Source organism: candidate division KSB1 bacterium, from assembly GCA_034506255.1.
Taxonomy (GTDB): Bacteria; Zhuqueibacterota; Zhuqueibacteria; order Zhuqueibacterales; family Zhuqueibacteraceae; genus Coneutiohabitans; species Coneutiohabitans thermophilus.
Window position 1 is genome coordinate 431,985 of sequence record JAPDPX010000002.1, and the last position, 115,343, is coordinate 547,327.

Annotated in this window: 81 protein-coding genes and 6 tRNA genes (2 of these 87 cut by a window edge); 50 read left to right on the forward strand and 37 right to left on the reverse strand. The window is 59.3% G+C overall.

What is annotated here, in order from left to right:
* The 10 genes from ONB52_05340 to ONB52_05385 all read right to left on the reverse strand — a co-directional run.
* Positions 1-492: the 5' end (the start) of an ATP-dependent Clp protease ATP-binding subunit gene (locus ONB52_05340; protein MDZ7415572.1), read on the reverse strand. It extends 2,010 nt beyond the left edge of the window; the window shows 492 of its 2,502 coding nt (coding positions 1-492); it begins with the start codon at positions 490-492; its stop codon lies off the left edge, out of view.
* A 102-nt stretch (positions 493-594) separates the two neighbouring features.
* Entirely contained in the window at positions 595-1,716 is a 1,122-nt protein-coding gene (locus ONB52_05345; GenBank protein ID MDZ7415573.1) for an ATP--guanido phosphotransferase, read from the reverse strand.
* On the reverse strand, positions 1,713-2,249 hold the full coding sequence (locus ONB52_05350; protein ID MDZ7415574.1) for a UvrB/UvrC motif-containing protein: 537 nt from the start codon (positions 2,247-2,249) through the stop codon (positions 1,713-1,715). The genes ONB52_05345 and ONB52_05350 overlap by 4 nt, the downstream gene beginning before the upstream one ends.
* A 336-nt stretch (positions 2,250-2,585) precedes the next feature.
* Positions 2,586-3,332, reverse strand: a complete 747-nt coding sequence (locus ONB52_05355; GenBank protein ID MDZ7415575.1) for an ABC transporter ATP-binding protein — start codon at positions 3,330-3,332, stop codon at positions 2,586-2,588.
* A complete protein-coding gene (locus ONB52_05360) occupies positions 3,325-4,572 on the reverse strand; it encodes a lipoprotein-releasing ABC transporter permease subunit (protein ID MDZ7415576.1) in 1,248 nt (415 codons plus the stop codon). The genes ONB52_05355 and ONB52_05360 overlap by 8 nt, the downstream gene beginning before the upstream one ends.
* 87 nt (positions 4,573-4,659) lie before the next feature.
* On the reverse strand, positions 4,660-6,198 hold the full coding sequence (lysS, locus tag ONB52_05365) for a lysine--tRNA ligase (protein MDZ7415577.1): 1,539 nt from the start codon (positions 6,196-6,198) through the stop codon (positions 4,660-4,662).
* 92 nt (positions 6,199-6,290) lie between these two features.
* On the reverse strand, positions 6,291-7,499 hold the full coding sequence (alr, locus tag ONB52_05370) for an alanine racemase (GenBank protein MDZ7415578.1): 1,209 nt from the start codon (positions 7,497-7,499) through the stop codon (positions 6,291-6,293).
* A gap of 82 nt (positions 7,500-7,581) precedes the next feature.
* A protein-coding gene (prfB, locus tag ONB52_05375; GenBank protein MDZ7415579.1) for a peptide chain release factor 2 occupies positions 7,582-8,728 on the reverse strand; the annotation gives its coding sequence in 2 pieces (ribosomal slippage) (positions 7,582-8,658 and positions 8,660-8,728; 1,146 coding nt in all).
* A 1,729-nt stretch (positions 8,729-10,457) separates the two neighbouring features.
* Positions 10,458-11,081: a transcriptional repressor LexA gene (lexA, locus tag ONB52_05380; protein ID MDZ7415580.1), complete on the reverse strand. Its 624-nt coding sequence runs from the start codon at positions 11,079-11,081 to the stop codon at positions 10,458-10,460.
* A gap of 564 nt (positions 11,082-11,645) precedes the next feature.
* Positions 11,646-11,801, reverse strand: coding sequence for a hypothetical protein (locus tag ONB52_05385; protein ID MDZ7415581.1), 156 nt, complete (start codon positions 11,799-11,801; stop codon positions 11,646-11,648).
* A gap of 175 nt (positions 11,802-11,976) precedes the next feature.
* Between ONB52_05385 and ONB52_05390 the strand changes: the two genes are divergently transcribed.
* On the forward strand, positions 11,977-14,364 hold the full coding sequence (locus ONB52_05390; GenBank protein ID MDZ7415582.1) for a PP2C family protein-serine/threonine phosphatase: 2,388 nt from the start codon (positions 11,977-11,979) through the stop codon (positions 14,362-14,364).
* A 98-nt stretch (positions 14,365-14,462) separates the two neighbouring features.
* Here the strand turns inward: ONB52_05390 and ONB52_05395 are convergent, their stop codons facing one another.
* Both ONB52_05395 and ONB52_05400 read right to left on the reverse strand, forming a co-directional pair.
* Positions 14,463-15,263: a DUF3782 domain-containing protein gene (locus tag ONB52_05395; GenBank protein MDZ7415583.1), complete on the reverse strand. Its 801-nt coding sequence runs from the start codon at positions 15,261-15,263 to the stop codon at positions 14,463-14,465.
* A 200-nt stretch (positions 15,264-15,463) separates the two neighbouring features.
* Positions 15,464-16,411 carry a glycosyltransferase family 2 protein gene (locus ONB52_05400; protein ID MDZ7415584.1) on the reverse strand — a complete coding sequence of 316 codons (948 nt, stop codon included), beginning with the start codon at positions 16,409-16,411 and terminating at the stop codon, positions 15,464-15,466.
* Positions 16,412-16,600: 189 nt separating this feature from the next.
* On the opposite strand from ONB52_05400, the gene ONB52_05405 reads away from it, so the two are divergent.
* The 20 genes from ONB52_05405 (at position 16,601) to ONB52_05500 (ending at position 43,064) form a co-directional block, all read left to right on the forward strand.
* On the forward strand, positions 16,601-17,836 hold the full coding sequence (locus ONB52_05405; GenBank protein ID MDZ7415585.1) for an AI-2E family transporter: 1,236 nt from the start codon (positions 16,601-16,603) through the stop codon (positions 17,834-17,836).
* Between the two features lie 24 nt (positions 17,837-17,860).
* On the forward strand, positions 17,861-18,619 hold the full coding sequence (locus ONB52_05410) for a hypothetical protein (GenBank protein ID MDZ7415586.1): 759 nt from the start codon (positions 17,861-17,863) through the stop codon (positions 18,617-18,619).
* 333 nt (positions 18,620-18,952) lie between these two features.
* Positions 18,953-19,486, forward strand: a complete 534-nt coding sequence (locus ONB52_05415; GenBank protein MDZ7415587.1) for a gamma carbonic anhydrase family protein — start codon at positions 18,953-18,955, stop codon at positions 19,484-19,486.
* A 445-nt stretch (positions 19,487-19,931) separates the two neighbouring features.
* A complete protein-coding gene (locus ONB52_05420) occupies positions 19,932-22,547 on the forward strand; it encodes a hypothetical protein (GenBank protein MDZ7415588.1) in 2,616 nt (871 codons plus the stop codon).
* A 226-nt stretch (positions 22,548-22,773) separates the two neighbouring features.
* Positions 22,774-23,088 carry a hypothetical protein gene (locus ONB52_05425; GenBank protein ID MDZ7415589.1) on the forward strand — a complete coding sequence of 105 codons (315 nt, stop codon included), beginning with the start codon at positions 22,774-22,776 and terminating at the stop codon, positions 23,086-23,088.
* A 115-nt stretch (positions 23,089-23,203) separates the two neighbouring features.
* Positions 23,204-26,818, forward strand: coding sequence for a chromosome segregation protein SMC (gene smc, locus ONB52_05430; GenBank protein ID MDZ7415590.1), 3,615 nt, complete (start codon positions 23,204-23,206; stop codon positions 26,816-26,818).
* Between the two features lie 481 nt (positions 26,819-27,299).
* Positions 27,300-28,301: a polyprenyl synthetase family protein gene (locus tag ONB52_05435; protein ID MDZ7415591.1), complete on the forward strand. Its 1,002-nt coding sequence runs from the start codon at positions 27,300-27,302 to the stop codon at positions 28,299-28,301.
* A gap of 12 nt (positions 28,302-28,313) precedes the next feature.
* Positions 28,314-28,580: an HPr family phosphocarrier protein gene (locus tag ONB52_05440; protein ID MDZ7415592.1), complete on the forward strand. Its 267-nt coding sequence runs from the start codon at positions 28,314-28,316 to the stop codon at positions 28,578-28,580.
* Positions 28,581-28,598: 18 nt separating this feature from the next.
* The gene (ptsP, locus tag ONB52_05445; protein ID MDZ7415593.1) at positions 28,599-30,362 is read left to right on the forward strand and encodes a phosphoenolpyruvate--protein phosphotransferase; all 1,764 of its coding nucleotides are present in this window, start codon (positions 28,599-28,601) and stop codon (positions 30,360-30,362) included.
* A 60-nt stretch (positions 30,363-30,422) separates the two neighbouring features.
* Entirely contained in the window at positions 30,423-31,556 is a 1,134-nt protein-coding gene (metK, locus tag ONB52_05450; protein MDZ7415594.1) for a methionine adenosyltransferase, read from the forward strand.
* A 187-nt stretch (positions 31,557-31,743) separates the two neighbouring features.
* Positions 31,744-31,817, forward strand: a tRNA-Ile gene (locus tag ONB52_05455).
* A 411-nt stretch (positions 31,818-32,228) separates the two neighbouring features.
* Positions 32,229-32,555: a hypothetical protein gene (locus tag ONB52_05460; GenBank protein MDZ7415595.1), complete on the forward strand. Its 327-nt coding sequence runs from the start codon at positions 32,229-32,231 to the stop codon at positions 32,553-32,555.
* Between the two features lie 358 nt (positions 32,556-32,913).
* The gene (locus ONB52_05465; GenBank protein ID MDZ7415596.1) at positions 32,914-33,630 is read left to right on the forward strand and encodes an ATP-binding cassette domain-containing protein; all 717 of its coding nucleotides are present in this window, start codon (positions 32,914-32,916) and stop codon (positions 33,628-33,630) included.
* 106 nt (positions 33,631-33,736) lie between these two features.
* Positions 33,737-36,424, forward strand: coding sequence for a Gldg family protein (locus tag ONB52_05470; GenBank protein MDZ7415597.1), 2,688 nt, complete (start codon positions 33,737-33,739; stop codon positions 36,422-36,424).
* A 1-nt stretch (position 36,425) separates the two neighbouring features.
* Entirely contained in the window at positions 36,426-37,802 is a 1,377-nt protein-coding gene (locus ONB52_05475; protein MDZ7415598.1) for a DUF4340 domain-containing protein, read from the forward strand.
* Between the two features lie 220 nt (positions 37,803-38,022).
* Positions 38,023-38,805, forward strand: a complete 783-nt coding sequence (locus ONB52_05480) for an enoyl-CoA hydratase-related protein (protein ID MDZ7415599.1) — start codon at positions 38,023-38,025, stop codon at positions 38,803-38,805.
* Positions 38,806-38,821: 16 nt separating this feature from the next.
* Positions 38,822-40,159, forward strand: a complete 1,338-nt coding sequence (thrC, locus tag ONB52_05485; GenBank protein MDZ7415600.1) for a threonine synthase — start codon at positions 38,822-38,824, stop codon at positions 40,157-40,159.
* Between the two features lie 72 nt (positions 40,160-40,231).
* Positions 40,232-41,506 carry an MFS transporter gene (locus ONB52_05490; GenBank protein ID MDZ7415601.1) on the forward strand — a complete coding sequence of 425 codons (1,275 nt, stop codon included), beginning with the start codon at positions 40,232-40,234 and terminating at the stop codon, positions 41,504-41,506.
* Positions 41,507-41,840: 334 nt separating this feature from the next.
* Complete coding sequence (locus ONB52_05495; protein ID MDZ7415602.1) at positions 41,841-42,341, forward strand: PepSY domain-containing protein; 501 nt, start codon at positions 41,841-41,843, stop codon at positions 42,339-42,341.
* A gap of 369 nt (positions 42,342-42,710) precedes the next feature.
* Complete coding sequence (locus tag ONB52_05500) at positions 42,711-43,064, forward strand: hypothetical protein (GenBank protein MDZ7415603.1); 354 nt, start codon at positions 42,711-42,713, stop codon at positions 43,062-43,064.
* 263 nt (positions 43,065-43,327) lie between these two features.
* On the opposite strand, the gene ONB52_05505 is transcribed toward ONB52_05500, so the two are convergent.
* Positions 43,328-43,630, reverse strand: a complete 303-nt coding sequence (locus ONB52_05505; protein MDZ7415604.1) for a hypothetical protein — start codon at positions 43,628-43,630, stop codon at positions 43,328-43,330.
* Between the two features lie 1,050 nt (positions 43,631-44,680).
* Between ONB52_05505 and ONB52_05510 the strand changes: the two genes are divergently transcribed.
* Both ONB52_05510 and ONB52_05515 read left to right on the forward strand, forming a co-directional pair.
* On the forward strand, positions 44,681-47,110 hold the full coding sequence (locus ONB52_05510) for a penicillin acylase family protein (protein MDZ7415605.1): 2,430 nt from the start codon (positions 44,681-44,683) through the stop codon (positions 47,108-47,110).
* Positions 47,107-47,475, forward strand: coding sequence for a hypothetical protein (locus tag ONB52_05515; GenBank protein MDZ7415606.1), 369 nt, complete (start codon positions 47,107-47,109; stop codon positions 47,473-47,475). The genes ONB52_05510 and ONB52_05515 overlap by 4 nt, the downstream gene beginning before the upstream one ends.
* A gap of 48 nt (positions 47,476-47,523) precedes the next feature.
* On the opposite strand, the gene ONB52_05520 is transcribed toward ONB52_05515, so the two are convergent.
* From ONB52_05520 to ONB52_05540, 5 genes are all read right to left on the reverse strand, one after another.
* Positions 47,524-48,210: a hypothetical protein gene (locus tag ONB52_05520; GenBank protein ID MDZ7415607.1), complete on the reverse strand. Its 687-nt coding sequence runs from the start codon at positions 48,208-48,210 to the stop codon at positions 47,524-47,526.
* Positions 48,207-49,076: a CHAT domain-containing protein gene (locus ONB52_05525; protein ID MDZ7415608.1), complete on the reverse strand. Its 870-nt coding sequence runs from the start codon at positions 49,074-49,076 to the stop codon at positions 48,207-48,209. The genes ONB52_05520 and ONB52_05525 overlap by 4 nt, the downstream gene beginning before the upstream one ends.
* A 135-nt stretch (positions 49,077-49,211) precedes the next feature.
* On the reverse strand, positions 49,212-49,580 hold the full coding sequence (locus ONB52_05530; protein MDZ7415609.1) for a hypothetical protein: 369 nt from the start codon (positions 49,578-49,580) through the stop codon (positions 49,212-49,214).
* 91 nt (positions 49,581-49,671) lie between these two features.
* A complete protein-coding gene (locus ONB52_05535; GenBank protein MDZ7415610.1) occupies positions 49,672-50,526 on the reverse strand; it encodes a carboxypeptidase-like regulatory domain-containing protein in 855 nt (284 codons plus the stop codon).
* Positions 50,527-50,563: 37 nt separating this feature from the next.
* The gene (locus tag ONB52_05540) at positions 50,564-52,864 is read right to left on the reverse strand and encodes a TonB-dependent receptor (GenBank protein ID MDZ7415611.1); all 2,301 of its coding nucleotides are present in this window, start codon (positions 52,862-52,864) and stop codon (positions 50,564-50,566) included.
* A 965-nt stretch (positions 52,865-53,829) separates the two neighbouring features.
* Between ONB52_05540 and ONB52_05545 the strand changes: the two genes are divergently transcribed.
* The 5 genes from ONB52_05545 to ONB52_05565 all read left to right on the forward strand — a co-directional run bounded on the left by ONB52_05545 (position 53,830) and on the right by ONB52_05565 (position 65,816).
* Complete coding sequence (locus tag ONB52_05545; GenBank protein ID MDZ7415612.1) at positions 53,830-56,844, forward strand: TonB-dependent receptor; 3,015 nt, start codon at positions 53,830-53,832, stop codon at positions 56,842-56,844.
* 164 nt (positions 56,845-57,008) lie between these two features.
* Positions 57,009-60,452 (forward strand): T9SS type A sorting domain-containing protein, encoded by a 3,444-nt coding sequence (locus tag ONB52_05550; GenBank protein ID MDZ7415613.1) that lies wholly within the window; start codon positions 57,009-57,011, stop codon positions 60,450-60,452.
* A gap of 56 nt (positions 60,453-60,508) precedes the next feature.
* Entirely contained in the window at positions 60,509-61,612 is a 1,104-nt protein-coding gene (locus tag ONB52_05555; GenBank protein ID MDZ7415614.1) for a PorV/PorQ family protein, read from the forward strand.
* Positions 61,613-61,942: 330 nt separating this feature from the next.
* Positions 61,943-64,285: a PIG-L family deacetylase gene (locus ONB52_05560; GenBank protein MDZ7415615.1), complete on the forward strand. Its 2,343-nt coding sequence runs from the start codon at positions 61,943-61,945 to the stop codon at positions 64,283-64,285.
* A gap of 154 nt (positions 64,286-64,439) precedes the next feature.
* A complete protein-coding gene (locus ONB52_05565) occupies positions 64,440-65,816 on the forward strand; it encodes a GWxTD domain-containing protein (GenBank protein ID MDZ7415616.1) in 1,377 nt (458 codons plus the stop codon).
* A 127-nt stretch (positions 65,817-65,943) separates the two neighbouring features.
* Here the strand turns inward: ONB52_05565 and ONB52_05570 are convergent, their stop codons facing one another.
* Both ONB52_05570 and ONB52_05575 read right to left on the reverse strand, forming a co-directional pair.
* Positions 65,944-66,903, reverse strand: coding sequence for an esterase family protein (locus tag ONB52_05570; protein ID MDZ7415617.1), 960 nt, complete (start codon positions 66,901-66,903; stop codon positions 65,944-65,946).
* A 320-nt stretch (positions 66,904-67,223) separates the two neighbouring features.
* A complete protein-coding gene (locus ONB52_05575) occupies positions 67,224-67,634 on the reverse strand; it encodes a hypothetical protein (GenBank protein MDZ7415618.1) in 411 nt (136 codons plus the stop codon).
* A gap of 833 nt (positions 67,635-68,467) precedes the next feature.
* Between ONB52_05575 and ONB52_05580 the strand changes: the two genes are divergently transcribed.
* Positions 68,468-69,553 (forward strand): sugar kinase, encoded by a 1,086-nt coding sequence (locus tag ONB52_05580; GenBank protein ID MDZ7415619.1) that lies wholly within the window; start codon positions 68,468-68,470, stop codon positions 69,551-69,553.
* Between the two features lie 330 nt (positions 69,554-69,883).
* Here ONB52_05580 and ONB52_05585 read toward each other — a convergent pair whose 3' ends face one another.
* The 17 genes from ONB52_05585 to ONB52_05665 form a co-directional block, all read right to left on the reverse strand.
* The gene (locus ONB52_05585) at positions 69,884-75,223 is read right to left on the reverse strand and encodes a CHRD domain-containing protein (protein ID MDZ7415620.1); all 5,340 of its coding nucleotides are present in this window, start codon (positions 75,221-75,223) and stop codon (positions 69,884-69,886) included.
* A gap of 515 nt (positions 75,224-75,738) precedes the next feature.
* The gene (locus ONB52_05590) at positions 75,739-76,773 is read right to left on the reverse strand and encodes a zinc-binding dehydrogenase (GenBank protein MDZ7415621.1); all 1,035 of its coding nucleotides are present in this window, start codon (positions 76,771-76,773) and stop codon (positions 75,739-75,741) included.
* Between the two features lie 274 nt (positions 76,774-77,047).
* Positions 77,048-77,911, reverse strand: coding sequence for an amidohydrolase family protein (locus ONB52_05595; protein ID MDZ7415622.1), 864 nt, complete (start codon positions 77,909-77,911; stop codon positions 77,048-77,050).
* Between the two features lie 49 nt (positions 77,912-77,960).
* Positions 77,961-79,034, reverse strand: a complete 1,074-nt coding sequence (locus tag ONB52_05600) for an RNA-directed DNA polymerase (protein MDZ7415623.1) — start codon at positions 79,032-79,034, stop codon at positions 77,961-77,963.
* 754 nt (positions 79,035-79,788) lie between these two features.
* Entirely contained in the window at positions 79,789-80,157 is a 369-nt protein-coding gene (avd, locus tag ONB52_05605; protein ID MDZ7415624.1) for a diversity-generating retroelement protein Avd, read from the reverse strand.
* A 96-nt stretch (positions 80,158-80,253) separates the two neighbouring features.
* Positions 80,254-83,301, reverse strand: coding sequence for an SUMF1/EgtB/PvdO family nonheme iron enzyme (locus tag ONB52_05610; protein MDZ7415625.1), 3,048 nt, complete (start codon positions 83,299-83,301; stop codon positions 80,254-80,256).
* Positions 83,302-83,321: 20 nt separating this feature from the next.
* Entirely contained in the window at positions 83,322-83,555 is a 234-nt protein-coding gene (locus ONB52_05615) for a type II toxin-antitoxin system MqsA family antitoxin (GenBank protein ID MDZ7415626.1), read from the reverse strand.
* The gene (locus tag ONB52_05620) at positions 83,552-83,767 is read right to left on the reverse strand and encodes a DUF4258 domain-containing protein (protein ID MDZ7415627.1); all 216 of its coding nucleotides are present in this window, start codon (positions 83,765-83,767) and stop codon (positions 83,552-83,554) included. Before ONB52_05620 ends, ONB52_05615 begins: the two co-directional genes overlap by 4 nt.
* A 117-nt stretch (positions 83,768-83,884) precedes the next feature.
* The gene (locus ONB52_05625) at positions 83,885-84,883 is read right to left on the reverse strand and encodes a DUF1028 domain-containing protein (GenBank protein ID MDZ7415628.1); all 999 of its coding nucleotides are present in this window, start codon (positions 84,881-84,883) and stop codon (positions 83,885-83,887) included.
* Between the two features lie 52 nt (positions 84,884-84,935).
* Positions 84,936-86,081, reverse strand: a complete 1,146-nt coding sequence (locus ONB52_05630) for an acyl-CoA dehydrogenase family protein (protein MDZ7415629.1) — start codon at positions 86,079-86,081, stop codon at positions 84,936-84,938.
* Positions 86,082-86,368: 287 nt separating this feature from the next.
* The gene (locus ONB52_05635) at positions 86,369-87,142 is read right to left on the reverse strand and encodes an enoyl-CoA hydratase/isomerase family protein (GenBank protein ID MDZ7415630.1); all 774 of its coding nucleotides are present in this window, start codon (positions 87,140-87,142) and stop codon (positions 86,369-86,371) included.
* 42 nt (positions 87,143-87,184) lie between these two features.
* Positions 87,185-88,492, reverse strand: a complete 1,308-nt coding sequence (locus ONB52_05640) for an amidohydrolase family protein (protein ID MDZ7415631.1) — start codon at positions 88,490-88,492, stop codon at positions 87,185-87,187.
* Entirely contained in the window at positions 88,492-89,550 is a 1,059-nt protein-coding gene (locus ONB52_05645) for a hypothetical protein (GenBank protein ID MDZ7415632.1), read from the reverse strand. The genes ONB52_05640 and ONB52_05645 overlap by 1 nt, the downstream gene beginning before the upstream one ends.
* Positions 89,551-89,957: 407 nt before the next feature.
* Positions 89,958-91,580 carry a hypothetical protein gene (locus ONB52_05650; GenBank protein MDZ7415633.1) on the reverse strand — a complete coding sequence of 541 codons (1,623 nt, stop codon included), beginning with the start codon at positions 91,578-91,580 and terminating at the stop codon, positions 89,958-89,960.
* Between the two features lie 53 nt (positions 91,581-91,633).
* The gene (locus tag ONB52_05655) at positions 91,634-94,555 is read right to left on the reverse strand and encodes a hypothetical protein (protein ID MDZ7415634.1); all 2,922 of its coding nucleotides are present in this window, start codon (positions 94,553-94,555) and stop codon (positions 91,634-91,636) included.
* A gap of 181 nt (positions 94,556-94,736) precedes the next feature.
* Positions 94,737-95,861, reverse strand: coding sequence for a hypothetical protein (locus tag ONB52_05660; GenBank protein ID MDZ7415635.1), 1,125 nt, complete (start codon positions 95,859-95,861; stop codon positions 94,737-94,739).
* A 488-nt stretch (positions 95,862-96,349) separates the two neighbouring features.
* The gene (locus tag ONB52_05665; protein ID MDZ7415636.1) at positions 96,350-96,832 is read right to left on the reverse strand and encodes an arginine repressor; all 483 of its coding nucleotides are present in this window, start codon (positions 96,830-96,832) and stop codon (positions 96,350-96,352) included.
* A gap of 790 nt (positions 96,833-97,622) precedes the next feature.
* On the opposite strand from ONB52_05665, the gene ONB52_05670 reads away from it, so the two are divergent.
* The 21 genes from ONB52_05670 to rplD form a co-directional block, all read left to right on the forward strand.
* A tRNA-Thr gene (locus ONB52_05670) sits at positions 97,623-97,695 on the forward strand.
* Between the two features lie 38 nt (positions 97,696-97,733).
* Positions 97,734-97,815, forward strand: a tRNA-Tyr gene (locus tag ONB52_05675).
* A gap of 88 nt (positions 97,816-97,903) precedes the next feature.
* Positions 97,904-97,976, forward strand: a tRNA-Gly gene (locus ONB52_05680).
* A gap of 14 nt (positions 97,977-97,990) precedes the next feature.
* Positions 97,991-98,066, forward strand: a tRNA-Thr gene (locus ONB52_05685).
* Between the two features lie 52 nt (positions 98,067-98,118).
* Positions 98,119-98,268 (forward strand): 50S ribosomal protein L33, encoded by a 150-nt coding sequence (rpmG, locus tag ONB52_05690; GenBank protein ID MDZ7415637.1) that lies wholly within the window; start codon positions 98,119-98,121, stop codon positions 98,266-98,268.
* 14 nt (positions 98,269-98,282) lie between these two features.
* Positions 98,283-98,356 (forward strand) — tRNA-Trp (locus ONB52_05695).
* A gap of 59 nt (positions 98,357-98,415) precedes the next feature.
* Positions 98,416-98,619: a preprotein translocase subunit SecE gene (gene secE, locus ONB52_05700; GenBank protein ID MDZ7415638.1), complete on the forward strand. Its 204-nt coding sequence runs from the start codon at positions 98,416-98,418 to the stop codon at positions 98,617-98,619.
* Between the two features lie 38 nt (positions 98,620-98,657).
* Positions 98,658-99,242: a transcription termination/antitermination protein NusG gene (gene nusG, locus ONB52_05705; GenBank protein MDZ7415639.1), complete on the forward strand. Its 585-nt coding sequence runs from the start codon at positions 98,658-98,660 to the stop codon at positions 99,240-99,242.
* 20 nt (positions 99,243-99,262) lie between these two features.
* Entirely contained in the window at positions 99,263-99,685 is a 423-nt protein-coding gene (rplK, locus tag ONB52_05710) for a 50S ribosomal protein L11 (protein ID MDZ7415640.1), read from the forward strand.
* Positions 99,686-99,731: 46 nt separating this feature from the next.
* Positions 99,732-100,439, forward strand: a complete 708-nt coding sequence (gene rplA, locus ONB52_05715; GenBank protein MDZ7415641.1) for a 50S ribosomal protein L1 — start codon at positions 99,732-99,734, stop codon at positions 100,437-100,439.
* A gap of 16 nt (positions 100,440-100,455) precedes the next feature.
* Positions 100,456-101,004 (forward strand): 50S ribosomal protein L10, encoded by a 549-nt coding sequence (gene rplJ, locus ONB52_05720; GenBank protein ID MDZ7415642.1) that lies wholly within the window; start codon positions 100,456-100,458, stop codon positions 101,002-101,004.
* Between the two features lie 87 nt (positions 101,005-101,091).
* A complete protein-coding gene (gene rplL / locus ONB52_05725) occupies positions 101,092-101,472 on the forward strand; it encodes a 50S ribosomal protein L7/L12 (protein MDZ7415643.1) in 381 nt (126 codons plus the stop codon).
* 84 nt (positions 101,473-101,556) lie between these two features.
* A complete protein-coding gene (gene rpoB / locus ONB52_05730; protein MDZ7415644.1) occupies positions 101,557-105,363 on the forward strand; it encodes a DNA-directed RNA polymerase subunit beta in 3,807 nt (1,268 codons plus the stop codon).
* Positions 105,364-105,440: 77 nt separating this feature from the next.
* Complete coding sequence (rpoC, locus tag ONB52_05735) at positions 105,441-109,655, forward strand: DNA-directed RNA polymerase subunit beta' (GenBank protein MDZ7415645.1); 4,215 nt, start codon at positions 105,441-105,443, stop codon at positions 109,653-109,655.
* A 99-nt stretch (positions 109,656-109,754) separates the two neighbouring features.
* Positions 109,755-110,138 carry a 30S ribosomal protein S12 gene (gene rpsL / locus ONB52_05740; protein MDZ7415646.1) on the forward strand — a complete coding sequence of 128 codons (384 nt, stop codon included), beginning with the start codon at positions 109,755-109,757 and terminating at the stop codon, positions 110,136-110,138.
* A 9-nt stretch (positions 110,139-110,147) separates the two neighbouring features.
* On the forward strand, positions 110,148-110,618 hold the full coding sequence (rpsG, locus tag ONB52_05745) for a 30S ribosomal protein S7 (GenBank protein MDZ7415647.1): 471 nt from the start codon (positions 110,148-110,150) through the stop codon (positions 110,616-110,618).
* Between the two features lie 190 nt (positions 110,619-110,808).
* Complete coding sequence (gene fusA / locus ONB52_05750; GenBank protein MDZ7415648.1) at positions 110,809-112,887, forward strand: elongation factor G; 2,079 nt, start codon at positions 110,809-110,811, stop codon at positions 112,885-112,887.
* Between the two features lie 88 nt (positions 112,888-112,975).
* The gene (gene tuf, locus ONB52_05755; protein ID MDZ7415649.1) at positions 112,976-114,166 is read left to right on the forward strand and encodes an elongation factor Tu; all 1,191 of its coding nucleotides are present in this window, start codon (positions 112,976-112,978) and stop codon (positions 114,164-114,166) included.
* A gap of 131 nt (positions 114,167-114,297) precedes the next feature.
* Positions 114,298-114,606, forward strand: coding sequence for a 30S ribosomal protein S10 (gene rpsJ, locus ONB52_05760; GenBank protein MDZ7415650.1), 309 nt, complete (start codon positions 114,298-114,300; stop codon positions 114,604-114,606).
* A gap of 57 nt (positions 114,607-114,663) precedes the next feature.
* On the forward strand, positions 114,664-115,284 hold the full coding sequence (gene rplC, locus ONB52_05765; GenBank protein MDZ7415651.1) for a 50S ribosomal protein L3: 621 nt from the start codon (positions 114,664-114,666) through the stop codon (positions 115,282-115,284).
* Between the two features lie 7 nt (positions 115,285-115,291).
* Positions 115,292-115,343, forward strand: partial view of a 50S ribosomal protein L4 gene (gene rplD, locus ONB52_05770; protein MDZ7415652.1) — the 5' portion only. Its footprint extends 578 nt past the window's final position; the window shows 52 of its 630 coding nt (coding positions 1-52); it begins with the start codon at positions 115,292-115,294; the stop codon falls past the right edge of the window.

Below are 115,343 nucleotides of genomic sequence, written 5' to 3' on the forward strand. Positions count from 1 at the left end.
GTGATCGAGCGCGGGGGTTTTGGAGCGCTGCGGGTTGGCCTCCTTGCTGGAAGGCGTGCCGCGCAGGATGTTGTCGAGCTCTTCGCGCACGGCCTCGTAAGTGATGTCGAAGTTCAGCAGCACCTGGGCGGCAACCCCGTCCTTCTCCTTCACCAGCGCCAGCAGCAGGTGTTCGGTGCCGATGATGTCCGACTTGTATTTTTCCGCTTCGACATAGGCCATCTTCAGGATCTTTTCCGCCCGTTTCGTGAACGGAATGTTGCCGATGGTCATGGTTTCGCCGGTTGATTTGACGGCGTCTTCGACGGCGCGTTTGATTTCATCGAGATCGGTTCCCAGGTTCCGCAGAATCTCCACCGCAATTCCTTCCCCTTCGCGGATCAACCCCAGGAGCAGGTGTTCGGTGCCAATATAATCGTGCCCCAAGCGCAGCGCTTCCTCGCGTGAAAACTGGATGACCATCTGCACTCGGCTCGAGAAATTATTTTTCATGTAATCGACTCCCACAAGAGTAGGCTGAAGCGGTGCCCGATTTTTTCGCGGCGCAATCTACAAAGGAATTTTGCAAAAGTAAAGAGGGTTTTCCCCGCGGTTTCAGGAGTGTAATCCCAGCTTGACACGCAGCAGCGTGGCGCGCAGGACATCGCGTGCGAAGGCGCGCGCCGTGCCGCTGTGGGTCTTGCGCAAATGCCCGGGCTGCAGCATCAGGGTCAATTCATTAAGCAGAGCGAGCGGCCAGTTCTTCATCTCCGGCTGCCCGCAGTCATGCCCCAGCCGCAGCATCGAGAGCAGGTCGAGACACTCCTGGGAATTGAGCATGCGGGCGTAGCGCAGCGTGCCGTAGGCGCGCCCAATGCGGTCGAACAGAAAGTCATTGGGCGGCATCATGAGCTCGCCGCGGGTGTACTCTTCGAGCTGGTACAAGTCCTGCACCATCTCCGTCACCTCCGTCATCACTTCCATCTCGCTCTTGCCCAGCGTGAGTTGATTGGAAATTTGAAACATGTTGCCGCTTGCGGCGGTGCCTTCGCCGTAGAAGCCGCGCATCGTCATGCCGTGTTGTGCCAGCCGCCGCTTGGCCGACTCGATGCCGCCCACCAGCGCCAGCGCCGGCAGATGCATCAGCACCGACACGCGGATGCCGGTGCCGGTGTTGGTGGGGCAGGCGGTGAGATAGCCGAAGCGTTCGCTGAAGGCATAGTCGAGACGCTCGCTGAGCAGGTCGTCGAACGCACTGATGGCCTGCCACGCGTCGACAATCGCCAGCCCGGGCTGCAGGGTTTGCAGCCGCAAATGATCCTCTTCATTGATCATCAGGCTGAGCGATTCGTCGGCCGTGAGCGCGAGCAGCCGCGGCCCGGTGCGCATGATGAATGCCGGGCTGGCGAGCCGGCGTTCCACCAGCATCTCGCGATCCAGGCGCGACAGCCGCGAAAGTTCGAGACAGCGGATGGGCGTGACGAGCGGCAGGCTGGCAAGGGCCTCCCAGACTTTGGCAATGACTTGGGCTTGGCTGTTGCGATCCGCCTTGTTGGGAAAGGGATGGGCGGCGAGATTGCGTGCCAGACGAATGCGCGTGGCCAGCACGATGTTGCCGTACGGGCCGCTGCGCTGCAACCAGGAAGGGATGGTTTTGGCCAGTTCGTTGCAATAGCGCCGGGAGCTGGCGGCCGCCGTTTCCCACGTCTCCTGCGGTTTGTTGCTCTCGTGCTTCATGACGTGGCCGGCGGTGAGGGGCGGCCGGCTTGTTGTGCCGCTCGAATCGCATCGCGCAACTCGGCGGCGCGTTCGAATTTTTGCTCGCCAATAGCGCGTTCCAGTTCCTGGCGCAGGGCGGCCACATTTTTGCCGGCGGGCGGTTTGTGCGGCCGTGGCCGCCGCCCGGTGTGACGGTTGCGGCCGTGAATATTGCGCAGCAGCACTTTGAGCAACGGCTCAAATGCGGTGTAGCAGGCTGCACAGCCGAGCAGCCCGCCGGCATCAAATTCCGCCCGGGTCAGACCGCACTGCAGGCAGCGCCCATGCAGGGTGTTTTTCCCGCGCGACTTGCGGTGGCTGCCCTTCGCCGGTGCCTGCCCCAGAATGCTGTTCACCACTTTGCCGAAAAAGTCCGGCAAATTGACCGCGGCGTCGGGCAGGCCCTGTTGCTGCGCACAGGCCTGGCAGAGATAAATCTCGCTCTGTTTGCCATTCACGATTTGCCGCAAACGCACCGTGGCTTTGGCGTTGTGACAGGATTGACAGGTCATCTGTTCTGCCTTCCTCGCTGCATCGTTGCGTCGCAGAGATCCGCCGCCGTTTTCCCCTGATCCGCAACAGCCAGCGCAGCGAATATCTCAAACCGACCAACAAAAAATACGCCTCCCACGAAGCCGGGATCGCCCCCAAGAGCAACGGGTTGCGTGGGGCTGCCATCTTTGTGAAATAAAAACTCGCTTCATTGTTATTGTATGATGCCGCCTGCAAACCTGCCGCACCCGGAAGAAGCCCGGCCCTTCCTCCGCCCACCGCAGTGAAATGGCCGGTTGCAGAAAGCGGCCACCCCGGCCGGGCGTGCGGCTCCGCCTTGCCGGTGACAGGTTGTTTCATCTCCGCGCTGTGCCAAGCTCGTGCCGGTTGACATGAATGCTGCGAATTTGGCCGTCGAACAATTCCACCACGCGATCGGCGCGCGCGGCGAGGGAAAGATTGTGCGTCACGATGATGAACGTGCGCCGGTCCCGCCGGCTCAAATCCCACAGCAGTTGATGCAGGCTCTCACTTGACAAACGATCAAGATTGCCGGAGGGTTCATCGGCCAGAACGAGTCGGGGCTCGTTCATGAGCGCGCGGGCAACCGCCACCCGCTGTTGTTCGCCGCCGGAGAGTTGCCCGGGCCGGTGCCCCATGCGTGCCGCCACCCCCACATCCTGCAACAGTTGGATGGCGCGCTCCCGGGAAGCACGACCATTGCGGCCGGCGATCATGGCCGGCAACAGCACATTTTCCAGCGCAGTGAATTCCGGCAGCAGATGATGGAACTGGAAGACGAAGCCAATGAACTGGTTGCGGAAATAAGCAAGCTGGCGCTCATTGAGCCGGGACAGCGGGGTGTCACCGATGATGACTTCGCCGCTGGTGGGGCGATCCAGGGCGCCCAGCAGATGCAGCAGCGTGCTCTTGCCCACACCCGAAGCGCCGACCACGGCAACGATCTCGCCCGCGTACACGGTCAAATCCAACCCTTTGAGCACATCCAGTTGCCCGGTGGCAGTGGGGTAGGATTTGCACAGCCGGCGGGTGATGATGATGGGTTCCCTTGCGGCCATGATCTCCGGCTCACTTTCATTCATAGCGTATGGCCTGCACTGGATCGAGAGTGGCGGCACGCAACGCAGGGTAGATGGTCGCCGTGAAGGACAGCACAATGGCGGCCAGCCCCACCGCGGCAAAATCAAGCGGGCGCATCAAAATCGGCAGCGCATTGATGATGTAGACATCCGCGGGCAGCGAGAAGAATTTCCATTTGAGCTGGCTCCAGCACAGCAGATAGCCGAGCGTCAAGCCGGTGGCGGTGCCGATCACGCCGGCCACCAGCCCCTGCAGCATGAAGATGCGCATCACACTTTGATTGGTGGCGCCCATGCTCTTGAGAATGCCGATTTCCCTGGTTTTTTCCAGCACCACCATGATCAGGCTGCTGACGATGTTGAAGGCCGCCACGATGATGATCAGCGACAGAATGATGAATGCAATCCATTTCTCGAATTGCATCCAGGAGAACAGGTTTTTGTTGACCTCGAACCAGGTCTCAGTGTTGTAGGGGTATTTCAAGCGGCTTTCGATCAAGCCGGCGACCTCGTCGGCCAGGTCCATGTCCTCCAGCTTCAGTTGCAGGCCGGTCACCTTGTTGCCCAGTTCGAACAGCTTTTGCGCCTCGGGAATGCCGATGAAGGCGCAATTGGAATCATATTCGAAGATTCCGGTTTCGAAGTAGCCGGCGACGCGAAACTGCAGGGCGCGGGGCATGGCGCCGAAGCCGCTCACATTCAAACCCGCGGCAGAAAGCAGGGTTACTTTGTCGCCCGGACCGACCTCCAGCCGGTCCGCCAGCGAATAACCCAGAAGAATGCCGGGCAGCGGCCGCTCGCCCTCCTTGTCAATCAGGCCGAGGTCGAGTGTGCCGTAGTTGACATTCTTGACCAGGTCGGTCACCAGCGATTCGCGTTTGGGGTCGATACCCTTGATGATGATGCCTTCCTTGCGATCCTGGCCCTGCGCCAAAATCAGGGCCTTGTTGAAGACATAGGGCGAGGCCGCGACGATATGCGGCAGATCCTTGATTTTTTCCTCGACGGCGCGGTAATCGCTCAAACCCTGGTCATGGAAAGTCTTGACTTTGATATGAGCGTCGAAGCCAATGATGCGCGAGCGCACCTCGCTTTCGAAACCGTTCATCACCGAAAGCACGATCACCAGCGCGGCGGTGCCGATGGCCACGCCGGCAATCGAGATGTAGGTGATCAACGAGATGAATTTGACCTGGCGTTTCGAGCGCAGATAGCGCCGTGCGATGAACAGTTCGTAAAACATGCTGGCTGGTTTGCAATGATCCTGCAGTGGAAAAACTCGTCTGATGCTTTCTTGCCCGGGGTTCGACCGGCCGGCGCCCGGCGGAATCTACCTCTCCGGGCGCATCTGCGGAAACAGCAGCACGTCCCGGATCGAAGGCTGGTCGGTGAAGATCATGACCAGCCGGTCGATGCCGACGCCCAGGCCGGTGGTGGGCGGCATGCCGTACTCCAGCGCGCGCAGGAAATCCTCATCGAGTTGTTGTGCCTCCTCGTCACCGGCCTCCAGCAGGCGCTTCTGCTCCAGGAAACGCTCGCGCTGATCGATAGGGTCGTTCAATTCCGTGAAGGCGTTGCCGACCTCCTTGCCGGCCAGAAACGGCTCGAAGCGCTCCACCAGGCCGGGCTTGCTGCGATGGCGCTTGGCCAGCGGCGAGAGGGCAAGCGGATAATCGGTAATGAACACCGGCTGGATCAGCTTGGGCTCGACCTTCTCGCCGAAAATGGCATCGATGATCTTGCCTTCCCCCATGCTGGCATCGACGGCAACGCCCAGCTTGTGCGCAATGGTGCGCAGCTCGTCCAGGCTTTTGCCGAACAGCGCATAACCGGTCTCCTTTGCGATGGCATCGAGCATCGGAATCCGTGGCCAGGGCGGGGTGAGATCAATGTCCTGGCCTTGATAGGTGATGCGGCAGCCGCCGGTCAGATCCCGTGCGATTTTGCAGAACATTTCCTCGACCAAATTCGCCATGAAATGGTAATCCTGGTAGGCGATGTAGAGTTCCATCATGGTGAATTCGGGATTGTGGAAGCGGTCCATGCCCTCGTTGCGGAAATCCTTGGCGAATTCGAAGACGCCTTCGAAGCCGCCCACGATCAGACGTTTCAAATAGAGCTCGTTGGCGATGCGCAGATACAGGGTCATGTCCAGCGCGTTGTGGTGCGTAATAAAGGGGCGCGCCGAAGCACCGCCGTAAAGCGGCTGCAAGATGGGGGTTTCCACCTCGAGATAACCCCGGCCGGTAAGATATTCCCGCATGCTGGCAATGATGCGGCTGCGCTTGATGAACACCTCCCGCACCTGCGGGTTGACCGCCAGGTCGGCGTAGCGCTGGCGGTAACGAAACTCCTTGTCGGCCAGGGCATCGAAGACCATGCGTTCGCCGCCCGTCACCTTTTCTTTGGCAATCGGCAGGGGCCGCAGGGATTTCGCCAGCAGTTTGAAGCGGTCCGCCTGCACGGTGATTTCACCGGTGCGTGTCTTCACCACCTTGCCGGCCACGCCGATGATGTCGCCCAAATCCAGCAGGGGCACCAGGCGGTAGTTCTCCGCTCCGATCAAGTCTTGTTTGAGATAGAACTGCAGCCGGCCACTGGCATCCTCCAGGTGGCCGAAGGTGGCCTTGCCCATCGGCCGCAGCGCCATGATGCGGCCGCCAATCGTCACCTCTTTTTCGAACAGGGCCTCGAAGTTGTTTTTGATCTCCGCGGTGAGATGACTGCGTTGGAATTCGTGCGGAAAGGGATCGATGCCCAGTGCCTTGATTTGTTCGAATTTTTCACGGCGTGCCCGCAAAACCGTGCTGAGGTCTTCAGCGCTTTGCCGCTCCCGCTCCTGATGACTGTGGTCTTGAATGTCGTTCATAAAGTCCGTGTTGATTTTTTCCCGTGGTGGCTTTTTGCGGTTTCCCCCCCCCAACCGTTTGCCAGCTCGGTTTGATCCTTGGTCAATAAAATTCACGTGGGCGTGTCCAGCGCCTCCGCGAGACCGGTATAGCGACGGGGTACGCGTTTGGAGATGTTGCAGGTGACTTCGTAGGGAATCGTGCCCAAGCGTTCGCACCATTCGTAGATCGTGATTTCATCCCCGCCCTGCGGGCCCAGGAGGACGACTTCTTCGCCGCGGCGGATATCCGCCGCTTCGCCCAAGTCGACGATGATTTGATCCATGCACACCCGCCCGACCACCGGGCAGCGCCGGCCTGCCACCAGCACCTCCATATTATTGGAGAAACGGCGGTTGAAACCGTCGGCATAGCCGATGGGAATCGTCGCCAGAAAAGACGGCCGGCGGGTTTGAAAGGTTCGGCCATAGCTCACCGGGAAGTGCGCCGGCACGTGTTTGACCTGAAGCACTTGTGAACGCAGGCGCATGGCCGGCTGCAACGCGATCGCTTCGGAAGTTTCCCGGCTGGGATAGTAACCGTACATGATCACGCCGGCACGCACCATGTTGAAATAGGCTTCCGGCAGGTCGAGAATCGCGCCGCTGTTGGCCGCGTGGATCCATTGCGGTGAAATGCCGCGCTCCCGCAGACGCGTGACCGTGGCGCGAAAGGCGGCGAGCTGCTGCCGCGCATACGTTTTATCGGCCTCATCGCTGGTGGCGAGATGCGTGTAGAGGCCGGCCAGCGCCACTCCCGGCAGGCCCGCAAGGCGGAGCACAAATTCCACCGGGTCGTCCAGCACGCCCACCCGCCCCATGCCGGTGTCGATTTTGACCTGCACGGTCGCGACCGTGCCGAGCGCTTGGGCGCGCCGGGAGATGATTTGCGCGAGATCGAAGTCATAAACCGTCATCATCAGATCGTGATGCAGAAAAACCTCGATCTGCTGCTCGAACAGGCCGCCAAACACCAGTACCGGCACGCGGATGCCATGCTGGCGCAGCACGATGCCCTCCTCGGGCAGGGCCACACCAAGCTGACAGGCGCCGGCACGCAATGCAGCGTGTGCCACCGGCAGGCTGCCGTGGCCATAACCGTCGGCTTTGACCACGGCCATAACCGCCGCCGGATGCACGCGGCTGCAGATGCGGCGCATGTTGGCTGCCACCGCCTGCAGGTCGATATCCGCAACGGTTGGCCGTTGGCGGGCAAAGGGTTCACGTGGGGGAAAGTCGACCGCGGCACGGCCGGCAGGCCAGGTAGGCAGCTTACCCATCATGAGACTTTCGCTGGTGAGAAAATATCATCAGCCGCGGTGGTTGCTGCAGAAGGATACTCCGCGATGGTCTCCACTGGGACAACTAATCTTCGATTTCCAGCTCTTCCAGCAACTCGGCGCCGCCCTTCTTGTTGGCGCGCATGCCCATCAGATAGGCCTTGATGAACTCGTCCAGATCCCCGTCCATCACCGCCTGGACATTGCCGGTGCTCACGCCCGTGCGATGATCCTTGACCAGGTTGTAGGGATGAAAGACGTAGGAGCGAATCTGGCTGCCCCAGGCAATGTCCTTCTTGTTTTTTTCCAGCTCGCTGAATTTGGATTTCTCCTGCTCCAGCTTGAGCTGATAGAGCTTCGCCATGAGCAGCTTCATCGCCATGTCACGGTTGCGAATCTGGCTGCGTTCATTTTGGCACTGCACCACGATGCCGGTGGGCACGTGGGTGATGCGCACCGCCGACGAGGTTTTGTTGACATGCTGGCCGCCCGCGCCGCTGGCACGATAGGTGTCGATGCGCAGGTCTTTCTCCTCGATTTTGATGTCAACGTTGTTTTCCACCACCGGCAGCACGAACACCGAGGCAAAGGAAGTGTGCCGGCGTTTGTTGGCGTCGAACGGCGAGATGCGCACCAGGCGATGCACCCCGGCCTCCGCCTTGAGATAGCCATAGGCATATGGCCCGGTCACCTCGATGGTGGCATCTTTCAGGCCGGCTTCCTCTCCCGCCTGCAGGTCGATGACTTCGTACTTGAAGCCTTTGCGTTCGATCCAGCGCAGATACATGCGGTAGAGCATCTGCGTCCAGTCCTGGCTCTCGGTGCCGCCGGCGCCCGGGTGCAGCGTCAGGATGGCGTTGTTGGCGTCGTGTTCCCCCGAGAGCATGTTGCGAAACTCCAGCGCCGCCACTGCCTTCTCGAAAGCGTCCAGCTCCTTCTCGGCCTCCAGGAAAACGCTTTCGTCGCGCGCCTCCTCGGCCAATTCCAGCATGACGGCGGCGTCCTGACGTTTGCGCTCGACTTCCTGCCAGGCGCTGACCCACTCCCGCCGTGCCGCAAGCTCGCGCATTACCGCCTGTGCGCGCTCGTTGTCGTTCCAAAAATCCGGCGCGCTGCTCTTCTTTTCGAGCTCCTCAATCTCTTTCTCTTTTTTGGGAATTTCAAAGACTGTCCCGCAGGTAAACAACCCGCTGGGACATTTCCTTGAGTCTGGTGTGCAAATCTTCACGCATGAGTCTTGTTTCCTTGATGATGATAAATTTTGAACCGCTGCGAATATAGCAGAAATCGCCTAGAGATGCAAGCAGGCTTTTACCCAGGCCGTCCGGCGCAAGCATTTCAGATGACAATCACAACACATGAATGAGCGTCATTTGCGCCGCGGTCGGCAGGCAGAAAACCTGAAGGCGAACGGTGATTCTTTTCTGGTATGGAAGGTAAGACAGGAGGCGCACACAGCACGTTCTCGCGTGCTGGGATAAGAATGATCCTCTCCGGGCGCTGCTTCCGGACTAAAACTTGTCCGGCAGCATGCGAGGGCCGTGGTTGCCTGACAACGCGCCGCAACCCGAGTAGGGAACGCCATTCCTAGGCTCGTGGCGGATTGCTGCCATGCCAGGTCGCGATGCTGCCGGACTGGGGGAGGGAGGAAGGTGGGGGAGTATTTCAAATTTCCTATCAGCTTGACTATGTCTATGTCATAGCGCGGTCATCGCCGCAACCAAATCTTTTAACCGTGAAGCCGCAAAGCGCGCGAAGGATCTCTTTGTGTTCTTCATGCTTTTGCGATCAATCATGCGTTGTGATTATTCATCATTCGCTGTATGCCTGCCCTCATCAATTTGACGTTCCAGTTTGGGCACACCGGCTCAGCCAAGTTTGAAACGTTTTTGGACAGTCTTTTGCCGATGAGAACATGACAATTCAGCCACGGCTCGGCTGTGGTTTGCGGATTGGACCCTCGTAAAGTCTCATGCAAAGGCCAAACCGCTGCTGACCTCATCAGATGAACGGTTGCGTAAAAACAACCACACCCGTGTTGAGGGCGCAGCACTGGTTTTGGGCGTGCTGTCACCTGCCGTCCAACAGCCGGCGCCGGGCGGGATTCTCTGGATGCTTGCCGGCACTGCATGAATGGGCAGGGAGGAACCTGCTGCTTTGCAAACGAAGTGCGCAGGTTGCATGAGCCGAAAAAACACTCAGGCGCCACGCCAAACAACCTCGCGCGGTTGGGCAGCGAGCGACCGCGAACGCAGGCCGAAGGTCGGTGTGCCGTCTGGCTTGAGGGCAGGCTTGTTCGTGGTGCTTGTTGATCAGCGTGTTCCCGGAGTGCCGGTGTTTGCCCACAGCCGGGTCGCGATCAGCTTGGAGGCCAGTTTCCATCTGAATTGGCACCGAAGTGACCCAAGCCATGGGGAACGCAGATCGGACTGTTGATCCCTTGGTAGCGTGTGGAGTAGCGTAGGCCTCACTGTCTGAGGACAAGATGAGGTCTGCGCTACGTCCCCACGCGTGACTGAGTCATTACTTTGACCGTGGCGCTCATTTGCCCAGCGGGTGTTGCATGAAAAATTGCGCAGGCAAAGTTGTCATCACTTGCGCCAGGATTAAACCATTGATTCGCATTAATAGAGCGTTACCCTGATTTGGGGGAGCGGCTCTCAAGAGGTCATGTACGCGAATCTCATGGAAGATCAGGCAACCTGCCGGGATTTTCACAAGAGCTTTGGGAATGACAGTGGGGGCGGATATACCTGCAAAGCAATAGCACATGAGTTTTTGTCGCCTTGCTTGCGATTGGTGCCCTCGAGTGTCACCCAGAAAGACTCCCGGAAAGCCTCGGCGAGCTGTTCAAACCCTCACAGGATTTCGTCCAAATCACGGCCCGGCACCGCGTTTTTTACAAAATTCGCCGGAATGACATGGCGCGGCACCAGGCAAATGCCCCGGGATAACTGCACACTAGTGCACATTTTCGCGAATCAAAGCCACCACTTTGCCTTGAATCGACCATGCCTGGTTCAGCGGGATCGGGGCATAGGCGTTGTTTTCGGGTTTGAGAAACACTTCATTGCCATTGCTGACAAAACGCTTGACCGTGGCTTCTTCGCCGGTGAGTGCCACCACAATATCACCATTGCGCGCCTGATTGGTCGAGCGCACGATCACGAGATCGCCCTCATAAATGCCAGCGTCGATCATGCTGTCACCCTGAACGCGCAGCGCGAAATATTCCGAGCCGTCGCTGGTCAGGTAATCCGGCACCGGCACGTAGCGCTCGACGTTTTCCTGCGCGAGAATGGGCATGCCTGCCGCGATGCGGCCGAGCACCGGAACGTTGTCCGCGTGAGTCTGGTTGGGCAAGCCCATCGGGTGCAGCACTGTGATGCTGCGCGCGGCACCGCCGCCGTGCTTGGCAATATAGCCTTTCGCCTCCAAGGCCGCCAGATGTTTGAAGATTGCATTCTTCGAGCGAATGCCCAACTCATCCGCTAGCTCTTGCATGGTGGGCGGAAATCCGCGTTTCTTCACGTCGCGCGCGATCAGCTCGAGAATGAGCTTCTGCTTCTCCGTGAGTTTTTTCATGACACATGCTCCAGGTTTTTGGTGAGATCTCCGGCATGTCAGGCGCTCAGGCATGTGGCATACCCCTCGCCGCGAGCGCTGTTTGCCGATCTCCAGTTCCAGCCACCTTATCTCCCACTGTGGAGCCCTGCTTTAAATGGTGCACCTGTCATTCTCGCAAAATGGCTCACACAAGTGCCTTGGTGTTCACTGATATTATAATCACCGGTGAACGTATTGTCAAGACATTTTTTTAAAAATTTCAACTTTTTTTTCCAGTTCGACCACAAGTGTGCACCCTGCAAGTGTCCGCCAGTTGCTCGAGCAGGTTGCAGTTTAAATCGTTGCGACTCATCATCAGTGCGACGGGCGTGTCACTGCAATTTGCAGATCAATCGTTTGAAGAGTGTCGGAGATTTCAGCGCGTGGCTTCTGCCCAAGCACTGGGAAAGTCCTGATAGTGGAAATAGCTCTTGTGTGCTGTGGGGCACCTCGCGTGATTGACAACAAAGTTTCTCCCAAATAAAAATGATGCTGATGTCGTGAATACACGGTCTGCCGCAGGGATGCCACACTCAGCAAGCCTCATGGATAAAAGGTGGTGAAGTCGACGGCAGACTTGCGGGCAATGCTTTGCCAGGAGTTGGCCCCGGCCGGGTTGACTTTTCCTTCAAGCCGGTCTATATTGCCGACCTGTGTGCAGCTCCTGGCACTGCCGGAGAAGATGAGCGTGCGCGGCATGAGGCAATCATGGGCACGTGCATCGCGACCCATTGTTGTTGCAATTCCGGCTGAACTGACGCGCAGCAACTTTGCCTTACGCCGTCCAGATTTCCCATCTCCAACCACTCAGCCACCTATGCGATTTGATCCCAAAATCAAAAACCTTTTGCATGCGCTTGTTGGTGTTCTGGCGATGCTGGCTTCCCTTTGGCTGTGGGCCGATTTGCCGGTGGCGGATTTCCTGCGGCCGGCCGTGTCCATCGATGATGTGCTGGTCAGAGCCGAACAGGCGTTTCAACAATCTCCGCTCGCCGGTTTGGCTTTGCATCGCAGCATCAACGTGGCGACCAATCCCGAGCTTGCCAGGTATGTGCAGCAAGCCGGGCTGCCGCAAGCGGCCGCTTCCTCTCTCGCGCTTGGTCGTTGGGAAATTCTCCGGCAGGGTTCTGTGCCCAGCGGGGACAACAAGAAAGACCGGGCTCTCTTCCGCGTCAATTATGATTTCACCGGCAGGTTTATCGGCACGGAGCTGCGCGACCCGCGCCGGCGCGATCTGCCCGGCGCGAGCCAGGAGCAGGCGCTGTCGCAGGCGAAGACCTATCTTGCTGCCCTGGCGTTCGATACGACCGCATTCGCACTCTCCGAAAAGAAAACCGCAGAGGACGAAGGTGTCCTCACGCATGAGTTCACTTTCCTGCGCCCTGTCGCGTTAGCCGCCGCACTGCAGGAGCGCGTGCAAGTGCGCGTGGCGGGCAACACGGTTGTCTTTTTCAATCACGAAACCATTGTGCCGGAAACGAAGCAGCCGGCCGTCGCACCCCGGCAGGGAAGTGTGCGGTTTTCGGCCGAACCGGACGCGTTCTCCGAGGGGCGATTGGAGAAAATCGCGGATATTACCGTGGGCGTTTTAATTGGCATCACATGGACGCTGGTGCTCGGCTTTTTGATCGTGACCTTCTTCAAGCGCCTGCGCCATGATGAGATCGAATTCAAACGCGCGTGGTGGTTCGGGGGACTGCTTTTTCTTGCGACGGCAGTCTCGGTCGCCGTGCCCAACTGGCAGATCGACTGGCTGGCGGTTTTTCTTGGCGGCGGGATGAGTGGCTTGTTTGTCGGGCTGAGCATCGCCATGGTCTATGCCACCGCCGACGGTGTGAGCCGTGACGTCCGGCCGGAAAAGCTGGCGGTGCTCGATCTTCTCTTCACCGGCCATTTGCGTGTGCGTGAGTTGGGGGAGGCCATACTGCGTAGCTTCTTCATCGCTGGTACCATCGCCCTGCTGCTGGCGGCGCCGGTCTGGCTGGCCTGCCTCTGGCGTCTCAGCTATGTGCATGTCGAACAGAATTTGGTCTGGTTTCTCGGCGGACCGGCCGCCATGCTGGCCGTCGTCAGCAAAAATGTCACTGCCGCCGCCTATCATGCCGTGATCTTCTTCCTGTTTTGGCCGGCCTATTTGGAATCACGCCTGCGCAGGCATGGCCCGGTTCTGGCCTTGCTGGCCCTGTCTTTTGCCCTCGCCGGTTTCTCCCTGAATTATCTGCGACCGCTGTATTTCAATCCCGTGCTCATGCTGCCCGCGGCGTTCTTGCTCGCCCGCTTCGCACTGCGCCATGACTTCTTCACATTGCTGCTCGCGTTGTTCCTCTTTGGCCTGGTGTTGGATTTGAGTTTCATCGGTATTCTGCCGCCGGCCCGAACGGGCACAGGGCCTGTGGTGTGGACCGTGCTGGCTGTGTTGTTGTTGACCACGGGTGCACTGCTGATTTATCAACCCAGGTCCGTGCAGGATTTCCGCGGCTACGTCCCGGCCTATGTCAGCCGCATTGCCGAGCGCGCACGATTTTTGAAGGAACTGGAGATCGCACACAGCGTACAGTTGCGCTTCCTGCCACAGGTGGCGCCCGATTTCCCCAACCTTGAAATTGCCAGCATCTGCCGCCCTGCGAAGGAGGTGGGTGGCGATTATTTCGATTTCATCCGCTCCGGCCCGGGCCGCCTGAGTGTCGTGGTCGGCGATGTCTCCGGCAAAGGGGTATCCGCCGCGTTTTACATGACGCTCGCCAAGGGCATCATCCAGGCGCTCGCCCGCCAGTCCCATTCGCCCAAATCGTTGCTCTGCGACATGAACACAGTTTTCTATGAGAATACCCCCAAAGAAATCTTCATCAGCTTGATCTATGGCTGTTTCGATCTTGCTGCCCGCACGCTCACTTTTGCCCGTGCGGGTCATAATCCGCTGATTCTGCACAAGGGCTTGGGTGGCGAAGTGCAACTATTGCATCCGGGCGGCCTGGCCATTGGCTTGGAACGCGGCGAGGTCTTCGCCGCCACCATCGAAGAACAGCGCCTGTCGATTCAGCGCGGCGATGTTTTCGTCTTTTACACCGACGGGATCTCCGAGGCGATGAATGCAGAGGGGGAAGAATTCGGGGAAGAGCGTTTGCGCCAGGTCATCAGCCGCCTGGGCCAGACCTCGGCGCAACAAATGCTGGATGCCATCACCCGTGAGGTATTCGATTTTATCAGTGACGCACCCCCGCACGATGATTTCACCCTGGTGGTGGTCAAAGTGGTGGGATGAGCTCGCTGCAGCGCCCGCCGAGTGTCTGACGCGGGAGGGGGTTGCGCAAGGTGCTGTCACTCCGGCGGCAGCCGGGGCACGCCCGCCCCGGCAGGTTTTCAAGACTCGTGGGGGTGCTTTCGGCTCTCCGCCAAATCCACCTCATCGGCAAAACTGTACACTTCCACCCCCAACTGTTGGGCCGCAACGTGGGCTTTGGGATCAACCATGGGCGAAATCACAATATTGCGATCGGCCTTGCGGCCATGCCGGTGCTCGTAAAATTCCTTCTTGCGCCAAAACGCGTAGATGTCGGATTTGCTCATCGAGGATTTGATCTCACACAAGATGAGAAAACCATTGTATATGATGACATCCAGTTCCACCTGTTCGGGTCTGCCAAACACCAGCCCATGTTCGTCATAATCCTGGTAGTGTTCCACCTTGATTTTGAAAGACTCTTCCAATATGGCCTTCAGGCCGTTGCGGAAGGAGGCTTCCGATTGCATCCCCCACCTGGCTCCCAATGCACCGATGCTGTGGTCGATTCTTCGCTCCAATGCCTTGATCGATGCCAGCATCTCCCGGATGACCTTTTGGTTCTCCTCCCATTTCTTCCGACTCTCCTCCTGATTCCGCTCCCACCTCCTCTCGTTCTCTTCCCACTTCTTTCGATTTTCCTCCTGACTCTGCTCCCATCTCCTCTGATTCTCTTCCCACTTCTTGTCCTGCCGTTCGCGGTCGGCTTTGAGTTCGGCTAAAATGCGATCGATGCGATCTTCCGTCCTCTCTTTCTCAGCATACTGGTCAGCCGTTATTCCCGCAACAAGGCGACGACAAGTATCATCCTCTTCGAGCAGGTGGGTCAGCTCGCTGCGGACGAGGGACTTGATTTGTTCGGTGTCATTTATTGCTGGCATGGCTGTTATCCTCGTATGGGATGCAATTTAAAAAAACGTTTTGATTCCCCCACTCAATCAGGAAAGAGGCAGGTTGCGCGTGCCGGCTATTGCATTTATTTGCCGGCAACTTAGGGGTTGTGTCGAAAAAAAGCAAGAGACGAGTTTGGCGGACCTCGAGCCGGCTGGCGGGCGGCGGCGAGAAGGCCGAAAGTCGGCGTTCAAAAAGACCACAGCCGCAGCAGCAGGAGGGCGTGGCCACACCATTGCGCCCGGCGGCTGCGCCACGACTGCGGCGCGGGCAGCAGGCGATCAAATGGCAGGGCGAGCGACAACAGCAACAGGGTGGCCAGCTCTGAGAACCCCACGATCAATTTTGCAATCAATACTTGTTTGGGGCCATGGTGCTTGCGAAAGTAGCGGCACAGGCTGCGATAGAACGCCAGGAAATTGTGTGCCACCGCCTGTTTGGCACTTTGACCGCCGACATGATAAACCCGCACTGCGGGCAGATAGTACAACTTTCCCCCGGCGGCCGCCACGTTGTGGCACAGCTCGACATCCTCGAAGTACATGAAGTAGCCTTCGTCAAAGCCCCCCGCTGCCTGGAATACTTCACGGCGCAGTGCCAGGCAGGCGCCGGCCTGCGGCACCGGCCGTTGCTCATTGTGATCCCACCAGGTCATCCGGTAGCGACCAAAACGTCTGCTTTTCGGAAACAAACGGGCCAGCCCGCTGCGCTCATAAAAAAGGGTTGCCAGCGTGGGAAGCTCACGGACGGCACCGATTTGAATGCTGCCGTCGGGATTCAAGTGTTTGGGGACACAGCCGGCGGCTGCGGGATTGGCATCCAAAAAGCCGGCCAGGGCGGCCGCCAAATCGTCATCCACCCAGGTGTCGGGATTGAGCAGCAGGAGATACCGACCCTGTGCCATTTGCACGGCGGCGTTATTGGCTGCGCCAAAGCCGCGATTTTCCGGCAGCCGCAACAGCTTGACGAAGGGGAATTCACGGGCGATCAGCTCGGCGCTGCCGTCCGCGGAGGCGTTGTCGCACACGATGATTTCATATGCCACGCCGCGGCAAAATTGCTGCAGCGAAGCCAGGCAACGCGCGATGTCGCCGCGCGAATTGTAAGTGATAATGATAATGCTGAGTGCGGGTGGCATCACAGGCACAGTGGAAATGTCCGGCGGCGATTTGAGCGGCAATTATACGCAAGCATGACGGCATTCTCAAGCACTTTTGTCGGACAAATATCTTGCTTCTCTGTGAGACTGCCGCTATATTGCCTCCCGTTTTGCGGATTCTCCCGGCCGCACTGCCAGCGGCTGGTCACCCGAACCAGGCAAATCGCGATGCAAACCCCGCCCCCGCATTATCATTTGCAGTTTTCCGACCGGCAATTTTACATCATCGGCCGCGTCCTGCTCGCGCTGTTGCTGTTCGCCGCCGCGCTGGTGGTGATGTTTTTCATGCGCAACCTGCTGGCGCCCCTGGTGATTTCGATCTTCCTCGCCTATTTGCTCGAGCCCGCAGTGGCCGCCTTGGAGAATCGCGGCCTCGACCGTGTGTGGGCGATTCTGCTGGTGTTTTTGGGTCTGGCAGCTCTCGCCGCCACGATTTTCCTTCTGCTGCGCGCCGAAATCTCCAGCGAGGTGCAAACCATTCTCGCCCATGTGCAACTCGAAGAGCCTGGGGTGCTCGTCGAGCAGATCAAGGACAAACTCCGGCAGTCGTTTCCCGGGGCCACGCAGGCGCGCATCATTGACATGATCGGCACGGTGATCCGGCACTTCTTCTTCTCCTTTTTCAAACCCGGCGTGGAAGGCGTGCTGGAACTGTTCTCCACCGTCGGCGGCCTGATTATCGTGCCGTTTCTCACCTTCTTCATTCTGAAGGACTCGCGCTCCCTGCAAAACGCCATCGTGCAGCGCATCCCCAATCGCTATTTCGAAATGTCACTCAGCCTGTTTCACAAGGCCAGCCAGCAGCTCGGCCGTTACATTCGCGGCGTTTTGCTCGACGGCGCGATTGTCGGCCTGCTGGTGATGATCGCGCTCTCCCTGCTCGATTTGCGCTACGCCGTGTTTATCGGCATGCTGGCGGGCATGGCCAATCTCATTCCCTACCTCGGCCCGGTGCTGGGCGGCATTCCCGCCATTGCGGTTTCTGTGATCGACCGCGGCAATTTCTCCGGCGTGCCGGCGGTGCTGCTGGCCTTCGCGGTGGTGAAGATCATCGATGACTTTTTGATTCAGCCCTATGTGGTTTCCAAAAGTGTGGCGTTGCATCCCGTGGTCGTGATCCTCGCCATCTACGTCGGTGGCAATCTCGCCGGCATTTTGGGCATGATCGTCGCCGTGCCGGTGGTCGCCATCATCAAAGGCAGCATCGAGATTCTGCACTGGGGATTCAGCGAGTACTACATTTTTCGCCTGCCGGAGTTTGCCTTTGCCCACAGCGAGCAATTCAAGCAGGCCAACACGGTGTCCTCCGCGCCCGCGATTGTGGCTGCCCCACCCGGCAGTCACCCGCACGCGCGCGTGGAAGCGGCTGCCACGGCGGTCCCGGTTCAATCCTCCGCGTCCTGAGCGATTTCCTGAAGCATTTTGTGCATGCGCCGTCCGGTTTTGAGCATGGGTTTGTGCCTGCTGACCGCCTTGGTCAGCCAAGCCTGTTTGAAAGCGACATTGCAGCAGGGGCCGCGCGAGACTGACGCGCCCGCCCCCCGCGCCCGGGAAAATCCGCCGCCCGTGGTGAAGGATGCGATGGCGGCGGGAGCCGCGCGTGCCGCTCTGCCGGCTTACGTGGTGGATTGTGACCGCAACTTGATCGATCTCGCCACGCCGTTGCGGGCAATCGCCGATTCTCTCAGCGCGTTGCAGTTGCCGTACAACGCCGACAATCTGGCCGACTGCTCGGGCATTTATCATCGCACCGTGCAGGCGTTAAAAGCCCGCTGCCCGAACATTGCGACGCCGGAAGCCGGCCGTGCCCGCAGCGTCGAAGCCATTGCCCGCTGGTATGCCGAGCGCCGCGAGTTAATCGTGATTCACGATCCGCTGGCGCAGGCGGAATTGATCAAGCCGGGCGCGGTGATGTTTTATGGCCGTGAGCGGCGCGTGCACCGCAAACTCGAACCAACGCACGCCCTCGCGGCGGTCGATCATCTCGGCATTGTGGTCTCGGTGGAACGCGATGCCGAAGGCAGGCTGCTTTCCTATCAGCTCTTTCATGGCCGTGTGCCGGGCAAGCCCGCTGCCATCACCAACTCCCACCGGCGCCGGCCCTCCCGGCCCACCTTCCCGCCGTTTGGCAACGGCGAACAGCACTGGATCGGCCTCGCGCGTCTGGTGAATGCCTCCTGGTATTGAACAACACTTTTTGGAAAAAAGTCATGCGGCAAGCAGCGCGCGTGTTCCCGGACGCCGTGCCTGATTGACGATGGACTTTGCCGAAATGACATCGCGAGCGTGTGGCTACACTGTTTTTATGTAATGCACCCTGGCACGGGGCGATCATCAGCCCGTCGCCATGCACAGACGGATGTTCCCGTCTGCAGCGCGTCCCAAACGGCCGCCGGGCTCCCGGACAATTGCGCCGTGCCACAGGTGATTTTTGCTGCGCAGAGGACCGTTCGCCTGCAGCAGGATAAGTTTTGCACCTTGTGCAACCGGGAAACCAACCGCAAGCCGAAAATTTGAAGCATGATTCTCCCTTATCAGCAAATTTTGCCGCGCCTGGGCCACAACATTTTTTTGGCGCCGAATGCCACGGTTATCGGCGACGTCGAGATCGGCGATGAGTGCGGTATTTGGTTTGGCACCGTGATCCGCGGCGATGTCAATTACATTCGCATCGGGCCGCGCACCAACATTCAGGATTTGTGCATGTGCCACGTCACGCTCAACAAGTGGCCGCTGATCATCGGGGAGGGCGTGACCGTTGGGCACAGTGCCATCCTGCATGGCTGTGTGATCGAGGATTATTGCCTGATCGGCATGGGTGCCAAAATTTTGGATGGCGCGCGCGTTGGGCCGCAAGCGCTGGTGGCCGCCGGCTCCCTGGTGCGGGAGGGTGTCGTTGTGCCCGCCCGCACGCTGGTGGCGGGCGTGCCGGCCGTGGTGAAACGGGCTCTCACGCCGGTGGAGATCGAGAACTTGCAGGCCTCGGCGGCGCGCTACGTTCGCTACAAAAATGAATATCTCGCGGCGGGCATCGGCCGGGTGACTTCGCAGTGAGCGGCAGACGCGGCCACCTGAGCAGCGCCCCGCGTCTTATCATTTATTGCTCACCCTGATCAAAATATGTGCAACCGTCTTGCGGCTTTGGGAATCCCGCGGCACAACGTGCTGTGAATGACCCCGTTTCAGCCTCCCTGCCTGCCCGGCAAGACTCTGCTGTTGCTTTTCTTGCCTTCGCTGCTTATTTTGCCGCGTTTTTTTATCGCAGCGCCGGGGTTTGCCGCCTCTTTCCCAACGCCCAAGAGCCAGGCCAGACAGATGGAGGCCGTCGGGACAAATTCGTCGAATGGAGCGTGCTATATGTTCCTGCCGCACGGCGGTCGCGAGTCCCGGCTTGCTCCGCCTTCTTCCGGGAGAGCGTCTCCGTCATTTTCACGACTTTTGGAAAGCGAATCGTCTTTAATGTGGAGCAGTTGTGTTGCCTCGTGGAAAGTTGTCCGGATTGCTTCTATTGATCTGCTGCGCTGCAAGTGTGATCGGGCTGCATGCCCAAACCAATGTTGTCCTGCCTTATCGCGCCGCGCCCACGGTTTTCGTCCCGGTGGATTCCGCCGCCGCGCCGCGCCGCCTGATTTCTCTCAACGGTGAGTGGCGCGCCACTGCCGAAGAGCCGGGCTTCAGTGGCACCGTCATGATTCCCGGCGCCTACGATTTTGAGGGCGTGGTGACTTTCACCCGCACCTTTCGCCTGGATCCCTCCCTGCAAAACAAAACGATGCGACTGCAGGTGCACGGCATCAACTATCTCGCGCAGATTGCGCTGAACGACGAGATCACCGGCAGCCACGAAGGCGGCTACACCCCTTTTGTCGTCGAGTTGCGCGCCGAGCGGCTCTCCTTCACCCAGGACAACACGCTCAAAATCACGGTTGACAACCGGCTGTCGCCGCGCACCACCCTCCCGGCGAAACAGCGGCCGCTGGGGTGGCGCAATGAAGGCGGTGTGATTCGTGAAATTTTTCTCGAAATCCTGCCGGAGATCCACTTTGCCACACTGCGCTTCGCCTATCAGTTGCAGCCGGCGCAGGCGCTCATCCACTTCAGCGCGCAGCTTCGCGCCCGCCGCGATCTGCCAGCGGCGCAGGCCGCCGGTTTGCGCGCCACCATTGAAGTCTGGGATTCCGCCCGGCAAAACAAGCTCGCCGCCTCTCTGCCGGTGGCATGCGACAACTGGAGCGCCGGCCGGCAGGAGGTGCAGTTGAGCTGCGTGCTGACACAACCGGCCCTGTGGGCGCCGGCCACGCCCAATCTCTACGCTCTGCGGGCCGTGCTGGCGCAGCACGACACTCTGGTCGATGAAGTTTGGCAGGAGACCGGCTTTCGCACTGTGGAAGTTTCAGGCACTGAGTTGCGTCTCAACGGGGCACCGTTGGTCTTGCACGGTGCCACCTGGATGGAGACGTACAACCATCATTCCCTGCTGCTGGCAGTGGATGATCTGAACCATGTCATTACCACGGCACAACAGCTTGGTTTGAATGCGCTGCGCGTTGCCGGCCATCCACCGCATCCGCTTTTGCCCAGCCTCTGCGATCGCGCCGGGCTGCTGTTGTTGGAGGAGCTGCCGCTGTACTATCTCACCGAGGCACATTTTCGCCAATCCAATTTTTTGACATCGGCGCAGGCGCAAGCCCGGGAATTGATCGAGCGTGACCGCTCCCATCCCAGCGTGCTGGCCTGGGGCCTGGGTGCGCTGGCGGCACCCCTGTCCACCGGTGCGCAGCAGGCGCTCGCCGAAGTCGCCGCCACCATGCGCAAGCTCGATGACCGGCCGCTTTACACCGTCACCCTGCCCGGCTGGCTGCCGCTCTGGCAGCGCCACACCGATTTCATCCTGCTCGATCGCTTCTTGCGCCGGGATTTCACGCACACCATCGCGCTCGTCAAAAATGCGACCCAACCGGTGATCCCCATCTTCGGGCAGTGGGCCAGCGAGGCGCTGGCAGCCGGCAGGTCGTCAGAGGGCGCCAGCCGTGCGGCCGCAGAGGAACTGCAGGCGGAATACTTCGCGCGCCTTTTCGAAACACTCGGACGCAGTCAGGAAAATCCCGGTTACTTCATTGCGACCCTGACCGACTGGAGCGGGCCCATGCCGGTGCTGGCTGTCGGTCCGCGCCCGCCGGCGGCGGCCGCCAATCCCCCGGCGGCCGCGGAGGTCGATCACTTTCTCACGCTCGACCATCTGCGCACCCATCCCAGTGGCTTGGTGCAGGCGGCCGGACAAAATCGTCTGGCGTTCAAAGTTGTGCAGGCGCACAACCGCAAAGATGTCAACCCGGTGGTGGTCACCAAACAGGTGGCGTCCGGCAGCTCCGGCGTTTTTCAAATCACCGGCATTTTGTTGATTCTGATTTTGCTGTATTTCATTCAGCGGGACCGGCGGTTGCAGGATAATCTGCGGCGCGTGTTCGTGCATCCGCACGGTTTCTACATCGATGTCTATGAAAACCGCAAAGTCGCACCCTTTCTTACCGTGCTGCTGGGGATGGCGGAAAGCGCGGTGCTGGCCCTGCTGTTTACGCAAGTGTGCTATGCCTTTCGCCACCAACTCATCTTTGATCATGTGCTCGATCTGTTCGTGGGCGGGCCGGCCGCCAAGGCGTTTCTTGTCTGGCTGATCTGGAATCCCGGCTGGTTTCTGCTGCTCGCCACGACGGGCTTTTTTCTCGCCGGCCTCCTGCTCGCCCTGCTCCTGCGTCTGCTCGGAGTGTTTATGGGCAGCAGCCTGACGCTGAGCCAGTACTTCACCTTTGTTTTTTGGGTGTCGGCGAATTTGCTGCTGCTGGCGCCGATCGCGCCGGTGTTTCACCGCCTGTTGTTGATGCCGGACTTCGTGCGGCCGGTGCTGTTCGTCGTGGCCTGCCTGCTGCTCTGGCTGGCCGGGCGGGCGTTTCGCGTGCTGCGTGTCATTTACATGATCAGCTTTCTGCGCACCGCTCTGCTTTGCCTGCTGGTTTTTGGCGGCTTGCTGAGCGCGCTGCTGCTGTACTATGATCAGACCCAGGCGCTCTTCGATTATGCCAAATACTATTTCGCCATGGCGAAGGCCGCGGGCTGAAGCGCGGCCGCGCCCGGCGTAATCCCTCGGTAGCGCGTGTGGCGCAGCGCAGACTTCCCTGCCCAATGCTGCCAACTTTGTCGAGGCGATAAAATCCAAAAGCCAGAACACGCAAGGATGCGAAGCCGCAGAGGCTTCACAACGAGCACCCGTTCCGCCACGGTTTGACCGTGGCTTTATCTTGCGATCCCGTGAGGGCTCTTTGCAGGAGTGCCACGGCCAAGCCGTGGCCGATCAAAAAGGGGACGGAATTGCCGCCGCGAAGATTTTTGACCGCGCAACCCACCGAGGGCATGAGGGAAAACCTGGTGGTCTGGGTGACTTTGTGGTGCTGCGGTTTGTTGTTTGGCAACTGCCGCAGAAAAACTCTTTGCAGCCTGGCGTGAGAGCTTTTGCTTTGTTTGAAAAATCAGTGACATTGGACAGGACATCTGCGCTGCCTCCCCCCACATGCAACCGAGGCATTACTGCGCGGCCAAAAATATGCTTGTATTTCAGATCACCCGCGTCTAAATTTGCGGCCGGTGCAAAACAAAAGTGACAAGACTGCAAGATGGTTGACAGCACCACGTTCCACCCATCGTCCCCGACTTCATTCACGCCGCAGCACGCGCTGAACCGGCGGGCTGTCTTGCATACCTAGGTTGGGAGTCATCGTGTATCTTTCCAAGCTCGAGATTTTCGGATTCAAATCCTTCGCCAAAAAAACCGAGTTCAAGTTTCACAACGGCATCACCGGCGTGGTGGGCCCCAATGGGTGTGGCAAGAGCAACATCGTCGATGCCATCCGCTGGGTGCTCGGCGAACAAAAAGCCGGCGTGTTGCGCAGTGAACGCATGGAGAACGTCATCTTCAACGGCAGCAAAACCCAGAAACCGTTGGGCATGGCCGAAGTCTCACTCACCATTGAAAACACCAAAAACATCCTGCCCATCGACTACTCCGAAGTGGTGATCACCCGCCGGCTGTTCCGCTCCGGGGAGAGCCAGTATCTGCTCAACAATTCCGTCTGCCGTTTGAAAGACATCATGGATTTGTTCATGGACACCGGCATGGGCGCCAATGCCTATTCGGTGATCGAGCTGGCGATGGTCGAGCAAATCCTCAATGGCAAGGCGGAGGAGCGGCGGCACATCTTCGAAGAGGCCGCGGGCGTGGGCAAATACAAGGCGCGCCGCAAGGCCGCTTTTCGCAAGCTGGAAGCCACCGCCGCGGATTTGCTGCGCCTCAATGACGTGCTCTCCGAAGTCGAGAAGAACGTGGACTCCCTCAAGCGCCAGGTGCAAAAAGCGGAGCGCTACAAAACCTACGAAAACGAGCTTAAAGAAACCGATCTTGCACTTTCGACTTTTCAGTTCTACGCCATTCAGCATGAAGGCGCGCCGTTGACCGCGGAATCGAAGCAGTTGCACGACCGCCGCGAAGAACTTTCCGCGCAGCTCGCCACCGAAGAGGCGGAGATCGAGGAAATCCGGCTGCAAGTGCTCGAACTGGAAAAGCAACTCGTGGCGCGACAGCGTGAATTCAACGCCAACAGCGAGCGCATCCAGAAGAAGGAGGAGGAGGTGCTCGTCAGCCAGGAGCGTGTGCGCGCGGTGCAGGAAAATCGCAGCCGTCTCGTGCGGGAAATCGAGGAGCTCAACAAACGCAGTGCCCTGCTGGCGGAAATGCGCACCACCCTGGCGCACAAGCTGGAGGAGATGAAAAGCACGCTGGAAACTCTGGAGGTGGAAAGCCTCACCCGCCAGCGTGAACTGGAAGCCCGCCGCCAGGCCTATCAGGGCAAGCGCCAGCAATTGCGCGAGGCGGAAGGGCAGCGTTCCACCGAGCTGGCGGCCATCAGCAATCTTCAAAAAGAGCAGGAACGCCTGCGCACGCAACTGGAATTTGGCGAGCAGCGTCGGGCACAACTGACGGCGGAACTGGCAGCCCTGCAAGGACAGCGCGGCCCGCTGGAGGCGGCGCGCGATCAACTGGCCCAGCGTGTGGCGCAGAGCCTGGCGCACCTGGATCAGCTTGGCCTGCAGAGTGAGGAGAACCAGCAGGCAGTGCAGGCCAGGCAGAGCTGGATTGCCGAGGCCAGGCAGCGCCTGCTGGAGCTGTCGGCGCAGGCACAACGCCAGCGCGATCGCGCCAGCCTGTTGCGCAAGGTGCAGGAGAGTTATGAAGACCATCCCGAAAGTGTCAAGCACCTGCTGCTGGAGGGAGGCATGCCGGAGGGCTGTCTGGGCACTTTGGGTGAGCGCATCCGGGTGGCGGAGGCGCATCGCCAGGCGGTGGAAGCGGCGCTCGGCGAAGTGGCCATGGCCCTGCTCGTCGATCATCCCGATCGTGCCTTTCATGGCATCGCCCTGTTGCGCGCGCATGAGAAAGGCGTTGCCACCTTCGTGCCGGCAGGGGCCAACGGCCTGGGCTATGAAGCCAACGGCCAATTCCCCTTCCGCGACGAGGAAATCGTGGGCTGCCTGGCGGACCTGGTGGAATGCGACGCCGAACTGCGGCCGCTGATCCACAACCTCCTGGCGGATTTTTATCTGGTGAAATCGCAGGCTGCCGCACGCCGTCTTGCCGCGCTCAAATCGCCCCGCCGCCTGACGCTGGTGACACCCAGCGGGGAATTGGTGACCAACTGGGGCCCGGTGCGCGGCGGCTCCGGAAAAACCGTCAGCTCGGTGATCGGCCGCCGTGAAGAGATCGCCGCCCTGGAACAGGAGGTCGAACGCCTCGATGAGGAGATCGACACCCTGACCGGGCAATGGGAGCTGGCGGAGCGGGAATTGCGCGAGCTGCTGGCGCAGAGCGAGCGGCTGGCGCAGCAGCGCAAGGTGGTGGAAAAAGACCGACAGCAACTCGAAATCGAATTTGGCCAGGCGGCATTTCGTGTCACCAAACTGCTCGAGGAGCTGCAGCAGCGTGAGCAGGAATTGCAGCAACTCGAGCTGAGCCAGGTGGATTTTGTCAGCCAGCTCGCCAGTGTCCAGCCGCAGTTGCAGCAGCGGGAGGCGCTGCAAGCCACCGCCGAGCAGTTCTACCGCCAACTGGCCGGGGAGATCGAGAGTCTGGAAGCCCCGCTGCAGGCCGCGGAACAAGCGGCGAGCCAGGCAGCGCTGGCGGTGGTGGAGGCGCGCGCCGAGCTGCGCAACATCGAGGCTGAAATCAACCGTCTGGAACAAAACCGCCGGGAAATCGCCGAGGCGATTCAGGATCGCCAGGAACAAATCCGGCAGGCGCAGCAGCAGGAGCAGGAACTGACGGCGCGCATCGCTGAAATTCGCGAGCAGTTGCAGGAGGATTTTGCCGAACGCAAGGAACTGGAAGACCTGGTGGCGGAGCTGGAACAAGCCTTTCGGGAGCGCAAAACCGTGGCGGAGGAGAAAGAACGCGCCCTGCGTCCGCGCCGCGCGGAACGCGATGAAATCTCCGAGAAGCTGCACCAGATCGAACTGCGGCTCTCCGAGTTGAGCATGCAGCGTGCCAATCTGTTGCGACACGCGCTGGAGAATTATGACGTCGACCTGGTGCAATATGCCGCGGCTCATCCCCCCGCCGCGGATCAGGAATGCGACGTGGCCGCCATCAGCGAGCGTGTCAACTGGCTGCGCAACCGCTTGAAGAGCATGGGCCCGGTCAACCTGCTGGCGCTCACCGACTACGAAAAGGAAAAGGAACGTTTCGACTTTCTCATCGCGCAAAAGGAAGACCTGATCAAAGCCGAGGACAATCTCAAGGAAACCATCAAGGTCATCAACGACACGGCCTATGAACGCTTCGGCAAGGTTTTCTCGCAAATCCGCGAGAATTTCATTCAGGTCTTCAAGAGCTTCTTCCCCGACGGCCTGGTGGATTTGCGGCTGGATGAGGGCGACCCGCTGGAGTGTGACATCATCATTGAAGCCAATCCCAAGGGCCGCAAGCTCGGCTCGCTCGCCCTGCTCTCCGGCGGGGAAAAGACACTGACTGCCATCTCCCTGCTGTTCGCCATCTACCTGGTCAAGCCCAGCCCCTTCTGCATTCTGGATGAGGTGGACGCCCCGCTCGATGACAACAACATCGGCCGCTTCACCAGCGCGCTGCGCAAGTTTGCCGAGAATACCCAGTTCATCTGTGTCACGCACAACAAGGGCACGATGAAAGCGGCGGACTATCTCTACGGCGTCACCATGGAAGAACACGGGGTGTCGAAAGTCGTGTCGGTCAAGTTCGAAGACGTGGACATCGGCCGGTTGACCACCAACGCCCCGGCGGCGGTCGCCGAGTTGAGCCAAAACTAGCAGTCTGCTGTCACCCTGGAGAGGCACGGGCCCTGCCATGTCCTTTGCAAACAGGCAGTGAAAAGTGGGGCATGTTGCCGGGGTGCCAGGGGCAACACAGTGAACCGCTGTGTCACAGCCTTTGCTGGCACCGCCACCTGCGCCCCGAACGCCGGTGCCGATTTGTTCTGGCTTGCGGCTGAGCTTGGCGCGCGGAAGTTCCGCCGCCGGTGCGCCCCGTGATCGCGGCCACCACTATTGCCGGCGGCGCCAACAGGCAAAAATGGACGCCGCGCTCCACGCCCTGTCACAGCAGGCATACGCGGGGCGTGGAACTTTTGCTTGCTTATCAGGGGCTGGATGGTTATTTTTGGCGACCCTAAACGCGAAGTACCCGCGCTCTGCCATAGAATGATCCATGCTGCTGCCCCGTCCGCGTGTCCGATGGTCTGTTGATCTCACCTGATGCCTCGCACGGGGACGATCCAGTTGGAATGTTTCCGTGTCACACTACCTTGACAAATTTGTCCGATTTAAAGAGCTGGTCAATACCTATCTCGAATCCTTTCTGGCGCCGGAGCGGAATGGCGGCGGTCACAGCGAGCCGGTCAGTCTTTATGACCCCATGCGTTATGCCATGGCCGGCAACGGCAAGCGCATCCGGCCGGTGTTGTTGTTGATGACGTGTGATGCGCTGGGCGGTGCGGTGGAGCAGGCCCTGCCGGCGGCGGCGGCGGTGGAGTTGATGCACAATTTCACCCTGGTGCATGATGACATCATGGACCGCGATGAGACGCGGCGCGGCCGGCCGACGGTGCACCGGAAATGGAATGTCGATGTTGCGATTTTGGCGGGGGACGGTTTGGTGGTGTTGGCCTACAAAAGCCTGCTGCAAACCCGCACGCCCCAGCTCAACCGCATTTGCGAAATTTTCACTGATGGCATACTGGAAATTTGCGAAGGGCAGGCACTGGACGCTGAGTTCGAGCAGGATGACAGCGTGACCATGGCGCGCTACGAAGCGATGATCCTGAAAAAGACGGCGCGCCTGCTCGCCCTGTGCACCCAAATCGGCGCGATGCTGGCCGGCGCGAGCGCGGAACAGATCGCGGCTTTCCGGCGCTTTGCCGAGCACCTCGGCCTGGCTTTTCAGATTCAAGATGACTTGCTCGACATCACGGTGGAGCAGGCGACGCTGGGCAAGGATTTCGGCAGCGACGTGCGGCGACACAAGCGCACTTTCCTCTACGTGCACGTCATGGAGAAGGGCGGCGCTGCGCAACGGCGGGCCTTGCGCGATTTGTTTGCCAGGCCGGTGATCAGCGAGGAGGACATTCTCGCGGCCCAGCATTTGTTCCGCAGCACCGGTGCCCTGGCCGCCGCCAGCGCCGCGGTGCAGCATCACGTCGCAGCAGCCAATCGCAACCTGGCCGCCCTGGCACCGGCGGCCGACCTGCGGGCGCTGCAGCAGTTGGTTCAGATGATTCTGCATCGGAAAGCTTAATCGCGATTTGACATGCTGGAGAAAAAAGTCCGCGTTCAGAACAAGCTAGGATTGCATGCGCGCCCGGCTGCGCTTTTGGTCAAAACCGCCAACAAGTTCAAATCCGACGTTTTTTTGACTCGCGAAAGCCAGGTGGTGAACGGCAAAAGCATCATGGGGGTGATGATGCTGGCCGCCAACTACGGCAGCGAGATTACTCTTTCTGTCAAAGGGGAAGATGAAGAAGCCGCACTTGCCGAGCTGGTCAAGCTGTTTGACGGCAAGTTCGGTGAACAATGATGCGAGGCCTGTGCACCCGTGAAAACTTCCGAGCCAGCCGCCGCCCTCACCTTGCGCGGGGTTCCCGCTTCGCCGGGTATTGCGATTGGCCGGGTGTTCCTGTTCTCCGACAAAACGCCGGTGGTGGAGCGGGAACAGCTTTCCGCCGCGGAAGTGCCCCGCGAGATTGAACGGCTGCGCCAGGCGGTGCAGCGGGCGAAACAGGAAATCGAGCAGGACCACGCCATCGCGCAGGAACAGGGTGGCGAAGACGCCGCGCGGATTTTTGAAGTCCACCATCTCATCCTCGATGACGCGGACTTCCTTGCCCGCCTGGAGAATGAAATCGCCACCAACACCGTCAATGCGGCTTTCGCCTTCCAGCATCTCATGCACGAATATGTCAGCCAATTGCTCACACACAGCACCCTTTTCAGCCATCGCGACACCGATTTCCAGGATGTGGAGCGGCGCGTGCTGCGGCATTTGCAGGGCGATCAGGGAGGATACTTGAGCAAGCTGGCCAGCGGTGCAATCGTGATCGCGGAGGACCTGCCGCCCTCGCTGGCGGTGCTGCTCAACCGCCACAACATCCGCGGTTTTGCCACCGATTTCGGCGGCGTCACCTCCCATGGCGTCATCCTGGCGCGCTCCAATGGCCTGCCCGCCGTGCTGGGCTTGCGTGAGATCACCAAACTTTGCAAGTCCGGTGACCGCGCCATCCTGGACGGCGACGAAGGTCTTGTCTTGCTCAATCCCGATGAAGCCACGCTCAACCGCTATCAGAAGCGCCAGGCCAGGCAACTGGAGGCACGCAGCCGGTTGGGACATTTGCGCAATTTGCCGGCCCGCACCCGCGATGGCCGCAACATCGAACTGGCGGCCAATTTGGAATTCGCCGATGAAGTCGGGCTGGTGCATGAAAACGGTGCGCAGGGCATCGGCCTGTTCCGCACCGAGTATCTCTATCTCGACAAGCCCGAGGCCCCTTCCGAAGAGTTGCAGTTCGAAACCTACTATCGCATCGCACAGGAGGCCCGGCCGCATCCGGTCATCATTCGCACCCTGGACCTCGGCGGGGACAAATTGCCAGCCTGCATCAAGAGCGCCTCCGAGCCCAACCCCTTTCTCGGCTGGCGTGCCATTCGCATCTGTCTGGATCAACCCGAGCTGTTCAAGACGCAACTGCGCGCGATGCTGCGCGCCAATGTGCTGGGCAACATCAAAATCCTGCTGCCCATGATCGCCGGCGTCGACGAACTCGACCGGGCTTTGGCGCTGATCGAACAGGCCAAGCGCGAGCTGGCAAAGGCCAAAAAGCCCTTCGCGCCCGACACCGAAGTGGGGGTGATGATCGAAGTGCCCGCCGCCGCGCTGATGGCGGATCAAATCGCCGAGCGTGTCTCGTTCTTGAGCATCGGCACCAATGACCTGACGCAGTATGTCATGGCGGCCGATCGCGGCAACGCACGGGTCGCCCATCTGCTCATGGGGCTGCAGCCCGCGGTGCTGCGCCTGATTCAACAGGTGATCCACGCGGCGCACCGCCGGGGCGTTTGGGTCGGGGTGTGCGGCGAGATGGCTGCCGACCAGCTTGCCACCCTGTTGCTGGTGGGCATGGAAATCGACGAGCTCAGCGTCAATCCCATCGAAGTGCCCAGGATCAAGAAGATCATCCGCAGCATCACTTTCCAGGAGGCGCGGGAGGTGGTGCAGCAGGTCATGGAGTTTGCCACCGCGCGCGAAATTCATGATTACCTCAAGCCCTATCTGCGGCACCGCTTCAAAGACTTGTTCGCCTGACCTAATTCCTTTCCCACATCTTTGGTACTGCCTCCCGGTATAATGCTTGAAGGAGTAGCCATGAACTCAATGCTTTTCACGTCGGAATCGGTCACCGAAGGCCACCCCGACAAGATTGCCGATCAGATTTCCGACGCGGTGTTGGATGCCATCTTCGCGCAGGATCCCAAGGCGCGCGTGGCCTGCGAAACCTTCGTCACCACCGGCCTCGCGGTGGTGGGCGGCGAAATCACCACCGATTGTTACGTGCACATCCCCGACATCGTCCGCCAAATGATCAAAGACATCGGCTACACCAACGCCAGTTACGGCTATGACTATGAGACCTGCGCGGTGCTCACCTCCATCGACCGGCAATCACCGGACATCGCGATGGGTGTTGACCGTGACGGTGCCGGTGACCAGGGCATGATGTTCGGCTACGCCACCAACGAAACGCCGGAGCTCATGCCCATGCCCATCCTGCTGGCGCACAAGCTCTGCCGCCGTTTGGCCGAGGCCCGCAAGCAGGGCATTATCCCCTATCTCCGGCCGGATGGCAAGGCCCAGGTGTCCGTGCGGTACATCGACGGCAAGCCGCGCGCGGTCGAGGCGGTGGTGGTTTCCACCCAGCATCATCCGGAAGTGTCCCAGGAGCAAATTCGCGCCGACGTGATTGAAAAAGTGGTGAAGCACGTCATTCCCGCGGAAATGTTGGAAGAGGGCAAGGTGGTGTATCACATCAACCCCACCGGCCGTTTCGTGGTGGGCGGACCGCAGGGGGATGCCGGTCTCACCGGCCGCAAGATCATCGTCGACACCTACGGCGGTTTTGGCCGGCATGGCGGTGGCGCGTTTTCCGGCAAAGACCCGACCAAGGTGGATCGTTCCGGCGCTTATGCCATGCGCCACGTGGCCAAAAACATCGTGGCCGCCGGCCTGGCGGAGCGCTGCGAGGTTCAGGTCGCCTATGCCATCGGCGTGGCGCAGCCGGTTTCAATTTGTGTGGAGACTTTCGGCACCGGCAAAACTTCGAATCAAAACCTCGAGGCACTCATCCGCAAGCATTGGGATTTGCGGCCACGCGCCATCATCGAATATTTCAAGCTGCGCCGGCCGATCTACCGCGCCACTGCCGCCTACGGCCATTTTGGCCGCGAAGGTGACGGCTTCACCTGGGAGAAGCTGGACAAGGTGGAAGAGCTGACGAAGTAACGCCTGAGAAAGGACTTGCTTGCGCCAGCCTGCGTGTGCTAAATTTTCGTGAAAATGTGCGGCGCGCAGGCTTGCAGCCTGCCGGCAGACAAGATGGCGGCGCGACATTTTCCCCGCGATGGGTGTGCAAGCGTGTTATCCTGCCGTGCGCCCCGCCCAAACCAGGCGCCGGCTTTTGCTCCCCATCGGGCCCTTAGCTCAGTCGGTCAGAGCGGCGGACTCATAATCCGTTGGTCGTAGGTTCAAGTCCTACAGGGCCCACAGCTTGCTGTGTAGACAGGTGATTGGCCTGTTTTTTTATTGGTTGCTTGCCTTGTGAACAGTGTCGATTATTTCCTCGATTTGGCGCGATTGCGAGTTGCCCCGTGACGAGTTAGTCGAGCTCCTTAAGTGGCAATCCCTCCGTAACCTGCCGTAACATGCCGTGTCGCGCAGGCAGCCCTGCCTGCAGACAAGATCTCTGTGTTACGGCCCCGCAAGTAATTGAGGTATTATCGGCAGGGAGACGAATGGTATTTTCCTCCGGCAGACAAGTTGTGCCCGGCATGACATGCAGCAACCGCGCTTCGCTCCGCGGAAGCCCGCATTGATCTGCTGCTCACACGCAACCGACGGTGCTGTGGTAATACGCAAGGCCAAGCGCCTCACCACCTCAATTCCAGCAGGCAAGTATTGGACTCTGCCAAGACCCTCCTCCTCGAACTCGCCAAATGGGCGCTGGTGCTGTGGCTGCTGTCACCGCTGGCGGTGGCCATGCACGGGCCGGTGGACTTCACCCGCGTGGCGCTCGGCATCCTGCTTTTCATCCTCTTCACCGGAAAAATGCTCTACGACACCATCATCGCGCCGGCCAGGACCCGTGCCGAGCGCAGTCCGCTGCAGGACGTGCTCGCCATGATTGGCGCCATTACGGTCATCGCCCTGGTGGTGGGCATGGTGCTGCTGTTGGTGGGGCTCTACATTATGAAACTCATCGCGAGTAGAACGCCGCCGCAATGAAAAGAATCTTGCATTTTTGACCAGATTTCTTATCATTGCCAGGCTGTTTGCCTGAAGCCAGCCCCGTTTGCCCCGAATCCCACCCTTGTTATTCAAAAAATTGACGGCTTGTGGGAATGCCTTCGTGCGTGGGATGGACTTCCCGGGCGGGGATCGGCTTGGCGGGCGCGGCTGTGAAAAGGTTGCAACAATTTTCCCGGCGGCGATATGCGCGCAAAACTTTTCACCGGCCGCAACAGTCTGAAATTTTTCGAAACTTCAGACGTGGCTGCAGAACGCTCGCCTGATTATGATTTTTCGAATCATCATAAATCAAACCTAGAGGGCACACCTTATGGCTGAAGCTGCACCGAAGATCATGATTGAAGCGAAAGGCCTGAGCAAATATTACGGGCCTTTCGTGGCGATCAAGGATATCTCTTTCGCAATCCCCCAGGGCCAGATCGTCGCCTTTCTCGGGCCCAACGGTGCCGGCAAGACCACCACCATGAAGATTCTGAGTGGTTATCTTGCCGCCAGTGAAGGGTCGGCTGCCATTGCCGGGCTGGACGTCAGCCAGGATCGCCTGGAAGTGGCCAAAAAACTGGGGTATCTGCCGGAGAACGGACCGTTGTACCAGGACATGACCCCGCTGGAATTGCTGCAGTTTTTCGCCGAAGCGCGCGGCCTGGAAGCCAGCGCTGCCAAAGAGCGCATCGCAGCGGTGAATGAGTTGTGTGCACTGCAACAGGTCATGGAAAAGCCGATCGGCAAGCTCTCCAAGGGGTATCGCCAGCGCGTCGGCCTGGCGCAGGCACTGCTGCATGATCCCGAAGTCTTGATCATGGACGAACCCACCGCCGGACTCGATCCCAACCAAATCCGCGAATTCCGCAAAAACATCCGACATCTGGGCCGTTCCAAAACCATCCTGCTTTCCACCCACATTTTGCAGGAAGTCGAAGCGGTCGCCGATCGTGTCATCCTGGTGCACAACGGCCGCCTGGTGTACGACGGCACGCCGGCACAGTTGATGGAAGACGGCTCTCTGGAAAAGCCCTTTTATCGCCTGACCAGCAACGGCGCGGCTGCCTGAGTTTGCATTCCAGCCGGAGCCGGCGCGCCGGGTCTGGACTGGAACGCTGCCGCCCGCTGCGCGTGTGGCGATCACCGCAAAACCATCAAACCACAGGGTTGAACCCATGAACATAAGTTGGATGCCCAAGATCAAGATCAACTGGAAAGTGGTGCAGTCGATCATGAGACGCGACCTGCGGCGCTATTTCAGCAATCCCACGGGTTACGTCTTCATCACCCTTTTCATTTTCCTGAGCGCCGCCGCCGCCTTCTGGCGCGAGCGCTTCTTCCTGAACAACCTGGCCAATCTCGACCAGCTCAACGACTTCTTTCCCTATCTGCTGCTGTTCTTCATCCCCGCGCTCACCATGGGGGTGTGGGCCAATGAGAACAAGGAGGGCACCGATGAGTTGTTGTTGACATTGCCCGCCACCGATCTGGAAATCGTGCTGGGCAAGTACCTCGCGACCTTCGGCATTTACACCGCCTCCCTGGTGCTCTCGCTCAGCCACGTCATCGTGCTCTTCTTTTTGGGCTGGCCCGATCTCGGCTTGATGTTCGGCAACTACCTGGGCTACTGGCTTATCGGTGGCGCCCTGATTGCGGTCGGCATGCTGGCCTCGCTGCTCACCGCCAACGCCACGATTGCCTTCATCGCCGGGGCGGTGTTTTGCTCCTTCTTCGTGTTCATCGAGGCGCTGGGCGGTCTTTTTGGCCAGACGGTCAAGAATTTTCTGGCGCCGCTGGGTGTGTTCGGCCACTTTGGTGATTTTTCCCGCGGCGTGATCAGCCTGAGCGGCCTGTTCTATTTCGCTTCGATTGCCGGCTTGTTTCTGTATTTGAACGTGACCCTGATCAGCCGGCGCCACTGGCCGCAGGAGGCCGATGGCTACCAGATGTCGGTGCATCACCTAGTGCGTGCGGTGGCGCTGGTGATCGCCCTGATCAGCTTCAACGCGGTGCTCAGCCGGCTGAGCCTGCGCCTGGATGTCACGGCCGAACAATTGCACTCCCTGTCGGGCGAAACCAAAGCCCTGCTCCGTGAAATTTCACCGGAGCGGCCGGTGTTGATTCAGGCCTTCCTCAGCAAGGAGGTGCCGCAGCAATATGTGCAGACGCGGCAAAACCTGCTCAGCTTCCTGCGTGAAATCGCCTCGGTGGGCGGCAATCGCGTGCAGGTGTTGATTCATGACACCGAGCCCTACACCCAGGAGGCGCGGGACGCGCGCGAGAAATTCGGCATCACGCCGGTGGAGGTGGCCAACCCCGGCAGTGCGCGTGCCAGCAGCGCGCAGGTGTTCATGGGCGTGGCCTTTACTTGCGGCGCAGTGGAGCAGGTGATTCCGTTTTTCGATGCCGGCCTGCCGGTGGAATATGAGCTGGCACGCAGCATTCGCGTGGTGGCCCAGACACACCGCAAAAAGATCGGCATCGTCAACACCGACGCCAAGCTGTTCGGGGGCTTCGATTTTCAAACCATGCGCAGCAATCCCGCCTGGCCGGTGGTGGACGAGCTGAAAAAGCAGTATGAAGTGGTGCAGGTGGATGCCAGCAGCGCCATTACCGACTCGCTCGACGGCCTGCTGGTGGCGCTGCCCTCCGCGCTGCCGCAGGAAGCCATGGACAATCTCCTGCGCCGCATCGAAGCCGGCACGCCCACGCTCCTGCTGGATGATCCGCTGCCCCTCATCAACATCGGCTTGGCGCCCTCCGAGCGTGCGGGCGCGGACATGAATCCCTTCATGCGCAACAACGCGCCGCCGCCCAAGCCCAAAGGCAACATCCAGGCTTTCATGAACAAGCTCGGCATCAACTGGAACTCGGCGCAGATCACCTGGGACACCTACAATCCGCATCCCGACCTGGCGCAGATTCCGCCGGAAATCGTGTTCGTGGGCGCGGGCAATGAGACCACGGAACCGTTCAACAAAGAGCACATCGCCAGCTCCGGCCTGCAGGAGGTGGTGCTGCTTTATCCCGGCGGCATGTCACCTGCTTCCGGCAGCTCCTACACCATGCAGCCGTTGTTGCGCAGCGGCACGTTGTCGGGCACGCTGCATTATCAACAAATGGTGCAGCGCAGCTTCTTTGGCACCCAGCTCATCGATTCCCGGCGCTTGCGACACATCCCGGGCAACCTGGATCAAACCCTGGCGGCCTACGTGCACGGCACCAGGAAGGACAGCGCCGGCGTGGAGCGCAACCTCAAAGTCATCTTCATCGCTGATCTCGACTTCATTTCCGAGCAGTTTTTCGAGTTGCGCCGCCGCGGTTTTGAGAACCTCAATTTCGACAACGTGACCTTCTTCCTGAATTGCATGGACTTTCTGGTGGGCGACAACTCCTTCGTCACGCTGCGCAAGCGCCGGGTCAAACACCGCACCCTGGAGACGGTGGAAGCCCGCACGCGCGCCTACATCGAGCAGCGTGTGAAGGAGGAGCAGGACGCCGAGGCGGAGGCGCAGCGCGCGCTCGACGAGGCACAGCGCCAGCTCAATGAGAAAGTGGCGGAGATTCGCCAGCGCACCGATCTCGACGCCCAGACCAAGCAAATCATGGCGGAGAACGTGCAGCAGGTTGAAAACCGCCGGTTCGAGGTGCAAAAGGCCAACATCGAAGCCGCGAAAGAGGCCAAGATTCAGGCCAGCAAGGAGAACATGGAAACCGCGATTCACCGCATCCAGAGCGGCATCAAAACGCTGGCGGTGCTGCTGCCGCCGGTCCCGGTTTTCGTCATGGGCGTGATGATTTTCATGCGCCGCCGCAAACGCGAGCAGGAAGGCGCAGCCGCGGCCAGAAGATTGAGGAGCTGACATGAACGAGAAAAAGAAAACTCTGACTTTCGTCGGCGCGGCGGCCGGTTTGCTGCTGCTGGCCTTGATCACCGCCCCGCGCCGCGTCACCCCCACGGCCTTCAACGATCAGGGCCAGCCTTTCTTCCCGGACTTCAAGGACCCGCTCGCCGCCACCTCGCTGGAGGTGATCGATTACGACGAGGCCACCGGCAGTGCGCGGCCCTTCAAAGTGCAACTGAAGGACGGCAAGTGGACCATCCCCTCGCACCACAACTATCCGGCGGATGGCAAGGATCGTCTGGCGAAAACCGCCGCGGCAGTGATCGACATTCGCAAGGATGATTTCCGCTCCGACAACATCAGCGATCATGAAGCCTGTGGTGTCGTCGATCCCCTGGATGAAAAGGCGGTCAGCCTGAAGGGCCGCGGCAAGCGGGTCACCCTCAAGGGCGCGAGCGAGCAGGTGCTGGCGGATTTCATCATCGGAAAGCCCGTCGAGGGCCGTGACGGCTTCCGCTTCGTGCGCGTGCCCGGCCAAAAGCGCGTCTATGCCGTGCGCATGAACATCGACATCTCCACCAAGTTCAGCGACTGGATCGAGTCCGATCTCCTGCAAGTCAACCGGGATGACATCAAGCAGGTCGTGCTCAGGGATTATTCCATCGACGAGCGCCGCGGTCTGGTCAACCAGCGTGACGTGCTCGTGCTGGACAAGAAGGACAACGACTGGGTGGCGAACAACATGCGCAGCAACGAGGAAGTGGACAAGACCAAGATGAACGACTTCCTCACCGCGCTGGACGGCCTGTCCATCGTGGGGGTGCGGCTGAAACCGGCCGGCCTGTCGCAGAGCCTGGAAAAAGCCAGTTCCGGCGTGATGCTTTCGCAGGCCGACATGCTCTCGCTGCAGAGCAAGGGCTACTACTTCACCCCCAGCGGCCAGTTGCTTTCCAATGAAGGCGAACTGCAGGCGACCACCAAGGACGGCGTGATCTACACGCTGCGCTTCGGTGAAGTGGTTTACGGCCAGGGCGAGGCGGTCACCGCCGGCATCGATTCCCTCACCAACCAACCGGCCAGCGGTCCGGGTGAGAACCGGTATCTCTTCATCACCACCAGTTTCGACCCCAAGCTGTTGCCGCCGGAACCCAGGAAGCCGCGCAACACCGACTTCGCCAACAAGCCCGACAGTTTGTGGACCGACGCGGATCGCGAGAACAAACGGCTGCAGGATGAATATGACGAGTGGCAAAAGAAGATGGACAAGGGCCGCAATCTCTCCAACGATCTCAATGCCCGCTTCGCGAAGTGGTATTATGTCATCTCGGCCGCCAGCTTCGACAAGCTGCACCTCAGCCGCAAGGACCTGGTGAAGCCCAAAAGCAAAACCAGTTGAGCCGCCGTTTCCGGGCGCGGCCGTTTTCGCCCGCGGCAACCGGAAGGCGCCGGGGAAATTTCCGCTTTCCATTCTCCGGGGAATTTCCGATGCTGCGGGCGAATTTGTTTTCAGACAAAATCACCGGCAGCAGCTCACGGCCGCTGATCCCCCGCCCTGCGCGCTGCAGGCAGGAAAGCCGGAGTTCACGCCGCCGCCGACCTTTGGAAGGGAGCACGTCATGTCATACCAGAACATTCTGTTTGAAGTGAAAAACAAAATTGCCTACCTGACCCTCAACCGGCCGGACAAGCTCAACGCCCTCAACTGGCAAACCATGCAGGAATTGCAGCAGGCGCTTGCCGCGGTGAAAGATGATCCGGCGGTGGGCGGCGTGATCCTCACCGGTGCCGGCGAGAAAGCCTTTGCCGCCGGCGCCGACATCGGCGAGCTGGCGCAGCAAACGCCGGTGAGCGCCAAGGAGTTTTCGCAGCAAAGTCAGGAGATTCTGCGCTTCATCGAACACTATCCCAAGCCCGTCATTGCCGCGGTGAATGGCTTTTGCCTGGGGGGCGGCAGCGAGCTGGCCCTCGCCTGCCATCTGCGGGTGGCCTCGGAAAAGGCAAAGTTTGGCCAGCCGGAAGTGAATCTCGGCATCATGTGCGGCAACGGCGGGACGCAACGCCTGCCGCGCTTGATCGGCAAGGGCCGCGCCCTCGAGCTTTTGCTCACCGGCAACATGATCGACGCCCATGAAGCGCACCGTCTGGGCTGGGTCAATCACGTCACGCCGCCCGAACAATTGCTGGCAAAATGCGAGGAGATTTTGCAAACCATCTTCAAAAAGGGCCCCGTCGCGGTCAAACTCACCCTGGAAGCGGTGGTGCACGGCCTGGAGATGACGCTGGAGGAGGGCGTGCAGCTCGAATCCAATCTCTTCGGCATGTGCTTCTCGACGGAAGACATGAAGGAAGGCACGCGGGCATTTCTGGAAAAACGGCCCGCGAATTTCCAGGGCAAATGAACCGCCAGGCGCGCTCATGAACGAATTGCATGCCTGCTATCGCTGCAGCAGCGGCTGCGCCGGCGAATATCGCCTCGATGAGATCATCTACCGCTGCCCGCACTGCCATGACCTGCTGGAGGTGAAGCACGATCTGGCAGCCCTCCGCCGCCGCAGCGGCGCACAATGGCGCGAGTTGTTTGAGCAACGGTACCAACTGCGCGCCGGCGCCTCCGGCATTTGGGCCAAGAAGGAATGGGTGCATCCGCTGTTGCAGGATGACCACATCGTGTCGCTGGGCGAAGGCTACTCTGCTTTGCGGCCGGCCGGCGGTTTCGGCAGGCATCTGGGGTTGGAGCAGCTTTGGATCAAGCAGTGTGGCGACAGCCCCACCGGTTCGTTCAAAGACCTGGGCATGACCGTGCTGGTGTCGCAGGTGAAGCAGATGATCGCCGCCGGCCGCCCGCTCCAGGCGGTGGTGTGTGCTTCGACCGGCGACACCTCCGCCTCGCTGGCGGCGTATTGCGCCGCCGCCGGCATCCCCGCGGTGGTGTTGCTGCCGCAGGGCAGGATCAGTCCGGCGCAATTGATTCAACCACAGGCGCATGGCAGCCTGACGCTGGCCTTGGACACCGATTTCGACGGCTGCATGCGGTTGGTGCAGCAGTTGGCCGCGCGTCCCGAGGTTTATCTGGCCAACTCGATGAACTCCCTGCGGCTGGAGGGGCAGAAGATCGTGGCGGTGGAGCTGGTGCAGCAATTGGGCTGGCAGGTGCCGGACTGGGTGATCGTGCCGGGCGGCAACCTCGGCAATGTTGCGGCGCTCGGCAACGGTTTTCTGTTGCTGCGCGAACTGGGCGTGATCGACCGGTTGCCGCGCCTGGTCTGTGCACAGGCGGCGCATGCCAATCCGCTGTATGAAAGCTTTCGCCGCGGCTTTCGGGATTTTCATCCCAAGCCCGCACTGCCCACGCTGGCGAGCGCAATTCAGATCGGCAACCCGGTGAGCTACAAAAAAGCCATCCGCATCCTGCAGCAATGCGATGGCATTGTCGAGCAGGCGGAGGAAGCGGAACTGGCCGAGGCCGCGGCACTCGCGGATCGTCACGGCCATTTCGTCTGCCCGCAAACCGGGGTGGCGCTCGCGGCGCTCATCAAAATGGCAGCCCGCCGGCAGGTGCAACCGCGGGAGCGGGTGGTGGTGATCGCCACTGCCAATGGTTTGAAATTTGTCGAAGCCAAAATCGCCTATCATCAACAGGCGCTCGCACCGCTGGAATGCCGTCATGCCAACCCGGTGCGGCCGGTGGCCGCGGATCTGTCCGCGGTGCTCGCGGCGATTGCGGCGCATGCGCGTGCCCGTGTGGCATCATAAGGTATCCCGGGGCAGGCCGCTCTCCGCGCGACGATCGACCCTTCCCCTGTTCCATTTCATGGCAACCCGCTCGTGACTTTCCTGCTTCGGTTCGGTGCCCTGCGGCATCGCAACTATCGCCTCTTTTTTGCCGGCCAGTTCGTGTCCTTCCTCGGCACCTGGATGCAGAACACCGCGCAAGGCTGGCTGGTTTATCAACTCACCCATTCGCCGGCCTGGCTGGGCGTGATCAGCTTTTTGGGATTTTTGCCGCTGTCACTGTTCGCGTTGATTGGCGGCAGCCTGGCTGACCGCTGCAACCGTCGCCGTCTGGTGCTGATCACCAATGTGCTGGCGATGATCATTGCCAGCCTGTTTGCGGTGTTGATCTGGCAGCAGCTCATCGGCATTCATCTGGTGGCGGTTTTGGTGTTCCTCAACGGCGTGGTCAATGCCTTTGACATTCCCGCGCGGCAGTCGTTTCTGGTGGAGATGGTGGGCAAGGAGGATCTCGCCAATGGCATCGCGCTCAACTCGGCGATGTTCAATGGCGCGCGCATGATCGGGCCGGCCATTGGCGGTCTGGTGATCGCAGCTTTTGGCACCGCCTGGTGCATGGCCGCCAATGCGCTGTCGTTTCTCGCCACCGTTCTGGCGGTGGCGGCGATTCGCACGGTTGCACCAATCCGCGCGCAACAGGCACCGCTGCGCTTGTTGCAATCCTTGCGGGAGGGGGCGGCTTACATTCGCAGCTCGCAACTGGTGTGGGGCGTGCTCGGGCTGGTGGCGGTCTCGACGGTTTTTGGCTGGTCCTACACCGTCATCCTGCCGGTTTATGCCGACAAGATTCTGGGCGGTGGCGCTGTTGAGCTCGGACAACTGCTGTCGGCGAGCGGTTTGGGGGCGCTGGGCGGGGCGGTGTTCTCGGCGACACTGGGCAGCCGCTGGCGGCCGCGCCAGATTTTGCTGGCCGGGCTGGTCATCTTCACCCTCGCGATCACGACGTTCGCACTTGCCCGCCAACCGCTGTTTGCCACTCTCTGTGTGGCGCTGATGGGTCTGGGTCTGATTCTGTTCAATGTCAACAGCAACACGGCGCTGCAACAGCGCGTGCCGGATCACTTGCGCGGCCGGGTGATGGGTTTTTATGTGCTGTGTTTTGGCGGTTTGATGCCGGTGGGTAGTTTGCAAATCGGTTTTGTTGCCGAGAAGCTGGATGTCACACTGGCGTTGCTGTTCAATGCCGTGATTTGCGGTCTGGCGGTGCTGGCAGCCCTGCGCGTGCTCGTCCAGATGCGTCAGCGCCCGCTGGACGAAGCGGCTGCCGCAAGCCCCTCGCCGATCAACGCCTTCTCGATCGAAAGATAATCCCGCGTCCGCCCAGAGACGAAGAACCCGCCCGGGTGCTTGCAAGCGAGCACCCGGGCGGTTGTGTTTGGGCTCCGCCTGTGGCAACACTCTAGAAATCCACCTTTCGCTGCCAGCGTTGCTTGCTGCTATATACCCCGTCGCGCACCCGCATCCCCGCCCGTGCGCCGCAGATTGTGCTGCCGGCGGGTTGGCATGGCAGCTTGGTGGGCGTCGCCACGCCGCCGGCGCAGGGACAGGTGCGCGGAACGGAGGGGAAGCCTGAATTTTTGTGCTGCTTTCATCGGAACAGTGTGAGGATGTGCATGCCATGTTTGCCAAGCAGAACGTGGTCATGATTGCTGTCAGCTGCCTGGCGGCCCTGGGATGCGCCGCCGAGAAGCCCGTTAAACCCGCTGCCCGCTCGGATGCCGAACAAATTGCCTGTGAGCAGGTGCCGGGGGGATTCGTCACCAGCCTGCGACAGGAGATCGATCTCGGCCGCCTGGTTTACAAGGTCGTGGTGCAAAATGATTCGACGGCGAAACGCGTGAGCATTGATGCCGCCACGGGCCGCATTCTCGAAGTGATCGATCGCACCGAGGAGTTGCGCGAAGCCATGGCGGATAATGAAAACCTTACGGTACCGCTCAGCCTGACAGTGCGTGCGGCAGCGGAATCCACCGCACTGGCAGCCGTGCCGGGCGAACTGTTGCGCTGGCGGGTATTCAAGGACGGGGAACGTCTGCTTTATCGCTGCGGCATCGCGCAGGCGAATGGCCAGGTTGCGCGCGTCACGATCGACACGGGCACCGGTGCCGTGCTCAGCATCGCCCGCCCGCAGCCCGCACGCTGAGCGGGCGCCCGCATGCCGGCGGGTTTTGTCGCAGTGCCGTGACATGAAAATTGGCGGCTGAAGCCGGCATGCTTGATTTTCCTGGCAGGCTTCTTTATTTTGCGTCGTCAAAAAATGCCGCCAAATTTCCAGAGAGAGTCACGTTCTCACCCGTCCTTGCGGGACACCTCTTCCACACCTGCTCGCAGAATCCATTACCCCGGTTGACCTCTTCCAGCTTTCTTCAATTTCCGCCTCTTGTTGGTAGATAATCACGTCAATTTGACCCGGGGCTTTGGGGGGTGGTTTTGGTACTGCGGGCGCGAACACAGACGGCGCTCAGGGATGATGTCGGAAGGGTTTGCTCGCGGCACTCGCTGAGTTGGTCTGATGGCATGTGCCGGCAAGGCGGCAGCCGGGGTGATGCGCACCGCGACCGCCGCTGCGATACGTTCAGGGTTTGGCGGCGCCATGCGGAGTCCTGGCGCGGTGCCAGAATACTTTCAACGCTTCAATCTGCAGGAGGCTGTCATCATGAGTTGGACAGACACCTTTATCAACCATCACGCGACAAAAGCCCGTGATGAAGAGAATGGGACCGGCGGCTTTGACGACCCTGATTCCTTTGACGAGAGCGGGGAAGTCAACAACCCCTATTCGCCCATCTGGGAGGGGAGCACCATCCACCATGACTTCTGGGGCGGCGATTCTTCCTCCGACTCCACCGATCTTTCGCAAGACTAATCCCCATCCCAGGCGGAGGGGTTGCGCTGCCGCGGCAGGCAACCTCCCGTAACCGCTTTGCCGGGCAAGCCGGGCACGCGCTGACAGATGCCCAAAGCAGACCCAAGCAGCACGGTCGCGGCTGGCCCGGCATTTTTGTGATGGCGTCCCATTGCAAAATTGCTTTTATTTTTCCCACCATCAATCCGCACGACCGTGCGCGGTTTGACCTCCGGTGATGGATGGCAACAATCCCGGCACTGTTTTTATGCTGATCGACAGACTCAAATACTGGGATGACTGCCGTGCGACGGAAGACGGAACCGCAGTCCACCTTGTCTGCCGTTTCCCCCGCGGGGTGGCGGGTCCTGACTCTCGAGCAGTGTGCGCAACAAATACCCCATTTGAAAAGCATTCGGCGCGGTGACTTGCGCCTCGCCGACCGCATGCTCGTCACCACGCAGAATTCCGAGTATGATCTGGTGATGATCGAAGATGACACCCTCCTGGTGGTGGGTGGCTGGTTTGATCGCGCGCTTGTCACCCCATCGCGTCAGAATCGATGGATGCACCTGGTGCGTCAGCATGATTTGTTTGGATATTCTGGCGGCGCCGGGCATGTGCCTGGAATTCAACAACCGTGTGCTGACTTCGACCATTCGTGAAGTCACGGTGTATCGCTCGGTGTTGCCCGCCTCCGACTGATTTGCAATTCCCGCCTGCGAGTTTGTATTTGACTGCGGCGCGGTTGCCCTTGCCCTGCCTGCCGGCCATCCTCCCGCAACATTCACATCTGCCCCATCCTGCTGTAATTATCTCGCTGCCATGGTCGCGCCTCCGACCCGCGTGCAACGCGGCATGCGGATTGCCTTTGCCCGCGGTGAAACGAACGATTGTGCTGGTAACCAACAGCATGCAGAGCATGGCACCCTCTCACAGCCAAAAGGTCCGGGTCTGGCGACCCGGGCCTTTTGGTTTGTGCAGCCGGCATGGCATGTTTGCCTGGCACGGCCTCTCTTTTTTCCTCGTGAAAATGCCGTGGCGCAGGCGGGCCGCCGGCATTGCAGACAAGCGGTCCAATCGTCCTAGCTTCCCACCCTGAATTTGGCATGCTGGCTTGCTGTTGCCCGGAAGAGATGGCGTGCTCACAAAACTCCATTGGTTAGTCTGTTCGAAGTCAAGCAAGACTTTTTCGAATGTGGCGAAACCCTGATTGCGAAATTCACCTGCTTGCCGAAGGCGTCACAACTTCTCTCCCACGAAAATGGACTCCCCCGAAATGACTTTTTTCATGGGCGGATGGTTTGTATTTGATCCTGACACTGCGGATTGAATCCCTGTTGTGCTGCCGGAATTTTGTATTCCGGTTTGCTGTTGTCTGGAAGAAGTGGCGTGTGTGAAGTGCCCCCCTGCAGGAGTTGACCGCACGTTTGCCTGCAAAATTTTTGTGCCCCACCCCGTGGGTGGTTGGCCGTCGCGATCACATTGGCGTTTCCCGCCGAAACGACCAAACTGAGTGCAAAATTCAGGTCCCACACGTCGGTCGGGCATTGTTGCCCGGCACAGCTTGCGCTTGACTTTCCCGGCGGATTTGAATACACTCCGCCCAATTTTCACCGCACTCCTTGGGAGCGATCATGCGCTGGCGCAAGCCGGTCCTCGGCATGCTGTTGCTGCTGGCCGTTTTTTCCCTGCTCAATTTTCGGCAGCAGGGCATCCCGCCGCTCGGGAAATTCCTCAATCCCTTTGCCGGTTTTTGGCAAAACCACACCGGCCTGGATGAACTGCCAGCCCGCCTGCTCCTGCCCGGGTTGCAGGATACCGTGCACATCTTGTGGGATGATCGCCGTGTGCCGCATATTTTTGCCGGAAACGACCACGATCTCTATTTTGCGCAGGGCTATCTCACCGCCCGCGACCGCCTGTGGCAAATGGAGTTTCAAACGCATATTGCTGCCGGCCGCCTGGCGGAGATTGTCGGTGCGAGTGCGCTGGAACACGACCGCTTTCGCCGCCGCGTCGGCATGGTTTACGCCGCCGAGCATGCCGTGGCCGCCATGCGCGCCGATTCTGCCACCTGGCAGGCGGCCGAGGCCTATGCCCGCGGCGTCAACGCCTGGATCAGCAATCTGCCGCTGCGCCACCTGCCGCTGGAGTACAAGATTCTTGATTACCGGCCGGAACCGTGGACGGTGATGAAATCGGCGCTGCTGTTGAAGCTCATGGCCTGGCGCCTGACCAGTCGCAATGAAGAAGTGGTGAAGTCGCGCACGATCGCGTTGCTGGGCGATTCGTTGACCCGGGTGTTGCATCCCGACTATCCGCCGTTCATGGAGCCGATCGTGCCGGCCGGGACTTCCTGGTCATTTGTGCCGGTCGCGGTGCCCACGCCCGCGCACAAGTTCAACTATGTGCCGCCGGCGGACGCTTCGCTTTCGCCAGCCATGCCGGGGCAGGGCAGCAACAATTGGGCGGTGGCCGGCAGTCGCACGGCCAGCGGTTATCCCATCCTCTGCAACGATCCCCATCTCACGCTCAACCTGCCCGCGATTTGGTATGAGGTGCAACTGGTCTCGCCCTCGGTCAACGTCTATGGTGTCAGCCTGCCGGGGGCGCCCGCGGTGATCATCGGCTTCAACCAGCACGCGGCCTGGGGCGTCACCAATGCCGAATCCGATGTGATGGATTGGTATCACATCGTTTTTCAAGACAGCACGCGCCAGGATTATCTCCATGACGGCGCCTGGCGGCCAACGACCTGGCGCGTCGAGGAAATCAGGATCCGCGGCGGCGCGGTGGTGCGCGATTCGATGCCCTTCACCCATCACGGTCCGGTCGTTTATCGCGATTCGGAAAAACCGTTTGCCGGCAACCTGCCGCGCGGCGCCGCCCTGCGCTGGGTGGCGCACGACTCCTCAAACGAGTTGGCCACTTTTCTGCAATTGAACCGCAGCCGCAATTACAGCGATTTTCTCGCCGCATTGGAACACTATGCCTGCCCGGCGCAGAATTTTGTATTCGCCGACAGCGCCGGCACCATTGCCCTGTGGCACCATGGCCGCTTCCCGCTGCGCTGGCCGCAACAGGGCCGCACCGTCAGCGATGGCAGCAGCCGCGCCTACGATTGGCAGGGGTGGGTCGCGCGCGATCACCTGCCGCACCTCCTCAATCCGGCCCGTGGCTTCGTCAGCTCGGCGAATCAGAATCCCGTGGCCGAGCAATACCCTTATTATCTCGGCAGTGATTATGCCCCGTTCGAACGCGGCGCCCGCATCAATGCCCGGCTGTCTGCCATGCGGGACATCACCCCGGCAGACATGCAGACCCTGCAGAACGACGTTTTCGATTTGCATGCCGCCACGGTTTTGCCGGTGTTGCTGGCACAATTGCCCGATACCGGTTTGACAGAAACGGAAAGGCAGGCACGCCATGAGCTGCAGCAATGGCATTATGAAAATCACGCCGCTTTGGTGGCACCCACCGTTTTCGCGCAATGGTGGCGGGTTCTGATGGACTTGATTTGGGAGGATGAATGGCCGGACCGCGCCGGCGATCTTGACCGGCCGCGCCGGGATGTGACCGTTGACTTGATTTTGCATGCGCCGCAGGCGCCCTACTTCGACCGGCGCAACACCGCTGCCCTCGAAACTTTGCCAGACCTCGCCTGGCTCGCATTTCAATCCGCGGTGCACCAGCTTCGCGAGAAGTTCGGGCCATTGGGGCCGGCTTGGCAATGGGGCCACACGCGCGGAACCGACCTTCGCCATCTTGCCGATATTCCCGGCCTGGGGCGCTTGGGTTTGCGCAGCAGCGGCAACCACACCTGCGTCAATGCCATCACCAACACCACTGGGCCTTCCTGGCGCATGATAGTTGCCCTCGGTCCGCAGCCGCAAGCTTTGGTGATTTATCCGGGCGGCCAGTCGGGCAATCCCGGCTCACGGTTTTACGACAACTTTGTGGATGACTGGCTGGCCGGGAAAAGTTACGCAGCGCTTTACTTGAAATCACCATGGCAGCGCGATGATCGTCTCATCGCCAGAACAATCCTGCGAGGGCGGCCATGAAAGGAGTCATGATATGCCTGCTGCTCATGTTGTTGCTCCAGCTTCTCACGCCGTTTTGGTGGTGGATCATGCTGGTGCCGCTGGTTTATGGCATGTGGGCAGCCCGCTCGGTGTGGCACGGCATGGGAGTGGGAATGGTGAGTGCGGGATCGCTGTGGCTGGGCGCAAGCCTTTATAACTGGCTGTCGTCCGGTCAATTCATTGCCGATCGCGTGGCAGCAATGCTCGGCGCCGGATTCGGTTGGAACAGCGTCGGGTTGCTGTTTGTGCTGACGGCGCTGGTGGCGATGGTGCCGGCCGGCCTCGCGGGTGCCACCGGCTATTGGTATCGATACCTCTTCCTGACGGCGATGAAATCCCGCTGAACCGGTTGAAGAGGGGGAATCCCGCGTGCGGGAAAGCGGCTGCTTCAATCACCGCTTGAGTTTGCGCAGTTGCAATTCGATTTCGCCGGGTGCAAACCACAACTCAAAATGTCCGGGCCGGATGCTCCTGGAATTTTCATAGGACGCTGACAGATCTGAAAGTCTCACTTCCACGCCCGCCTTGGCCAACACTGCCTGCAAGCGCCTGGCATCAGCCTCGTCCGCTTTTCGGAAGTAGCGCAGTTCGGTTACTTGCGGCCCTTTATCCACCATGCGCTCGATGCCGGGCACGACATAACCCGCGGCCTTCACCTGCTCGCCCGCCTGCTTTGCTGCCGGTCGCTGTTGCTCATCGCGAATGTGAATATAGAGCCGCGCTGGAATCGTCGCGGTGTCAGGAACCGTGGCGAGCGCCTGCGCCTGGCTCAGTCCCACCCTCAGCGATGACAATTCCCTTTGTGCCGGCTCGTAGCCACCGCCTTGCAGAGTCCGGGATAATTCGTCGACTTGTCGCGCCAGGCTATCCAGCGTGAACGCCAGGTAGGCGCGTTGTGCCTGCATTTGGCGAATTTCGGTTTCCAGCGCTTGCTTTCTAGCGATCAACGGCCGAATCTTCTGCCCCACCACCATCACCACCACGACCGTGACAATCGTAAGCAAAAGTTGGGCAACCATCCAGAGCGATACGCGCCGGCCGGCCGCCTGCGTTTTGCCGCCGGTTTTCTTCACATTCATTTCTGTCCACCTCCTGACAAGGCGATCTTGATGATGCGGTAGAGAATCGTTCCGAAACCCAGCAGCCCGCCGCCGAATCCGGCCGACTCGATTTTGCCGAGTGTCTCCACGTTGATCTTGTTGTCGAGCACGGCCCAGACCGTGCCCAGCACCAGAATGATCAAACACAGGCAAGCCGTGCCGATGGTCATGAGTATGGCATATTCGCGTGAGGAGACGGCGGCGCCGCCGGGCGGACCAGCCGGCACGGCGCCGGTCGGCCGGGTTTCGACAGCGGCGAAGATGATCTGCTTGGGGCTGGATTTCGGCGCAATCAACTTGGGTGTGTGCTGCTCATTCAGACTTTCGAGATTGATTTGCAGGCAGCCGAGGTCGAAGGCGGTTTGCAGATCGCGGCCAAAGCCCAGCGCCTGATAGAATGCAGAGGCAAAACTGAGCGCGGCGGCGTCACCGATGGCGGAAGACATGCCGATGACACAATCGATCTCTTGCGCGATCGCCTGTGCCTGGCCGGCGGAGAAGCAGGCATTGAGCACGACGCAGCGGATGTTGTCTTTCAACAGGGCAAACAACTGCCCGAACGCCGCGCTCGACACCGGCTGGCTGTTGCCCTCGTGGTCTTCCAGAATGATTTCGCTGGCCTCGCTGCCGTGGCCGCTGAAGTGTACGATATCGGGTTGGTAGCGCAGGAGATGGCTTTGCAGATCGCTGACGCGCACCGCCCATTGCTGTTCGATCTCGAAGCGGTCGCGAAATTGGGACTGGCGCAGCGCCTGGTCGATGCGCCGGACTTCCTCGTCCAGGCGCAGCGGGCTGCTGTCGCGGGGATTCGCAGCGAGGAAGAGAATGCGGATGACTTTGCTCATAGACAGCGCGGCGGAAGAAGTTGGCAACCAATTCCATGCACGTGAGGCCGCCTCATGCGCCGTCACTTTACGCAGATTCGTCGATCAAACGCAGAAAGAAACTCTGAAAGTTTGCGGCAGAATTTTGATCTGAGATCACTCTGTTGCTCCAATGTTCTGCCCAAAATTTTTGTGCCGCCCCAGGACTGCAATTCTCAAAAGGATTTGCTTTTCGACAGGATGACAGGATTTGCAGGATTTCAGAGAAATCATGTCATAAACAAATGCTGCCGTGCAGCGGCCCCAGTTTTTGGCTTGTCTTCGCGGTACGCTTTTGATGTGAATGACACGGCAGTGTGCCCAAATCTTCACAAGATCCTTGCTGGATGACAACTGGATGACAAGGGTGGCGGAAACCTCGTGCCAGACAATGGTGTACGAATCGGGCAGATTGCTGCCCGCGGGCTTCGGATTTCCGCTTGTCTGAAATCTGGCCTCGGCCATTACATGGTGAATCGCCGCCAAATAAGCAAATGGTTTTTCCTGTACGCTTGAGATTGCCTCGCAGGCAGGAGCTCTTTCCGCCGCAACCGCGCGCGACTGGCTGCCGGCCGTTTCATCGCCGGCCGGCGCCGCCCTCGGTCACAACAAACCGGCCACCCACCCGTTTCGCTGGAATCTTCAAAAACTCCGCTCCGATTTCCTCGACATGCTCCCCCAGGCTGGCAAGCAGGCCGGCGGGCATATTTTCCTGCTCGATGAAAAAGTACGGAATGACTTCATAATGCCCGGGCGGCACGATGTTGGGGGTGAAATTGAATACCATCCGCCGGCTGCGCACTTCGCGACCAATGCGGTCATAATCGCGGGTGCGGGCGCTGACATCGGGCACGTCTGCAAACACCCGCCCATCCTCCTGCCGCTGCAACACGATGGCGCCCAGCAGCCCGCCGACACTTTTGGGATAGACCACGGTGACCGAGTCGAGCGTGGCCTGCAACGACACCTGCACATCCACCGGCCCTTCGAACACATTGGGCACCACGGCCGGCGAAACGATCGTGGTGATCTCGAGAATTTTGAAAAGCGAGACGCGGTCAAGCAATTCGCCGCGCGCGTTCACCCCGCCGGCACCCTTGACGAAGCGGCCGTTGTTGATCAGAACCTCGACCCAGTTGAGTTTGTAATTGGCGAGATAGAAATAGAGCCGATGCCAGCCGGCGATAAGCAGGGATTGTGCCGCCGGCAAATGCAAGGAGAATTCGCCGGTGGCAGTGGTGCGCGTGGAGACGGTGCTTCCCTCCAGCCAGACATAGACATCGGCAGGAGGGCTGCCATCGCTCAGTTCCACCCGGCCACTGAGCTCATTGCTCTGCTGCGCGATGCCCTGCTCGGAGAGGGGGCTGCTGCTGCAGCCCATCAGCGCCAGGGTGAGCAACAGGGCGGCGGCACACCAGGAAGGCTTTCTCATGGCAGGAACTCCTGAAAAGAGGTTCGACTCCGGGGAGTCAGTACTGCGCACCGAGCACGAGATAATAGCGCCGATCACGAATCGCCAGTCCCTGCAGCACCTGATCGGTTTTGTTGATCAAATTGCGACCGGAGGCATTGACGAAAAATTTCAGTTTGTCGATGCTGAAGGTTTTGCTGAGATGCAAATCGAGGTTGGAATAGCCCGGCAGGGTCACCTCGGCCAGACCGCCAAACGCCGGCGCGCCGCTCGCCTGATCCCCCAGCTTGACGCGCCGGAGCCAGCCCACCTGTTCACTCTCCGTAAACCAGTAGGCCTGGAAGGAGTAGCCTTGATGATCGAGATTCAAGGTGAGCGTGCGCTTGAGATCGGATTTGAAGGGAAACGCCGCCTTCTCGGAAATTGCGTAGCGCGCCAGGCCGCCGCTGAGGGTCACTTTTTTGCGGAAGAGGAAAACGCTGGCCTGCGATTCGATGCCGGAAATCCGGGCGTTTTGCACGTTGTCGTAGAACAGGATCGGGATGCCGGGCGTGGCGGCCGCGCGAAATTTGTTGGCATAATAATTCTGGAAGAAGTTGCCGTTCACCTGCCAGCCGTAGATGCTGGTCTGCGCGCGCACGTCGCGCATGATGCTGGCGCCCAGCTCCAGGCTGCGGTTGTGCTCCGGTTCGAGATTGGGCTGGCTGGCAGCCGGCGCGAAAAAGGCGGGTGAACTGATTTGCTGCAGCAGCGTGGGAAATTTGACGCTGGCGCCCACGTTCAAATAGCCGTTCACCGCGAGGTTGTTGCGATACCCGGAAAAACCCAGGGCAAATTTGAATGTGGTCGCGTGCCAGTCATGGCGTCTGAAGGCACCGGCGGTTGCCAGGGGATTCGGATCCGCCGGATTGCCGCGCAGCACATACTCCGGCTGTTCATCCAGCACGCGATCATGCCGCATGCTGAGATCGACATCCACAGTTTGCAAAAAGTCCGAGCCGCCGTTATTGTGCAATTTGGCAATGGCCACCACGCCGTGATGCTGGCGGGTGAAGGAGGCGGAGTGCAGCCCCAGCCGCTGCTCGCCGGGGACGTCGCGGTCATCGAGAAAATCCAGCACTGCCCCCTCGAATTGATATGCCGTGAGCAGATCCAGCCGGCCCAGGGGAAAGTGTTTTTCCGCATTGAGATGAAGGGCGCGATTGTCGATCGCGCCGCTCACCGATCCCGCGCTCACCACCTGACGGTCTTCTTCCATTTGATGCAGCGAGACCGCCAGCTCGAAGTCCGGCTGGCGGGTCTGCGCCACCGTGTAGCGCACGGTCAGAATGTGATTAAAGTTGTCGGCACGCTCGTCGAAGAGCTGATCCGTGTAGCGCCGGTCGGTGTAGAGGTAGCTTGCCGTCAGGGATTTGCCCGACGGGCTGCCGCCGGCCCCGGGGAAGCGGTAGGTGAGGTTGGCGGCATGATGCCGCTCGGTGTTTTTCAACCCCAGGTCTTCCGCGAGGGCAATGAAATTGCGTTTGGAAGCACCGCGCTTGAAATTGTAGGAGACCAGCAACCGGTTGAACTGGCGGAAGAAATGCAGCCCCCAGTTGCCGGAGCGATAGGTGCCGAAGCGCTGCTGAAAGCGGATGGAATAATCCTTCTGCACGCGCGGCACCGCGTTGATCACCCCGCCGAAGGCATCGGCACCGTAGAGGGCGGTGTTGCTGCCCTTGATCACCTCCAGTCGCTCGAGGTCCTGCAAATCGAGCATCTGCAGATCGAAGAGGTTGTCATAGGCGCTGTTGAGCCGCATGCCGTTGAATAAAACGGCGACCTCATCCGCATTGCTGCCGCGAATCGAGACGGTTTTGCGGCCGCTGAGCTGCTCCGCGACCTGCACGCTGTGATCGGTCTTGAGCAAATCGCCGGCATCCACGAAGCCGCGGATTTCGAAATTTTTCGCGTCGATGAGCGACACGGCCTGGGGCAAATCCCTGGCAATTTTCGGCGGCCGCTCGCCGACCTCCCGCACTTCGATCTCCGGCAGCACGATGACGCGCGGCTGCAGGTAAACGTAGCGCAATTTGAGCAACTCGGCGAGCGGGAGCGTGCGGGTTTCATAGGCCACGTGTTGAAAGACAACGATGCTGGCAGAGCTGGTATCAATCAGCCGCAAGGTGAAACGGCCACTCAGGTCGCTGACCGTGCCGATTTTTGTACCCTGGAAATAAACGCTGACACCGCGAATTTCACGGTGGGTGTTGAGGTCGCGGATAATCCCTGAAAAGGAACTCTGCTGGGCGGACAAGATGGCGGGAAGGAGGGCTCCCCAGAGAATCAACAATTTGGCAAGCCATCTGCAAGACAGCATAAAGGCCTCCTCATGTGAGCGTCATGGTGCGTTGCGGAGTCGACGCGAGAGCTGGCGGAAAATGGAACTCCGGGTTCAGAGATGCAAGCAAAAAGTTGTGAATGGCGCGGCCGATGCATTCGTGGCCGTTGGCTGTAGGCGGATCGCCATCGCGGGCAGGCGGCGTTTCCGGTCTTGGTATCCTCTGGCGGTATCCCCACGCGGCTGCTGCCTTCGTGCAAATGCCTTCCCGATATTATGCAAAATTGCGCACACCGCTTTATAAAATCGGACTTGACTCGAGTTGAATTTTTAACCATAACATCTTGATTTCAATGCTTGTATTTCTCTTGGGTGGCCATCTATCCTGTCTTGTTATTGCGTTGGCATAATTTCTGTTAAAGCATTCCTCATCTTGATAAAAATTTTTCTCCGTGCGTTATGGCTGGGTTCTGACCACGGTGATTCCGTAGTTCGCAAGAGAGTTTCCCTTTCCGTGCATTGATTTTGGAGTAGACAACCACTCGATTTAAGCGGGGCAGTAGAGTAGCAGGAAGGACAAAACTTCCGACGGATCGCCAAGAAATCAAAGCGTCGGCAGTGGGTGTGCCAAGTTCTGCGAAATGAGTATTTCATACTACCGTCATTACTACACTACATTTTTTCGGTACTTTGGCTGCATTAGCCCTCGGCTAGTGGCGCAGCGCGCCATTGCGTTGGAGGGTTTTTTCATTTTATTATTAAGGGAATGGGCGTTCGCAGGACAGAGTGGGTGAGCGGACGCCGCTTGAGTAAAGCCTCGGTTACATATGTTGGGAGGCAGCGCGGACCTCTTGTCTGCAGGCAGGTGAGCTGTGATACCTCGCACCTTACGGATGTGTCTCTGGCAATGTTGTGATGGCCCCAGCTCTTCTTCGTGGAAGGATCCGGCAACTAAACTTATTTACTAACCATCCTGGAGGAGGTAGAGTATGCATCGCAGGTCCATGGCAGTGCTTGTCTCGTTGCTCCTGCTGCCGTGCATGCTGTTCGCCCAAGACGGCAAAATTCGCGGGCGGGTGACGGCAAAGGACACCAACGAGCCCCTGATCGGCGCCAACGTCGTGATTGACGGCACGACGCTGGGCGCTTCGGCGGACCTCAATGGCGATTACGTCATTTTGAGTATTCCGCCCGGCGTGTACACCGTGCGGGCGAGCTACATCGGTTACCAGACCGTGGCGATCGCCAACGTGCGTGTCAGCGCCAACTTGACGACCACCCAGGATTTCTCGCTGCCCAGTTCCGCGATTGCGGTAGAGGCAATGGAAATCGTGGCCGAGCGCCCGCTGATCCAGCGCAACACCACCAACACCGTTCGCCTGACCACGCAGGAAGACATTCAGAATCTGCCGTTCCGCGGCGTGCAACGGATCGTGGCGTTGAACTCGGGAACGGTGCTGCAGGATGGCGATCTGCATGTGCGCGGTGGCCGCACCGGTGAAGTGGCCTACTATATCGACGGGGCCACCGCATTGAACCCCTTCAATAATTCCGAAAATGTCAGTGTGATTCAGGAGGCCATTGAGGAAATTCAGTTGCAAGCGGGTGGTTACACTGCGGAATTCGGCGGTGCCAACTCCGGCATCGTCCGCACCACGGTGCGCACCGGTGGCCCGGAATTCAAAGCCACGGTCGATTATCGCACCGATGATTTTGCCAAACCGGGCGAGCAATTTCTCAGCACGTCCTCCTTTGGTCATCGCAATGCGGTGGTCACTCTGAGTGGCACGCTGCTGGGCAAAACCAAGTACTTCATCGCAGGGCAACACAATTATCAGCGCAACCGCCAGGTTCGTTTTGTCGAGCCTTTCAGCTTTAAAGATCTTGTGACCGACGCCCTCGGGCCGGCGGGCCGGGATGGTGCCGGTAAGCCGCTGCCAGGCCCGGTGGAGTTCGAGAGAAATTACATTCCGCGCAACAAGCGCGAAGACAACTCGGTGCAAGGCACCCTGGCGTATGATCTGACCAACTCACTGAAATTTCGCTTCACCGGCAGCTATGGCCAGGTGACGCAGCCCAGTGGCAGCTCCTGGCCGGCGGCGCTGCAGAACATCTTCCGTCGCCGCCTGCCCACGCAGGAGACCAAAACCAGCCTGGCCAATCTCAAAGCCACGCATGTGCTCAACCCCAAGACCTTTTATGAGGTGGCGGTTTCCTACACCGATCGGCGTTTCCGCGAGTATGACAAAACTTTCGGCGACAACTGGATGCTTTATGCCGACAGTCTGGCCAACGCCGAAAAAGGTTACACCGGCTTCATTAGCCGCTATGAGCCGCCCCATGCCTACAGCACGGTGAACAAATTCTTGTTCTATCATGAAAATTCCCCGGTAGGGCTACCTGCCAACGACGTGGCTGTCGGCCGATACTTCCGCAACAGCCAGAGCAACATCGGGGCCTCGCTGGATTTCACCAGCCAGGCGACCAAGACCTGGGAAATTAAAGTGGGTGGCCGGGTTGACCGCTGGACCATGCGGCGCTTCGACGTCAACAATATCAGCGCGGCTTTGATCTATCTCTATGGCCGCGATGGCAAAAGCCCGCGCCAGTTCGAGAGCGAGCAGGAGCGGCAGGTCCGCACCGCGCGCGCTGGCGTGATGAACGTTTATGGTTACGACTCTTTCGGCAACAAGATCAATGACGGGCCCGAGGGACCGCGCCACCCGATGTTCTGGGCGGCCTATGTGCAAAACAAGCTGGAGTATCGCGATCTGGTCGTCAACCTGGGCTTGCGCTATGAGCGCATCTCCACCGACGCCCTGGCACCCAACGATCTGGAGAACCCGGCGTTCGATGAAAAGCTCAACTACATCGACCTTACCAAGGTGACCACCGCCAAGTCGCAGGACTACTGGCTGCCACGCGTTAATTTCTCCTTCCCGGTGACCGACCGCACCGTGTTCTATGCCACCTACGGCAAGTATGTGCAACTGCCGCAATTGACCGACATCTTCACCGGCAATCGCATCTTCAGCAACTCTGTCAGCCCGGTGTCGCGTTCGCCCTATGGCTATTTCGGCCAATATGCCGGCTTCACCGCCAAGCCGGAACGCACCACCCAGTATGAGATGGGCATCCGCCAGTCAATCAGCGACAACTTTGCCTTCACCATGACTGGCTTTTACAAGGACCTGCTCGACCAGCTTCGCTTTGACCGCGTGCTCTCCGAGGGTCGGGGTTCAATCCCGGAAGGCCAGACCGTGTTCTCAGGTTTGTTGAACAATGATTTCGGCACGGTCAAAGGTCTGGAACTGACGCTTGAGCTGCGCCGGGTGAAGCGTTTGGCCGCCAAGATCAACTACACGCTCTCTGATGCCCGCGGCACGGGTTCGGACAGCCGCCAGACCCAGGTGGCAGTGAGCGACGGCGGCGCACGCTATCCCATTCTCACCTACAAACTTGATTTCAACCAGACGCACCGCGGCTCCATCGTGCTCGACTATCGTTTTGCCAAAGGCGATGGCGGCAAGATTCTGCAAGGCACCGGTTTGAACGCCATCCTGACGTTCAACAGCGGCCATGCTTATACCCAGATTCAGGAGCCCAGGACCCTGGGCCAATCCAACCCCTGGAACATCGGCGTCTACCCGCTGGCGGATCCGCGCTTCAGCAATCCGGTGGAGCCGGTGAATTCCTCGACGACGCCGTTCAACTTCAACATCGATTTGAACTTCAGCCGGCTGATTGATCTGGGCAAATTCGACGCAGAATTTTACATCAACGTGTTGAACTTGTTCAACACCAAGAACGTCATCAACGTTTATCCTAACACCGGCACCGCCGAGGATGACGGCTGGCTGCGCAGCCAGTTGGCGATCTCCTTCGCCGGCATCCCGAGGTACACGGAGCTTTACAACGCGATCAACCGCGACAATCGCTGGGCCTACAACAGCACCACCGGCAACGACCTGTTCTCCAGTCCGCGCCAAATTTTTGCCGGCTTGCGCCTGGAGTTTTGACGACCGCCGCGTTGTGAGACCCGGATGGGTGTTGTGAGAAACGATTGCGGATGAACGCACCCCGCTGCCTGTGCCCGGCCTTCCGTCCAGGAGCGCACGGGCACAGTGTCCGCGCGGAAATCATCCTGCAACTGTGAGATGTAAACAAAAAGGAGTCACAGACCATGCAAAAACGCAGTCTTTTGCTTCTGCTGCTGGTCGGCCTGTTGCTGTGTGGGACGACCGCCTTTGCCGAGCGGCCGGTGGGTGAGCGCGAGCGTGATAAAAATGTGCTCAGCAAACCGACAGGCACGCCACGGTATCAGATCCTCAACATCAACAACATTTGGACGTGGATGCGCTCCGACGGCCAGTCCAACCATTCGCCGCTGGCGGATGATGGTACATATTTTCCGCGCGGCACGGGTTCGGCCATCTATCAGGACGGCATCATGTGGGGTGGCAAAGCCTATCTGGACCCGGCTTATACCCAGCCGGCGCCCAAAGCCCAGTTGATCCGCGTGGGCGGTGCCAACTATGTGGTTGGCACACGTGAGGGCCGCATCATCGGCGAAGGTGCCAATGCGGTGGCGGCCGATCCCGCCGGCGCAGATGTGCGCGCCTACCGCATTCGCCGGGACTACGCCTCGATGTCGCGCGTCGAATTGCTGCGCGATGCGGCGGAGTATTATGAAATCCCGCAGGCCAACGTCACCGACGCCCAGATCAACGAAGTGCTGCGGCGCTATGCGCTGGATTGGAAGGAATGGCCGGTGCAATACGGCGCGCCTTATATTGAACGCAACGGCACGCCCGGCTACCAGCCCCCGCCCGATTTCAGCGCGACCTTCACGGTCGATGATCTCATCAAAGGCAATTATGACGAGCCCGGCATTGCGGGGGCGGATCCCAACTCCCCGGCCGATCAAGTGGTGTGGACAGTCTTCAACGATCTCGATCCCAACACCACCCTGGCTCTGCAAGGCTCGGAACCGTTGGGTTTGGAAGCGCAAGTCACGCTGTGGGGCTATAAGCGTACCGATGCACTCGGCAACATCTATTTCCGCCGTATCAAGCTGATCAACAAAGGCGGCGTGGATGTCACCGATGCCGGTGGCACCAAAGGCGCCTTCTATATCAACGAGATGTACGTGGCGCAATGGTCTGACCCGGATCTCGGCGGCGCCGGCGATGACGTGGCTGGTTGCGATGTGAACTTGAGCATGGGCTTCGTGTACAACGGCCAGGCGATTGACAGCGAATATCGCGGTTTTCGTCTGCCGCCACCTGCCATCGGCTATGACTTCCTGCAAGGTCCGGCCGTGCCTGGCGACCCCACCGATCGTGCCGTTTTTGATTTGAAATACAAAGACGGCTTCAAGAACCTGGGCATGACCTCCTTCTCCTATTTCTCAGCCGGTTCGACGATTTCAGACCCGCCGCGGGACTATGCGCGCGGCACCATCCGCTGGTACAAGATGCTGCGCGGCTTCGCTCCCATCGATGGTCCGGATCAATATTATCCCTTCCCACCCGGGCTGACGCCCAATCAGTTTCCGCTCTCCGGCGATCCGGTGACCAAGACCGGTTTCCTGGATGGCTTGGGCGAGCAATACTCCTTTGCGCCGGGCGATCGACGCATCAACCTGAGCACTGGTCCGTTCACGTTGAACCCCGGCGAAACCCAGGAAGTCGTCGTGGCAGTGGTCGGTGGGTTGGGCGCCGACCGCATCTCCAGCGTCGCGGTCATGAAGTTCAACGACCGTTTCGCGCAGAACACCTACAATGCGCTTTTCCAGGTTCCCAAGCCACCCGCGCCACCGCGCGTCACGGTGTCGGAAGTGGACGGCAAGGTTGGTCTGGAGTGGGGCAGCGATCTCAACCGCGTGCGCGACACCGAAACGACGGTGCAACAGCCTGGTGGGTATACTTTCGAGGGCTACAACGTTTACCAGTTCCCCAGCCGGGGCGCTTCCTTGTCTGAGGCCAAGCGCATCGCGGTGTTCGACCTGGCCACCGACCCGACAGTTATTTTGGATGAACAGTTCGACGTGGCCTCCGGCCTGATTCTCAGCAAGCCGGTGCAGTTTGGTACCAACAGCAGCATCCAGCGGTATTTCAATTTCAGCCGCGACTATATCCGTGACATCGAAAAGCTCTACAACGGCCAGGAATACTACCTCGCTGTCACGGCTTACAGCCGGGCGACTGTTCCCGGCTTCCTGCCGGCATCTTTGGAGTCAGAGCCGACGATTATCACGGTCATCCCGCGGGTGCCGTTCGGCGTGTCTTATCAAACCGCCTTTGGTGACACGCTGCCGGTCAGCCATACCAGTGGCCGCAGCGACGGCATTATCCTGCCAATCGTGGTCAATCCCAAGGCCAGCACGGGCGACAACTATGAAGTGCGTTTCGCCGTCGACAATCAGGGTGTCACCACCTGGAGTCTGGTGAACAAGACCAAGAACAGCACGCTGCTCAGCAACAAGACCAACCAAAGTGGTGACGAGAATTATGACATCGTTGACGGGATGTTCCTGCTCGTCTCCGGTCCACCGCCCGGCGTGAAAACCTGGGAATGGACCTCGGGCAGCCGTTTTCTCACCTGGGCCGATGCCGACGGTTTGGGCTTCGAAGGCTTCAATGGCGCGCTGGGTTGGGCTTCACCGCGCTCAGTGTTCAATGATGGCAAGATGTTTGTCCCTGCCGACAAGCTGAAAAAGATTGAAATCCGCTTCGCCAACGCCGACGCCAACGACCTGGAATTCGATCCCAATCAGCCCAATGTCTCCTACGGTTATCGCTACGGTCGCAACTTTGCCTCGGCACCGGCGCGGCCGGAATTTGCGCCTTTCATTATCAACCCGGCTGGCGGTTACTCCTTCCAGGATTTTGCCAAGAACGTGCCGCTCGCGGTGTATGACGTTGACGCCAACCCGCCGCGCCGCCTGCGCGTGGGCTTCCTGGAGAACAACGTCGCCGGTGGCAAAGTCAATGGCCGCTACAACCCCGGGGTTTTTGGAACGACGAATAATACCAGCAGCACCGGCCCACGGGAGTGGTTGTTCATCTTTGATGCGGATTACAGCGAGACGGCTGATCCCGCTTACCAAGTCGAGCTCATCTCCTCCGATTTGCCGGTGATGTACTTTGCGACCTGGCAGCGGCGCAATGCCAATCCCTGGACCGACGCCAATGTCATGACCATCACCCCCAACCGGCCGAATACGCCGGATGATGTCTTCAGCTTCACTGCACCGGCGCCGAAAAAGGGAGCGGATTTGGAGGCGCAGAGTGCTGAGCACATCGGTGTGTATCCCAACCCCTACTATGCCTTCAACCCGGCGGAAACCACCACGCTCAATCGCTTTGTGACCTTCAACAACCTGCCGCCCAACGCCACCGTCCGCATCTTCAACATGGCCGGCCAGTTGGTGCGCAAGCTCGAGAAGGTCAATGATCCTTCGCAGTTCCTGCGCTGGGATTTGCAGAATCAAACCGGCCTGCCGGTGGCGAGCGGCATGTACATCGCGCATGTGGAAGCCACTTTGCCGTCAACCGGTGCCAAGACGGTCAAGGTGTTGAAACTGGCCATCATTCAGGAACAAGAAGTGCTGGAAGTTTTCTAAGCGCTGCGCTGACTCATTTTCGCTTTCACCACTCTCTTTGCAGAAGGAGAAATGTCATGAAGAGTAAAGTAGTCTTCTCCATGCTTGGCCTCGGCGTGGCGCTGGCGATGTTGCCGCTGCGGCTGTCAGCGCAGGCTCTGGGCGAGGGCATCGAAAATAAACGCATCGGCACGGCCGCGGCCACCGAATTGTTGATCCCGGTGGGTGCGCGCGACCTGGCCATGGGCGGCGCCAGCCTGGCAACCAGCGCCGGCATCGACGCGTTGCATTGGAATCCCGCCGGTCTCGGCCGCATTGCCTCCACTGCGGAAGGGACTTTCACCACCATGTCCTACCTCGCCGACATTCGTCTGAATTACGGCGCCGTGGGCGTGAACTTCGGCGGCTTCGGGGTGGTTGGCCTCAGTGTCCGCTCCTTCGATTTTGGCGACATCCTGCTGACCACCAACGATGATCCGGAAGGTCGTGCCGGCCGGACGTTCGCGCCCGCTTTTGTCACCGTCGGCCTGACCTATTCCCGCGCCTTTACCGACGCCATCACCGCCGGTGGCACGATCAAACTCATCTCGGAAAAGATGGGGCGCGCCAGTGGCAATGGTATGGCACTGGATTTGGGCGTGCAGTATCACACCCTCGCCGGCATCAAGGGGCTGCATCTGGGGGTGGCGATGAAGAACATCGGCCCGCAGATGAGCTTTGGTGGTTCGGGCTTGTTGCGCCGGGCGACCTCTTCCGAAGGCAGCCGGCCGGAGCAATATTATGAAATCAAACCGGCGAGCTTCGAGCTGCCCTCCTCGGTGGAGATTGGTCTGGCTTATGAACGCACCATGAGCGAGAACTTCACGGTCAACGTCAGCGGTGCTTTTGCCAACAACAACCTCGGCCTGGATGGCTATCGCGGCGGGGCGGAAGCGCTCTATCAAGTGAGCAATAACCTGCGGCTGGCGGGCCGCGCCGGCATCGAGCTCTCCCCCAATGGCGGCATCGATGACAGCGCCACCAAAATCTCCAGCGGCGGCGACGACCAAATCTTCGGTCCGACGTTGGGCTTCGGTTTCATGTACAAGACCGAATCCGTCGACATCACGCTGGACTACGCCTACCGCTCGGTCGATTTCTTCGACAGCAACCAGATGTTTACGCTCAAGCTCGGTTTCTAAGCCGGTTTGAATGCGATCAACTCTTGTTGTGTGAAAGGCTGCTCCACTGGAGCAGCCTTTCTTGTTGTGCACCATGCCGTGCGGGGAAGCGGAAAATTTCTGCCCGCAGCCGCAACGCCGCGATCCTGCCCGTCATGAGCAGGGGTCAAATCGTCTCTCATTGGCTGCCCGGTGTGGTGGGCAACGGATCACGATAAAACATCAATCCGTTCGGCCGGCCACTCACGAGCTGACGGCAGCCTCCGCTCCCCGCCGGTGGAATTTGGCCCGCTGCTCAAATTTTCTTTGCCTTGTATTGGGCAGAGTCATATGTTGGATGTCATGAAACGCATGATCAGACTTCGCACTGTTGTCCGCAGCCTGCCTGCACTGTTCGCGGTTTTGGGCGTTGCCTGCGAGCGCACGCCACCCTCGCCCCCTTACTTTCCCGAGACCGGACGTCCCGCGCTTTATCAACGCTCGTTGGACGCGCGTACCGACTTGCGCGTCCTGTCCCTGGCGTTGCAACCCGGCAGCGAGGACCTCGCAACCCTGGCTTATTTCCGCCTGGGCCGCGGCGCCAGCATCATGAGCGCCTTCGCCAGCAATGGCGAGGCCGGCGAAAGTGATGTGCGTAGCGAGTACCCTGCCTACCTGGCCGCCGGGCGGCGCGCCGAAGCCACGCGCGCGGCCGCCCATCTGGGCGCAGAGGTCTATTTTCTCAATTTGCCCGACCTCGCCGCCGCGCGTGATTCCGCCAGTGTCCGGCGCGTGTGGCCCGCCGACTCCGTGCGTGCGAAGCTGGCGCGTCTGTTTCTCAAGTTCCAACCGGATGTTGTTTTGCTGGCGTTCGAACCGGAACGTGGGGCTGCCGGCATGTGCTGGCCGCGGCGGTGCCTGGCTGCGGATGTGCTTGCAACGGTGCAACAACTCAAAACCGGCATACCTGCCCTGCCCGTCAATGGTGCCGGCACGCCTCAGCGCTGGAGTGTCAATCGCGTTTTCATGGAAGACAGCAGCGGCCTGGTCATGCCCGTGCAAGAGGTGCATCCCCTGTGGAAAAAATCTTATGAAGCCATCGCTGCCGAGGCAGCACAGGCTTATGCCTCGCTCAATCGCCAGCGGCAAGTATGGCGCAGCAGCCGGCCTTCCGCCTATGCGCTGCTCATGGGCGCCGCAGGCCGTGACCCGGCCGCGCTGGATGCCGGATTGCCCCTGCCGGCGAGCAGCCGGCTGCGCAGCCTGGATCGGCGCGTGCACAATTTGTCCCTGCAAACCCAGCGGGGCAAGAAGACCGGCGCGCTGGCGGAAATCGTGAGTGTGCTCGATTCGGTCAGCCTGCTGCTGGTGGAAAAAAATCTTCAGGAGACCGAGAGACGCCGGCTGCTGCATTGGAACAAAACCTTGGGCGATCTGCGCTGCAGCCTGCTGGGGGTGGAAGTCAAATTCACCCTGAGTGACACCGCCCTGAGCGAGCGGCAGCTCACCTATCTCACGCTCACCAAAGTGACCGGCCTGAGCAAGGGCGGCAATACCTCGGTTTTCTTCGGCAACGCCGATCCTCAAAGCGGCTGGATCATCGACGAAGGCTTCGAACACAAATTGCCACTGCGACTCAATGATCCCTATCGTCTGCTTTCGCCCAAAAAGATGGCGTACACGTTCCCACCGGCGTATTATCAACAGCAGGCCGAAGAGCCTTGGCACAAGCTGCTGTTCTTTGTGATTCACCGTGCCGCCAACCGCGAGCAGGATTTTACCTATCGCGCGGAAGCCAAACTCACTTTTGGGCCGCGCTTTTCCACCGAGGTGTTGAATCCGATCGTGCGCATGCACGCGAACGAGCATCTGCGCATCCGTCTCACCAACTTCTCGCGCGACGGCGTGGCGGACGAGGTGTGGGTCGATGATGCCTATGCCACGGCGCAGCCCAGCCGTTTTCGGCTGAGCCGGAAGGGCGCCACCCATCTCGATGTGCTGCCGCTCACCTGGCGCGGCGATCCGCCGCCGGGCAACTATCTGATGCAGGTGCAGATCGACAGCATTCCCGAGGCCAATTTTGTCGCACGCAAGTTTTATGCGGCGGTGGATGCAACCAAACGCATCGGGCTGCTGTCGGCCCTGAGCAACAGCCCGGTGGCGGAGGCCCTGCGCCGGCTGAACTTGCAATATGTCGCGCTTTCGCCCGCCGGATTCGCGCCACGCCTGGACTCGCTCGATGTGCTGGTTCTTGACCGCCGGCTGTTGTCGTTCCACCCCGAGTTGGCGCAACAGCGTGCCGCATTGCAGCGCTTTGCCGAGGCCGGTGGCCATGTCATCATCCTCGCACAAGAAGCTCCGGTGTGGAATAAAAGCCCGTTGTGGCAGGGCCTGCATCTTCTTCCGGTTTTGCAATGGGAGGCCAATACGCCCCTGCAAACCGCCGCCTCGCATGCTTTATCGGTCTCTCCCAATCGGTTGACAGCAGAGGATTGGGAGGGCTGGCTCTTTCAGCGTGCTTACAATTTGCTTTCCGGCCCGGCACTGGCCGAAGCGGAAGCCCCGGTAAAAGCCATGCCGGAATCCACGCCGCTGGTGCTGACCCAGACCCGTGGCCGCGGCCGCTTCACCTATGTTGATTTGGCGCTCGCGCCGCAATTGCTGAACGTGCATCCCGGCGCTTTCCGATTTTTCGCCAATTTAATCGCGCTGTGAGTATGCCCGCCGTGCAAACCGGCTGCAGTGTTATGATTCCCCACGGCTGAGCCGTGGGACATCCGGCGTTGCGTCAGAGTTGGTAAAAATTCCCCAAAGTCTCGACGGTCGTCGAGGCACAACATTTCCTGCACAGAATCCAGGTGGTTCGGTCATGAAGCCTCGCTTTGCCCTGCTGGCCTGCCTGCTGTTGGCCGCTCTTCCGGCCGCGGCGCAGGATTTGATGCCGGCCATTCCTTTCACCTTCAATCTCGACTATGCGCGGTTTCGCAATGACGCGTACAGTGGTTATTTGGAAGTTTATTACAGCTTTCAGCCGCGCGTGCTCAGCTTCCATTTCGCCAATGGCAAATACCACGCGGGCGTGAGAATCACCACACGTCTGCGCCGGCAGCCGGACGTTCGGATTGTTGCGGAAAAACGCACGCTCTTTACCGTCTCGCAAGCGGATACCGCCGCCGCCTGGTACAACCATCCCATGGTCACACAAGCCGGCTTCGCCCTGCCCCATGGCACGTATTCCCTGGAAGTCGTTGCCGAGGATTCGCTGGCGCCCGACCGCCGCGACAGTGTGACTTCCGCCCTCGAGGTGAGTGCCTATCCCAGCGGGGTGGGCCTGAGCGATCTCGAATTATGCCGCCATATCACCCCTTCCCAAAAAAAGGAAGATCTCTTTTTCAAGAACGGGATGGAAGTTGTGCCGCATCCCCAAATGGTGTTTGGCACCGCCACCACGCCGGTGGTGTTTCATTATCTCGAACTGTACAATCTCGATCCCAGCGCCACCTATCGCGTGAAAACCGTGTTGTCGGATGCGGATGGCAAGCCGGTGCGGGAAGCCAGCAAGGAGCGCGTTTATCGCGTCAAAAACAGTGTGGAAGTGGGCACCTCCAATGTGACCAACCTGCCCTCCGGCAAGTATCTTTTTCATCTGCTGCTGTTTGACCGGCGCGACAGCTTGCTTGCCGATACCGAACGGGCGTTTTTTGTTTACAATCCTCATCTCACCCCCAAACCGCCAGTCCCTGCCACAGTGGCAACCGGGGAATCCACGGATTTGGCGAAGCTCTCGCAGGAGGCCCTGGATGAGGAGTTTCAGCAGGCCGCTTATCTGGCAAAGGGCGAGGAAAACAAAGTCTTTCGCAGCCTGACGACACTCGAAGCCAAGCGCGAATTTCTCCGGCGGTTTTGGATGGACGTGGAAAAAGGCCGGGGGGACACCCCCGCCATTTCGCGCGCGGAGTATCTGCGCCGGCTCAAGATTGTCAACCAACGCTTTGCCAGTCTGAACAAGGCCGGCTGGCGTTCACATCGCGGACGTGTTTATCTGCTTTATGGCGAGCCCAGCGAAATCGAACGTTTCCCCAGCGCCGGCATTTCCAAGCCGCATGAAATCTGGCGCTATCATGCCATCGAAAACGGCGTGGAGTTCATTTTCATTGATCGTCTCGGCTTCAACGATTATGAACTGGTGCATTCCACCAAGCGCGGCGAGCTGCGCGATGAAAACTGGGAGGAGTTGTTGCGGTAGCCGGGCTGCGCGATGATCCCCGCGGGTGCCGGAACGCGGCGGCTGGTGGGGAGAGGGGGGTGTGGTGGTGTCATGGGGAAAAAGGCATTGTTGGGGTGGCTGTGCGCGGGCACCGGTCGCGTTGCCGTCACGGCGGTGACAGGGCCTCCTGCAAAAAGCGAACGAGGAAACGATCGGCCCAATGCCAGTTGTGTTCCGCGCGCGGATGCAAAACGGTTTGTGCAAATCCCAGGCGGCAGCCTTTCTCCTGGAGCAGGCGGCGAAAGTGCTCGGCACGGTCGCGGTTGCCGCGCAGACCGTCATGGGCAGTGCTGGCCACCCAGAAGCGCGTGCGGCGCAGCAGGCGCGCGGTTTCCCCGCTGGCGGCCGCGATGCCATCGGTGGCATTCCAGACGCGCAGAGCGCGACGGCTCCTTGGTTTGCCCAACGCGGCGTTGAACAACGGCGCCGCCAGCCATATGCGGTCACTATTGTCACCGTCGCCCTGGCGCGGGTCGCGATGTCCCGGCCACATCAACGTGCCGTCGTAAATGGCGGCCTCCTCGAAATACCCCGGCCGTTTCGCTGCCAGCAGGCTCACCGTAAATCCCCCCAGGGAAAAACCCGCCATCAGTTTTTTGGTCATGGCACTGACATAGCGCCGGTCATACTCGGGCAGAAGCTCGCTGGTGAGATATTGCCAAAAGCGTCCCGTGCCCAGGCCCTTGTGTTTCGCGGGCCAAACGCCCACCATGTCGATTCCCAAAGAGGGCACCGCGTTGTCAGCGGAATTCAAACCGGGCATGACCACCACGACGGGCGGCAGCCTGGTACTGTGGATGAGTGCATCGAGGTCTTCAATGGCCGTGGATCTCCGGCGCGAAGCATCCTCATGAAAATTGCACCATTCCCGCTCGTGACCGCGAAAGAGATAAAGCAATGCGGCGGCGCGGCCGGCTTGATAGCCGGGCGGTTCATAGACGAAGCAGGCTTTGCCACACTGCAGGCTGGGGGAATGGCGCCATTCCAGGCGCAGCGTGCCGTGCAGCGAATTGGCATGACGCGCCAGAATTTCGGCATGTATATTTGCGCGAGTGGAGCTTGGCATTGTGCAACCGGGGATGAATGGTGGCGGCCGCGGCACTCGGCGGCCGGAGGGTGTGATCTGGATTTTGCGTGGGAATTGTTGCCCTGCTCACCTGCGGTTGCCTGCGCAGGTGAAAGCATGATGTGAAATTCAGGTGTCAAGCCGGAGGTGCGTGAGCGCCACCACGCGCCCCCGCAGGCTGTCATTGCCTCACCGGTGCCGGCATGCTTTGCGCGGCACCGGCTGCCTGCTGCAATGACAGCCGCGGCGCGTCTTCAACGGCGTGAAGCGGAAATTGCCGGAAGAGATAATTCAGGAATCAACACCGGCACGTGACGACGTCACCGTCCGGCATCAGGCTTTGTAGATGCTTGCCACCACGGCGCCGAAGAGCACCCACTCGATGAAAACGATGCCGCCCATGCACCAGGTGAGATAGTAGGGAAAGTTGGGCATGGTGAGCGGGCTGTAGAACATGCCGAAAAACTGATCAAGCCCACGAAGACGCCGAAGAGCATGCCGCCTTTGGCGCCCGCCGGCCACGAGCCGCGCGTGCGGGCAAATAGCAAGGCGCCGGCGAGGCCGATCAGAATTGCAATAACCGTGAACCAGATCGGATTGGCATCCTGGCGAAAGACGTTCGGCAGGGATTTGTAAGTATTTCCCATGACCAGGCCGTGCATGATGAATTCGTAAACCGCATTGACCACGCCGCCGACCAGGCCAGCAACCAGAGCTTTGGACCAGTTCATAAACTCCCTCCTCTGTGGTTGAACAACCAACGATAGATGTTGCTGCAGCGGGAAGCCGGCAGCGGTGCCGGCTGGCAGGCACAGCCGCACGCTTGAGCAAACTCCCGTGTGGAAAAAGTAAATAATTGTACCTGGTTTGTCAATTGTCAAAATCGGCTCGCGGGAACAGGAGATTGCTTTTGACGGCAGCTCTGTTTTATTTCTAAATTGTGCACCCAGAGTAATCACCTTCGCGAGAAACGCCGCTTGGATCGCGACGCCCGACCCCCCAAGGGGTGGTGCATAAAAAATTTGCAGGCAAATGTGCCGTCAACTCTGGTAGCAGTGAACTGTTTTTAGTTTTTAGTGAAGCTGCATATCGCATACCCCGAAACTCCGTCAGGAGTGACCTGCTTGGCCTCTTCAAAAAAACGCGCCAGATCATGAGAAATTCTACAGGCCACTCCCAACGGAGTTTAAAGACATACAGGCATCGAATGTCTACAAACAGTTCACTCCTGACGGAGTTTGGTAAACACGCCATTTCTCCCAGGCAACAGCAAGCCAGCATGCAAAATTCAGGTTATTAGTGTTTGTCCAAAATCACAGCCCGCCAACAGGTGCGCTCCTGCAACAACGGGGCCGGTGCCTGGCAGTCTCCCGGACCTTGTTGCAACGCACAGTTTTGAAAGCTACAGCGTTGTCGGGAGTGAAGCAGTTTCAAACAGACATCTGACCGGCAGCGTGGAAAAAGTTCGACTGTCAAATTCCTGGTTGACGAGCGGTGGCCGGGCCGTGTCCCTGCCCGCCGCCGATAATCACATCAACTCCAACCTTCCCGAGGTGAGATCATCATGGCACTCAAAATCAAACCTGCCCATGAAACCGAATTCGATTTGCTGGCACTGGGTGAATGCATGATTCGGTTGAGCCCGCCCGGGCATCAGCGCATCGAGCTGACCCCGGTTTTCGAAGCCTATGCCGGCGGCGGGGAATACAACGTCGCCTATGCCCTGGCGCGCTATGGCCTGCGCACCGCCTGGGTGTCACGTCTGGTCGACAACCCGCTCGGTGCCTTCATCCGCAATCACGCCCAGGCCAGCGGCATGAATCTCAGTGAAGTGATTTGGGTGCCTTATGATGGGGTGGGCCGTGCCGACCGCATCGGCTTGAATTTCACCGAAGTCGGCATCGGCGTGCGGCCCAGCGTCACGTTGTACGATCGCGGCCATTCTGCCGCTTCGCACATGCGGCGCGGGGAAGTCGACTGGCACCGTCTCTTCAGCCGGCGCAAAGTGCGCTGGTTTCACACCGGCGGCATCTTCACGGCGTTGAGCGACAGTTGCGCCGAGGTCGTTGCCGAGGCCATGCAGGCGGCGCATGAAGCCGGCACGGTGGTGAGCTACGACCTCAATTTTCGCAGCAAGCTGTGGTCGAGTCAGCGTGCCATCGCAGTGACAAAAAAGCTGGTGCCCTATGTTGATGTGCTCATTGGCAATGAGGAGGATTTCCAGAAAGTGCTGGGCTTCGAGGTCGCAGGCACGGATGAACAGCTCAAGACGCTGCCGGTCGAAGGCTACAAGATGATGGTGGAAAAAGTCGTGACGGCTTACCCGCATCTCGGCGCGGTGGGCACCACGCTGCGCGAAGTGGTGAGCGGCCTGGTCAACAACTGGTCGGCGATCCTGTATTATGACGGACAGTTTTATCAATCACGACGCTATGAGCATCTCGAGATCGAAGATCGCGTCGGCGGCGGCGACGGGTTTTGCAGCGGTTTCGTGTACGGCCTGCTGCACGGCCTGGCGCCGCAGGAATGCGTGGAAATGGGCGCGGCGCACGGCGCGCTGCTGCAAAGCACGCGCGGCGACACCAGCATGGTGACGCTGGAGGAAATCAAACACGTGATGGCGGGGGGCAGCGCACGCATCAAACGTTGAATCTGGCGCAATCCGCCCGCAGCACGGCAATTACCGGAGCATTGGCCGAACAAGTCAACCGTGCGCCAATCATGCTGCCGCTGGATTGGTGCCCGGCCGGAAATGTTCCAACCGGCTGAGCCGTGCCTTCCGAAACTTGGCATTGCGCGTACCTTCCTGATATTTTGCTGCCACCTCCCAGCCCGGGCAGGAACGCCCTCATCAAAAAACTCGGAACTCCGGACACCGCCGGATGGCATCCGTCACCGGATTTTCCACAACAAAAAACGCCACTGGTGCAACACCAGTGGCGTTCCGGTTTCGGCAATTTCCGATGGATGGTGCGCGGGCTTATTTCAACAAGGTCATCTTGCGCGCCTGCACGAAGCCTGCGGTTTCAATCCGGTAAATGTAGATGCCGCTGGCCACGCGAGTGCCGTCATCGCTCTTGCCGTCCCACGAAATCTGCCTGAAGCCGGGTGCCTCCATGCCATCGACCAGCGTCCGCACGCGCTTGCCCAGCAGGTTGTAGATCGCCAGTTTCACGTGCACCTGCTTCGGCAAATCATAGCGGATGATGGTGGTGGGATTGAAGGGATTGGGATGGTTCTGCAGCAGGGCAAAGCGTTCGGGCAGGCCAGCGTTCTCTTCGTCCACGCCGGTGGTGGGCGTGATGTCCGTCGTCAGAATCGGAAGAAGCTGATAGCCCGTGGCAGGATTGGAGGAGCTGAACTGACCCAATACGCCCTCGAAGACAAATGTCCCCTTTGGAATGGGCACGCCCGCAATTTTGGTATCCGTGGCCACCGGCGTACGCAGGGCCACGGCGCCGGATTGATCGCTGGCATCGGTGATGGTGTAGCTTTTGTTGGCCACGAACACCGTGTCGCCGGCGGGATTGATGCTCAGGCCCTCCACCCGGATCAACTCGCTTTCATAGGCCTCGCCGTTGGCAGCCAGCTCGGCCAGGGTGACCTTCTGCGTTGTCGGCAGCGCGTTGTCGCGTGAAATCACTTCGAAGCTGCTGATGGGTGCGATTTCCTTCAGCGAATTGAACTCGGTGAGTGTGCCGGTGAGGCGCAGTCGATCGCCCAGCCGCACCTTGCCGCTGTCAATCGCCGCCCGGAAACTGCCACTGGTCTGAAATGCGGTGATACCCGCGGTGGCGTCCTGCAGCCGTGCAAAACGGCCGAGCGCGCGGGTGACAATGCCCTCCACCGTGACCACCGTACCGTTGGCCGTTTCGCGTGCTATCGCAATCGGCACGATGGCTGTGGCACCCGGAATAAGCTGGCCGCGAATCTCGCCACCGGGATGATCGGCCGAATGCACGTTGACATAAAGCTGGCTCGCCAGCAGCTCCACCACCAAATCCGTGGTGAGTGCCTGGGTGGTGTCACTGCTCTTCCACACGCCGCTGGCAGCGGTACCGGTGAAGGGGATGTCGCGCACCACCGGGCCATTCTTGCCGCGTCCGGCATTGTGGAAATGCGCAGCGCGAAAAGCGCTGCGCAGGCCGGTGTAACGAACCTCATAGGCCAGCTCCGTGCCGCTGGCATCCAGCGTGATGCTGGCATAGCCGGCGGCATTCGTCGTCACCGGTGGCACTTCCTGGCTGCCTTCCAATTGCGCCGCGAATTTGATGGCTGCGCCGGTCAACACCTGGCCGCGAATTTCGCCGCCGGGATGGGCCGCGGTGTGGACATTCACATACAGATTGCCGGCGAGCAACTCCGCCACCAGCGCCGGGGTCAAGGGTTGAGAGGCATCGCTGCTGCTCCACACGCCGGTGGCCACCGTGTCGGTGAAGGCGAGATCGCGCACCACCGGCCCGTTCGTCCCTGCGGCAGCGTTGTGAAAATGCGCGGCCGTAATCGGCCCGCTGAGATTGGCGACTTTGATTTTGAAAGCAAGTTGTGTGCGGTCTTCATTCAACACAAAACGTCCGCCGCCGGCGGCCACGGTGGTGACCGCGGGATTTTCCTGCGCGCCATTCAGCACCGCATGAAAGACCGTTACGGCCCCCGGGCGCAATTGTCCGCGAACTTCGCCGCCAGGATTCGTGGCGGTATGAACATTCACATAGATCTTGCCAGCCAGCAACTCCGCCACCAGGGCCGGGGTGAGCGGTTCGGGATCATTGTTGCGCCACACGCCGCCGGCAGTGTTGCCGGAGAAATCAGCCGTGATCGTGCGCACGGGCGGGCCATTTACGCCGGCGGGCGCATTGTGAAAGTGTGCCGCGGCAATCGCGCTGCTCAGATTATTGACGGTGACCGAGAAGCTCAACTCTGTGCCGGTGGCATTCAGGGTGAAACTGCCGCTGCCGTTCGCCGGCGTCGTCACCGGCGGCACTTCCTGGCTGCCGTTGAGCGTGGCCGTGAAATTGATCGCCGTCCCTCGCAGCACCTGGCCGCGAATTTCGCCGCCGGGATGAGCCGCGGTGTGCACATTGACATACAGATTGCCGGCGAGCAACTCCGCCAGCAGCGCCGGCGTCAGCGGCTGGTTGGGGTCGCTGCTCGACCACGTGCCACTGGCAACACCGTCGGTGAAGGCAATATCGCGCACCACCGGTCCGTTTGCGCCACTGGCGGCATGGTGAAAATGTGCCGCGGTAATCGGCCCGCTGAGTCCGATCACACTCAGGTGGAAACTGAGCGCGGTTTGATCCTCATTCAACACGAACATGCCGCCGCCCTGCGCCGGAGTGGCGACCGCAGGCACCTCCTGGCTGCCGCTCAGCGTCGCAAAGAAAACCGCCGGCGCCTTGAAATCGCTGCGGCGCGACGGCTGAATCTGCGGCGTGTTGTTGAAGGAAGTGGCCACGCCGATGACACTCACGGGATTGGGCGGCTGCAGCGAGCCGTCGATGTCGGTGTCGCGATCGATGAACATCGCCAGCTCACCGGTGCCGTCGTTGATGGTGAGCGTCCTGTCGCTGTTCTCCGGCGGAAATGTGCCGATGATACTGGCCTGATTGACGCGAATCAACTCACCCTCGATTGCGGCGCGATTGCTGACATATTCGGCCACCGTCACCACCTGCGGCGCCGGCAGGCCGGGTTGATCGATCACCACGATCGAATCCGGCACGGTTTCCACGTTGCGGCGGCCGGCATTGGTGCCGAGGCGGCTGTCCTTCACCAGCACACGCGTGCCCTGGGAGAGGGCGGATTTGCCACTGCCCACGAACATGCGAATGCCGCCGGTGGCATCCTGCAAATAAAATTCCGAGCTGTTCGTGCTCGACAATCGGAAATCCACCGTGGTGATGATGCCGGAAATCGTGATCTTCTCCGTGCCATCCGGCATTTGCCGCACGACGCCGATCGGCGCAATGCCGCGGAAGCCGGGCAGCAGTTGCCCGCGAATCTCGCCGGCGGGATTGGCCGCCGTGTGGAAATTGATGTAGATCGTGCCGGCCAGCAGCTCGACCACCAGCGCCGGGGTCAACGCCTCGGCATCAGAATTCTTCCACACACCTGAGCCGCTGCCGCTGCCCAGTTCACTGGTGAGCGTGCGCACCGCCGGGCCAGTGACGCCGCGATTGGCGTTGTGGAAATGTGCCGCGGTAACCGCTCCGCTCAAACCAATGGTGCCAACATTGAAGCTCAATTCCGTGCCGGCAGCGTTGAGTTTGAAATAACCAATACCGGCCGCCTCGGTCGCCACCGGCGGCACTTCCTGGCTGCCTTCGATTTGCGCCTCGAAGTTGATGACCTTGCCGCTTTCCAACTGCCCGCGAATTTCACCCTCGGGATGGGCGGCCGTGTGCACATTCACATAGAGGTTGCCCGCCAGCAAATCCGCCACCAGCGCCGGGGTCAGCGGCTCGGCATCCGTGCTGCGCCACACGCCGCTTGCCGTGGTGTCGGTGAAGTCCGCGGTGAGGGTGCGCACCGGCGAACCATTGCTGCCGCGCGGCGCGAGATGAAAATGCGCCGCGGTGATCGGACCGCTGAGATTGCGCACCTTGATCAGGAAGCTCAACGCCGTCTGCTCGGCGTTCAGCACGAAGTATCCTCCACCGGCCGCGGTTGTGGCCACCGCCGGGTTCTCCTGCTTGCCTTCCAGCACCGCCAGAAAGACCGTTTCCGCGCCGGCGCGAATTTGCCCGCGAACTTCGCCGCTGGGATTGGCGGCCGTGTGCACATTCACATACAGCTTGGTGGCGAGCAATTCCGCCACCAGTGCCGGCGTCAGGGCCTCGACCGTGTCGCTGTTGCTCCACACGCCGGTGGCCGTGCCGCCGGTGAAAGCTGTGGTGAAGGTGCGCACCGGCGGACCATTGACGCCGGTGGCCGCATTGTGAAAATGCGCCGCAGTCAGCGGGCCGCTCAAATCATTCACCGCTACTTCGAATTGCAATTGCGTGCCGGTGGCATTCAAACGGAATTTGCCCACGCCCTTGCCCGGCACATTGACCGGCGGCACTTCCTGCTGGCCGGTGAGGCTGGCGGTGAATTGCCGCTCGCTGCCCAGCACCACCTGACCGCGAATTTCGCCGTTGGGATGGGCGGTGGTATGCACGTTGACGTAAATGTTGCCCGCCAGCAGTTCATTCACCAGCGCCGGAGTCAACGGCTCGGCATCCGTGCTTTTCCAACTGCCGCTGGCCACCTCCCCCTGAAAATCCGCGGTGAGTGTGCGCACCGGCGGGCCGGTCACACCGGCTGCGGCATTGTGAAAATGCGCGGCTGTAATCGGCCCGCTCAAGCCGGTGACACTCAGGTAAAAGCGCAGCTCGTCGCGCTGATCATTCAGCACAAAATAGCCGCCGCCGGTGGCGGGCAGCGTGAGGGCGGGCACCTCCTGGCTGCCATTCAGCACCGCCATGAAATAGGCCGGTTGCTTGGCCAGGCCATCCGGCACGGTGCCGGGCGTGGGCGTGTTGTCCTCCGTCCAACTGCCGCCGGCAAAGCTGAAATTCTCGCTGGTTTCATCATGGCCGGTGATGCCGTTGCCGCTGCTGAGTTTTTCGCCGGCCTCGGGTGCGTTGCGCGCGGCGCTGGAACCGTTGTCATGCGGTGCGCTGTCGACGTCATTGTCGGCATTGACCGCCGTTTGGCTTGCGACCGGTGTGTCGTTTTTGTAGCTGGATGGATTACTATCGGCATCGGGACCGTCAATCGCGAGCCCACTTTTGTCGACGGCTGTGCTTTTGTCGCCCCACACGACATAATCGACGTCCTGCACCAGGTCGCTCACCCCATCCCAAGTGAACAAGACGATGGTTTCGCGATCGTTGGTCAGGCCGGCAGTTCCCGAGACAGCGATGCCGATCATGTCCGCGATCGTGGTGTCGGTCCCCAAAACTTCATAATCGGGAGCAACGCCATAGCGGGTCTTGAATCCGGCTCCGGTGAAGGCAACCACTTTCACGCCGCCGGGCGCAATGCTGGCGCCGTCCGGGAACTTGGCCAGAAAATCGAAGTTTGCGACCGTTAGCGCCCCGGCGCCATTGACGACTTTCACGTAGTCGGGGTTGCCGGTGCTGACATCATCAGTGAGATAGTAGTTCGAGAGATCAATCGTACTGAAAGTTGGATTGAAGATCTCGATGAACTCACCATCGGTGGGCGTGACCACGAACTCGGAGATGAGCAGGTGATCGCTTTGACCGAACGCCGGCACTGCCGGGCCCAGCCCAAGGCAAACCAAAACGAGAATGCGTTGCAACCATCTCATGAACCTCCTCCTTCGCGTTGGTTAAGGTGTGCTGAGGGATTTTGACGAGATTGGGTGAGTTGGGGAGACCGCGGCGGTGGTGAGGAAAAAGGGCCGAACAAGCTCTTTTGCACATCGGGCATGGTCCCCGTCCAGTTTTGCCGGGAAAACTGCTGTTGCCCCGTCTGCGCCACGTTGCCGGTCAGTGCGATGAAGATCCGGAGCTTTTGTGTGAAGATTGGAGTGCAGGTGCGTGCGCGGCCGCAGTTCGCGAGCCTGCGGCCGGTGGCAAAAGCAGGCGGAAAAGTAGGAGAATTCCCGAGAAAGTCAAGCTTGAAATTTCCCGCCGAGTGATGCTTTGCCGTGGGACTTCGCTCTCGCGGGAGAATCCCCTTCTCACCGCGTTCCTTCTTCCACGCCACCACTCTCCCATGAAAAATTTTTCGCGGGATTTCGCCTTCGTGGGAGATTTTCGCCCGCCGCTTTTTTTGAAAGGGACGAATGTGATGGCACAGGGCAACGCCTCAGGAAATCTTTCAGCCGGACACGGCCAGCACCACTTTGCCGAATTGTTCCCGTCGCGCCAGCAGACGATGCCCCTCCGCGGCTTCGTGCAGCGGCAGCACGCGGTCGATCACCGGCCGCAGCATGCCGGCCTCGAACAGCTCGGTGAGATGCCGCATCTCACCCTGCGAGCCCATGATGCTGCCGAAGAGGGTGAGGTTGCGCGAGAAGAGATAGCGCAGATCGGTCACCGCGCGATAGCCGCTGGTGGCGCCGCAGGTGACCACGCGGCCGCCGGGTGCCAGCACTTTGATGGAATCGTCCCAGGTCTTTTCGCCGACGTGTTCGAAGACGATGTCCACCCCGCGGCGTTTGGTGATCTGGCGCGCGACTTCGCGGAAATTCTGTTCCTCATAATTGATCAAAAAATCCGCGCCCAGCGCCTGCGCCTTCTCCAGCTTGGCCGCGCTGCCCGCCGCGGCAATTACCCGCGCGCCGTGCAGCTTGGCGATCTGAATCGCGGCCACCCCCACGCCGCTGCCGGCGGCCAGCACCAGCACCCAGTCCGCCGGCTGCACCCGGCATTTGCTCACCAGCATGTGCCAGGCAGTGAGAAAGGTGAGCGGAAAAGCCGCGGCCTCATGAAAATTGAGAGTCGCAGGCTTGGGAATGATATTGACGGCGGGCACGGCGATATATTCGGCATATCCACCGCTGCGATGTTCGCCGATCACCCCGTAGTGGAAGCAATAGTTGTCGCGCCCCGACAGGCAGGCTTTGCAATGGCCGCAGGAAACCCCCGGCGAAACGATGACCTCCGCGCCGGGTTGCACATGCGTCACGCCCGGCCCGACCTGCGCCACCACCCCCGAAATATCCGAGCCCAAAATGTGCGGCAGCGCCAGCTTCAAGCTGGGAAGGCCGCGCCGCACCCAGAGGTCCAGATGATTGAGCGCGCAGGCCTTGATCGCCACCAACACCTGCCCCGGCCCGGCCTCGGGCGTGGGCAGTTCACCATATGTCAAAACCTCTTCAGTGCCGTGTTGGTTGAAGTAGACGCATTTCATCGCTCACCTCGGGTGAAAATTTGCCGGTTGTCGTTCGAGAATATTCCAGCCCCGGCTGAGCCGAAGTCTATGCAACTGTCGGTCGAGCGTGTTCCAGCCCGGGCTGGACCGGGGTTTGTAAAGCTTTCCGCCTCGTGAAGCCCGCTGCAATTTGCTGCAACGGCCTGGCCGTTGCAGGAACAATTCTCAAGCGCTGGCGGAGCCAACTGCCTCACCGCGGCGTGGCGGAGCACACTGAGAAAGGCTTTTTGATCCAATCCGCCGGGTCGCCGGCTCAACCCCGCAGGGCACCGCAGGCGCACAGCAGACGCCGGGCATTCTCATAAAGAATCGCGTTTTTCATCTCGTCGCGCAGCGGCAGCTTGAGGAAATCGTCAACGTTCCTGCGCAAGTCCCACACGCCCGGGCTCGGCCAGTCCGTGCCCCACAGGGTTTTGCCGGCGATTTCCTCGAGGCGCGGCAAATAGTCCAGCAATTTTTTCGGAGGAATGCCGGAGATGTCGATGTGGACGTTTGGGTGGCGGCGCAGCAGGAAAAAGGTGGTTTCGGTGTGCAGCGGCCGGCCGGCGTGCGCGATGATGATTTTTAAATTGGGGAAATCCACCGCCACGTCGTCGATCGGCATGGTGTCGGCGAAGACATTGCGCGCGCCCGGAAAGATGCTGGTGCCGCCGTGAAACATCACCAGCATGCCCTCCTGTTCGGCGCGGCGGTAGAGAATCTCCTGCGCTGTGTTGCCGGCGCGATAAGCATTGGCGGCAAGTGCCTGATGCGGCGGATGCACTTTCAAACAGCGAATGCCCAATTTCAGCAAACGCGTCAGCTCGGCCTCGACATCCTCGCAGAAGCGCGGATGCACGCCGCCAAAAGCGATCAGGCGCTGCGGATTTTCCCTGCAATAGTTGGCGACGAAATCATTCGTCGCCGCGGTGAAGCCCATGAGATCCGGGCTGGGATAATTGATGAGTCCGGCTCGTTCGATGCCGTTGGCGTCGAGAAACTCCAGAAAGGCGCGCGGCGATTGGATGAACTCTTCGATCGCGGCCATATCTTTGCGGCCGGCGGTCATCTTCTCGCGCACCCCGGGCTTGAGCTGTTCCCAGGGTTGAATGTGGACGTGGATGTCGATGATGGGCATAAATGCAACAAAAAAAGATGAAAGAGAAAACACAAGAAAAAGAATATGGTTATGCCGGATACAAGGGCGAGCCGAATTTTGCAAGTCTCGGCATGAGTGCGCGGCGCAGCGTCCAGGTGTTGGCCTGACCCGCGTGCCCCAGCCAGCTCATTAGGGATTGCCGAATCTCCGGCAGTGAGATTTTTTGCCGGGCATACTTCTTTTGAAACTGCCGCATGCGCCGGGCAAAGCGCCGCACGTTTTCCGGCACCAGCAAGCGATGCCTCGGAAAAACAATTTGTCCCAAAAATCGCTGCCCGCAATTAACCGGGCGAATCTGGCATTTCTCCAAGTAGAGTTTCAACCGAAAATCATTGAGACAGGTCTGCAATCGCGGCAAAAGCGATTGCAGATAAACCGGCGAATCATCGAGCAAGACGGCGTCATCGACATAACGCAGATAAAACCGGCAGCGCAGTTGCTCTTTCACAAAATGGTCAAAGGGATTGAGATAAACATTGGCGAAAAACTGGCTGGTCAAGTTGCCGATGGGCAGGCCGCGCCGCCGCTCGAAGGGCGCGAACAGATCGTCGCCGGGGAAATACCAGTTGGTTTCCACTTGCGGGTTGCTGCCGTCGATGATTCTGTCAATGAGCCAAAGTGTTTCCGGGTCGGCAGTAACGTGACGGATTTCGCGTTTCAAAATTTCGTGATCGATGCTGGGAAAATATTGGCGCAGGTCGATTTTGAGGAGGTATTTCGCCTGCCGCATGAAATGTTGCAGCCGGCGAATGGCGGCGTGGGTGCCTTTGCCGACGCGATTGGCGTAGCTGTCAAAAATAAATTGGCGCTCGAACAGCGGGCCGATGACATTGATGAGCGCATGGTGCACGACGCGGTCGCGAAACGGCGCGGCGCTGATCAGACGTTTCTTCGGCTCGTAAATGAAAAAGGCGCGATATTCGCCGGGTTGATACGTTTGGGCTTGCAGCTCGCGCAAAAGCTGCAGCGCGTTGTGCTCGAGGTCGTGAAAAAACGCCAGCGCGTGCGGACGGAAACGCTTGCCGGCGGCGGCTTTTTTTGCCGCCAGCAATAAATTCTCAAACGAGCAGATTTTGGCGTAGAGGTTTTTGTGGGTTTTCATGGATAACTCCGATAGGAGTGAAATGTTTATAGAAACAGTGTTCCGGATTTGGGAACTCCGTAGGAGTGGCATGTTTTCTTGCTAAATGATCAAGGCGTGGTTTCAACGCAATGCGAAATGTCACTCCTACGGAGTTTAAGAGCTTTTGAAATTCAAATGTCTATAAACATGTCAACCCCACGGGTTTTACGGCTTGTGCTCATTTTGGACGCGGCGGCGCTTTCGAGCCCGAAAGCCTACTCACGCCGCCAGGCCCGCACCGACCGCGCCGGTTGAGAGGCCGGGACGACCGGGCTTTGTTTGTGTGCCGCACGCTCACTTTTCATGCGGCCCAGCCGGAGGGAACCTTGTCATGTTCAGTCGTCCATCTCCGAGTCCGTGAACGCGGAGCATTGGCCGGCTAAACTCGCCGGTTTGGTTTGAGCATGATTCGCCGACCACGCACACCCGGAAACCGTTGTTGTGGTTCCTGTTGTCGGGATTGTTGTTGTTGCGCCCCGACCCGCGAAGGTCGTTTCGGCTCCACCCCGTTTGCAACAAAAAGCAAACAGCAAACAGAAAAAAAGCAAAAAATTGATCGCTGAAATGCCGCAATAAGAATGTCATTCAGGAGGAATCCTGTTTGTAACCCGCACCGTGCTGATGACGAACAAGTTTCCTACGCGATGACATTTCTCTCCACCCGTAACTTGAGATGATACGCAGGCATCCTTTTTGAATTGAGCATGGTGCTGGAACTGAAAAATTCTTATGGTTACTCTTCCGGACGTCCAGCGCCTGAAGGCGCCACTACGAACTTCTTCATCAGCCCGCCCAACATGCGGCCGATTTCATCCAAGCCTTGCGCGGCAAATTCGTAGGAACCGGTGGTGATCAATTTCATGGAATGGCTTAGACGCACTAACAGCCGCAAAAAGAACAAATGCTCATCGGCTTTTTGCAGCAGCGGCAATTTTTGTTTGCGATAGCTGGCCAGCGACACCAACTCCAAAAAGTCCAAAAACTGATTTTCAATACGCACCGCCATGGAAAACCGGCGGCTTTTGGGAAATTTCTCGGTGTGGTTGAACAGCCATTGGCACAGATCGTAGCTTTTTTGCACGAGTTTCAATTCTTCTGCCATAGTCAGCCTCCTTAAGTTTCAAAAAAATTTTCGAGGCAAAAACCGCAAAGCGGTTTTTGCCTTTTCAGGGGTTCAGTTGGTCAGGTATTCAGGATTTCAAAAGCTTGATGACTCGCCGACCACGCACACCCGGAAACCGAGGCCGCGGTCCCAGTGGACGGGATTGATGAGGTAGCGCCCCGACCCGCGAAGGTGATCAAGGTCAGTCGTATAATAAGCGCCGCCACGCAAAGCCCGCCAATCATACGGTCCAACTTTACGCCAATTCTTCAACAAGTCGCGATCTTCCCCCAAAACAAAATCCGGCTTGTCCCATCCATTCAAGCACCACTCCCACACATTGCCGGCCATGTCCATGAGGCCTTCCGGGGTAGCACCGGCAGGATAAGAGCCTACCGGTGTGGTGTGGCCAATTTTTTCGCCGTAATTGGCGCGCGTCTCATCCGGTTTCTCATTTCCCCAGGGATAAATACGCTTGCCGCCGGTCGCCGCCCATTCCCATTCAATCTCCGTTGGTAAACGAAACACCAAACTTTCTTTTTGCTTTTTGCTGTTTGCTTTTTGCTGTTCCGTCAGCCAGTCACAGTAGGCCATCGCCGCGTACCACTTTATGGCCGTCACCGGCTGATCGTCGCCGAGAAAGCGTTTGTTAGTTTCCCTACTCTCATACTCTTCACGTTCTTCCTTAGACAACGATTCAAGGAAAAGGCGGTAGCGCTTGTTGGTCACCGGGAATTTGGCAAAATACAAATCCGGCACTTTCACTTTCTTCTTGGTGGTAGAGAAGGTGTACTCACCGCCGCGGATGAGAATATATTCGGCGTTGTCTTCAAGGGGATTGAAGAAGCGGTCAGTTCGCGGGGTGATAACTGCCGGCGGCTTTTCCGACCATTCGATCAGAATCGCCTCGGCCAATTGGCGCAGGCGCGGCTCTTTGTCATCGTGCACGAATTTGACCAGCTCTTTGGCGGCATCGGAGCGCAACAGGCGCACACCCTGCAGGGCGTTGTAGCGTTTCTGCCAGCTCAAGCGCTTGTCGCGCAAGACTTTTTCAAACGGCGCCAGCGGCTTGACCGCGGCTTCCTGCAGCATTTGCAAATACAGCGGCGAGGTGGAGCCGTCGTTCTTTTCGTGCTTGAGAAAATTCTCCAAAAACGCCGGAAAGATCGTCGGGCTGGTGAGGCCGGCGGAGAACAAAACGGTTTCGCGCCACCAATCGTCGCCGAAATTTTCCACCAGCACATTCGCCGCGTTTTGGTTGGCAATCTCAATCGCCGCCAGAAACTCACGAAAGGATTTGTGTTGGAAAGTGTAGGTCTCGGCGCCGGAGCCCACCAACACGCCGGCGCGGTCGCGGATGTTTTCGAGAAATTCAGCGGGCGGGGTGCCGGGCCGCACTTCCTGCAGCTTGGCGGCGATTTGGGCTTCCACGTTGGCGCGGGGCGTTTCGTCCTCGCCTTGCTGCTGCATCCACAGCGCCAGCGGCCGCAGCACCAGTTTGGCCTTGGCCGCGCTCAGCAGCGGCTCGATTTTCTTGGTGAGATCGCGGTGCTCGAGCAGATAATCGATACTGCGGTTGTACAATTCGACGCGCTCGCTCGACAGGCTGCCCTGCTCTCTCCATATGATGGCCATGATTTGCAGGAGCACCGGAATGCCGGCCATGTCGGCGAGGGAGCGGTTTTCTTCCTTGCTGAGAAATTCCATGATCGCTTGGGCGTGAACCGCGGCGTCATGCTCGATGTCCTGCAAGCGGGCCGGATCATTGAGCTCGGCGGTTTCCAGGCTTTCCAAACCGGCGGCGCGGAACCATTGCTGCAAAAACGTAGCCTGCTGCCCGGTGTTGAGATCGAGCACATCGGCGCGGGTGTGCGGCGTTTGCAGAGCCACGCCCTCGGCCTCGCGGTAGCCGGTGAAACGACAGGTGACGACAAAGGTGGATTCACCATAGGCGGGTGCGGCTTTGTCGATCCATTCGCAAATCAGGCGCCGGGTGTTTAAATCGCTGACTTCGTCGAGGCCATCGAGCAGCACCAATGCGCCGGGCTGATGCAACCAGGCGTCGAAATTCTTTGCGGTAATATTTTGATTATGCGATTTGGCCCACTTTGCCAGCGCTTCGGTGAAGGGCTTGGCGGGATTGATTTGGCGCAGCGGCACCAATATCGGGATCAACGGCCGTTGTAGTTGAATCTTGCTGCGGGTATCGGCCTCGAGACAGCAGATGGCAAAATATTTGAGCAGGGTGGTTTTGCCGGAGCCGGGCCCGCCGAGGATGAGCAGAGATTTTTCCTTCTGCATCGCCCGCGCTAAAACTTGCGGCGGGGTAAGGGTGCGCTCCTCACGCTCTTCCGGGGCGGGCAAGCGCTTCTTTTCCATTTCGCGCCATTGTTCAGAAAAACGCAGGGAGACGAAAACATCCAGCAGGCGCACGTCGATGTTGGCGTGGGAGAGAAAGCCGAACAATTTGATCTTGCCGTGCTCGTTGCGGACGAAGTTGAGGTAATGCTGGGTGAGATCGTCCGCCGGCAATTCTGGCGGCGGCGGTGGTTGTTTTTTCTGCAAAACTTTTTCGCCGTACTCGAACAGCAGTTTGGTGAGATCGAAGCGCACGCGGCGTTCAAAATCGTCGGTGGTGGCGAAAGGCTGCACAAGCCCCTGATGCGCCCTGTTCGCCTCGAATTGCTCAAAAAAAGTTTTTACGCACTTGTATTGGTCGGGATCGAGCTGATTGAGATCGACCGGCGGACGGGTGCAACGATAAAACATGATGCGCGGGCGACCATTCTTTTTCCACGAATCATAGGCAAGATTGAATTCTTCCTCGGTGCCGGAATCGTACGCTCTGCCGGTTTGCGGATCGCTGCCGCCGGTTGGGCTGCCGAAACGCAGCCATAGGATGCCGATGAAGATGTCCCACGATTTGACTTTCAATTCGTCGAGGATCACTTGTTGGGACCGGCCCATACCGGGCGTCACTTCGCGCCAGTCCAGGACTTTGAGCGTCACGCCCAATTGGTCAGCGACATTGCCCTCGCGATTGAGTTCATCTGCAACGGCGCGAACCACGTCGCGCTCTTTGGTCACATCGCCGGGCGAGGCGAGGAAGATGCGGAGCTTTTTGTAGTTATTTCCCGCGTTCATTTTTTGCCTTGAACCCCATGCTAAACGATGGCCGCTAAATCATATACTGGTGTCTTGATGGTGCGTTTGGGTTTTCTCTCACCCCAGACAGTTTTCTGGAGTTTTTCAACCGTTGCCGGGTCAAAATACTGTTCCCCGCATTGTTGGCAAACTTCGGCGGGCACATTTTCCACCACGACGGGTTTGCCCCGATAAAAAATGGAGTAACTGATCAAGGAGCGGACACGCGTGCCGCCGCAAATATCACAATTCATTTTGGTTTCATCACTTTGAAATCGATCCATTCATCAGGATTAGGCTGGTAGATGGTAATGATTTTCACTTTTATTCGGCTGGGGTAAGAAGTCTGTACATGAAGCCAAGGACCAACAAAAGTTTGTCCTGCGATCAAGCAGCTTGGGCCATGCTTGTCTTGCGGGTAATCTTCGATAATCTCGCCATTTGAGATGCACTCTTTCATTCTCATTTTTTTTTCCCCTCGGCGCCACGCTCAAAATCGTCTGCAACTGCGCCTCATCCACTTTCGACAGGCTAAAATCCGCTAAAGCCGATTCAGGGGTTTGCAAAAACGACCTTTGCGCTCTCACTTTTTGCTCCTCGGCACCATGCTCAAAATCTTTTTCATGCCGGCATCATCAACATTCAGCAAGCCGACGCCCGGCAGCCGCGGCGTGAGCTCCGCCCAGTTGGGATCGCCGGTAAAAACTTTTTTGAACAGCGGCAGCGATTCCTCAAGGCGATTGGCATTCACGAGCGCAACCGCATGCCAATACGCCATTTCCAAATTATCCGGAAACATGGCTTCGGCAGCGCCGTATTCGCGCATGGCACCGTCCATGTCGCCGTGCTCGACCGCAAGATCGCCGGCATTCATGTGTTGATAAGCCCGATGCACATTGACCAAGCGGCGCAGTTCTTTCAGCGGCTCGGGATGATCTTCGACGCGCAGCTCCATCACGCGATCCACCCACGGCCTGCCGGTGTTGCTGGCGCTGACGATCAGAATGGCCGCGGATTGTTTGCCGCGAATGTCGCCACCGACCGCCTGCGCGGCATCGAGAGCAGCAAGCATTTTGTCGGCGAGATCGCCAGTGGTACTTTTGTAGGCTTCCGCCATCGCCGGCCAAACTTTGTCGTTAAGCATGAGATTGGCCTGCACGGAAAAATTGTCGCCAATGATGTGTCCGGCGCCGGGGATGCACTTGCTGCCGGTGTGTGCGGCAACGTTGCCTTTGGCGTCGATCATCGCGACCTGGCGCACCGCCTCGCCGGGATCAGCGGCAATCAAACCCGCGAGCGCTTGCGGGGCGGTTTTGCCGGCGCGCATCAACTCCAAGCCGAGCGGCCCGTACGCGGGATCGACAAACGATTGCGTGGCGACCGCGCCGACGCCGGCTTCGGCCCAGGTGACCAGCGAGCCGACGGAAAACCAATGCGACTGCACCGCGACGCCCATCTGGCCGGTGGCCGGATCGCGCGCGACAATCGAATAAGTATGAACCGGCCGGAGAGACTCTTGTGCAAAAATTGAAGAAAAACCCCCGAGAGAGAATAGAAAAAGCATGCGATAAGAATGAAACATCACGCCTCCTTCTTGAATTTGGTTGCGGTTCTCTTCCAGTTGCAACAGTCAGTCATCCATTTCGCTCAAAAATCTCCTTTGCAATAATCAGCCGCTGAATCTGGCTGGTGCCTTCATAGATCTGAAAAATCTTGGCATCGCGCATGAGCTTTTCCACCGGATATTCTCGCGAATAGCCGTAGCCACCGAAAACTTGCACGGCGTCGGTGGCGATGCGCATGGCAACATCGGCGGCGAAGCATTTGGCGTAGGCGGCCTGCAGGGTGTTGCGTTTGCCCTGATCGATGGTCCACGCCGCCAGCCAGGTGAGCAGGCGCGCGGCTTCGATGTCTTTGGCCATGTCGGCGATCATGAAGCTGATACCCTCATGCGCCGCGAGCGGCACGCCGAAGGCTTTGCGCTCTTTGGCGTAATGGGCGGCGTGCTCCATCGCCGCGCGCGCCAAACCAACAGCCAAGGCCGCAACCACAGGGCGCGAGTGATCGAAGGCGGCCATCGCCGCCTTCCAGCCGTCACCTTCTTTGCCGAGCATGTTGGCGGCGGGAACTTTTACCTCTTCAAATGAGACGCCGCGGGTGTCGGAACAGCGCTGGCCCAGCTTGGGCTCATGCTTGCCGATTTTCACGCCGGGTGCATCCGCCGGCACAATAAATCCGCTGATGCCCCTGTGGCCCCTGGCGGGATCGGTGTAGGCCAGCACGAAAAACCAGCGCGCATAGCCGGCGTTGGTGATCCACATCTTCTGGCCGTTGAGCAGGTAGTCCTCACCGATTTTCCGTGCGGTGGTTTTGATCGCCTGCACATCGCTGCCGGCGCCGGGCTCGGTGACCGCATAGGAGCAGAAGGCAAATTCTTCGGTGAGCGGGGTGAGAAATTTTTTCTTTTGTGCTTCATTGCCGGCGACGATCACCGGTGCGATCGCCAGCGTGTTGCAGATCATCGTGGTGCCGACGCCGGTGCAGCCCCAGCCGATTTCCTCCGCGATCAAACATTCTTCGAGCACGCCCAGGCCAAGGCCGCCGTACTCTTTCGGCACGTGCACGTTCATCAACCCGAGCTCCCAGCCTTTGCGGCACACTTGCTCGGGGAATTTTTCCTGCTCGTCGAGCTGCGCGGCGACGGGGCGGATTTCGTTTTGCGCGAATTCATGCGCGAGCGCGCGGAACTGCTGCTGTTCTTCGGAGAGGGAGAAGGCGATCATGGCTCAAGCTTTTTCACTGGGTAAGATGCCGCTGTTTTGATTTTGTTTGAATTTCAGTGCGTTGCTGCCGGTTTTGTCGGGGACACGTTTGGGTTCGGTATTTGGGAGGGAGGGACACAGACCTCCTGTTTGCGTGCACGCAGGCGGGTTGCGCGATGGCGATGCTGTGTTGGGGCGATTTCGTGGCAATTTCGCACCCCGCCAGTCGTTCCGTTTGGAGTCACGCAAAATTTCCTTTCGGAGGTGGAATGGCACGTCGTCCCTGCAAGGATTCCTGCCGGGTGTCACTTGCGTGCCGCCCAAAATTCCGCAATCGCCCGGGCCGCCTGCGGGGATTCAAAGCATAAAGCCTGCGCGTAGATTTCATATTTGAGCACGGCTTCGAGCGACTGCGTCAGGGTTTGGGCCAGACCCTTCTTGAGCAGCCGCAACACCAGCGCGGATTTTTCCGCCAGCGCCTGCGCCAGCCGCCGTGCCGCGGGCAGCAGTTCTTCGTCCGGCACCACCTGATTCACGATTCCCAGGCGCAGCGCTTCTTCCGCGGAAAGCATGTCGCCGGAGAGGAGCAGCGCCGCCGCCCGCGCGGTTCCCACCAAACGCGGCAGGAAATAGGTGCAGCCGAGATCGGGATGCAGGCCGAGGCGAATGAAGGGAAAGCCCAGGCGTGCGCCCGCCGCCATCAGGCGCAGATCGCAGGCCAGGGCCAGGCTGGCCCCACCGCCTGCCGCCGCGCCATTGATCGCGGCGATCACCGGTTTGCCGGCGGTGTGAATCAATTCCACCGCCTCGCTGCCGGTCATCACCAGCACGCGGCCCTGGTCGATGTCCCTGGCGGCGGCGAGTTGTTCCAAATAGGCGATATCGGCGCCGGCGCAAAAGCCCTTGCCATTGCCGGTGATGATGACGGCACGCACCTCGTCATCATCGAGCAGCTCGCGCAGCGCCACGGGAATCTCCTGCACCATCCGGGCTTCGAAGGCGTTCAACCGCTCCGGCCGGTTCAGGCGCAGGAGGCCCACGCCGTTTTGCTTCTCGAGCAGGAGGAATTGATAGTTCATGCAGGAGATTCTCCAGATTGCTGTGCCCGCCCGGCGCGGCGGTCATTCGTTTTTGTAGACCACGCCCTCTTTCATCACAAAGACGACATGCTGCAGGGCTTTGATATCTTGCAGGGGATCGCTGGCGACGGCAATCACGTCCGCAATTTTGCCGGGGGTGAGGGTGCCGAGATCATCCAGCCGGCCGAGCAGCCTGGCGGCGTGATAGGTGGCGGATTTGATCGCCGCCATGGGCGGCATGCCGGCTTCCACCATGTATTGAAACTCGATGGCATTGCGGCCATGGCGGAACACGCCGGCATCGGTGCCGAAGGCAATCGGCACGCCCGCCCGCCACGCTTTGGCAAAAGTCTGCTGAATCACCGGGCCCACAGCCAGGGCTTTGGGGACGACCACCGGATTGTAGTAGCCCGCGATTTGCGCGGAATCGGCGACGGATTTGCCCGCGGTGATGGTCGGCACGTAGTAGGTGCCATGCTGTTTCATCAGGGCGAAGGCTTCCTCATCGAGATAGGTGCCATGTTCGATGGAAGCCACGCCGGCACGGATGGCGCGCTTGGCACCTTCTGCACCATGGGCGTGTGCCGCGACTTTGCGGCCGAAATCCGCCGCAGTCTGCACGATGGCGCGAATCTCGGCCTCGGTAAATTGCGGATTGTGGGCATTGCCGGAAAGCGACAGCACACCGGCGGTGGCGGTGATTTTGATCCAATCCGCGCCGCGTTTGATCGCCAGCAACGCCGCCTGGCGCGCGCCCTCGACGCCGCTGATCACGCCTTCCGCGATATCGGGAACGCCCAGAATATCCTCGCGATAACCGTTGGTGGGATCGGCGTGGCCGCCCATCACGGCCAGGCTTTTGCCGGCCACCAGCATGCGCGGGCCGATGATGTCGCCGCGGTTGACCGCGTCGCGCAGGGCGCGGTCCACGCCTTCGCTGCCGCCCAGGTCGCGCACCGTGGTGAAGCCGGCGAGCAGGGTGTTTTTCAAGTATTGGGTCGCGATCAAGGCCTGATCGACGGGATAGAGTTGAAAGCGCCTGAGGTAGCCGCCCTTTTCGGTTTGACCGGAAAGATGGGTGTGCATGTCCATCAAGCCGGGGAGTACGAACTTGTTTTTGAGATCGATGACCGTGTCGTTGCTTTGCGCGGGCAGAAAGCCGGGCTCAAGTGCCTGGATGCGGCCGGCGTGGATAACGAGCGTGACCTTGTGGCGCGGCTGGTCGGCGAGGCCGTCCAGCAGGGTGCCGGCGTGAATGAGCGTGCGTTGTGCCCGTGCCGGCGCGGCGCACAGGCCCAGCAACACCAGCAGATTGAGGAGGCGCTGCCAGCGCGCCCGTGTTTCGTTCATCAATTCCCTCCGTAGTTGAAGTGAGAGGCAAGCCGGCGGCCTCCGGGCAGGGCATAACCCAGCGCGAGGTTCACGAAGCGCTGGCCGGTGAAATTTTGATTGAGCAGATCACCTTCGAGCCAGCAGGCCGTGAACCGAAAATCGCCGAGCCGCAGCCGCACACCGCCGGTCAGGAAGATCTCGGATTCCGGACCATCAACAAATGCGGAGTAGTCTTTCAGGAAAGTGAAGGCGCCAAGCCCGATTTCGAGCCGGGGGGAGAGGCGGAGAGTGCTGCCGCCATAAAACTGCCATTTCTCGATCGGGATGTCGGCCTCGAAGTCTTTGAATTCCGCCTCGGCGCTCAGCCGCAGGCGCTGGAACAGGAGCGGCGTGCTCAGGCCCATGCGCAGGGTGAGGGGATCTTCCTGCCGGAAGAATTCTCCGCCATAGGCACCCGCCGGGCGGATGATCACCGTGCCGCCGGCTTCATAGCGGGAGTGAGTGGCCAGGCCGAACTGCCAGCCGCGATAATGCCACAACGCTCCCACTGCAAAACGCCAGGCCGAATCACCGCCTTCGCGCCGGGCTTGCGCAAACTCATCGGTCATGGTGGCGCGGCGCCACTGCAGACTGCCACCGACGTGAAAGTGTTCGCTGAGCGCGGTTGCCAGCGCCACTCCGATGGCATCCTCCTGCCGTGATTGCAGGGCCCGCGCCTCGCCTGCTTCGGCGAGTTGCAGGAGCGTGCCCCGGTGCATGGCTCCAAAATCCAGGGTGTAGTCGGTGGGGCGATGATAAAACAGGCCGAGGCCGAGCCCGGACAACGGCCGCCAGGCCACCCCGGCATATTGCACCGGCTGATATTGTGCCTTGATGTTGATGTTCAAGAAACGAAAGAAATCCGTACCGGAGGCCCAGCCGGTCTCGACAAAGAGGGCAAGATGATCCGGCAGGTCGGCAAGACTGGCGGGATTGATCAACATCGCGGCGGCATTTCCGGCGGTGGCGGCCATCGCGCCGCCCTGCAGGTATGCCTCTGCGCCGAGCCGGTAGGGATGATGGTACCATCGCCTCACCAGGTTTGATGAGGCGGAATGTGCTTGGCGGCCGAAGGCGGATTGCAGGAGCAGAAATAGGAGGGCGGCTGCGGGAAGAAACTTGCGCCAGGGCATCATGCGAATTTGCGGAGAGTGATCGGGTTTTGAGCTTGTCGGATTGCGCATGAATATAGTTTTTTCCGGGACAAAGTCAAATGTTGGCGGCCCGGGTGTGTCCTGCCTCCGTTGCGTGTGGGGACGCAGCGCAAATTTCTTGTCTGCAGGCGGCGATGTCCGCTGTCACCACCTGTATTGTGCCTGCAGGCTTGCTGTTGTCTGGAAGAAAGGGATCGCCCGGGCCTCAAAAAAGAAAAGCCATGAAGCAGGTTTCACGGCTTTTCCAAAGCGGCAAGGCGCCGGAGCATGTCATGCCCGGAATCTTTATTTCAAAAAAGCTGCTCCCAGAGTTGGTTGAGTGCGGGTTGATTCAGCGCTTCAATCCGGGTGCGCAGTTTGGGCAGCTCTTCCTCCATGAGTTGCGTGATGCGGCGGTCGAAATAGATCGGGCCTTGCACTGCGATCTTGCGGGTTTCATAGAGGCCGTCGAGCAACGAGTCCAGAATCTCGCGGCGGGTTTCACTGCTGTCTTTGCCGGCCGCAGGGAGATTGAGCGATAGCTTCAAGGTGTGCTCATTGATCCAGGTTTCATAACTGAGCGCCAGGTCGAGGGTGCGGCGCTGGAGGGACTCGGCGGCATCGGCTTCGAGCGGCGCCCCCGCTTCGCGGCAGCCGCGCGCCAGTTGTTGCAGGCCCCCGGCGGTGCGACGCAACCTGTCCAGCTTGAGCGCCGTGATGTTGGGCGGTGCGAGCAGAGGCTTGGTGCTGCTGGCTGCCACCACGCCGTCAATCGCTTCGACGATCTCTTCCAGGCTGGCAGCACGGGTTTGGGGCTCGCCCGCAATATCCCAGCGGCTGGCGGGGGCTTCAGCCGTCCGGGTGGCTTGCAGCGCCTTCGCGACAGACACAGCACTGCCGGCGGCGGCAAAACCGGGCGTGGCAGCATTGCCGTTTCCCGGGTTGTTTTGTTTTGCCAGGCTGGCGAGAATTTCATTTTGTGCGGTGAGGGCTCTTTGCGTGGCCTCGGCCATCTGCTGCAATTTCGCCAGCATGTCGCTCATGGTCGCAGTCTCTGCTGCCGGAGTTTCGCTTTGAGGTTCAGCATCCTTGTAGAGAGAAGCAAGGCGATTGGCCGGCAGAGGCAGATCATCGGTGGTGGCGGCAGTCGGGGTGAGGGGGCGCGGGTTGCGAACCGCCGGCGCGGGAATTCGTGTGGGGCCGGGCGTTGCGGCCAGCGGTGTCGCGGCCATGATGGTTTTGGCGTGGGCCGCACCCGGCTCACGCGTGCCGTGTGGTCCGGATGAAGTATAATCTGAAAATTGCCGGTTTTTGTTGTTGCTGAGAATACTGAGCACCACCGTCAGCAAAACGCCAACCACGACCAACGCCAGCAACACCCAAAGCAGCACCTTGCCCTGGGTCACAGCCGGCTCCGTTGCCGTGATTTGGCCCCGATTGGTTGCCACGGAGTCGCTGTCGGCGGTGGCGCGGGCCAGGGAATCGGAAGCAGGCGGGCTGGCGATCGTGAGCGGCGTGCCGATGATGAGCATGGCGGTGGCGGGCGGTCGTTGTGGTTGCTCGAGATTGACAAAATCGAACCGCAGCGTAAAGAGGCCGCTGGAATCGGCGGCGACGCGCAGCGTGAGATCGAGTTCCGAGAGAACGATGAGGGCCGTGTCCTGCAGGGCCCATTGATAGGCGGGCGCGGTGTGCAGGACGAAGCCGCGGCTGGCATGCAGGCGGCAACGGTGACGCTGCAGCCGGAAGGAATCCACCACGGCCAGGGTGAACTGGACTTCGAAACTGTCAGCGGCGGTGCGGATGGCGGGCATCTGCAAGGTTTGACCCGGGGCGAGCAGGAGACGCCCGGCTTGCGGAGTGGGCGTGCTGCTGCCATCGAGCATGGCGAGCAGCGAAATCCAGCACAGATGTGCAATCCTGGCAATCATCATAAAAACTCCTGAACAGAAGCTGATTCATGGGCGAGACCGGCGGCGCCGGTCGGTCAGAGTCGGAGGTAGATCACGTGCTCGCGGCCGCGGGCTTGCAGCAGGACGTGAAGCTCGTGAGTGGCGGTCAGTTTCAAACGCAGCTTGCCGGTGCAAACGAGCCGGAGCAGTTCCTGGTCGCGCATGTCACCGGGCAGCGGCGGATTGAAGTCGAGACGACAGGAGGCCAGCAATTTGGCATCATCGGGCAGGTGCAGCGGCCCCTCTTTCTCACTGGCATAAAAGCTGATGAGCGTGTCCCGCGTCAGGCCAAAGGCGCGCACGATGTACTCCGTATCGAGCAGGTCTTCTTTGCTGATGACTTCCCAAAAGCGCAGCTCATCGCCGGCACGCAGACCCAGTCCAATACGTACACCGGTGCGGCGGGGCTCCGACTCTCTGCCGGCCTCGATCCAGCCGCCGCGGGTGAGATGGCGCAGGTAGAAAGCGCCGCCCACGGCAGTGGTGGATTTCAAACCGTTGATGGGCAGCAGTGATCTGGCCGGCTTGCCGTCGAGACTGTAGACGACTTTGCAGCGCTCGGCAGGGAAGATTCTTGCCATGCGCGAACGCACGAACGGAAGCAGGGTGCTCTTGCCGGTGAGCCGCAAAATGTCCGGGCTCTCCAGACCCGCCTTGTGCACCATCTGCTGCAACTGCAGCACGTGCATCTCCAGGCTGGCGGCCACGAGATTCTCCAGCCACCCCGCGGTGACCGCGAGATTGGAAACGGTGGCAGCGAGCATTTGGCCGGCGCTCACGACCTGCAGCGTCATGTGCCTGAGCGTGCAACTCTGTTCGGAGGTCAGCTCGGCCAGACTGCATTTGAGTTGTTCGGCACGGCGCAGCAGGCGCCGCCAGTTGAGATAACCGGCCTTTTCGATCTTCATTTGGGGCAACTCGAACGGCCGGTTCCAGAGCGGCACCACCACCGGCGCCGGCAAGCGCTGTTCGAGTTGCGCCACGGCTTGCTCCATCAAGTATTTTGCCAGGGCAATGGTGATGGTGTCACCGCCAAAGGTTTCATCCCCGTCGACGCTGACCGTCTTGAGATTCAATTTGATGGCGCTGCTGGCCACCAGCGTGCGTCCGGCTTCCGGATACAACTCCAGGCAGGTCAGGGCCATGCTGGTGTTGCCTGCGCCCAGGTCATAAGTCAGCACATGCCGCCGCTGTGGGGTGGCGGGCGGGGCGCCGGCTTCGGTTTTCCACTGGTTCACGCGTGCCAGCAGACCCTCAAAACCCGCGATGACCGGCGACGGCTGCAGCCAGGAGTCATCGGTCAGCATGACGCCGGCAAGTGCGAGCGCCTGGCGCAGGGCGTTTTTCTGTGCGGCTGTGAAAGTTGCGGGATGGGCCACCAGCATGTTTTGCAGCAGGCACGCGCCAAAATCTCCGGCCTCGCCGCGCTGCGATCGGCGGCGATACAGCTCTTCGGCGAGATCGTTTTCAGCTTCATAGATGAGGCGCTTGAGAAAATCAACGACAATGGTCTGCGCCGGGAGCATGACGGTGGCGCCGGATTCACGCAGGAGGATCTCGCGATCTTGTTCCACGCCCAGGTGCTTTTTGACATCGTGGATGACCTGCATGATCGCCTCGACGCCGGCGCTGGCCGCCAGGGCCGCCTGGCCGATGTCATAGCGCCGTTGCCCTTCCGCATCAATGCCGTGATACAGAATCACGCTGGGCACGAAGGCCTCGCCATTCACGCGCAGCAAGTGCGGCGGAGAAGCGGCCTGCTCGTCACGCTCCGCCACCGCCAGGCAGGTGTGGCTGGTGCCGAAATCAAGAGCCGCCACCCCGCGATATGGCTGCGGCACGCGCACTTCAATTTGCATCGGCAGGCGGGTGAGATACGTGGCGGGCGTGCCGGCGTGATAACGAAAAGCCAGTTCCCCGGCAAACATCGTGGCGGAAGGCGAAGGCGCCGGTGAAAGGAGAAAATGAATCGTCTCGATTTGTCTGGGCATGAGCCGGATGGGCACCGCGGGGCGGTGCAGCGCCACAACGGCTTCGAGAGACGGCGCAGGGGTGATGGCGATGATGTCGATCGGCAATGTGCCGGCGTTGCGAACCTGCAATGCCAGCCGGCGGCTGCGGCCGGCCAGCGCCCAGGTTCTGCACTGCAATCGTTCCTCGACCCGGTGTCGCACCAGCCCGGGAAACTCCAAGCGCGGGATCGGATGGGGCAGAATGCGCAACGGTGAATTGAACGGCGCGAAGGTGCCGGGCGGATTGCTGCACACCAGCTTCAAGGCTGCCAATACCGGCTGGCCGCTCTGCAGGTAGGGCGCGATGAATTCCCGTGTGACTTCCACTTGAAAGGCAAGCGTGCCGTTGTCCCGGCCGGCTTCGAGTTGGCCCGGCAGAGAATGAAGGCCCTCGGGCACGAGCTTGATGGCGGGAAGATCGCAGGCCAGATCGCGGATGGCTGCTTTGCCACGGCGCAGGCGAATGCGGCCGCCGGAACTGCAGCGCAGAATTGGGGAATTCGCCGGCAGCTGGTCGAACAACTGCAGCGTCGGCGTCAACAATTCGAATTCCGGCAGCGGCAGGACTTCGAATTCGCATGCCGGGAGATCCAATAGCGGGCTGGTGATGATGCGGCAACTGATTCGCAGACTTTCCCGCTGACCCTCCGCAGGCGTGGCGGGTTCGGGCTGGATGGGGGCCGGGGGCTGGCCGCCGGTCTCATTGCTGTCTGCCGCAGCAACGGCTGCCCGTGGCATCAGTGCATGCAAAGCCGTGGCCGTAATTTTGCCGGGCAATTCCCGCACTTCGCCGGGTTGCAGCAGCAGCGTGGTTTTGGCGGCTTTCGCGGCCGTCTCCTCGGCTGCCAGGGGGGGCTGCAGGCGCGGGAAATGTGCGTAGCCTGCCGGCTCCGTGACCACCTCCATCACCGTGACCGGCAGGCGGCCGGTGTTCTTGAGCAACAAACTGATTGCCGGCTGGCCACCGTCTGGCGGCAGAAAGTAGACGAGATCAGGCGAGCCGCTGCATTCGACTTGATAGAGGAGACAGCCGCACCAGGGGCAGAATCTGTCCGTGGCCGCGCCAGGCGCGATTTCCCATGATTTGCAATTTGGACAAAGCACGGCAATGGCGTTTGGGAAAACGCTAGAAGAAATTGAATTGCAAGAATGCCGCCGACTGTTGTGAGACGGCTTCGGGCCTCAAGACAGCAATCAAGCCGGAGGCGCTGCCGACGGGAGCCGGTGAGAGCGCGGCCCGTTCCGACAGGGGCAGGAGCTGCCCGGCAGGGCTCAGGCCCAGCAACCCCAGGCGTTCATCAGCCCCACCCGGGCTGCGCACAACGACGATAAGGTGATCTCCCCATCGTTGGGGGGAAGCGAAATTCACAGCAAAATCACGGGCAGCGTCGCAGCCCAACCGCCAGAGTACGATGCCATTCCTGGCGTCGAAGGCGGTCAACTCGCCATGGCCGAGCGCTAAAAGTGTGTCACCCGCAGTGTTCCAGAGCAGATGTGAAGCTTCGCGCAGGCCGGTGGCGAAGGGGATCACGCCGCGGTTGATGTTGGCGGGATCCAGACAGTAGATGACATCATCACATCCCAGCAGAAAGATTTGGCCGGTGTGCGGATGGCGCAGCGGCGGTGCGGACACATCAAAACCGGTTCCGGGCGCCAACGAGTGACTTTCCTGGCCGGTATCCAGATTGAGCCGAACTGCCTCCTGCACAGTGTGGTAGAGAATTTCATTATCCGCACTGAGCTTGATGACCCGGCTCGCCGGCCCGAAATGCTGCCAGGGCAAAGTGACCACCTGTCGTGACGAGGTATCAATGGAGAGCCAGCGCCAGCATGCGGCCAGGCGGTTGTAAAGGCGAATGACCACCCGCGTTCCGCTGATCACCGCCTCATGGATTTGCCAGGCCTTGTCTGACAAGCGAAACAAACACCGGCAACCGGGATGCGGGGCGAGGGTGAGATGAAAGATGACCCGCCGGCCCAGCGCCAGAAAGCCGGGCAGCCACTGCGGATGTGAGACCGGTTGAAACCGTGTAACAAGATCGCCCGGCTGATTGCGAAAACGGCTCATGAGGCGCGGCGGATTTAAAAAGGCATTCGCCATCAAACCGATGCCCCAGTTTGCGGCAGCAAAGGTCAAATAGCCCCAGCCGGTGGCCATTGCTGTGATGCTGCCGGCGACAATATTGGGCAGGGTCGTCTGCCGGAGGCTTTTGATTTGGGGCTGCCGTGCGACGTCGCGTTGTGCCAGCATATGCTGCAAACTCTCTTCATAAGAGAGGCGCTGGCCGCAATGCCGGCAAAACCGCGCGACAGTGCGGTTGGTGGCACCACAACCCGAACAGCGCAGAATGGGTTGCCGGCAACTCGGATCACTGCACACCTCAGAAAGGCCGTTGTCGGCATTGCTTGCTCCATTGACCCCGGGTTGGAATTGCCCAAGAATTGGTGCCACCTCATGGGGGTAGGGACAAAGCCACTTTTCGCGGTGAGTTGTGGGTTCCGGCATCATGTCGTTATGGTATGCAATCATTACATTGTTTCTATATAGGTTTTAGATGATGGATTCGCGGAAAAAAATCTGGCAGGCCGCCTTCACTTTGGGCGGACTGGCGGTTGGGTGGGATCAGGAATAAGATCGGAGTGCCGGTCGGTTGCTGATCTGCCGTTTGTGAGACAATGGCGGATAAAACTTTTTAAGGAAGAGAAGAAAGGCGGGGAAATGGCAAAGCCTGTGTGCCTTCAGGCTGGCTGGCTGTTGCCCTCGGCTTTTGTGTCACTGGCGCCGAGATTGCGCAAAAACTCGATCACGACCTGCGTCTTGCTCATGCTTGCCGGAACAACGAGCAGCGTGTCGTTGCCGGCCACGGTGCCGAGAATATCCGGATGTTTGAGATGGTCGATAAAAACACCCACACCGGGCGCGCGCCCCGGCAACGTCTTGATCAGAATCGCACATTCATTGCCTTGAATCTGCACAATCTCCTCCTGCACCACACGGCGCAGCTTTTTGCCCTCCGCGACTTCGGGCAAAACGTAGCGCACACCGTTGTCCTCCGGCATGCGTGCGATGCGCATCTCGCGCAGGTCGCGCGAGAGAGTGGCTTGTGTGACTTCCACGCGTTGCCGCCGCAACATCCGGCTCAACTCATCCTGGCTGGAAATATGATGGGAGACAATCAATTCGCGGATGATCATTTGACGTTGCTGCTTCGTCAGCTTCATAGATGGCTCCTGTGAAGTGCGTGGGGCAGCCTCTTGCGCAGCGTGGCGGTGTTCCCTGTCGGATGGTCGCAAGAGATTATTCAGCAGCGCGAAAAAATATTCCAAATAGTCGGCAATGTCAATTGATTTTTACGGGAAGTTGAATTTACCCGGTAGGGCGCCTGCGCAACAGCGGCAACAAGCGGTTCGTCCGCCGGAACAATGAAAGCTTCTGGCACGACACGGCTGCTTTGGTGGGAACAACGCAGTGGCACGGCCATCACGTGACCAACAACCACCCGAGAGATGATCGCGACCAAGCTTGTGTTGTGATACAGGCCGGCTGTAGCAGCAGAACCGCAACAGCGAAAAGTCAGAGCGTCAGGGGGCCTTTCTCTCTCGGCACGATGGCGAGGACGCCAATCGCAACACTTTTCGACTCCATGGCAGGTGAATCCCCAACGAGAAACATCGGCATCAACCCATGGTTGCGGCTTTTTTCTGGCAGTTTCCACTGTCTGTGCTGGGTGTGGTGGTTTTGCCGCGCCGTTCCGGCAGTCATCCTTTTCGCGTGATTTTTTGATTGTCAAAATGTAACCGTTGCGAGCAAAATAAATCTTGACAAATTCAACAACTTTTATATATTACGAGTCTATGTCCAAAAACTACAGGCTCGAAAGATAAAAAAATTCGTGCCGTGCAACCGCACAAGACGCGAGATTAGATTCTAATTTCAAGTCTGATGGTCTTGTTTTGCCTGAGCTTAAAGGATAGATTTCTTGGTGCCTGTCAGTGTCAACGGCACGAAGTTGCCACCATAGCTCAGACGGTAGAGCGCCTCACTTGTAATGAGGAAGTCGCGGGTTCGATTCCTGCTGGTGGCTCGAGGTAGCGACACGAGCAGTGCTTGCTTTCAAGTCAAGGGGAGGTTCCAGAGTGGCCAAATGGGGCAGACTGTAAATCTGCTGGCTATGCCTTCGGAGGTTCGAATCCTTCCCTCCCCACTCATTGTTGGGTGTGCACCACACACTGGTTGTGGATGGAACATGTCAGGGTGCCGGGCTGCAAGCTTGGCGCAAGAAATGCTCTCAGGCGGGAGTAACTCAGGTGGTAGAGTCACAGCCTTCCAAGCTGTTGGTCGCGGGTTCAAGTCCCGTCTCCCGCTCTTCGTGCAAGCAGGCTCACGTAGCTCAGTCGGTAGAGCACTTCCTTGGTAAGGAAGAGGTCACCGGTTCAATCCCGGTCGTGAGCTCCATGTTGGTGTGGTAAGTATCCCGGATGATAATTAAGACAGGGTTTGACGCGCCGTGAGAGAAAACATCACCCTCGAGTGCAGTGTTTGCAAGCGCCGTAATTATGCCATGACCAAAAACAAGAAGACGCATACGGCGCGTGTGGAATTCAAGAAGTATTGCCGCTTCTGCAACAAGCATACTCTTCACAAAGAGTCGCGTTAGCGCGGCTTCTGTGTAGGCCTGTAGCTCAACTGGCTAGAGCGCCGGTCTCCAAAACCGGAGGCTGGGGGTTCGATTCCCTCCAGGCCTGCTACCGCAAACCTAGGCCACCGGCCACGTGATCGTCACGAATTGCAGAAAGACCGCACCATGAAGAAGCTGCTTGAAAAAGCGAAGTCCTATTTTGATGAAATCAAGACCGAGATGACCAAGGTAAGCTGGCCGAGCCGGGAGAACCTGAAAGACTCGACCCTCGTGGTTCTGGTGGTGACTCTTTTCTTTTCGATTATCACCGGTGCGGTTGACCGGCTGCTCTCCTGGGGCGTGCAGCAGCTTTACCGGTTGATCGGTTAGAAGCAATCAGAGAACACTTCAAATTTCCATACATTCCCGTGGAAGAAACTCCTGAAAAAAATAATACCGAGACCTCAGGCTCTGAGACCTCGGCGAAAAAATGGTACGCGATTCACGTTCTCTCCGGACATGAGCGAAAGGTCAAGGCCTACTTGGAGAATGAAGCGGCAGCCCTGGGCCTTTCCGATCGCATTACCGGGATCTTGATTCCCTCCGAAGAAGTCACGGAAATGCGCGAAGGCAAGAAGCGCGTCCGCAACAAGACTTTTTTCCCGGGCTACATGCTCGTCGAGATGGTGCTCGACAAGGACACCCAACATCTCATTCTCAACACTCCCGGCATCACCAATTTCGTCGGCCCCAAGAACAAGCCGCAACCGCTGCGCCAGGATGAGATTGACCGCATTCTCGGGCGTGTGCAGGAGAGCCGTGCCAAGGAAATTGTCTCCGTACCATTCAAGGTCGGGGACCCGGTGCGCGTGACTGATGGTCCTTTCTTAGATTTCACCGGTTTTGTCGAGGAGATAAACGAAGAGAAGAAAAAGGCGAAAGTCATGGTCAGTATTTTTGGCCGCTCCACGCCTGTTGAGCTGGATTTCCTGCAAATTGAGTCGGAAAAATAACGAGGTCGGAGAGCTGAGGCATGGCAAAAAAAGTAGTCAAGGAAATCAAACTGCAAATCCCGGGAGGGCAGGCCAATCCCGCGCCGCCAGTGGGCCCGGCACTTGGTCAGCATGGTGTGAATATCATGGAATTTTGCAAAGCATTCAACGCCAAGACTGCCGATCGCCAGGGATTGGTCATTCCGGTTATCATCACTGTCTACTCCGACCGTTCTTTCACATTCGTGCTCAAGACGCCGCCGGCTTCGGTGCTGCTGCTGAAAGCCTTGGGCGCGGCCAAAGGCTCGGGCGAGCCCAATCGCAACAAGATCGGCAAGGTGACCAAAGAGCAGGTTCGGCAGATTGCACAGTCCAAGATGGAAGATTTGAACGCCAACGACCTGGAGGCCGCCATGCGCATGGTGCAGGGTACGGCACGCAGCATGGGCATTGAAGTTGTGTAAAGCAGGTGCAGCACTTCTTGAGAAACACTCCCAGACAGGGCCAGAAATTATGAAACACAGCCGTCGCTATCGTGAGCTTGCCAAACTGATCGAGCCGGGCAAGGAATACTCCCTGGAGGAAGCGGTGGCGCTGTTGAAAAAAACGGCGACCGCCAAGTTCAATGAGACCATTGAAGTGGCCATGCGCCTGGGCGTCGATCCCCGGCACGCGGATCAGGTCGTGCGGGGCACGGTGTCCCTGCCTCATGGCACCGGCAAGACGGTGCGGGTGCTGGTGTTGTGCAAAAGTGCCAAGGAAGCGGAAGCGCGCGAGGCCGGGGCGGATTATGTCGGCTTCGAAGAGTACATCAAAAAAATCAATGAAGGCTGGTTTGATTTCGACGTCGTCATTGCCACGCCCGATGTCATGGGTGAAGTTGGCAAGCTCGGCAAGGTGCTCGGGCCGCGCGGCCTGATGCCCAACCCCAAAAGCGGCACCGTCACTTTTGACGTCGGACAGGCGGTGAAGGAAGTCAAAGCCGGTAAAATCGAATTCCGGGTGGACAAGAACGGCATTCTCCATGTAAACGTTGGCAAGGCCTCTTTCACGGAAAGGCAGATTGCCGACAATGTGCGGACTTTTGTTGAAACCGTTCTCCGTCTGAAGCCGGCATCCTCGAAGGGCCAGTATGTGCGCAGCATCACGCTGTCGAGTACGATGGGGCCGGGCATCGCGATCGACAGCAATGCCGTGATGGGCGACCTCAAAGTTTAGACTTTTGGAAGAGACCATGCCACAAACCAAAGCAATTCGGCTGGAAAAACAGGAAGTCGTCCGTGATCTGGCCGCCCGATTGTCGGCGGCAAAAAGTGTCTTCGTGACTGACTACTCGGGCCTCACGGTTGAAGCGATTACCCGCTTGCGGCGGCAATTGCGCAAATCAAACGTTGATTATCGTGTCAGTAAAAACACGCTGACCCGCCTGGCCGCGACCCAGGTGGGGATGAAAGACATTGTGCCTCATCTTGAAGGCACGACTGCCATCGCCTTCGGCATGGGAGACCCGGCGGCGCCTGCCAGGGTGCTGCTCGATTTTCTGAAAAACAGCGAGAAGCCGACCATCAAGGCCTTTGTGTTTGAGGGCCAGTTTTATGACGGCAAACTCGCCGAACAAATCTCCAAGCTGCCCAGCCGCAACGAGTTGCTGGCGCGTTTGCTGGGTGGTTTGAATGCGCCCGTCGCCGGCCTGGCCAACTCGTTGCAGGGCATTGTGCGCAAGCTGGCCTGTGCGCTCAATGCCCTCGCCGAACAGAAACAAAAGACGGCAGCCACGCCCTGACCGGCGGACCGTGAAACCTTAGCGCCTCGGTGCATCGCACATGAGCGAGGCTTGTCATTTATTCATAAGGTCAAGAAGGAGGACGTAGTGTCTACCACTGAATTCATCCAGGCGATCGAGAACATGAGTGTTCTTGAACTGTCCAATTTGGTCAAAGCCATCGAAGAGCGCTTCGGCGTGTCCGCGGCGGCACCCGCGGTTGCGATGATGCCCCAGGCTGGCGGTGCGATGCCGGCGCAAGCAGCGGCGGAAGAGAAGACGGAGTTCGACGTGGTGTTGGCCAATGCCGGCGCCAACAAGATCAACGTCATCAAAGTCGTGCGTTCGCTCACCAATCTCGGCTTGAAGGAAGCCAAGGATCTGGTGGACAGCGCCCCCAAGACGCTCAAAGAGGGCATCAACAAGGAAGAGGCCCTGAAAATCAAAGCGCAACTCGAAGAAGCGGGCGCCACGGTCGAGATCAAGTAGCATCGCGGCCATCGCGCAACGTTCAGAATTTGACCCAGCCTTCTTTCCGCCGGAAAGAGGTTGCTGTTTACAGGTGCATGTTGCATGGAGCATACCAACGAAAAGCGGCGCTCCTTTTCGAAGCTGAGCACCGTGATCGATCTGCCGGATTTGCTGGACATTCAGCTCAAGTCCTTCAATGAATTCCTGCAGCTCGATGTCGAGCCCTCGAAGCGCGACAACAAAGGACTACAGGCGGTTTTCAAAGGAATTTTCCCGATTTATGACAGTCGGGAAAATTTTTGTCTGGACTTCGTGGAATACTACATCGAGAAGCCCAAGTATGACATGGACGAATGTCAGGAGCGGGGCGTCACTTATTCCGTTCCGCTCAAAGCCAAGTTGCGGCTGTCGGTGAAGGACGAGGAAAGCGGCACGTTCGGCGAAACCACCGAACAGATCGTCTACCTGGGCAACATCCCTGCCATGACCACCCGCGGCACCTTCATCATCAACGGCGCCGAGCGCATCGTGGTCAGCCAGCTTCATCGCTCCCCGGGGGTATTCTTCGATGAACTCAAGCATCCCAACGGCACCAAGCTCTTCTCCGCGCGCATCATCCCCCTGCGCGGCTCCTGGGTCGAGTTCCTCACCGACATCAGCGACGTCATGTACGTCTATATCGACCGGCGCAAGAAATTCCCGGTCACCACGTTGCTGCGGGCCATCGGCTACTCCAGCGACAAGGATATTCTGCAGCTTTTTGACCTGATCGACGAAGTCAAGCTCGCTGACCCCAAAGTCAGGCAGTTTCTTGGCCGCCAGTCGATCAATGATGTCGTCGATCGCGAGACCGGCGAAATCCTGCTCGAGAAAGATGCGGAGCTGACGGAAGAAGCGATCGAGCGTCTGAAAAAAGCCAGGATCACCACCGTGCGCCTGCTGCGTGCCGAGAGCGCCTACGGCCCGGAAGTGATTTCGAACACGCTGCGCCGCGACACCGCGCACTCGCAGGACGAGGCGTTGGAGGTGATTTATCGCCTATTGCGCTCCGGTGAACCGCCGGATTTGGACACCGCCAGGCAGTTTCTCGACCGCCTGTTTTTCAACCCCAAGCGCTATGATCTCGGCGAAGTCGGCCGTTACCGTTTAAACAAGAAGCTGGGGCTGGACATACCGGTGTCGACCACGGTGCTCACCGAAACCGACATCCTCACCATCATCAAATACCTGCTCGACATGCGCAACGGTCACCGCACTGCCGATGACATCGACCATCTGGGCAACCGCCGCATTCGTACGGTGGGCGAGCAGCTTGCGCAGCAGATGAGCGTCGGCCTGTCGCGCATGGCCCGCACCATCAAGGAGCGCATGAACCTGCGCGACAGTGAAAAACTCACCCCGCAGGATTTGGTGAATGCGCGCACCATCATCTCGGTGATCAACACCTTCTTCGGCACCAGCCAGCTCTCGCAGTTCATGGATCAAACCAACCCGCTGGCCGAATTGACTCACAAACGGCGCCTCTCGGCGCTCGGCCCCGGCGGGTTGACACGCGAACGCGCCGGCTTCGAAGTCCGGGACGTGCACTACACTCACTACGGCCGGCTGTGTCCGATCGAAACACCGGAAGGCCCGAACATTGGCTTGATTTCTTCGCTCACCACCTTTGCCCGCATTAATGATTTCGGCTTCATCGAGACGCCCTATCGCCGGGTCAAGAACGGCCGCGTGACGAATGAAATCGAGTACCTGTCGGCCGATGATGAAGACCAGTATGTGATTGCCCAGGCCAATGCGCCGATCGACAACAAAGGGCATTTCATCAGCAATCGCGTGAAGGCGCGGATCAAGGGCGAGTTTCCCGTGGTGCAGCCCGAGGAAGTGCACTACATGGACGTCTCGCCCAACCAGATCGTATCCGCGGCCGCGGCGCTCATTCCGTTTCTGGAACACGATGATGCCAACCGCGCGCTCATGGGCTCCAACATGCAGCGCCAGGCGGTGCCGCTGCTGGTGCCGGAGGCGCCTCTGGTCGGCACCGGTTTCGAAGCCAAAGTCGCCCGCGATTCGCGTGCCATGATCATTTCCGAGCATGACGGGGTCGTGGAGCATGTCGAAGCGGACAAGATCGTCATCCGCAAGGATCCCTCGCCGGGGCGTGGCAAGAAAACCGATCTGGAAACCCTGTTGAATTTTGAAGAATCCGATCTGGTGACTTACCGCTGCACCAAGTTCATGCGCACCAACCAGGATACCTGCATCAATCAACGGCCTCTTGTGCGCGTGGGGGACCGCGTCAAGAAGGGGGATGTGCTGGCCGACGGTTGTGCCACCCAGGGCGGCGAGCTGGCTCTGGGTCGCAATGTCCTGGTGGCGTTCATGCCCTGGCGGGGATACAATTTCGAAGACGCCATTGTCATCTCCGAGCGCGTGGTCCAGAAGGACATTTACACCTCGCTGCACATCGAGGAATTTGAGCTGCAAGTGCGCGACACCAAGCGTGGCGAGGAAGAGCTGACCCGCGAAATCCCCAACGTCTCCGAAGAATCGACCAAGGATCTCGACGAGAACGGCATCATTCGCGTGGGTGCGGAAGTGGTGGCGGGCGACATTCTCGTCGGCAAAGTCACGCCCAAAGGCGAAACCGACCCCACGCCGGAAGAGAAACTGTTGAAGGCAATATTCGGCGAAAAAGCGGGCGATGTCAAGGATGCTTCGCTCAAGGCGCCGCCGGGCTTGAAAGGCATCGTGATCGACACCAAACTTTTCTCGCGCAAGAAAAAGGATGCCAAGTCCAAGCGCCAGGAAAAGAAGAAGGTCGATGAGATCGAAGAATGGCACACCCGGGAATTGAACCGGATCAAGCAACTGCGCAACGAGAAGCTCATCAATTTGCTGTCCGGCGAGACCGCGGCAACCATTCGCGACCTGCACGGCAAAGTGGTGGTGCGCGCCAGCACCGAACTGACTCCCGAGCGTCTTGCGGAGCTGGATTTCGACAAACTCGACCGCGGTGAGGGCTGGACGGAAAAAAAGCGCATCAACGAACTGGTGGAGGCCCTGTTCTCCGCATATGAGCGCAAGGTGCAGGACACGGAAGAAGAGTACGAACGTCGCAAGCTCAAGATCATTGTGGGCGATGAATTGCCGCCCGGCATCGTGCAGCTTGCCAAGGTTTATGTCGCCAAAAAGCGCAAGCTGATGGTGGGCGACAAAATGGCCGGCCGCCATGGCAACAAGGGTGTTGTTGCCAAGATCGTTCCGATCGAAGACATGCCCTATCTGGAGGACGGCACGCCGGTTGACATCGTGCTCAACCCGCTGGGGGTGCCTTCACGCATGAATCTCGGTCAGATTTTTGAAACCAATTTGGGCTGGGCGGCTGCCAAGCTCGGGTTGAAATATGCCACCCCGGTTTTCGATGGTGCCAGCGAGGAAGAAGTTGTTGAAGAAATGAAACGTGCCGGCATTCCGGAGGATGGCAAGGTGGTGCTGTACGATGGCCGCACCGGCGAGCCTTTCAACGAGCGGGTCACGGTCGGCCAAATCTACATGCTCAAACTCTCCCACCTGGTGGAAGACAAGATTCATGCCCGCTCGATCGGGCCGTATTCCTTGATCACCCAGCAACCGCTGGGCGGGAAGGCGCAGTTTGGCGGCCAGCGGTTTGGTGAAATGGAAGTCTGGGCTTTGGAAGCATATGGTGCCGCATACACCCTGCAGGAAATCCTGACAGTGAAATCCGATGATGTCCGCGGCCGTTCCAAGGTGTATGAGGCCATCGTCAAGGGTGACAATTTACCCGAGCCCGGCCTGCCGGAATCCTTCAATGTTCTCATTCGGGAATTGCAGGGTCTGGGGTTGGATGTTGAGCTCATCGATGACAGTGGGAACGGCAAGTCCAACTGACCGGCCTTGCGGTTTGCTCTGACTGTGTGAAAAGCGTTGCCTTTGGAATAACCTCTCTGATGCAGTGGAGGTGAGTTTTGACATACTTTCCGAAACAGGATGCGGCCGCCCGTCGCAGCTTTAATGCCATCGCCATCAGCCTCGCCTCGCCGGACAAGATCCTCGAGCGGTCACATGGCGAAGTGACCAAGCCGGAGACGATCAACTATCGGTCGTTCAAGCCGGAAAAAGACGGCCTGTTTTGCGAGAAAATCTTCGGCCCGGTGCGCGATTGGGAATGCCATTGTGGCAAATACAAGCGCATTCGCTACAAAGGCATCGTCTGCGATCGCTGTGGCGTCGAAGTGACCACTAAATCGGTGCGCCGCGAACGCATGGGGCACATCACCCTCGCGGTGCCGGTGGTGCACATTTGGTACTGGAAGGCCCTGCCCTCCAAGATTGGCTACATTCTGGGCATGAGCGGCAAAGACCTGGAGAAGGTCATCTACTATGAATCTTATGTCGTGATTCAACCCGGTCGCAGCGGCCTGAAACCCAAAGAGCTGATCACCGAGGACGATTATTTCCGCATCTTGTCGGAACTGGGGGAAAACACCGGTGGCAACGAGCCGGGCACCGAGGCTTTCATCGCCAAGATTGGCGGGGAAGCTATTCTGGATTTGCTCAAGCGTGCGGATCCGGCGCAACTCTCGATGGAATTGCGTCAGCAGGTCAAAACGGAGACTTCTTTCCAGCGCAAAACCGAAGCCCTGAAGCGCTTGAAGGTGATTGAGGCGATCAAGCGCAGCAACAATCGCCCCGAGTGGATGGTGCTCTCCGTCATTCCGGTGATTCCGCCGGAATTGCGGCCGCTGGTGCCCCTGGAGGGCGGCCGGTTTGCGACTTCGGACCTGAATGATCTCTACCGCCGTGTCATTATCCGCAACAATCGGCTGAAGAAGCTGATGGAGATCAAGGCGCCGGAAGTGATCCTGCGCAACGAGAAGCGCATGCTGCAGGAGGCGGTCGACGCGCTGTTCGACAACGGCCGCAAGACGGCAGCGGTGCGTGGTGACGGCAACCGCCCGTTGAAGTCGCTGTCCGACATGCTGCGCGGCAAGCAGGGGCGCTTTCGCCAGAATTTGCTCGGCAAGCGCATTGACTATTCCGGCCGCTCGGTGATCGTTGTCGGTCCCGAGCTGCGGCTGCATGAGTGCGGCCTGCCCAAAGAAATGGCGCTCGAGCTGTTCAAGCCGTTTGTCATTCGCAAGCTCGTCGAACGTTCGATCGCCAAAACGGTGAAAAGTGCGAAAAAGATGGTGGACCGCCGCGATGGCAGTGTGTGGGATATCCTGGAAGAGATCATCGACGATCATCCCATCCTGCTGAACCGCGCCCCCACCCTGCACCGTCTGGGCATTCAGGCCTTTCAACCGATTTTGATTGAAGGCAAGGCGATTCAGATCCACCCATTGGTGTGCGCGGCGTTCAATGCGGACTTTGACGGCGATCAGATGGCGGTGCACGTCCCGTTGAGCTATTATGCACAAACCGAGACCCGCCTGCTGATGCTGTCGAGCCACAACATCCTGTCACCGGCATCCGGGCGGCCCCTGGCCATTCCCAGCCAGGATATCGTGCTGGGCATTTATTATCTCACCAAGGCGAAGAGCGGTCTGCCGGGCGAGGGAAAGATTTTTGCCAACGTCGAGGAAGTCAATATTGCCTATCATACCAATCAGATCGCCCTGCATACCAAGATCAAAGTCCGCATCGATGGCAAACTCATCGAAACAACCGTGGGCCGGGTGCTGCTCAACCGGATCGTGCCGCGCGAAGTCGGCTTCGTCAATGAGCTGCTTACCAAAAAACGTCTGGAGGAGTTGACCTCCCAGGTCTACAAGCAGCTCGGCAACTACAAAACCGCCCTGTTCCTGGATGAACTCAAGCAGCTCGGCTTCCACTTCGCGATGCTCTCCGGGGTGACCGTTGGGGTGAAGGATGTGATCATCCCGGATGAGAAGAACAAGTTCCTGGAAGATGCCTTCAAAAAGGCGCATACAATTCAGAATCAGTATGAAAAGGGCGTGATCACCGACGGCGAGCGCTACAACCAGATCATCGACATCTGGACGCACACCACCAGTGATGTGGCGGAGAAGATGTTTGATCGCTTGCAGGCTGACCGACAGGGCTTCAATCCCATCTTCATGATGGCCGATTCCGGGGCGCGCGGCTCCAAGGAGCAGATTCGGCAGCTTGCCGGCATGCGTGGTTTGATGGCCAAGCCGCAGAAGAAAATGACCGGCCAGATGGGCGAAATCATCGAGAATCCCATCACCGCGAATTTCCGGGAAGGTCTGTCGGTGCTGGAGTACTTCATTTCCACGCATGGCGCGCGCAAGGGTCTGGCGGACACCGCGTTGAAAACTGCGGACGCGGGTTACCTCACCCGCCGCCTGGTCGATGTGGCACAAGACGTCATCATTTCGATGGAAGACTGTGGCACGATTCTCGGCCTGCGCATCGGAGATTTGAAGGAAGGGGAGGAAGTTATCGAGCCGTTGCGTGACCGCATTCTGGGCCGCGTCGTGCAGGAGGATATTTACAATCCCGATACCGGCGAGATCATCTGCACCGCCGGCGATCTCATCGATGAAGACCGCGCTGATCAGATTTCCAACATCGGTCTCGAAACGGTGTTGATTCGTTCCGTGCTGACCTGCGAGGCCGAGCGCGGTGTGTGTGCCCGCTGCTATGGCCGCAATCTTGCCACTGGCAAGATGGTCGATATCGGCGAGGCGGTGGGCGTGATGGCTGCTCAATCGATTGGCGAGCCGGGAACGCAGTTGACCCTGCGCACCTTCCACATTGGCGGCACCGCCTCCCGCATTGCGGCACAATCGCAATTGAGCGCGAAGAACGACGGCATCGTGAAGTTCGAGAATCTCAAGTCGGTGTTGCATGGCGATGGCACCACCATAGCGGTGGGCCGCAATGGCAAGCTCAAGATCATTGATGAGAACAACCGCACGGTGGCGCAATACATCATTCCCTACGGCGCCAACTTGCTGGTGAAGGAAGATGAGGCCGTCAAGCGCGGTAAAATTCTCTTCCGCTGGGATCCCTATACCGCCAGCATTCTCGCCAATCATGACGGCGTCGTCAGGTTCGTGGATATCCGCGAGAATATCACCATGCGCGAGGAGCTTGATGAGACCACCGGCCTGAAGCAGCGGGTCATCATCGAGACGCGTCTGCGCAATCTCAGCCCGCAAATTCATATCATGGAAGGCGATCGCAAGCTCAGCACCTACATCCTGCCGACCCGTTCGCACTTGCAGGTGCACGACGGCCAGGAGGTCAAGGCCGGTGATGTGCTGGTGAAGATTCCGCGTGAGATTGCCAAAACCCGTGATATCACCGGTGGTTTGCCGCGCGTGGCGGAGCTGTTTGAAGCGCGCCGCCCGAAGGAACCGGCGATCGTGAGCGAGATCGACGGTCAGGTCAAATTCGGGGAAATACGCCGTGGCGTTCGCAAAATCACCATTGTTTCGCGGGATGGCAAGGAAGAAAAGGTCTATCAGATTCCGTATGGCAAACACGTACTCGTGCACGATGGTGATTGGGTGCAGGCGGGTGAGAAACTCTCGGAAGGCTCGATCGCGCCGCAGGATATTCTGAATATCATGGGGCCGAACAAAGTGCAGGAGTACCTGGTGAATGAAATCCAGGAAGTTTACCGCCTGCAAGGCGTTCGCATCAATGACAAGCACATTGAAGTCATCGTGCGGCAGATGCTGCAGAAGGTGAAGATCGAAGATCCGGGAGATACGGCTTATTTGGAAGGCGATCAAGTTGACAAGATTCGCTTCCTTGCCGAAAACGAGTCGATGAAGCAGCGGGTGGTGGTTACCGACCCTGGTGATTCCAAGTTGGCGGTGGATGCATTGCTTGACCAGGCCGAAGTCGACCGTCTGAACGACAAGTTGAAGGCCGCCGGCAAGAACCCAATCAAATTCCGTCCGGCGAAACCTGCGACTTTTCAACCCCTGCTGCTCGGTATTACCAAGGCTTCTTTGACCACGGATAGTTTTATCTCCGCGGCCTCCTTCCAGGAGACCACCCGTGTTCTCACCGAGGCGTCAATCGAAGGGAAAGTCGACCGGCTGCTGGGTCTGAAGGAGAATGTCATTATGGGCAATCTCATTCCAGCAGGCACGGGTCTGAGCAAGTTCAGGCGACTGCGAGTCTTCCTGGATGACCAGATCGGTGAAATGGAGACCACCATAAAAACTGCCGTCGGGTAGGGAGCCTTGTCTCGTGATGCTGGCATTGCCAGAACAAAAATATTGCTTTATTAAAGTGCCTTGTTTATATTCACACTCTGTAATTTTACAGGAGCTTGCTTGCCAACCATAAATCAATTGGTCCGCCTCGGGCGGAAGAAGATCGGACGAAAGACGACTGCGCCGGCTTTGGCTGGCTCACCACAACGGCGGGGTGTTTGTACAAGAGTGTACACAACCACCCCCAAAAAGCCGAACTCCGCGTTGCGCAAAGTCGCGCGCGTTCGATTGACAAACAGCTATGAGGTTACCGCCTACATTCCCGGTGAGGGTCACAATCTCCAGGAGCATTCGATCGTTTTGATTCGTGGCGGCCGCGTGAAAGACCTGCCGGGTGTGCGTTATCATATTGTCCGTGGCGTCTACGACACGGCAGGCGTACAAGAGCGCCATCAAGGACGTTCGAAGTACGGCACGAAAAAGAAATCAACCGCGAGCAAATAATTTTGAGCCATGCCGAGACGGAAACGAGTATTGAAGCGTGAAGTGCTGCCCGACCCGAAGTACGGCAGCGTGCTGGTGACCAAGTTCATAAATGGTTTGATGGAACGCGGCAAGCGCAGTATTGCCGAGAAGATTTTTTATCGGGCCATTGAGCTCGCCGAGGAAAAGAGCGGCCGCACGGGGTTGCAGGTTTTCGAGAAGGCCGTTGAAAATGTGAAGCCTCTCCTCGAAGTGAAATCCCGCCGCGTGGGTGGTGCCAACTACCAGGTCCCGGTTGAAGTCCGGCCGCAGCGCCAGCAGGCATTGGCCATCCGCTGGCTGGTGGGGTTTGCCCGCGAACGCAGCGAGAAAACCATGGCGGAGCGCCTCGCAAATGAACTGTTCGCAGCCTCCAACAAGGAAGGCAATGCGATCAAGAAACGCGAGGACACTCACAAGATGGCGGAAGCCAACCGGGCATTCTCTCATTTTCGCTGGTGAGCCGGTGGGGAAGGGCACACCACTGCTGTGCAAAATCTTTTTTCGCCAACGTCTCAATCTCCATCGAGAAGCCTGACGCCTGCGTCAGGCACATAACCTGAAGTGTGCTGTTGCGAGCAATCTCCACTCGCCTTGAGAGAAAAGCACGTCGGGTTTTCTCTTGGGAAAAGTGGAGTTTTTTATGTCTAATATGAGCCAGGATCTATCGAAAACTCGAAATATCGGCATCATGGCGCATATCGATGCCGGCAAAACCACCACCACGGAGCGCATCCTGTTCTACACCGGCCGGATTCATCGCATGGGCGAGGTGCATGACGGTGCCGCCACCACCGATTGGATGGAGCAGGAACGCGAACGTGGTATTACGATCACTTCGGCTGCCATTACTTGCCATTGGAAGAATCATCGCATCAACATCATTGACACCCCCGGCCATGTGGACTTCACCATCGAGGTGGAACGCTCGCTGCGCGTTCTCGATGGTGCCGTCGCGCTTTTCTGCGCGGTGGGCGGGGTGGAGCCGCAATCTGAAACGGTGTGGCGGCAGGCCGACCGCTATCGCGTGCCGCGCCTGGCTTTTATCAATAAAATGGATCGCGTCGGCGCCGATTTCTATGGCGCCGTTCAAATGATCAAGGAACGGCTGGGAGCCAACGCCGTGCCGCTCCAAATCCCGCTGGGTGAGGGCGAGTTGTTCACCGGCTTGATCGATCTGATCAAGATGAAGGCGGTCGTGTATTCTGATGAGGTCCTGGGCAAACATTGGGAAGAAATCGAAATTCCCAGTGAACTCGTTGAAAAAGCCCGGGAGTATCGCACCAAATTGCTTGAAGCCGTTTCGGAGTATGACGACTCCCTGATGGTGAAGTACCTGCATGACGAGCCCATCGGCGAAGAGGAGATTCATGCCGCCATTCGCAGGGCGACCATCGATGTCAGCATGGTTCCGGTTTTGTGCGGCTCCGCTTTCAAGAACAAGGGGGTGCAGCGTTTGCTCGATGCGGTGACTTATTATTTGCCTTCCCCCAGCGATTTGCCGGACGTTAAGGGCACCCATCCCAAAACCAATGAGGAAGTCACCCGCAAACCGTCGCCCAGCGAGCCGTTTTCGGCGCTGGCCTTTAAAATCATGACGGATCCCTACGTCGGCAAACTCACTTACTTTCGGGTCTATTCCGGCACGATTACCGTGGGCAGTTATGTTTACAACAGTTCGACCGGCACCAAGGAGCGGGTGGGCCGGTTGTTGTTGATGTCCGCCAACAAACGGGATGACATCGAACAGGCGCAGGCCGGCGACATCGTCGCCGCCGTCGGTTTGAAAAACACCAAAACCGGCCACACCCTCTGCGATGAAAAGAAACCGATCGTGCTGGAGGCGATGCATTTCCCCGAGCCGGTTATTTCGGTGGCGATCGAGCCCAAAACCAAGGCCGACCAGGATGCGCTGGGAGAGTCACTCGCCAAGCTGGCCGAGGAAGACCCCACTTTCAAAGTTCGCACCGACGAGGAAACGGGCCAGACTTTGATTGCAGGCATGGGCGAGCTGCATCTGGAAATTCTCGTTGACCGCTTGGTGCGCGAGTTCAAGGTTCATGCCAACGTTGGCAAGCCGCAGGTGGCCTACAAGGAGACCATTCGCAAAAAAGTGGAGGGCGTGGGCAAGTTCATCCGGCAAAGCGGCGGGCGCGGCCAGTATGGCCATGTCGTCATCGAGCTCGAGCCCAATGAGCCGGGCAAGGGTTTTGAATTCGAAAGCAAGATCATCGGCGGTGTGGTTCCGAAGGAATACATCAAGCCGACGATGGAGGGCATACAGGAGGCCATGCAAAACGGGGTGCTCGCGGGCTACCCGGTGGTTGATGTGAAAGCCAGCCTGATCGACGGCTCATATCACGAAGTGGATTCTTCCGAAATGGCCTTCAAGATCGCCGGTTCGATGGCATTCAAGGATGCCGCCAAAAAAGCATCGCCGGTTTTGCTGGAACCCGTGATGGACGTCGAGGTGGTGGTGCCGGAAAATTACATGGGCGATGTCATGGGTGATCTGAATTCCCGGCGCGGTCGCATTCGCGGCATGTTTCCGCGCGGCCACGCCCAGGTGATTGCCGCCAGCGTGCCGCTGAGCGAGATGTTCGGTTATGCGACCACCCTGCGCTCGATTACACAGGGTCGCGCCATTTACACCATGCAGTTTTCCCACTACGATCAGGTGCCCCAGTCGATTGCGGACACTCTGACCGAAAGCGTCAAGAGCCAAAGATGATTGATCGCGGTGTTTCGCCGGATCGCTTAACCGTCTGATGCTGTCAACAATGACTTCATCCCAACGTTCCCATCGGGAGGATTGATTCATGGCAAAACAAAAGTTTGTGCGTACCAAGCCGCATGTGAATATCGGCACGATTGGTCATGTCGATCACGGCAAAACCACGCTGACGGCGGCTATCACACAGGCGCTCGAAAAGAAAGGTCTGGCGCAGTTCAAGAGCTACGATCAGATCGACAATGCACCCGAAGAAAAGGCACGTGGTATCACGATCAACACCGCGCATGTCGAATATGAAACCGAGAAGCGTCACTATGCCCACGTGGACTGCCCCGGCCATGCCGACTACGTCAAGAACATGATCACCGGTGCGGCCCAGATGGACGGTGCCATTCTGGTGGTGAGCGCCGCCGACGGCCCCATGCCACAAACCCGCGAGCACATCCTGCTGGCGCGCCAGGTCGGGGTGCCTTACATCGTTGTGTTCCTGAACAAGGTTGACATGGTCGATGATCCCGAACTGCTGGAGCTGGTCGAGCTGGAATTGCGCGACCTGCTCAAACAATATCAGTTCCCGGGTGACGAGATTCCGATCATTCGTGGCAGCGCGCTGGAGGCACTGAGCCATCCCAATGACCCGGTCAAGAACAAGCCGTTGTACGATTTGATGGATGCGGTCGATCGTTATATTCCGACGCCGGTTCGCGACGTTGACAAACCTTTCCTGATGCCGGTGGAAGACGTGTTCTCCATCACCGGTCGCGGCACGGTCGGCACCGGTCGTATCGAGCGTGGTCGCATCAAAGTCGGTGATGAAGTGGAAATCGTTGGTTTGGGTGCCAAGCGCAAATCCGTGGTGACCGGCATCGAGATGTTCCGCAAACTGCTCGATCAGGGAGAAGCCGGCGACAACGTCGGTTTGTTGCTGCGCGGCGTCGACAAGGAGGAGCTGGAACGCGGCATGGTCATCGCGGCGCCCGGGACGATCACCCCGCACACCAAGTTCACGGCGGAGGTGTACGTGCTGAAGAAAGAAGAAGGCGGCCGCCACACGCCATTCTTCAACGGTTACCGTCCGCAGTTTTACTTCCGCACCACCGATGTCACCGGCGTGGCGCATCTGCCGCCCGGCGTGGAGATGGTGATGCCCGGGGACAACATCACCATGGAAGTCGAGCTGATCACTCCCATTGCCATGGATGAAGGCTTGCGCTTTGCCATCCGCGAAGGCGGCCGCACCATTGGTGCCGGCGCGGTGGCGAAGATCAAGGAGTAATGGCAAGGCAGAAGGCGCGGCCCGCGTGCGAAATGGGCATCGTGAAGCGAGCGATGCCCTTTGTTTTGTTGGGAGGCCTGCGAAATTCCTGGTGACATGAATTGCAATTGTAACTTCGGAGTGAGTTCGTCGTGGTTGGACAAAAGATACGGATCAAGCTCAAGGCGCACGATCACCGGTTGATCGACAAATCGACCGACAAGATTATTCGAACGGCGAAGCAGACGGGCGCTGCCATTTCCGGCCCGATCCCTCTCCCGACGAAACGATCCATCTACACGGTGCTGCGCTCGCCCCACGTGGACAAGAAATCGCGCGAGCAATTCGAGACGCGCATCCACAAGCGTTTGATCGACATTCTCAATTCAAACGCCAAGACGGTGGACGCGTTGATGAAGCTGGAATTGCCCGCGGGCGTCGATGTCGAGATCAAAGTCTGAGGCCGCACCCCGTGCCGGATGTGACAAAGGATTGGATTCAAACTTGCAAGGGCGATTATGACTGGCTTGATCGGTAGAAAGCTGGGGCAGTCCCGTATCTTCGATGAAAAGGGCAACAGCGTGCCGGTGACGGTGGTGCTGGCCGGACCGTGCTATGTCTCCGAGATCCGCACCCGCGAAAAACACGGCTACGAGTCGCTGCAGCTCGGCTTCGCAGAGAAACCCCAGAGGAAAATCAGGAAGGCGGAGGCCGGGCATTTCGCCAAGGCCGGTCTGCCGGTGTTGCAGCATGTGAGGGAATTTCGTGACTTCGACAACCTCGCCAGTTTCAAGCTGGGTGATGCGATCAAGGCCGATATTTTCAAGGTTGGCGATCTTGTCAAAGCCACCGGCACCAGCAAGGGCAAGGGCTTTCAGGGCGTCGTGAGGCGGCATCATTTCGGCGGCGGCCCGGTGACCCACGGACAGAGTGACCGCACACGGGCACCAGGCTCGATGGGCGGCAGCTCCTTTCCCTCGCGCGTGTGGAAGGGCATGCGCATGGCTGGCCGCATGGGCGGGGAGCGTGTCACGGTGCGCAATCTGCGCGTCATCAAAGTGGATGCAGAGAACAACATTCTGATGCTGCGGGGCAGTATTCCCGGTGCCAACAACAGTATCGTTATCCTCTCCAAGTGAGAATGACATGCAAGTCGAAGTCTATACAAAGGACGGCCAAAAATCGGGTCGCACCATCG

Excerpts from the sequence above, each read along its gene's own strand:
- ONB52_05345 (MDZ7415573.1), bottom strand. The coding sequence starts at position 1,716 with ATGAAGCACGAGAGCAACAAACCGCAGGAGACGTGGGAAACGGCGGCC.
- ONB52_05350 (MDZ7415574.1), bottom strand. The coding sequence starts at position 2,249 with ATGACCTGTCAATCCTGTCACAACGCCAAAGCCACGGTGCGTTTGCGG.
- ONB52_05355 (MDZ7415575.1), bottom strand. The coding sequence starts at position 3,332 with ATGAATGAAAGTGAGCCGGAGATCATGGCCGCAAGGGAACCCATCATC.
- ONB52_05360 (MDZ7415576.1), bottom strand. The coding sequence starts at position 4,572 with ATGTTTTACGAACTGTTCATCGCACGGCGCTATCTGCGCTCGAAACGC.
- lysS (MDZ7415577.1), bottom strand. The coding sequence starts at position 6,198 with ATGAACGACATTCAAGACCACAGTCATCAGGAGCGGGAGCGGCAAAGC.
- alr (MDZ7415578.1), bottom strand. The coding sequence starts at position 7,499 with ATGATGGGTAAGCTGCCTACCTGGCCTGCCGGCCGTGCCGCGGTCGAC.
- lexA (MDZ7415580.1), bottom strand. The coding sequence starts at position 11,081 with ATGAAAAAACTCACGGAGAAGCAGAAGCTCATTCTCGAGCTGATCGCG.
- ONB52_05385 (MDZ7415581.1), bottom strand. The coding sequence starts at position 11,801 with ATGCCGCGCACGCTCATCTTCTCCGGCAGTGCCAGGAGCTGCACACAG.
- ONB52_05390 (MDZ7415582.1), top strand. The coding sequence starts at position 11,977 with ATGCTGGCTTCCCTTTGGCTGTGGGCCGATTTGCCGGTGGCGGATTTC.
- ONB52_05395 (MDZ7415583.1), bottom strand. The coding sequence starts at position 15,263 with ATGCCAGCAATAAATGACACCGAACAAATCAAGTCCCTCGTCCGCAGC.
- ONB52_05400 (MDZ7415584.1), bottom strand. The coding sequence starts at position 16,411 with ATGCCACCCGCACTCAGCATTATCATTATCACTTACAATTCGCGCGGC.
- ONB52_05405 (MDZ7415585.1), top strand. The coding sequence starts at position 16,601 with ATGCAAACCCCGCCCCCGCATTATCATTTGCAGTTTTCCGACCGGCAA.
- ONB52_05410 (MDZ7415586.1), top strand. The coding sequence starts at position 17,861 with ATGCGCCGTCCGGTTTTGAGCATGGGTTTGTGCCTGCTGACCGCCTTG.
- ONB52_05415 (MDZ7415587.1), top strand. The coding sequence starts at position 18,953 with ATGATTCTCCCTTATCAGCAAATTTTGCCGCGCCTGGGCCACAACATT.
- ONB52_05440 (MDZ7415592.1), top strand. The coding sequence starts at position 28,314 with ATGCTGGAGAAAAAAGTCCGCGTTCAGAACAAGCTAGGATTGCATGCG.
- metK (MDZ7415594.1), top strand. The coding sequence starts at position 30,423 with ATGAACTCAATGCTTTTCACGTCGGAATCGGTCACCGAAGGCCACCCC.
- ONB52_05465 (MDZ7415596.1), top strand. The coding sequence starts at position 32,914 with ATGATTGAAGCGAAAGGCCTGAGCAAATATTACGGGCCTTTCGTGGCG.
- ONB52_05470 (MDZ7415597.1), top strand. The coding sequence starts at position 33,737 with ATGAACATAAGTTGGATGCCCAAGATCAAGATCAACTGGAAAGTGGTG.
- ONB52_05475 (MDZ7415598.1), top strand. The coding sequence starts at position 36,426 with ATGAACGAGAAAAAGAAAACTCTGACTTTCGTCGGCGCGGCGGCCGGT.
- ONB52_05480 (MDZ7415599.1), top strand. The coding sequence starts at position 38,023 with ATGTCATACCAGAACATTCTGTTTGAAGTGAAAAACAAAATTGCCTAC.
- thrC (MDZ7415600.1), top strand. The coding sequence starts at position 38,822 with ATGAACGAATTGCATGCCTGCTATCGCTGCAGCAGCGGCTGCGCCGGC.
- ONB52_05495 (MDZ7415602.1), top strand. The coding sequence starts at position 41,841 with ATGATTGCTGTCAGCTGCCTGGCGGCCCTGGGATGCGCCGCCGAGAAG.
- ONB52_05500 (MDZ7415603.1), top strand. The coding sequence starts at position 42,711 with ATGGCATGTGCCGGCAAGGCGGCAGCCGGGGTGATGCGCACCGCGACC.
- ONB52_05505 (MDZ7415604.1), bottom strand. The coding sequence starts at position 43,630 with ATGCTGACGCACCAGGTGCATCCATCGATTCTGACGCGATGGGGTGAC.
- ONB52_05510 (MDZ7415605.1), top strand. The coding sequence starts at position 44,681 with ATGCGCTGGCGCAAGCCGGTCCTCGGCATGCTGTTGCTGCTGGCCGTT.
- ONB52_05515 (MDZ7415606.1), top strand. The coding sequence starts at position 47,107 with ATGAAAGGAGTCATGATATGCCTGCTGCTCATGTTGTTGCTCCAGCTT.
- ONB52_05520 (MDZ7415607.1), bottom strand. The coding sequence starts at position 48,210 with ATGAATGTGAAGAAAACCGGCGGCAAAACGCAGGCGGCCGGCCGGCGC.
- ONB52_05525 (MDZ7415608.1), bottom strand. The coding sequence starts at position 49,076 with ATGAGCAAAGTCATCCGCATTCTCTTCCTCGCTGCGAATCCCCGCGAC.
- ONB52_05535 (MDZ7415610.1), bottom strand. The coding sequence starts at position 50,526 with ATGAGAAAGCCTTCCTGGTGTGCCGCCGCCCTGTTGCTCACCCTGGCG.
- ONB52_05540 (MDZ7415611.1), bottom strand. The coding sequence starts at position 52,864 with ATGCTGTCTTGCAGATGGCTTGCCAAATTGTTGATTCTCTGGGGAGCC.
- ONB52_05545 (MDZ7415612.1), top strand. The coding sequence starts at position 53,830 with ATGGCAGTGCTTGTCTCGTTGCTCCTGCTGCCGTGCATGCTGTTCGCC.
- ONB52_05550 (MDZ7415613.1), top strand. The coding sequence starts at position 57,009 with ATGCAAAAACGCAGTCTTTTGCTTCTGCTGCTGGTCGGCCTGTTGCTG.
- ONB52_05555 (MDZ7415614.1), top strand. The coding sequence starts at position 60,509 with ATGAAGAGTAAAGTAGTCTTCTCCATGCTTGGCCTCGGCGTGGCGCTG.
- ONB52_05560 (MDZ7415615.1), top strand. The coding sequence starts at position 61,943 with ATGATCAGACTTCGCACTGTTGTCCGCAGCCTGCCTGCACTGTTCGCG.
- ONB52_05565 (MDZ7415616.1), top strand. The coding sequence starts at position 64,440 with ATGAAGCCTCGCTTTGCCCTGCTGGCCTGCCTGCTGTTGGCCGCTCTT.
- ONB52_05570 (MDZ7415617.1), bottom strand. The coding sequence starts at position 66,903 with ATGCCAAGCTCCACTCGCGCAAATATACATGCCGAAATTCTGGCGCGT.
- ONB52_05575 (MDZ7415618.1), bottom strand. The coding sequence starts at position 67,634 with ATGAACTGGTCCAAAGCTCTGGTTGCTGGCCTGGTCGGCGGCGTGGTC.
- ONB52_05580 (MDZ7415619.1), top strand. The coding sequence starts at position 68,468 with ATGGCACTCAAAATCAAACCTGCCCATGAAACCGAATTCGATTTGCTG.
- ONB52_05585 (MDZ7415620.1), bottom strand. The coding sequence starts at position 75,223 with ATGAGATGGTTGCAACGCATTCTCGTTTTGGTTTGCCTTGGGCTGGGC.
- ONB52_05590 (MDZ7415621.1), bottom strand. The coding sequence starts at position 76,773 with ATGAAATGCGTCTACTTCAACCAACACGGCACTGAAGAGGTTTTGACA.
- ONB52_05595 (MDZ7415622.1), bottom strand. The coding sequence starts at position 77,911 with ATGCCCATCATCGACATCCACGTCCACATTCAACCCTGGGAACAGCTC.
- ONB52_05600 (MDZ7415623.1), bottom strand. The coding sequence starts at position 79,034 with ATGAAAACCCACAAAAACCTCTACGCCAAAATCTGCTCGTTTGAGAAT.
- avd (MDZ7415624.1), bottom strand. The coding sequence starts at position 80,157 with ATGGCAGAAGAATTGAAACTCGTGCAAAAAAGCTACGATCTGTGCCAA.
- ONB52_05610 (MDZ7415625.1), bottom strand. The coding sequence starts at position 83,301 with ATGAACGCGGGAAATAACTACAAAAAGCTCCGCATCTTCCTCGCCTCG.
- ONB52_05615 (MDZ7415626.1), bottom strand. The coding sequence starts at position 83,555 with ATGAATTGTGATATTTGCGGCGGCACGCGTGTCCGCTCCTTGATCAGT.
- ONB52_05620 (MDZ7415627.1), bottom strand. The coding sequence starts at position 83,767 with ATGAGAATGAAAGAGTGCATCTCAAATGGCGAGATTATCGAAGATTAC.
- ONB52_05625 (MDZ7415628.1), bottom strand. The coding sequence starts at position 84,883 with ATGTTTCATTCTTATCGCATGCTTTTTCTATTCTCTCTCGGGGGTTTT.
- ONB52_05635 (MDZ7415630.1), bottom strand. The coding sequence starts at position 87,142 with ATGAACTATCAATTCCTCCTGCTCGAGAAGCAAAACGGCGTGGGCCTC.
- ONB52_05640 (MDZ7415631.1), bottom strand. The coding sequence starts at position 88,492 with ATGAACGAAACACGGGCGCGCTGGCAGCGCCTCCTCAATCTGCTGGTG.
- ONB52_05650 (MDZ7415633.1), bottom strand. The coding sequence starts at position 91,580 with ATGATGATTGCCAGGATTGCACATCTGTGCTGGATTTCGCTGCTCGCC.
- ONB52_05660 (MDZ7415635.1), bottom strand. The coding sequence starts at position 95,861 with ATGCTGGCACAACGCGACGTCGCACGGCAGCCCCAAATCAAAAGCCTC.
- ONB52_05665 (MDZ7415636.1), bottom strand. The coding sequence starts at position 96,832 with ATGAAGCTGACGAAGCAGCAACGTCAAATGATCATCCGCGAATTGATT.
- secE (MDZ7415638.1), top strand. The coding sequence starts at position 98,416 with ATGAAGAAGCTGCTTGAAAAAGCGAAGTCCTATTTTGATGAAATCAAG.
- rplK (MDZ7415640.1), top strand. The coding sequence starts at position 99,263 with ATGGCAAAAAAAGTAGTCAAGGAAATCAAACTGCAAATCCCGGGAGGG.
- rplJ (MDZ7415642.1), top strand. The coding sequence starts at position 100,456 with ATGCCACAAACCAAAGCAATTCGGCTGGAAAAACAGGAAGTCGTCCGT.
- rpoB (MDZ7415644.1), top strand. The coding sequence starts at position 101,557 with ATGGAGCATACCAACGAAAAGCGGCGCTCCTTTTCGAAGCTGAGCACC.
- rpsG (MDZ7415647.1), top strand. The coding sequence starts at position 110,148 with ATGCCGAGACGGAAACGAGTATTGAAGCGTGAAGTGCTGCCCGACCCG.
- fusA (MDZ7415648.1), top strand. The coding sequence starts at position 110,809 with ATGAGCCAGGATCTATCGAAAACTCGAAATATCGGCATCATGGCGCAT.
- tuf (MDZ7415649.1), top strand. The coding sequence starts at position 112,976 with ATGGCAAAACAAAAGTTTGTGCGTACCAAGCCGCATGTGAATATCGGC.
- rplC (MDZ7415651.1), top strand. The coding sequence starts at position 114,664 with ATGACTGGCTTGATCGGTAGAAAGCTGGGGCAGTCCCGTATCTTCGAT.